Annotated in this window: 93 protein-coding genes and 9 pseudogenes (1 of these 102 cut by a window edge); 36 read left to right on the forward strand and 66 right to left on the reverse strand. The window is 72.1% G+C overall.

Going from position 1 to position 114,691, the window contains the following annotated elements:
• Nucleotides 1-1,066 precede the first annotated feature (1,066 nt).
• The 4 genes from ACF07S_RS13980 to ACF07S_RS13995 all read left to right on the forward strand — a co-directional run bounded on the left by ACF07S_RS13980 (nt 1,067) and on the right by ACF07S_RS13995 (nt 5,155).
• Complete coding sequence (locus ACF07S_RS13980; RefSeq protein ID WP_391974245.1) at nt 1,067-1,579, forward strand: hypothetical protein; 513 nt, start codon at nt 1,067-1,069, stop codon at nt 1,577-1,579.
• Nucleotides 1,580-1,776: 197 nt separating this feature from the next.
• Nucleotides 1,777-4,005: a glycoside hydrolase domain-containing protein gene (locus tag ACF07S_RS13985; protein WP_391974246.1), complete on the forward strand. Its 2,229-nt coding sequence runs from the start codon at nt 1,777-1,779 to the stop codon at nt 4,003-4,005.
• A 14-nt stretch (nt 4,006-4,019) separates the two neighbouring features.
• Nucleotides 4,020-4,469, forward strand: a complete 450-nt coding sequence (locus tag ACF07S_RS13990; protein ID WP_391974247.1) for a hypothetical protein — start codon at nt 4,020-4,022, stop codon at nt 4,467-4,469.
• Nucleotides 4,466-5,155, forward strand: a complete 690-nt coding sequence (locus ACF07S_RS13995) for a hypothetical protein (protein ID WP_391974248.1) — start codon at nt 4,466-4,468, stop codon at nt 5,153-5,155. Before ACF07S_RS13990 ends, ACF07S_RS13995 begins: the two co-directional genes overlap by 4 nt.
• Before the next feature lie 113 nt (nt 5,156-5,268).
• On the opposite strand, the gene ACF07S_RS14000 is transcribed toward ACF07S_RS13995, so the two are convergent.
• The 9 genes and pseudogenes from ACF07S_RS14000 to ACF07S_RS14040 all read right to left on the reverse strand — a co-directional run.
• A complete protein-coding gene (locus ACF07S_RS14000) occupies nt 5,269-6,396 on the reverse strand; it encodes an IS30 family transposase (RefSeq protein ID WP_391974249.1) in 1,128 nt (375 codons plus the stop codon).
• Nucleotides 6,397-6,667: 271 nt separating this feature from the next.
• Nucleotides 6,668-8,047 (reverse strand): annotated as a pseudogene (locus ACF07S_RS14005) (IS1380 family transposase).
• Between the two features lie 782 nt (nt 8,048-8,829).
• Nucleotides 8,830-10,155 (reverse strand): integrase core domain-containing protein, encoded by a 1,326-nt coding sequence (locus ACF07S_RS14010; protein WP_391974250.1) that lies wholly within the window; start codon nt 10,153-10,155, stop codon nt 8,830-8,832.
• A 9-nt stretch (nt 10,156-10,164) separates the two neighbouring features.
• Nucleotides 10,165-10,335, reverse strand: coding sequence for a hypothetical protein (locus ACF07S_RS14015; protein ID WP_391974398.1), 171 nt, complete (start codon nt 10,333-10,335; stop codon nt 10,165-10,167).
• A 39-nt stretch (nt 10,336-10,374) separates the two neighbouring features.
• Nucleotides 10,375-10,497: pseudogene (locus ACF07S_RS14020) on the reverse strand (IS481 family transposase); the annotation flags it as partial.
• Between the two features lie 59 nt (nt 10,498-10,556).
• Nucleotides 10,557-10,658 (reverse strand): annotated as a pseudogene (locus tag ACF07S_RS14025) (hypothetical protein); the annotation flags it as partial.
• 492 nt (nt 10,659-11,150) lie between these two features.
• Nucleotides 11,151-12,782 carry an ATP-binding protein gene (locus tag ACF07S_RS14030; RefSeq protein WP_391974251.1) on the reverse strand — a complete coding sequence of 544 codons (1,632 nt, stop codon included), beginning with the start codon at nt 12,780-12,782 and terminating at the stop codon, nt 11,151-11,153.
• Nucleotides 12,783-12,805: 23 nt separating this feature from the next.
• Nucleotides 12,806-13,084 (reverse strand): hypothetical protein, encoded by a 279-nt coding sequence (locus tag ACF07S_RS14035; protein ID WP_391974252.1) that lies wholly within the window; start codon nt 13,082-13,084, stop codon nt 12,806-12,808.
• Nucleotides 13,085-13,645: 561 nt separating this feature from the next.
• Nucleotides 13,646-13,953, reverse strand: a pseudogene (locus tag ACF07S_RS14040) (site-specific integrase); the annotation flags it as partial.
• Nucleotides 13,954-14,148: 195 nt separating this feature from the next.
• Between ACF07S_RS14040 and ACF07S_RS14045 the strand changes: the two are divergent.
• Nucleotides 14,149-14,931: a hypothetical protein gene (locus ACF07S_RS14045; protein ID WP_391974253.1), complete on the forward strand. Its 783-nt coding sequence runs from the start codon at nt 14,149-14,151 to the stop codon at nt 14,929-14,931.
• Nucleotides 14,932-15,226: 295 nt separating this feature from the next.
• Here the strand turns inward: ACF07S_RS14045 and ACF07S_RS14050 are convergent, their stop codons facing one another.
• From ACF07S_RS14050 to ACF07S_RS14075, 6 genes and pseudogenes are all read right to left on the reverse strand, one after another.
• Nucleotides 15,227-15,625, reverse strand: coding sequence for a type II toxin-antitoxin system VapC family toxin (locus ACF07S_RS14050; protein ID WP_391962790.1), 399 nt, complete (start codon nt 15,623-15,625; stop codon nt 15,227-15,229).
• Nucleotides 15,622-15,903: a hypothetical protein gene (locus tag ACF07S_RS14055; protein WP_391962789.1), complete on the reverse strand. Its 282-nt coding sequence runs from the start codon at nt 15,901-15,903 to the stop codon at nt 15,622-15,624. The genes ACF07S_RS14050 and ACF07S_RS14055 overlap by 4 nt, the downstream gene beginning before the upstream one ends.
• A 338-nt stretch (nt 15,904-16,241) precedes the next feature.
• Nucleotides 16,242-16,686, reverse strand: a pseudogene (locus ACF07S_RS14060) (site-specific integrase); the annotation flags it as partial.
• Nucleotides 16,687-16,768: 82 nt separating this feature from the next.
• On the reverse strand, nt 16,769-19,342 hold the full coding sequence (locus ACF07S_RS14065; RefSeq protein ID WP_391974254.1) for a hypothetical protein: 2,574 nt from the start codon (nt 19,340-19,342) through the stop codon (nt 16,769-16,771).
• A 392-nt stretch (nt 19,343-19,734) separates the two neighbouring features.
• Complete coding sequence (locus tag ACF07S_RS14070; protein ID WP_391974255.1) at nt 19,735-20,286, reverse strand: flavoprotein; 552 nt, start codon at nt 20,284-20,286, stop codon at nt 19,735-19,737.
• Nucleotides 20,283-20,685 (reverse strand): annotated as a pseudogene (locus ACF07S_RS14075) (heavy metal transporter CzcB); the annotation flags it as partial. The pseudogene ACF07S_RS14075 and the gene ACF07S_RS14070, both read right to left, overlap by 4 nt.
• A 107-nt stretch (nt 20,686-20,792) precedes the next feature.
• Between ACF07S_RS14075 and ACF07S_RS14080 the strand changes: the two are divergent.
• Nucleotides 20,793-21,224, forward strand: a complete 432-nt coding sequence (locus tag ACF07S_RS14080; RefSeq protein WP_391974256.1) for an ATP-binding protein — start codon at nt 20,793-20,795, stop codon at nt 21,222-21,224.
• 183 nt (nt 21,225-21,407) lie between these two features.
• Here the strand turns inward: ACF07S_RS14080 and ACF07S_RS14085 are convergent, their stop codons facing one another.
• Nucleotides 21,408-22,127, reverse strand: a complete 720-nt coding sequence (locus ACF07S_RS14085; protein WP_391974257.1) for a DUF6531 domain-containing protein — start codon at nt 22,125-22,127, stop codon at nt 21,408-21,410.
• Between the two features lie 829 nt (nt 22,128-22,956).
• Between ACF07S_RS14085 and ACF07S_RS14090 the strand changes: the two genes are divergently transcribed.
• Nucleotides 22,957-28,077: a DUF6531 domain-containing protein gene (locus ACF07S_RS14090; RefSeq protein ID WP_391974258.1), complete on the forward strand. Its 5,121-nt coding sequence runs from the start codon at nt 22,957-22,959 to the stop codon at nt 28,075-28,077.
• Nucleotides 28,070-28,351 carry a hypothetical protein gene (locus ACF07S_RS14095; RefSeq protein WP_391974259.1) on the forward strand — a complete coding sequence of 94 codons (282 nt, stop codon included), beginning with the start codon at nt 28,070-28,072 and terminating at the stop codon, nt 28,349-28,351. Before ACF07S_RS14090 ends, ACF07S_RS14095 begins: the two co-directional genes overlap by 8 nt.
• Nucleotides 28,352-28,769: 418 nt before the next feature.
• On the opposite strand, the gene ACF07S_RS14100 is transcribed toward ACF07S_RS14095, so the two are convergent.
• Genes ACF07S_RS14100 through ACF07S_RS14110 form a run of 3 tightly spaced genes read right to left on the reverse strand, consistent with a single transcriptional unit; the run spans nt 28,770 to nt 29,988 of the window.
• Nucleotides 28,770-29,333: an IS3 family transposase gene (locus ACF07S_RS14100; protein ID WP_391974260.1), complete on the reverse strand. Its 564-nt coding sequence runs from the start codon at nt 29,331-29,333 to the stop codon at nt 28,770-28,772.
• The gene (locus ACF07S_RS14105; RefSeq protein ID WP_391974261.1) at nt 29,273-29,683 is read right to left on the reverse strand and encodes an IS3 family transposase; all 411 of its coding nucleotides are present in this window, start codon (nt 29,681-29,683) and stop codon (nt 29,273-29,275) included. The genes ACF07S_RS14100 and ACF07S_RS14105 overlap by 61 nt, the downstream gene beginning before the upstream one ends.
• Nucleotides 29,680-29,988 carry a transposase gene (locus tag ACF07S_RS14110; protein ID WP_391974262.1) on the reverse strand — a complete coding sequence of 103 codons (309 nt, stop codon included), beginning with the start codon at nt 29,986-29,988 and terminating at the stop codon, nt 29,680-29,682. Before ACF07S_RS14110 ends, ACF07S_RS14105 begins: the two co-directional genes overlap by 4 nt.
• A 307-nt stretch (nt 29,989-30,295) precedes the next feature.
• On the opposite strand from ACF07S_RS14110, the gene ACF07S_RS14115 reads away from it, so the two are divergent.
• Nucleotides 30,296-31,129, forward strand: coding sequence for a PIG-L family deacetylase (locus ACF07S_RS14115; protein WP_391974263.1), 834 nt, complete (start codon nt 30,296-30,298; stop codon nt 31,127-31,129).
• 342 nt (nt 31,130-31,471) lie between these two features.
• Here the strand turns inward: ACF07S_RS14115 and ACF07S_RS14120 are convergent, their stop codons facing one another.
• The 3 genes from ACF07S_RS14120 to ACF07S_RS14130 all read right to left on the reverse strand — a co-directional run bounded on the left by ACF07S_RS14120 (nt 31,472) and on the right by ACF07S_RS14130 (nt 34,182).
• Nucleotides 31,472-32,824, reverse strand: a complete 1,353-nt coding sequence (locus ACF07S_RS14120; protein ID WP_391974264.1) for an Nramp family divalent metal transporter — start codon at nt 32,822-32,824, stop codon at nt 31,472-31,474.
• Nucleotides 32,817-33,131: a hypothetical protein gene (locus ACF07S_RS14125; protein WP_391962781.1), complete on the reverse strand. Its 315-nt coding sequence runs from the start codon at nt 33,129-33,131 to the stop codon at nt 32,817-32,819. The genes ACF07S_RS14120 and ACF07S_RS14125 overlap by 8 nt, the downstream gene beginning before the upstream one ends.
• Before the next feature lie 142 nt (nt 33,132-33,273).
• Nucleotides 33,274-34,182, reverse strand: a complete 909-nt coding sequence (locus ACF07S_RS14130) for a manganese catalase family protein (RefSeq protein WP_391962780.1) — start codon at nt 34,180-34,182, stop codon at nt 33,274-33,276.
• A 548-nt stretch (nt 34,183-34,730) separates the two neighbouring features.
• On the opposite strand from ACF07S_RS14130, the gene ACF07S_RS14135 reads away from it, so the two are divergent.
• Nucleotides 34,731-35,486: a BTAD domain-containing putative transcriptional regulator gene (locus tag ACF07S_RS14135; RefSeq protein ID WP_391962779.1), complete on the forward strand. Its 756-nt coding sequence runs from the start codon at nt 34,731-34,733 to the stop codon at nt 35,484-35,486.
• 68 nt (nt 35,487-35,554) lie between these two features.
• On the opposite strand, the gene ACF07S_RS14140 is transcribed toward ACF07S_RS14135, so the two are convergent.
• Nucleotides 35,555-37,591, reverse strand: a complete 2,037-nt coding sequence (locus ACF07S_RS14140; protein ID WP_391974265.1) for a sigma-70 family RNA polymerase sigma factor — start codon at nt 37,589-37,591, stop codon at nt 35,555-35,557.
• A gap of 195 nt (nt 37,592-37,786) precedes the next feature.
• Between ACF07S_RS14140 and ACF07S_RS14145 the strand changes: the two are divergent.
• From ACF07S_RS14145 to ACF07S_RS14155, 3 genes and pseudogenes are all read left to right on the forward strand, one after another.
• A pseudogene (locus tag ACF07S_RS14145) lies at nt 37,787-37,960 on the forward strand (Uma2 family endonuclease); the annotation flags it as partial.
• A 258-nt stretch (nt 37,961-38,218) separates the two neighbouring features.
• Complete coding sequence (locus tag ACF07S_RS14150) at nt 38,219-38,434, forward strand: type II toxin-antitoxin system VapB family antitoxin (protein ID WP_391974391.1); 216 nt, start codon at nt 38,219-38,221, stop codon at nt 38,432-38,434.
• A complete protein-coding gene (locus tag ACF07S_RS14155; RefSeq protein ID WP_391974266.1) occupies nt 38,431-38,853 on the forward strand; it encodes a PIN domain nuclease in 423 nt (140 codons plus the stop codon). Before ACF07S_RS14150 ends, ACF07S_RS14155 begins: the two co-directional genes overlap by 4 nt.
• 692 nt (nt 38,854-39,545) lie before the next feature.
• Here the strand turns inward: ACF07S_RS14155 and ACF07S_RS14160 are convergent.
• Nucleotides 39,546-39,719, reverse strand: coding sequence for a CsbD family protein (locus tag ACF07S_RS14160; protein WP_391962776.1), 174 nt, complete (start codon nt 39,717-39,719; stop codon nt 39,546-39,548).
• Nucleotides 39,720-39,857: 138 nt separating this feature from the next.
• Here ACF07S_RS14160 and ACF07S_RS14165 point away from each other — a divergent pair, with 138 nt between their 5' ends.
• Nucleotides 39,858-40,028 carry a hydrophobic protein gene (locus tag ACF07S_RS14165; RefSeq protein ID WP_391963049.1) on the forward strand — a complete coding sequence of 57 codons (171 nt, stop codon included), beginning with the start codon at nt 39,858-39,860 and terminating at the stop codon, nt 40,026-40,028.
• A 212-nt stretch (nt 40,029-40,240) separates the two neighbouring features.
• Here ACF07S_RS14165 and ACF07S_RS14170 read toward each other — a convergent pair whose 3' ends face one another.
• The 18 genes from ACF07S_RS14170 to ACF07S_RS14255 all read right to left on the reverse strand — a co-directional run bounded on the left by ACF07S_RS14170 (nt 40,241) and on the right by ACF07S_RS14255 (nt 62,924).
• Nucleotides 40,241-40,954: an NADase-type glycan-binding domain-containing protein gene (locus ACF07S_RS14170; RefSeq protein ID WP_391974267.1), complete on the reverse strand. Its 714-nt coding sequence runs from the start codon at nt 40,952-40,954 to the stop codon at nt 40,241-40,243.
• A 625-nt stretch (nt 40,955-41,579) separates the two neighbouring features.
• Nucleotides 41,580-42,143, reverse strand: a complete 564-nt coding sequence (locus ACF07S_RS14175) for a phage tail protein (RefSeq protein ID WP_391974268.1) — start codon at nt 42,141-42,143, stop codon at nt 41,580-41,582.
• Nucleotides 42,144-42,180: 37 nt separating this feature from the next.
• Complete coding sequence (locus ACF07S_RS14180) at nt 42,181-44,154, reverse strand: putative baseplate assembly protein (protein ID WP_391962773.1); 1,974 nt, start codon at nt 44,152-44,154, stop codon at nt 42,181-42,183.
• Entirely contained in the window at nt 44,154-44,576 is a 423-nt protein-coding gene (locus ACF07S_RS14185) for a GPW/gp25 family protein (RefSeq protein ID WP_391974269.1), read from the reverse strand. The genes ACF07S_RS14180 and ACF07S_RS14185 overlap by 1 nt, the downstream gene beginning before the upstream one ends.
• Nucleotides 44,576-44,884 (reverse strand): PAAR domain-containing protein, encoded by a 309-nt coding sequence (locus ACF07S_RS14190; RefSeq protein ID WP_391962771.1) that lies wholly within the window; start codon nt 44,882-44,884, stop codon nt 44,576-44,578. Before ACF07S_RS14190 ends, ACF07S_RS14185 begins: the two co-directional genes overlap by 1 nt.
• An 80-nt stretch (nt 44,885-44,964) precedes the next feature.
• Nucleotides 44,965-46,788, reverse strand: a complete 1,824-nt coding sequence (locus tag ACF07S_RS14195) for a VgrG-related protein (RefSeq protein ID WP_391962770.1) — start codon at nt 46,786-46,788, stop codon at nt 44,965-44,967.
• Complete coding sequence (locus ACF07S_RS14200) at nt 46,785-47,507, reverse strand: LysM peptidoglycan-binding domain-containing protein (RefSeq protein WP_391962769.1); 723 nt, start codon at nt 47,505-47,507, stop codon at nt 46,785-46,787. Before ACF07S_RS14200 ends, ACF07S_RS14195 begins: the two co-directional genes overlap by 4 nt.
• A 55-nt stretch (nt 47,508-47,562) precedes the next feature.
• Nucleotides 47,563-47,988: a phage tail protein gene (locus ACF07S_RS14205; protein WP_391962768.1), complete on the reverse strand. Its 426-nt coding sequence runs from the start codon at nt 47,986-47,988 to the stop codon at nt 47,563-47,565.
• A gap of 75 nt (nt 47,989-48,063) precedes the next feature.
• Nucleotides 48,064-51,108, reverse strand: a complete 3,045-nt coding sequence (locus ACF07S_RS14210; protein ID WP_391974270.1) for a hypothetical protein — start codon at nt 51,106-51,108, stop codon at nt 48,064-48,066.
• Nucleotides 51,109-51,112: 4 nt separating this feature from the next.
• Complete coding sequence (locus ACF07S_RS14215) at nt 51,113-51,271, reverse strand: DUF6760 family protein (protein WP_164540787.1); 159 nt, start codon at nt 51,269-51,271, stop codon at nt 51,113-51,115.
• The gene (locus ACF07S_RS14220; protein WP_391962766.1) at nt 51,268-51,762 is read right to left on the reverse strand and encodes a hypothetical protein; all 495 of its coding nucleotides are present in this window, start codon (nt 51,760-51,762) and stop codon (nt 51,268-51,270) included. The genes ACF07S_RS14215 and ACF07S_RS14220 overlap by 4 nt, the downstream gene beginning before the upstream one ends.
• Nucleotides 51,759-52,199 carry a phage tail protein gene (locus tag ACF07S_RS14225; RefSeq protein ID WP_391962765.1) on the reverse strand — a complete coding sequence of 147 codons (441 nt, stop codon included), beginning with the start codon at nt 52,197-52,199 and terminating at the stop codon, nt 51,759-51,761. The genes ACF07S_RS14220 and ACF07S_RS14225 overlap by 4 nt, the downstream gene beginning before the upstream one ends.
• A gap of 34 nt (nt 52,200-52,233) precedes the next feature.
• The gene (locus tag ACF07S_RS14230; RefSeq protein ID WP_391962764.1) at nt 52,234-53,793 is read right to left on the reverse strand and encodes a phage tail sheath family protein; all 1,560 of its coding nucleotides are present in this window, start codon (nt 53,791-53,793) and stop codon (nt 52,234-52,236) included.
• A 286-nt stretch (nt 53,794-54,079) separates the two neighbouring features.
• Nucleotides 54,080-55,570, reverse strand: a complete 1,491-nt coding sequence (locus tag ACF07S_RS14235; RefSeq protein WP_391974271.1) for a DUF4157 domain-containing protein — start codon at nt 55,568-55,570, stop codon at nt 54,080-54,082.
• A 339-nt stretch (nt 55,571-55,909) separates the two neighbouring features.
• A complete protein-coding gene (locus ACF07S_RS14240; RefSeq protein ID WP_391974272.1) occupies nt 55,910-58,153 on the reverse strand; it encodes an AAA family ATPase in 2,244 nt (747 codons plus the stop codon).
• The gene (locus ACF07S_RS14245) at nt 58,150-58,854 is read right to left on the reverse strand and encodes a DUF4255 domain-containing protein (RefSeq protein ID WP_391974273.1); all 705 of its coding nucleotides are present in this window, start codon (nt 58,852-58,854) and stop codon (nt 58,150-58,152) included. Before ACF07S_RS14245 ends, ACF07S_RS14240 begins: the two co-directional genes overlap by 4 nt.
• Nucleotides 58,851-62,042, reverse strand: a complete 3,192-nt coding sequence (locus tag ACF07S_RS14250; protein WP_391974274.1) for a hypothetical protein — start codon at nt 62,040-62,042, stop codon at nt 58,851-58,853. The genes ACF07S_RS14245 and ACF07S_RS14250 overlap by 4 nt, the downstream gene beginning before the upstream one ends.
• A gap of 159 nt (nt 62,043-62,201) precedes the next feature.
• A complete protein-coding gene (locus tag ACF07S_RS14255) occupies nt 62,202-62,924 on the reverse strand; it encodes a response regulator transcription factor (RefSeq protein ID WP_391974275.1) in 723 nt (240 codons plus the stop codon).
• Between the two features lie 260 nt (nt 62,925-63,184).
• Here ACF07S_RS14255 and ACF07S_RS14260 point away from each other — a divergent pair, with 260 nt between their 5' ends.
• On the forward strand, nt 63,185-64,495 hold the full coding sequence (locus ACF07S_RS14260) for a hydrolytic protein (protein WP_391974276.1): 1,311 nt from the start codon (nt 63,185-63,187) through the stop codon (nt 64,493-64,495).
• A gap of 265 nt (nt 64,496-64,760) precedes the next feature.
• On the opposite strand, the gene ACF07S_RS14265 is transcribed toward ACF07S_RS14260, so the two are convergent.
• Nucleotides 64,761-66,671, reverse strand: a complete 1,911-nt coding sequence (locus tag ACF07S_RS14265; protein ID WP_391974277.1) for a flavin monoamine oxidase family protein — start codon at nt 66,669-66,671, stop codon at nt 64,761-64,763.
• On the opposite strand from ACF07S_RS14265, the gene ACF07S_RS14270 reads away from it, so the two are divergent.
• The gene (locus ACF07S_RS14270; RefSeq protein WP_391974278.1) at nt 66,664-66,840 is read left to right on the forward strand and encodes a hypothetical protein; all 177 of its coding nucleotides are present in this window, start codon (nt 66,664-66,666) and stop codon (nt 66,838-66,840) included. The two genes, ACF07S_RS14265 and ACF07S_RS14270, sit on opposite strands and share 8 nt — an antisense overlap.
• Nucleotides 66,841-67,189: 349 nt before the next feature.
• Here the strand turns inward: ACF07S_RS14270 and ACF07S_RS14275 are convergent, their stop codons facing one another.
• Entirely contained in the window at nt 67,190-71,080 is a 3,891-nt protein-coding gene (locus ACF07S_RS14275) for a WD40 repeat domain-containing protein (RefSeq protein ID WP_391974279.1), read from the reverse strand.
• Between the two features lie 549 nt (nt 71,081-71,629).
• Between ACF07S_RS14275 and ACF07S_RS14280 the strand changes: the two genes are divergently transcribed.
• From ACF07S_RS14280 to ACF07S_RS14295, 4 genes are all read left to right on the forward strand, one after another.
• Nucleotides 71,630-72,058: a hypothetical protein gene (locus ACF07S_RS14280; protein ID WP_391962754.1), complete on the forward strand. Its 429-nt coding sequence runs from the start codon at nt 71,630-71,632 to the stop codon at nt 72,056-72,058.
• Between the two features lie 6 nt (nt 72,059-72,064).
• Nucleotides 72,065-73,519, forward strand: coding sequence for a hypothetical protein (locus ACF07S_RS14285; RefSeq protein WP_391974280.1), 1,455 nt, complete (start codon nt 72,065-72,067; stop codon nt 73,517-73,519).
• A 236-nt stretch (nt 73,520-73,755) separates the two neighbouring features.
• Nucleotides 73,756-74,349: a hypothetical protein gene (locus ACF07S_RS14290; protein WP_391962752.1), complete on the forward strand. Its 594-nt coding sequence runs from the start codon at nt 73,756-73,758 to the stop codon at nt 74,347-74,349.
• 115 nt (nt 74,350-74,464) lie between these two features.
• Nucleotides 74,465-75,001, forward strand: a complete 537-nt coding sequence (locus tag ACF07S_RS14295; RefSeq protein ID WP_391962751.1) for a 2'-5' RNA ligase family protein — start codon at nt 74,465-74,467, stop codon at nt 74,999-75,001.
• A gap of 288 nt (nt 75,002-75,289) precedes the next feature.
• Here the strand turns inward: ACF07S_RS14295 and ACF07S_RS14300 are convergent, their stop codons facing one another.
• Entirely contained in the window at nt 75,290-76,132 is an 843-nt protein-coding gene (locus tag ACF07S_RS14300; RefSeq protein ID WP_391962750.1) for an MBL fold metallo-hydrolase, read from the reverse strand.
• Nucleotides 76,133-76,426: 294 nt separating this feature from the next.
• Here ACF07S_RS14300 and ACF07S_RS14305 point away from each other — a divergent pair, with 294 nt between their 5' ends.
• Both ACF07S_RS14305 and ACF07S_RS14310 read left to right on the forward strand, forming a co-directional pair.
• Nucleotides 76,427-76,558, forward strand: a complete 132-nt coding sequence (locus ACF07S_RS14305; RefSeq protein WP_391974281.1) for a hypothetical protein — start codon at nt 76,427-76,429, stop codon at nt 76,556-76,558.
• Nucleotides 76,559-76,563: 5 nt separating this feature from the next.
• A complete protein-coding gene (locus tag ACF07S_RS14310; RefSeq protein ID WP_391962748.1) occupies nt 76,564-77,055 on the forward strand; it encodes a DUF6098 family protein in 492 nt (163 codons plus the stop codon).
• Nucleotides 77,056-77,257: 202 nt separating this feature from the next.
• Here ACF07S_RS14310 and ACF07S_RS14315 read toward each other — a convergent pair whose 3' ends face one another.
• From ACF07S_RS14315 to ACF07S_RS14325, 3 genes are all read right to left on the reverse strand, one after another.
• Nucleotides 77,258-77,935: a hemerythrin domain-containing protein gene (locus tag ACF07S_RS14315; RefSeq protein WP_391962747.1), complete on the reverse strand. Its 678-nt coding sequence runs from the start codon at nt 77,933-77,935 to the stop codon at nt 77,258-77,260.
• A 192-nt stretch (nt 77,936-78,127) separates the two neighbouring features.
• Entirely contained in the window at nt 78,128-78,721 is a 594-nt protein-coding gene (locus tag ACF07S_RS14320) for a hemerythrin domain-containing protein (protein WP_391962746.1), read from the reverse strand.
• 11 nt (nt 78,722-78,732) lie between these two features.
• Nucleotides 78,733-79,932, reverse strand: coding sequence for a hypothetical protein (locus ACF07S_RS14325; RefSeq protein ID WP_391962745.1), 1,200 nt, complete (start codon nt 79,930-79,932; stop codon nt 78,733-78,735).
• 479 nt (nt 79,933-80,411) lie between these two features.
• Between ACF07S_RS14325 and ctaD the strand changes: the two genes are divergently transcribed.
• Together ctaD and ACF07S_RS14335 are read left to right on the forward strand one after the other, a co-directional pair.
• Entirely contained in the window at nt 80,412-82,127 is a 1,716-nt protein-coding gene (ctaD, locus tag ACF07S_RS14330) for a cytochrome c oxidase subunit I (protein ID WP_391962744.1), read from the forward strand.
• Nucleotides 82,124-82,498, forward strand: a complete 375-nt coding sequence (locus ACF07S_RS14335) for a hypothetical protein (protein WP_391962743.1) — start codon at nt 82,124-82,126, stop codon at nt 82,496-82,498. The genes ctaD and ACF07S_RS14335 overlap by 4 nt, the downstream gene beginning before the upstream one ends.
• 66 nt (nt 82,499-82,564) lie before the next feature.
• Here the strand turns inward: ACF07S_RS14335 and ACF07S_RS14340 are convergent, their stop codons facing one another.
• From ACF07S_RS14340 to ACF07S_RS14370, 7 genes and pseudogenes are all read right to left on the reverse strand, one after another.
• Complete coding sequence (locus ACF07S_RS14340; protein ID WP_391962742.1) at nt 82,565-82,981, reverse strand: DUF1761 domain-containing protein; 417 nt, start codon at nt 82,979-82,981, stop codon at nt 82,565-82,567.
• A gap of 112 nt (nt 82,982-83,093) precedes the next feature.
• The gene (locus tag ACF07S_RS14345; RefSeq protein ID WP_391974282.1) at nt 83,094-85,769 is read right to left on the reverse strand and encodes an ABC transporter substrate-binding protein; all 2,676 of its coding nucleotides are present in this window, start codon (nt 85,767-85,769) and stop codon (nt 83,094-83,096) included.
• 304 nt (nt 85,770-86,073) lie between these two features.
• Nucleotides 86,074-86,715: pseudogene (locus ACF07S_RS14350) on the reverse strand (lanthionine synthetase LanC family protein); the annotation flags it as partial.
• Nucleotides 86,716-86,752: 37 nt separating this feature from the next.
• Nucleotides 86,753-89,824, reverse strand: coding sequence for a hypothetical protein (locus tag ACF07S_RS14355; RefSeq protein ID WP_391962740.1), 3,072 nt, complete (start codon nt 89,822-89,824; stop codon nt 86,753-86,755).
• A 224-nt stretch (nt 89,825-90,048) separates the two neighbouring features.
• On the reverse strand, nt 90,049-90,171 hold the full coding sequence (locus tag ACF07S_RS14360; RefSeq protein ID WP_391962739.1) for a hypothetical protein: 123 nt from the start codon (nt 90,169-90,171) through the stop codon (nt 90,049-90,051).
• A gap of 334 nt (nt 90,172-90,505) precedes the next feature.
• Nucleotides 90,506-91,528: a hemolysin family protein gene (locus tag ACF07S_RS14365; protein ID WP_391962738.1), complete on the reverse strand. Its 1,023-nt coding sequence runs from the start codon at nt 91,526-91,528 to the stop codon at nt 90,506-90,508.
• Nucleotides 91,525-92,862, reverse strand: a complete 1,338-nt coding sequence (locus ACF07S_RS14370; RefSeq protein WP_391962737.1) for a hemolysin family protein — start codon at nt 92,860-92,862, stop codon at nt 91,525-91,527. The genes ACF07S_RS14365 and ACF07S_RS14370 overlap by 4 nt, the downstream gene beginning before the upstream one ends.
• Before the next feature lie 381 nt (nt 92,863-93,243).
• On the opposite strand from ACF07S_RS14370, the gene ACF07S_RS14375 reads away from it, so the two are divergent.
• Both ACF07S_RS14375 and ACF07S_RS14380 read left to right on the forward strand, forming a co-directional pair.
• Nucleotides 93,244-94,221 (forward strand): sporulation protein, encoded by a 978-nt coding sequence (locus ACF07S_RS14375; protein ID WP_391962736.1) that lies wholly within the window; start codon nt 93,244-93,246, stop codon nt 94,219-94,221.
• A gap of 108 nt (nt 94,222-94,329) precedes the next feature.
• Complete coding sequence (locus ACF07S_RS14380) at nt 94,330-94,785, forward strand: tellurite resistance TerB family protein (protein WP_391962735.1); 456 nt, start codon at nt 94,330-94,332, stop codon at nt 94,783-94,785.
• Between the two features lie 164 nt (nt 94,786-94,949).
• On the opposite strand, the gene ACF07S_RS14385 is transcribed toward ACF07S_RS14380, so the two are convergent.
• Together ACF07S_RS14385 and ACF07S_RS14390 are read right to left on the reverse strand one after the other, a co-directional pair.
• A complete protein-coding gene (locus ACF07S_RS14385) occupies nt 94,950-95,879 on the reverse strand; it encodes a M56 family metallopeptidase (RefSeq protein WP_391962734.1) in 930 nt (309 codons plus the stop codon).
• A 6-nt stretch (nt 95,880-95,885) separates the two neighbouring features.
• Entirely contained in the window at nt 95,886-96,275 is a 390-nt protein-coding gene (locus tag ACF07S_RS14390; RefSeq protein ID WP_391962733.1) for a BlaI/MecI/CopY family transcriptional regulator, read from the reverse strand.
• A gap of 168 nt (nt 96,276-96,443) precedes the next feature.
• On the opposite strand from ACF07S_RS14390, the gene ACF07S_RS14395 reads away from it, so the two are divergent.
• Both ACF07S_RS14395 and ACF07S_RS14400 read left to right on the forward strand, forming a co-directional pair.
• Nucleotides 96,444-96,674, forward strand: coding sequence for a twin-arginine translocase TatA/TatE family subunit (locus ACF07S_RS14395; RefSeq protein WP_391962732.1), 231 nt, complete (start codon nt 96,444-96,446; stop codon nt 96,672-96,674).
• 205 nt (nt 96,675-96,879) lie between these two features.
• Nucleotides 96,880-98,121 (forward strand): acyltransferase family protein, encoded by a 1,242-nt coding sequence (locus tag ACF07S_RS14400; protein ID WP_391974283.1) that lies wholly within the window; start codon nt 96,880-96,882, stop codon nt 98,119-98,121.
• Nucleotides 98,122-98,309: 188 nt separating this feature from the next.
• Here ACF07S_RS14400 and ACF07S_RS14405 read toward each other — a convergent pair whose 3' ends face one another.
• Nucleotides 98,310-99,446: a sugar ABC transporter substrate-binding protein gene (locus tag ACF07S_RS14405; protein ID WP_391963048.1), complete on the reverse strand. Its 1,137-nt coding sequence runs from the start codon at nt 99,444-99,446 to the stop codon at nt 98,310-98,312.
• A 308-nt stretch (nt 99,447-99,754) separates the two neighbouring features.
• Between ACF07S_RS14405 and ACF07S_RS14410 the strand changes: the two genes are divergently transcribed.
• Nucleotides 99,755-100,657 carry a hypothetical protein gene (locus ACF07S_RS14410; protein WP_391974284.1) on the forward strand — a complete coding sequence of 301 codons (903 nt, stop codon included), beginning with the start codon at nt 99,755-99,757 and terminating at the stop codon, nt 100,655-100,657.
• An 85-nt stretch (nt 100,658-100,742) separates the two neighbouring features.
• Here the strand turns inward: ACF07S_RS14410 and bla are convergent, their stop codons facing one another.
• Nucleotides 100,743-101,684 carry a class A beta-lactamase gene (bla, locus tag ACF07S_RS14415; protein WP_391974285.1) on the reverse strand — a complete coding sequence of 314 codons (942 nt, stop codon included), beginning with the start codon at nt 101,682-101,684 and terminating at the stop codon, nt 100,743-100,745.
• A gap of 152 nt (nt 101,685-101,836) precedes the next feature.
• Between bla and ACF07S_RS14420 the strand changes: the two are divergent.
• Nucleotides 101,837-102,058, forward strand: a pseudogene (locus ACF07S_RS14420) (serine hydrolase); the annotation flags it as partial.
• Nucleotides 102,059-102,142: 84 nt separating this feature from the next.
• On the opposite strand, the gene ACF07S_RS14425 reads toward ACF07S_RS14420, so the two are convergent.
• Nucleotides 102,143-102,346, reverse strand: a complete 204-nt coding sequence (locus ACF07S_RS14425; RefSeq protein ID WP_004985680.1) for a cold-shock protein — start codon at nt 102,344-102,346, stop codon at nt 102,143-102,145.
• A gap of 749 nt (nt 102,347-103,095) precedes the next feature.
• On the opposite strand from ACF07S_RS14425, the gene ACF07S_RS14430 reads away from it, so the two are divergent.
• A complete protein-coding gene (locus ACF07S_RS14430; protein ID WP_391962728.1) occupies nt 103,096-103,470 on the forward strand; it encodes a DUF6479 family protein in 375 nt (124 codons plus the stop codon).
• A 64-nt stretch (nt 103,471-103,534) separates the two neighbouring features.
• Here the strand turns inward: ACF07S_RS14430 and ACF07S_RS14435 are convergent, their stop codons facing one another.
• Entirely contained in the window at nt 103,535-105,238 is a 1,704-nt protein-coding gene (locus tag ACF07S_RS14435) for a glycoside hydrolase family 13 protein (protein ID WP_391974286.1), read from the reverse strand.
• A 368-nt stretch (nt 105,239-105,606) separates the two neighbouring features.
• Here ACF07S_RS14435 and ACF07S_RS14440 point away from each other — a divergent pair, with 368 nt between their 5' ends.
• On the forward strand, nt 105,607-106,413 hold the full coding sequence (locus ACF07S_RS14440) for a hypothetical protein (protein ID WP_391974287.1): 807 nt from the start codon (nt 105,607-105,609) through the stop codon (nt 106,411-106,413).
• Nucleotides 106,414-106,699: 286 nt separating this feature from the next.
• Here the strand turns inward: ACF07S_RS14440 and ACF07S_RS14445 are convergent, their stop codons facing one another.
• Entirely contained in the window at nt 106,700-108,043 is a 1,344-nt protein-coding gene (locus ACF07S_RS14445) for a helix-turn-helix domain-containing protein (RefSeq protein ID WP_391962725.1), read from the reverse strand.
• Nucleotides 108,044-108,140: 97 nt separating this feature from the next.
• Between ACF07S_RS14445 and ACF07S_RS14450 the strand changes: the two genes are divergently transcribed.
• Together ACF07S_RS14450 and ACF07S_RS14455 are read left to right on the forward strand one after the other, a co-directional pair.
• A complete protein-coding gene (locus tag ACF07S_RS14450; RefSeq protein ID WP_391962724.1) occupies nt 108,141-108,305 on the forward strand; it encodes a hypothetical protein in 165 nt (54 codons plus the stop codon).
• An 89-nt stretch (nt 108,306-108,394) separates the two neighbouring features.
• Nucleotides 108,395-108,754 (forward strand): DUF6401 family natural product biosynthesis protein, encoded by a 360-nt coding sequence (locus tag ACF07S_RS14455; RefSeq protein ID WP_391962723.1) that lies wholly within the window; start codon nt 108,395-108,397, stop codon nt 108,752-108,754.
• 45 nt (nt 108,755-108,799) lie between these two features.
• On the opposite strand, the gene ACF07S_RS14460 is transcribed toward ACF07S_RS14455, so the two are convergent.
• The 3 genes from ACF07S_RS14460 to ACF07S_RS14470 form a co-directional block, all read right to left on the reverse strand.
• Nucleotides 108,800-109,615 (reverse strand): hypothetical protein, encoded by an 816-nt coding sequence (locus ACF07S_RS14460; protein WP_391974288.1) that lies wholly within the window; start codon nt 109,613-109,615, stop codon nt 108,800-108,802.
• Between the two features lie 210 nt (nt 109,616-109,825).
• Nucleotides 109,826-110,905 (reverse strand): hypothetical protein, encoded by a 1,080-nt coding sequence (locus ACF07S_RS14465; protein ID WP_391974289.1) that lies wholly within the window; start codon nt 110,903-110,905, stop codon nt 109,826-109,828.
• Nucleotides 110,906-110,968: 63 nt separating this feature from the next.
• Nucleotides 110,969-112,090, reverse strand: coding sequence for a PP2C family protein-serine/threonine phosphatase (locus tag ACF07S_RS14470; protein ID WP_391974392.1), 1,122 nt, complete (start codon nt 112,088-112,090; stop codon nt 110,969-110,971).
• 216 nt (nt 112,091-112,306) lie between these two features.
• Here ACF07S_RS14470 and ACF07S_RS14475 point away from each other — a divergent pair, with 216 nt between their 5' ends.
• Together ACF07S_RS14475 and ACF07S_RS14480 are read left to right on the forward strand one after the other, a co-directional pair.
• Nucleotides 112,307-113,224, forward strand: coding sequence for a hypothetical protein (locus ACF07S_RS14475; RefSeq protein WP_391974290.1), 918 nt, complete (start codon nt 112,307-112,309; stop codon nt 113,222-113,224).
• Nucleotides 113,225-113,341: 117 nt separating this feature from the next.
• The gene (locus tag ACF07S_RS14480; protein ID WP_391974291.1) at nt 113,342-114,349 is read left to right on the forward strand and encodes an endonuclease/exonuclease/phosphatase family protein; all 1,008 of its coding nucleotides are present in this window, start codon (nt 113,342-113,344) and stop codon (nt 114,347-114,349) included.
• Between the two features lie 129 nt (nt 114,350-114,478).
• On the opposite strand, the gene snpA is transcribed toward ACF07S_RS14480, so the two are convergent.
• Nucleotides 114,479-114,691, reverse strand: the end of a protein-coding gene (gene snpA / locus ACF07S_RS14485) for a snapalysin (protein WP_391962718.1). 465 nt of this gene lie beyond the right edge of the window; only the last 213 of its 678 coding nucleotides appear in the window; its start codon lies beyond the right edge, outside the window; its stop codon occupies nt 114,479-114,481.

The raw sequence follows: 114,691 nt of genomic DNA on the forward strand, positions 1-114,691 counted from the left end.
GTGCGCCAGTACCGCCCGTTTGACCATGATCACCACAGTCGAATCATGCCACCAGCCAGGCACGACGCCTCACCCACTATCACGCACCAACTCGTAAACAGGTTCGGGCACGTACAACAACGACACCAGCGCCTCCCGGCGCTGCTCGGTTCTCGCATCTCAGAGCTACTGAAAGGCCCTGCCTTCCTACTCGTGCAACCGGAAGATCACTCCGGCGGGAACCCTGTTCAGGCCGCGGTCTTCGCCGATGCTAGCTGTCCGGCTTGGTGCCGGGTCGAACACCTCCTGCTCTCAGGAGTCCGAGTCATACGGGAGGACGTGAAGGTCGAGCCGGGTACCGACGAAGCTCGCGGAAGCGCGCCCGTCCGCGCGCAGGACGTTGTGTGGCCGGTCAGCACGTCCGCCTGGAGCCGTCCCGCGACGAGCAGGATGCAGCGATCTCTGTTTCATGATCGGTGAGGTGGACCAGGTCCGTCCGAGCTAGCCCCTTGGAAGAGCGGGCGGGTGATCAGCCACTTCTTGGCACCTGCCCCAGGCATTGCTTTCACCTCTTACACCTCGGTAGCACCACTTAAAAGCGCCTGCACCACCATGGAGTCTTGACTCGGCACCGCTCGCGCCGACGGGCTAATTTCGGCCAGAGAGCCGCCGAGCTGGTGTCCATGTGTGGTCTTGGCGTCTATTGTGTGCGTCGATCGGCAATTGGATCAGACCAATCGCCTGATCGGGGGTCGTACTGCGCGCTGCGAGTCGGGGAGGGGCAACTTCGACGGCTTCTTCGGTGTGCCCCCTACCACGTGTCGGTACCCCCGTACCCAGTATTTCGAGAAGCGCTGACCGTCATGACGGCGGTGCTTCTTGGCCGGGTTGAGCGGGGGAACGGCCTACACCACGGCGCACCTGGCAGAGGGGAACCAAGGCTTTGCCCGTCAAGAGACTTTTCTTGGGTACGGCTGTTGTCGTGCTGGCGCTCGCCGGCTGTGGGGCACAGCAAAGCGATGGATCCACGCGAGTCCAGCACGGCGGTCCCCACGGCGGTGGCCGCGTACGAGGAGGCACGAAACTCATGAGAAGTAGCCTCCTGAAGCGAGTGGCGGTGGCAGCCGGCACGTTCGCCGCGGCCCTCTCCGTGTCCTCCCCGGCCTCGGCCGCGACGTCTTACTCGGCGGACGAGTGCACCTCCAGCGGCAGCACCTACTGCTTCGTCATCCATTACAACAGCCGTTCGGAGACAACCAATTACTCGTCCAGCTCCTGTTTCGTGGCCACCCGAGACATCCCCGACTACTACGGATACTCTCCCAATGGAACCACGTTGGTGAGGTTCGTTTTCGAGTACGGCCTGATCTCGGACAACTACGCCACCTGCCGACTGGGTAATACGGGCGAAGGGCTGGCAGTGAAGAACAACGCCGCCTCGGCTTCGAACGGAGAACGCTCGGCCAGCTACCGGGTTTACTACAACTCCGGATATCTGGGCACCAGCCAGACATTCTCACCCACGTGCGGGCTGCACTGGCCGTCAACGAATCCCATCTCCAGCCTCAAGAACGAGAACGCATCGGCAGCGCGTCTCTGAGGCCGGACCATGGCCTTGCACTGACCTCTGAGCCACATGATGAAAATGTGCCTGGAGAGTGCAGGTTCGCCAGCATGTAGGACAGCCCCAATGCACGACCGTGTCGGGCGCGCGCCCACCCGTGCCCGGCCTTGAGCCACTTCGCTCGGGGAGGGCTGGGATCACAGGCGCCCCCTCCAATCCGAGAGGAATCATCTATGGCTGACGAAATGGTGCGCGCAGCGCAACAATTCATCAACTCCACGTACGGTAATGGCACCACACTGGGGATATCCAAGCTCGACGAGAACGGCCAGACGAGCTGGACCGTCATGTACGCCCTCACCCGGGCCCTCCAGTACGAACTGGGCATCACCGGCCTGTCGGACAGCTTCGGCCCGACAACATTGTCCGCGCTTCAGTCCAAGTACCCGGGGATCCAAGCGTCGGGCGCCCCGGCAAAAATCGTCCGAATTGTGCAGGCCAGTCTGTACTGCAAGGGGTACGATGGCGGCGGGATCGACGGCACTTACAGTGACCGGATCCAGAAGTCGGTTCTCTCACTCAAGTCGGACATGGGTGTGGACTTTGCGTATCCCGGCAGCGACGTCGGCCCGAAGGTCTTCAAGGGCCTGTTGAACATGGACCCGTACGTCACCGTCAACAGTGGATCCGAGCAGATCAGGTCCGTTCAGCAGTGGATGAACGGAACGTTCGTCAACCGCCGCGACTTCTATATTGTCCCTTGCGACGGCCACCACTCCAGGACCGTCGCCACGGCCATGCTGTATGCAGTCCAATATACAATTGGCATGGCCGACGGCGTCGCTAACGGCAACTTCGGTCCCGGCACGAAGTCCGGCATCGCGGCCCACCTGTTGTCTGTGGGATCGTCCGGCACCTGGGTGCAGTTGTTCACTGCCGGCATGCTCCTGAACCAGCGTTCCGTATCGTTCAGCGGTACATTCACCTCCGCCCTGGCTGATGCTGTCCGCTCGTTCCAGTCGTTCGCCAAGCTGCCGATAACGGGGCAGGGAGACTTCTCCACATGGGCCTCGCTTTTGGTGTCGTACGGTGACCAGGAACGTAAGGGCTCCGCATGTGACGGCGTTACTCGGATTACCCCTGACCGGGCCGCAGCTCTCAAGGCAGAGGGCATCAGCGTTGTTGGGCGCTACCTCACCAACCCGGTGCCCGGCGGTGGCGCGGTTCCGGAGAAGGAGATCCAGTCGGGGGAACTGCAAACCATCGCCGCCCAGGGCATGCGCTGCTTCCCCATTTACCAGACTTTCGGCCGTGGCGCTGACGACTTCAGCTATCCTCTGGGCCGCGCTGCAGGCCAAGCCGCCATCAATGCCGCCCTCGATCACGGGTTCAAGCCAGGCGCAAGGATCTTCTTCGCCGTCGATTTCGACGCGTACGACTACGAAATCACCGACAGCATCCTCCCGCACTTCAAGGGCATCGTGGACGCGATCAGTGATGACGGCGGACGCTATGCAGTCGGAGTTTACGGACCACGCAATGTGTGCACCCGCGTGTCGGCGGCCGGCCATGCGTCCGCGTCATTCGTGTCCGACATGTCTTCCGGGTTTTCCGGCAACTTCGGCTATCCACTTCCCGCGAATTGGGCCTACGATCAGATCGTCACCAAGACCGTGGGCTCCGGAAGCGGAGCAATCAACATCGACGTCAACATCGCCTCCGGGCAGGACACCGGTCAGAGCTCTTTCAACGCACCCCGCGCCGCCAAGCCGGACACCCGCCTGAGCCCCGACGTCATCCAGGCAATGGAGACCGATGTCGGCAAGTACATGGAGTCCCTGGGATTTCCGCTCGACGGAGGAGTGCGCTCCTATCAGCACTGGAAGTGCTTCGAGCGGACCGTTACGGCACACGACGACTTGATCACAGAACTCTCTCTGCGGCACGGCATGCGCAAGGCACTCATACAGACCACCGCCTACTGGGAGATGCGACACATCGAGCCGAAGGACGAGTTTGCCTGGGCCACAGTCATCACCACTTTCAACACAACACGGCAGTACCCCATAGACACCTCCACAGGCATCGCAAAACAGCGGGCGCAGACCCTCATCGGAGCCTGGAATCACGCACTCGACAAGGGGTACGGGTCAGGTCAGCCCCGGCGGGATTATGCCGTCGATGAAGATAAGTACAACGCGTGGAAACAGGCATACGACAGCGAAACGTACGCACTTACAAGTGTCGCGCTGATCCATCGCTGGGACATTGACGGGAAGCCCGGCGGCGATGACGACTCACCGGCGCTGCGCCAGCCCACGCTGGGCTACACCGACCAGGAGATTTACGAGGTTCTTCGCCGCTACCAGGGGCCCGGGGAACCTGCGTTCACAGAGGCGAAGAAGCGAATGGGACTGTACTACGTGATGGAGAAGTACAACTCCATCTCCCGCAACGTGTAACAGGAGAACCGCTCATGTCAGGAGACGAGCCATACGCTGGCCATAACGGTGCGCTCCTTATCCTACTGATTTCGGTCGGCCTCGTCGCCTTGGTGTGGCTGACGATCAGCGGGATTCGTGGGCTGATGAAAGCTGATGCGACCGGCAAGGCGCTTCTCGGACCAACTGCCCTGCTGGCGTGGGATGCGGCGGTTGGCGCGTACATCTGGGGTCTCATCCTCCTGATGCTGCATGACGACTATGCCCTGTCCACGGCCTGCCAGCACGCCGTCGGGCGCGACCTTAAGGGATATGAAGCCACGTTCGTGCCGTTGCGTTTCGGCTGCGTGACCGATGACGGGCGCGTGGTCGAGGCGGCTGTCATCCCTGGCTACATCAACCCCTCAGTCACCGTGTGCGGCATCTGCGCGCTCGTCCTGACCGGACTTGTCATCGCTCTACACAAGAAGGGCCCACGCACGTGACCACTCCCCTGTCCCGTCGGCAGATACTTCGCCGTGCCACCGGCGTGACCGCGGGTGCCGTCCTCGGCACTCAGCTACTCGCCTCCCCCGCTCTCGCACAGCCAGAGGGCCCGGAACCTGAGCAACTCCGCGAAGCGGTCCGCAAGGCTCAAGAACGCAACAAGCGCGTCCTGAGCGGCATCTCGTCATCCAATGGATGGCAGATGGAGAGAGCCGCAGACGCTCGCGGCCACATCTACACCAGACCCGTGCCGGGCCTTCCGCTGGACGGTGTTCAGCTCCGCATGGGAGAAGCCGAAATCGTGTTGCTCCACGTAGTTCGCCGCTTTCACTACGATGTGGAAGAGCTGCGCCGGGGCGATGTGATCGGCTGGCGCCACCCGTCGACACTCCGCAAGGGCTTGGCCGAGTCCAACCAGGCGTCTGGTACCGGAGTGCAGATTCGCCCCGGCTTCTATCCGTCCGGCTTGCGCGGGGGCTTTTTCCCCGAGCAACTGTCCAGGATCCGGGACATCCTCGCCGAGTCTGCCGAAGTGGTTCGCTGGGGGGGCGACGACAAGCATCCGGATGAGGCACTGTTCTACATCAACGTCCCGCCCGGTGACAGCAGGCTCCGGCGACTCGCTTCGGCGATCGTGGGGTGGAACTGGACTCCCGGCATGGGAGCGGGTTCCGGCTCGATCTGAACCCGGTCGTGAGGGCACCCGAAGCCTAGCTTCGATCGTTCATGAGCCCTCGTCAACTGGCGAATTCCAGGAGTTGTTGCAACACAAGTGATCAACTGATTGTTGCCAGGAGCTTAGCGAGGCGCTCGGCTGGGGTTTTCCCAGCCGAGCGTTTTGCATGGGCGGCTGTTCAGCTCGGCGGCGACGGCCGCCAGGTCCTCGGGGGGGTAGCGGGCCAGGTCGGTGCCCTTGGGGAAGTACTGCTGCAGCAAACCGTTCGTGTTCTCGTTGGAGTCGCGCTGCCAGGGGCTGCCGGGATCGCAGAAGAAGACCGGCATGTCAGTGGCGGCGCTGAACTGCTTGTGCAGGCACGTCTCGGAGCCCTGGTCCCAGGTGAGAGAGCGTCTGAGCTGGGCCGGGAGGGCCGAGACGGTCCGGACGAGAGCGTCACGCACCTGCGCGGGCTGGCGGCCGTCAGGCAGGTGGACTAGGGCGACGAAGCGGCTTGAACGCTCCACCAGCGTGCCGATCGCGGACTTGAGGGCCTTGCTGATGATGAGGTCGCCCTCCCAGTGCCCGAGGATCGCGCGGTCGGCGGCCTCGGCGGGCCGTTCGCTGATCATCACCATGTCCTTGGCCATGCAGAGCTGGCGCCGGCAGGACCGCCGGTGCGGCCGGCGCATGATCCTGCCGGTCCGCAGGGCTGGGGTCAGTTCTCTGCGGAGTTCTCCGCGTCCTTGGACGTAGAGGGCCTGGCAGACCGTCTCGTGGACCACATGTATCTCCGGCCGGTCGGGGAAGCGGGCCCGTAGGGCCTGGCAGATCTGTTCGGGGCTCCAGCGGCGTTCGAGGTGGTCCTGGATGAAGTCCCGCAGTGCGGGATTCTGGCCGATCTTCCCCGGCTTCGGGCGTGGGCGACGTTCCTCGGCGCGACGCTGGGCGGCGTGAGGCCGGTAGGTCCAGTCCCTGCCCCGCCACAACGCTCCGTTGTGCCGTATCTCGCGGCTGATGGTGGAAGGGCTGCGACCCGGCTCGGTGGCTATCTGCCGGATGGACGCCTTCTCCCGCAGACGGCCGGCGATGTGGACGCGGTCGGCCTCGCGCAGGCACCGCGAGGGCTCGGATGCCGGAGCCTCCACGGTGATGGGAGGCTTCGGTTTGCCCGTCGGCGGAGAGTGCCGGCCGTTGCGCCACCGCTTGCCGGTTCGCGGGTTGATGCCGACGATCCGGCTGGCCTCTCGATCGCTGTAGCCCTGCTGCATGAGCTGGAGATATACCTTCCGCTCACGCAGCAGACGGCCCCGCCCCCCGGTCCACGGTTCTCCCGGATCTTGAAGTCCATCGCACCCCTTGAGCTGGGGTGTTGCAACGACCACTAGAACGGAAGGCTTGCTGACGGGGGCTTTGTGTCTGTGTGGTGGGGTGTTTTCGGGGCTGGGGCAGGCTCAGGGTCCGGCTTTCGCGTCGGGCGGGCGCCGGGTTCCACTTCGCCGGTGTGGTGATGTGGGTTGTCGGGACAGTCGAAGTGGCTGGTCAGCCGGGGTTAGGGAGGATGTGGAGCCGGTTGATCGCGTGGGTGATGTCGTCGGTCCAGGGCCATCGGGCGGTGAAGCGGAACCAGTGGCGGCGGCCGGTGTTCACGAGCTGGGCGGCGCTGGGGAACAGGCGCAGGCGGAGCTTCTTGGGTTCCCAGCGGCGGGTGGTGCCGGTCAGGGCGAGCATCGGCATCCAGACCAGGAGGTCGAGCGCGAGGGGGACGATCTTCAGCCAGATCCGGTTCTGCGCGGTGTCGTGCAGGGGTAGGTTGCGCAGGCCGGTGTCCCGGGTGTTTCGGATGCGGTCCTCACAGCGGGCCCGCCGACGGTGACGCAGCTCTAGATTGGCGAGCTGGCCGCCCTTGGTGTTGGTCGCGAAGCAGGTCAACCGCAGTCCGTCGAGATCGGTGAAGCGCAGTTGGGCGCCGGGATGCGGGCGTTCCTGGCGGACGATCAGCCGCATCCCCTTCGGCCAGGTGCTCAGGTCGGGTATGTCGGTGATCTCCGCGACCCAGGCGCCGGGCCGCTCGGTGCCGCTGGAGTCGTAGGCCGGCATCCACGCCTTCTTCGGGTTCTTCAGCACGGCCTGGTGGATGGCGTCGGTGATGATCATTCCGACGGAATACGACAGCCATCGTCCGGGCCGGGAGAGCCAGTCGAGGAAGGAGTGGGTGCCGCCGCCGGAATCGGTCCGGATCAGTGTCCGGCGTCCCCGTCGCAGGTCTTTGGGCAGCTGGGCCAGGGCGAGCTGGGCGGTTTCGATGTGGTCGGCGGCGGTGTTGGAGCCCGCGTTGCCGGGCCGTAGCAGGGCGGCCACCGGCTCTCCGGAACCGGCCTGGCCGTGATCGACGAACGCGACGAGCGGGTGATGGCCGAAGGTTTTCTTCCAAGCGCGGTGGCATCCTGCTTCTCGGAGTGTGCGAGCACCAGCACGCCGTCGATGTCCACGATCACCTGGCCGTCGGCGGCCAGACTGCTCTCACCGGCCAGGTCCCAGACTTGCCCGCGCACTTGGGAACGCGCGCCCCGGATCGCCGCAGGAGCTCTCGGTCCGGACGCGGCGAGAGTATCGACGAGACGGGAGAGGGTGGGATCGGAGGCCACCGGGCCGAATACAGCCGGCTCGGCCCGCAGCATGCCGACGTCGGCCAGGCAGTTTCCGCCGAGGGCGACGGCCAGGGCCACGTCCAGCAGGATCTTGCCCGGGTCGTGCACCGCCCGCCGCTTGCGCCACGGCGTCAGCGCCGCCGATATCGTGGTGTCCAGGACGGACTTGCGGACCGTCTCGACCAGCAGCACGGCGCCGGCCTGCGAGACCACCCCCAAAGCCGCCGCCCTCGATACGGACACGCAGGTACGACCCGCTACGCTTCTTCACCTGGAGAGTGCTTCTTTCCTTGCAGCTGACAGGACCCTCGATAAGTCCCATCGTTGCAGTTCAGGAGCACTCTCCACTTACTTGATCAAGGCATGGACGAGCCCGCTCATGAAAAGCGCGAGACTAGGGACCTGCGCTGTACAGCACAGGAGTACCAACAACCACAGCAACCGTCCCCGTCCAGCAGTGCCCTTCAGTGGCCTCGAAGCGGCCGGTATGACCGTGGCTGACCGTTCCACATAGAGCTACGGATCAGAAGGTGCCGGGCCCCAACCGTGCCCGATCGAACGGAGAACCACAGGGAACACCGGGTAGTCACGGCACGCGGGCATGAGAGCGCCCCCGACCGGATGTCCAGGTCAGGGGCCGTTCTCGCTGTTCTCAGCGCGGAGGCGGTGGGATTTGAACCCACGGTGACATCGCTGCCGCGACGGTTTTTTACTTCGTATCCACGCAAGGACACTCAGTCCGACGGCCCCACCTGTCGCTGGAGGGCAACCTCAGTCCGCATCTCTCGCAGCGGGGACCGCCCTTCCGTATGTCACGCGATGGTGGGATCGTTGCTTTACCTTTTGGACGTTCAACGGGATACGACACAGCCCGGCCCCCTCTTTGCCGCCCTTCGGCGAGGCTGTACCCGCCGAAGTTGAGATGCACGACGTACCACGAACTGTCCTGCCTACGCAGTGTGACAGGATGACGAGCGACGCGTGAGCATTTGCGACTGTCGGGTCCCAGCTGATGTCTGACGGTTTGGTCCCAGGTGATGCTTGACGGTGGGCCTAGACAACATCGGAAGCCCTGTGGGGCTTGTTGGCTTTCACGTTACGGACCGGAACGTCGGTCGTGCGGCGGATGACGCGGATCTGGCCGTCCAGCTCGACGGTGATCGCCGTGTCCGACACGTGCGCTGTCACCGTCTGGCCTGTGTAGGGGCGGCCGAGGGAGACGACCTGGCGGCAGACCATGACCGTGCCCACCGCGCTGACCTTCCGCTGCACCCGCACCGGCTCGACGCCCGGACGCGGCGGCGGCCCGGCCGGACGCAGACCCCGCAGCCCGCGGACTTCCGGGCTGGTCAGCGGGTTGGGCCTCACCTGCAACAGTTCCCGTGAGGCCGGGTCGAAGAACGACAGTGTCCCGTCGTCGATCCGGATGCCCACCTGGCGGCCGCCGAGGATCTCCGCCGCCAGCACCTGGTGCCCGCCCAGACCCACCAGGCCGCTATTGTTCACCACCCGCTCCCCCTCGAACGCCGCCCCGTCACTGTCACCGACGGGAAGCGGCGAGGGTCCGGCCGCACAACCACCCCGGGCCGCCAGCCGACCCAGATCCTCCACCGACAGATGCGACCGCACCGTCTTGATCCGCGTCCCGGCAATCAGCAGATGGATTACCGACGTGTCCGCCCAGAACGTCACCGTCAGCCCCGAACGGGCCGGCCCCAGCCAGAACTGCTTGCCCGCGACCTGCAGATTCCCACTCGCCGGCACCACCCGCTCGAACTCCACCGGCCCACCCGGCGCCCGGTGAACCACCGCCGGGACCGGCTTCGGCAGGCCGGCCGACACTGACGACAATTCGGCTGGCTCCGGCTTTGCAGGAGGTGTCCGCTGCGGCGACACCAGCGCAAGCATCCCCGGCACCCGCAGGCCCAACATGTCCCGCTCCTGCTCGGGCACCGGGGTGAACCGGTCAGCGGGAAACTGCAAGTCCAGGGCCTGATGCGGACGCATCGAGTTGTATTCCTCCACCCAACGATCCAGCGTCCTCTGGGCCTCCTCGATGCTCTCGAAGACACCGCAGTCGTCGAGGAGTTCGCGCCGCAGTGTCTGGTGGAACCGCTCGACCTTGCCCGTCGTGGTCGGCGAGGCCGGCTGGGTGAGCCGGTGGGCGATCCCGTTCTCCCGGCAGATCCGGTCGAACAACACCTCACAGCCATGCCCGAACCGGTCGGTGAACTGCTTGCCGTTGTCGGTCAGTACCTCCTCCGGCACCCCGAACGCCTGCAAGGCCCTCGCAAACGCCGAGCAGACAGCCCGCCCCGTCGCCCGCTCCATCACCTGCGCGATCACGCAGTACCGGGAATGATCGTCCACCCCGGTCACGACCTTCGCCTAGGACAGCTCACCCGTCACCGGGGCGGCCAGCATGACCCCGCCGACGATGTCCATCTGCCACAACTGCATCGGACGGTCCCGCTGCCAGCGCTTGTAATCCGACCGCTTCCGGCGCCGAATCCCCGGCTCCACCAGCCCGTGACGGACCAGGATCCGATACACGGTCATCCGCGACGGCACCGGGCTCACCGCCCCGGACCGCTCCAGCACGAACGCGTCCCGTCTCGGACCCCACTTCGGGTGCTTGCGCCGCAGCTCACACACCGCCGCCTCCACCTCGGCAGAGGCCTGATGCGGACACGACGCCAGCCTGCGCGACCGGTCCGCCAACCCGGCCAGACGGAGGCCTCATACCGCGGCTTCCACCCGCTCACCGTCTGCCGCGACACCCCCAGCGACGCGGCAACCTCCGTCACCGTCGCACCCGCCAGCACAGCCCGATACCGCTGCTCGACAACCGACAACTCCACCAGCGCCAATCCCGGCCACACGCCGCACGCCGCACGCCGCAACGACGTGCACAGAAAAGCCGATCACGGCCACCGTCAACCATCAGCTGGGATCGAAGTGTCAAGCATCTCCCGGGACCGGACACATCCCAGACGCCACCTGAGTTACAACCTTCTTTACTGGTTCAAGGCGGCTCGCTCCGCTCCCCGCGCGCGGCCCGTGCACCGACCGGGCCTGCGCTCCTGTCTCCGCCCCGCTCCAGCCCGGCCGACGCCCGCGCCGCGCTCTTGGCGATCAGCCGCCTGAGTCAGAGAAAGAGATACGTCGTGGCTGGGCGGTCGGCTCCACGGCTTTAGCCACCTCCCCGGTCCGGGCCCCGCGTTGAGCAAGACCAGGGGGCCACTCGTACACATTGCGGGCAGGTCTAAAGCCTGCCCGAGTTGCCAGCCAGCGTACGGCCCCCGGCCATACTCGACCCCAGACCGGGCAGGCCACCGACCAAACCCGCTCCGCCGACCTACTAGACTCAGGAATCACCCCATCCGCTCGGTTACATTCTCAGCGAGACGTTCCAAGTCGATGATCGGAGCGCGGCGCAATTCGTCACGCAGCAGCGTGCCAGGCAACTTTTTTTGTGTGCCCGCCTTTCCGCTACGCCGAAAATTCCACTTCCCATCCCGCAGGTCAAGAATGGCCAAGCCTCTCTTTAGGCGGACGTCGGCATACTCACTCAGGTCGAGAATGTATGCCTCATATTTAACCCCCTGGCGATGTTGATCGGAAAGCGTCGACTGAATCAGATGAGCGAAACGCAAATCAACGAGCTGGCCTAGCACTTCATAAAATGGCTGAGATTTCTGTGCAACATTGACTCTGAAGTAGGTGTATCCAGCTCCCCGTACCTCGTCAGAAAGAACATCCAAAGCCGTAAGCAAGCTGCCCGCACTGTCCGAGGAGACATCTTGCTCCAAGTCCCTCTTCTTGCTTCTGGCCGCGCGACCGGCGGCTTCCGCGACGTCCTCTCGCCCGATTTCACGCGCCTTCGAGCGAGAGCGAGCGGCTACGATCGAGGAAGCAAAAAGGTTGAGATAGTCGCGCGGAACACCACCCGAAGCAAGCACCAACCTGCCGAGAGCGGCGTTCTGTGCAATGCTTGTTGGCTTAGCAATTCCTGCTGTCGTCGTGTAATTGGAGAGCACGGATTCGAGGAATCGCTGCGTCGATTCCGGATCCTCTAGAGTGACGTCGAGGTCAATCTTTGACGCATCATGCGGGACTTCAATTCCGATCCTCGACGACGGCTCGAATGGCCTAGTCAGACGCTCGATGCTGGCTACCTTAATCCAGCCGTCGCAATCACGCAGCATGCCGGCAACGCAGTCCAGCAGGTGCGGTTGCTCCGATTCAGGGAATAGGTAGAAATCATCGATATACAAGTAAAGACGAACAATATCTTCTCTTAGAACAGCACGCAAAGATCGATTCAATTCGGCTACCATCTCACCGAGAGCAACGTCAGAAACTGGGCTGCCTGATCGCAACTGCCCCACCCGCCCGTTAGTTTCCTTAAGGCGCGTGTAAGATTCACCCTGAGAAGAACCTGCATGCTGAATGATCGAATTGAGGGTTACCTCAGCGATCGCTAGAAAGGCGCTAGCGGTAGCCAGACGGCGCAGAGTATGGGCATTGATCCATGCAGTAACGTGACCATCACGTTCAGCAATTCTTTTTGCCTCAAGCAGGAGCGCTGTCTTTCCGACACCACGACGCCCATAGACGAGATGATGCCTTGAAGCCCCAATGGCCGCAAGGCTGGCCCTGGGGTCCTCCATATACTTGAGACTGGGAAGTGCGTCCGATGTTCGCGACCTCGCTTCAAGGAGTTGGATTAGCTGATCGACTTTTGGGCCAGAAAGCCGACCGGCGACCTCCGCTTCAGCGATTTTTCTCTCTTCGTCTCGATGAGGTCGAAACGTAACAACGAGAGACTGACTAGCGGCGTCTGCGGCCTCATTCAATGTCTGCTCAATGGATCCAGAAAGGCTCTGAGCAGTTACTAGAGAGTCTTCATCCACCCATACAACAAACCACTTCTCTCCAGGGAAAGACCTTTCATCGACTCGCACAATTGAGATGCCCGCCTCTTCGAGGGCGCCGGAGATCAAGGACTCAAAATTGACACTTGACATCAGATGTACCCGTTCGTTGAAGCGAAAAATTCGCAATCCTGAAGAAAATTGGCAGCAGTTACAGCAAGTGCACGAGCATCGGCTTCCCAATCAGACTCGTTTAGAGGGTACGCGTCGTAGTCAGCCTGATTGCGTAGCAGACGAGCGTCTGTCAGCTCGCTTTCACGGGTTGCCGCGTTGACCCACGCCGACGGAAGATTCCTCGGAAGAATGTTGTGCCGCTCATGATCGTCGCCACGATTTTCAGCGAAGACGATGGCCCGGGCGCCGTGATACATCGCATAATAGTGGCGGCTAATCGCTGATCTGTATTGTGAACCAAAGAGGAGATGATCCCCTGCCCTCAAATGCTCACCAGCAAGCAGTAGCCTATCCGTTACGACCTGCTGCAACAGCTGTGAAATCGGAAAAGGGTACCGGCCTCCTGCCGGGAGGGCAGAAATGGCCGCACTCTTGCTGGTTGCAATATGAAGCAACACTAGGTCCGTAGACGTAACTACTGGCATCGCGCTGCAGAGTCCCTCCTGGCAGTGAACAGACCAGGATAGCAGGGTCTCTGATCAAGTGTCATCACCCAGGTAGCGCACCCACCAGGATTCAGGATGGAGGTGCTCAGTTCGTGCCAGACGCGTGCCAGATCGTGGGAGGAACCACGGGGAACCACGGGCACCAATTCGGCCGTCCACGGGACGCCGACACCGCTTAGCCGCAGGTCAGCGGGATAGTCAAGGCCAGGAAACCCGAGCTTCCCAAGCTGAGAGCGCGAGTTCGATTCTCGTCACCCGCTCCATGAAGAAGGCCCAGGTCAGAGACCCGGGTCTTTTTGCTGTGTTCTGCGATCACGCGCCGCGTGCCAGATGCGTGCCAGAAGGCCTGTCGGGCTGCTTCTCCCCGGCAGCGGCCCCGCGCCTTCCGCACGGTGGCATCCAGCCCGGCGGCGACCTCTTCCTGCCTCTCGTCGTCGGAGTGCTGATAGATCAGCGCCGCCTTCTCCGAGGACTGTCCGGCACGGACCATGGTGTCCTTGGGCGTGGCCCCGGAGGGCGTGGACAAGGGGTGGCCCCGTGTGCCGGAGATCGTAGAAGCGGAAGCCCTCTGACATGCCGACGGTCTCACGTGCCTTCCGCCACTTCCGCCCGACCGGCGAGGAAGAGGCGGCCGTGCCGCATGGGCTCGTGGACGTTGGAGCGGCGTCCCGTGATAACGGCAGGAGTGTCATGACACCGTAACCGCGCTTCCAGGGGGTCGCCGCACCCTTCACGATGGTTATCGACCAGGCAGAGACCAGCCGGAACGACCAGTCCGGCCCGGCCACATCACCATCAGCAGGGGGAGTCCCACCATGCTTCGCACGCACCGACGCAAGTCCGTCCTCGCCGCTGCGGCCCTGGTGGCCACGACGATGCTGCTGACCGCCTGTCAGGGAGAGGACACGGAGGATGGCGGCAAGTCGAACGGGGCCACGGCCTCGGACTCGGCCGCCAAGGGGAAGTCCGACGACGGTGGGAGTGGCACCGGCACCGGCAGCGAGTCCCAGTCGGGCGAGAAGGGCTCGAAGAGCGGCATGGTGTCGGGCAAGTGGGTCGGCACGGTCTCCTACCTCGCCCCCGGCAAGTACACCGTCACCGACGCGAACGACGCGGAGCAGGCGTTCTTCACCTCCGAGGACACCGACATCGAGGGCGCGGGCAAGATCTGCGGTGACGCGGACGGCCAGGCCGCCACGCCGTGCACCGAGGAGGAGCTCGAAGCCGCGGCCAAGAAGGGGTTCGAAGCGACGGTCGACGTCAAGGACGGGGTGGCTGTCAGCATCATCGAGGACCACACCGACAGCGGCAACGGCGGCAACGGTATGGGAGAGGGCGAGAAGTCGGGGCTCTTCTCGGGCACGCTCGGGTACATGGCCCCGGGCAAGTACTCCCTCAGCCGCGACGGTAACGAGCGTGCGTTCTTCACCGCCACCGACACCGTCATCAACGGCGCCGGCTGGATCTGCGGTGACGCGGAGACCGTCACGCCCTGCACCGAGAAAGACCTCGAAGCCGCGGCCAAGAAGGGCAGCGTCGCTGTCGCCGTCCAGGTCGAGGACGGGGTCGCCGTCACCATCGACGAGGAGCACAACTGATCGCGGACCCGAGCGGGGCAACGGGTCGACGTGCTCTCCACGACGCTCCGCGACGGCACCTTCCACGAACGACGAAGCCCCGTAATACGCGGCGAGACGGCCGCCCGGCCGCTACGGCCTCGAACCCCCTCCTCAGGTCTCGGCGCCCGGCACCGGGAGGCACCCGGGCCGGGCGCCGAGACCAAGGTGCGGGCCTGGGCTGACGCGACAGGCGGGGACGTGTACCGGGGTGGAAGACCTGATCACGGAGCCTTACCGGACGCGACTGACCGAGCCGGTTGTGAGGCGCCTCGGCTCAGACCTTCTCCGCACTCACGCGTGGATGCCCGGCAGTGAGCAGCCCGATGTCTTCCACATCGGAAGTCAGGATCGTCACCCGGCCAGGACGCTGCAGGGCGGTCGCGCACAACATGGCGTCGATCGCGTACGTGTGGCCGTGCAGCCCCGCTGTGCGCAGCAAGGCGGCAGCGGATTGCGCGACGGCCTGGGTCACCGGCTCGACGGCCAGGCGGGACAGGGTCCACTTCAGCGCGGCGTCGTTGATCTTCGGGTGGATCACCTCGACCAGCACAGCAGCTGACGTGATCACTGGCAGGTCCGCGTCGCGAGCCGCCGTCAGCCACTCGTGGATTTCCCGATCACGCTGTACGGCCTTCGCCAGGCCCTCGCTGTCCAGGACCAGGGCACCGCTCACGCGGCCGCCCCAGCCTGCGAATCGCCGCCGGCCAGCCGGGCACGCTTGGCCGCCACGGCCTCGGGATCGGCCGGGCCGTGCTCCTTGTCGAAGTCCGCGATCAGCTCGTCCAGGTTGTCCCGCTCGATCTGCCGGTGAGCCGCCCTCTCCAGGTACGCCGAGACGCCCCGCTTACCGACCCGCTCACGGATCGCCTGCAGAGTTCCGGCAGTCAGAGTGACGGAGATACCGCTGGTGGGGCCGTCACCGGGCAGGAAGTCAACGTCGTCATCAGCCACACCCCGATTATGCCATAGAAAATGGCATAAAGTGTGGGTGCTGTGCGGCCCCACCGCCCCTCGACAGATGATCCGTTCAGCGGGCGGACCGTGCGCAGTTCTCCCCTCAGTGGCTCCGGACCCCCCCTTCCGGAGTTCCGTGCCCTCCGCGTGCCCGTAAGGACGGAAAACCACGGTCGACAGCGGTGCAGTCGGGCCCGCACGACCATCCAAAGATCCCGGTAGATCCAGGTATCTGCGCTGCTCAGGACCGTGAAGCCAGCGCAGGCGCCGTCGCTTCCCAAGCTGAGAGCGCGAGTTCGATTCTCGTCACCCGCTCCACGAGGAAGGCCCAGGTCGGAGACCCGGGCCTTCCGGGCGGTCGCGTCGAGGCCGGCGGCGATCTCTTCCTGACGCTCCTCGTCGGAGTGCTGATAGATCAGCGCGGCCTTCTCGGAGGGCCGGCCGGCGCGGACCATCGTGTCCTTGAGGGTGGCGCCGGAACGGGTCGACAGCGTGTGCCCGGTGTGACGGAGGTCGTGGAACCGGAAACCGTCGGGAGGACCGACGACCGTGCGCGCCCGTCGCCACTTCCGCTTGTGCCCGAACGAGGTGCGCCTGCAGGACGCTCCCTTCTCCCCGACGAAGACCGATCCGTTCGGCCCCTTCTCGGCAAACCGCACGAGGTGCTGTCTCACCCTCCTCGTGGAGGAAGGACGGGAGAACGACAGCCCGGACGCCTGCATCGGGCTTGGTCTCATCGGGAGCGCGCTCGCCGTTGTGTCGACGAGAAGTGGTCAGCTCCTGTCGGTGGGCGCCACCACTCGCGTGAGGGCTGTCGCCGGGTTCCGGCTCATCGAGCAGGAACCCGGCGGGGTCTGCGGGATCAGCGGACGTCGACGTAATCGCCCGAGGCGGTGGCGGGTGCGGTGGTGGACGTGCCGGCGAAGGTGTAGCGCCAGTAACCGTCCGTCGACGCCTTCGCCGTGGTCTTCAATGCACCGGAGCTGTCAGTGGTGATCGTCTTGACCGTCGTGTAGGTGGACGTCCCCTTCTTACGGAACTGCAGCTTCACCTTCTGACCGGTGTAGCCGTGGTAACCGCCGCGCGTCTCCCAGTCCGCGCGGGCGAGCTTGCCGGTGACGGTGAGGGTCTTGCCCTTAACAACCGGTTCGGGAGCCGCGTTGGCTGTCAGCGTCGCGTCCCGCACGACGGAGACCGACTGGGCGGCGTGCAGATCGACATGGCCCGTGCGGTCCGCGGACTCGGCCCAGGCGGCCAGCTTCCAGGTGCCGGCGAAGGAGTTGCGGCCGAACACCCAGCGCGGCTGGATGTAGGCGAAGTGCGCCTCACAGGTGGAGGTGGTCGCGCTGACCTCGGTGCAGGTCGCCGGCCAAGTGCCGTAGAGGACAGCGTCGGGAGTGTTGTACGAGCCCTTGTACAGGTACATGTCCCCGCTCGCGATCCCCGACGGGTCGGTTGCGGTGAACCTCGCCTTGAATTCCTGCAGCGGCGCATCGGTCAGCTCGACCCGCTTGCCCCCGTTGACCAAGACGTTCGGGATACGGGTCGCCCCCGCCGTCTCGTCACCGTGGGGGGCCGGACCCGCGAACGCCCTGGTGATGACGCGGTCCAGGCTGCCGCCCTGGTCGTCGGCGGCGGTGACGCGCAGCGAGACGAAGGAGGCGGTGGCGGGGAGGTCGAACGTCGCCGAGCCGTCCACCGCGACGTCGAGGTCCGTCCAGGTGGCGCCGTCGTCCGTGGAGTGGGCGAGCCCGGTGATCCGGGTGTTGGCCGCCGCCGTGTCCGTGTTGCGGGTGGTCGCGCTCGCCTGCACCCGGACCGGTCCGGTGGCCGCCCGGCCGTAGTCGTCGAGACCGGGAACGCTCAGCTGCGCGTCGATGAGCGGGAGTTCGCTGCCCTCCGCGTAGTCCGAGCGGAACCTCCACTCGTTGTGTATCTCCGTGGACAGCCGGGAGTACGGGACACGACGGTGGACGGTCTGGTCGAGGGTGTACGTCCTCTGCAGCGAAGGCAGGCTGGACGACGTCAGCGAGTGGTACGCGTCGAGGCCGTCGGCCTGGGCGTAGGTGATGCCGTCGGAGGTGAGCTTGTACGAGTACGTCGCACGGCCGTCGATCGCCGCGTGGCCGGCCGCATCACCGAAGGCGTTCAGCTCGGACACCCGGATCTTCCCGAAGTTCCGCTGCGAACCGCCCCATTCCGAGCGACGCGGCTGCAACGGGGCCGCGCCCAGGCTTTCGCCCGCGCTGGTCCCTGCGGGCAAGGTCCGGTCCGGGAGGTTCAGGCTCAGCTCGCCGCTCCCGTAGGACAGCAATCGGCTGTAGGTGACGCCCGGGGTGCTGTACTCGGTGACCGAACCGGTGACGGGCGCCGCGGAGCCGATGAAGACGCCCGTCCATTCGCCGAAGGACGGGACACTCTGCAGAAAGGCCGTGGTCCGGGTGCCCGGGGCACTCATCTTCGTCACGGTCTTGGCCAGTGTCGAGGCACGGACCGTCACCACGGGCGAAGCAGGCACGGTCGTCGTGAAGCTGTGCGTGAGGTCATAGCGGTAAGGACTCGGCACACTCGCCGAGGCGCCCTTCTTGATGAGCACCTCGTGCAGACGCAGAGAGACGCCACTGACCGAGAAGGGAGTGACGTACACCTTGTCGGCCCCCGAACCGGCGAAGCCCGCCAGGTCGCCGCCCGGAACACTGATCCACACGGCGGACGCGTCCCGGGTGGCGGTGGTGTCGTCGGTGCGGATGGCGGTCTCCTTCGCCGCCCGCTGGTCGAAGGTGACCGTCTTGGCAGCCGAACCGACCGAGAAGGTACGGGTGAGCAGGTAGCTCGGCTCCAGCCAGTCGTTGTGCAGTGCGACCGAGAAGTAGTCACCCGGCGGCAGCTTCACGGTCGCCGAGGCGCCCGCGGTGTCGCTGTCGACGGCGTACGACGTCCAGGTCTTGCGGTCCCAGACGTAGAACGACTTGGATCGGACATCGGCGTTCGTGATACTCAGCTTGACCGAGTACGCCGACGCGGCGGCGTACGTCGTGGGGAGAACGCCCCGAGCGTCTTCGGTACGCGCAGTCGGCTGAAGCTCCGCGGTCGGGCGGTCCGCAGCGGACTCACCGGTCGGCCGCACGGACACCGTGCCGTCCACCGACGCGACGGAGTAGCGGGGCGGGGCGGCGCCTGCCTCGTCCGCCGTCACCCGGATGTCACGTCCGCCGATGAGCTCCACGCGCCCGCGGTCCCCCAACTCGGCGCTCTGCCCGGCACGGACCCCCACGCCCTCCGCGGGCGAAACCGTCCCTGTCGTGGCCGGTCCGCCGCCCGGCGGGGACGGCGACGCCGTCGCCGCGGACGCGAGCAGCGACGAGGCGGTCAGCACCGCCCCACACAGTCCCGCCGCCGCGCGTCTTCGTATCCGGCCCACACGAAAAATGGACATCCGTCACCCCTATGGCAGCTTCCCCTAAGACCGCCCCCGGCTCATCCGCCACAGGAGACGACCGGCTCACTTTAGAGGGTGGTGCCGACATCGCCGAGGGGATTCCCGCACACCAGGGCGCCCCCGGCCTCCGGCGCGGCGCGAGTGCCGATTCGCAGTGGTGCGATCAAACCCGCCGGACCACCCGACCACACGGCATCTGTGCACGTCAGCACCATATGGCCTGCCCAGGCGCCGTCGCTTCCCAAGCTGAGAGCGCGAGTTCGACTCTCGTCACCCGCTCCCTACGGAGGCCCAGGTCAGAGACCCGGGCCTTTGTGCTGTGCGCGTTGATCAGTGGCCGCGTGCCAGATGTGCGCCAGATGCGCACCACCTCGCTCGTCGGGACCGCATCACGACCGTCGGCCGAGCCGGGGCTCCAGAAGGTCCAGGGCCTCCGCCCACCGGAAGCGATCCGCCCCGCCACCGGCCTTCGGCCTGTGGGGCTCGTAGGTGCCGATCATGACGTTCATCTCACGCAGCACCTCCAGGCTCCGCGCATAGGCGGGGTGGGCCGCCTGGGCGGCGTTCGGACCGGGCAGAACGGCGGTGGGGACACCCATGCCGTACGCCTCGCAGGGAATGCCCAGCGCCAGGCTGTCGGAGATGCCCGCAGCCCACTTGTTGATCGTGTGGAAGGTGGCAGGCACGACGGCGATGGCGTCGGCGGGAGGCAGTGGGCGGGCTTCACCGGGTGTGCGCCAGGCGGAGCGGATCGGGTGGCCGGTCCGCTCCTGGACAGCCGTGACGTCAAGGAAGGCGAGCCCCTGCGGAGTGGCGACGACACCGACTTCCCAGCCACGTTGCCGCGCGGCCGTCATCAGCCCGCCGACATCCGCGGCGACGCCGGCCGCACAGACGACGTGCAGGAAAGGCTTCTCGCCAGGGGCTGTCGGATCGGTCACGCGGGTGCTCCCAGTCGGCGGCTGAACCGGTGCAGTTCGGGCAGGGCACGGCGACGGTCACGAGCCGCCATGTCCGCGACCAGATCCCGGACGGCGGGACGGCGGACATCCTGTGCGGCGCACGTCTCGGCGATGTGCAGGGCCCGACAGGCATCGGCAAGGCGCCCCTGCCGGCTGTGCGCCCTGGCCACCTCCAGCCACAACGCGGCCCGGCGCTCCGGAACGGGGATGCGGCGGCGCATGAGCGGCTGGGCCGCCCGGAGCACCAGGCCGATGTCACCGAAAGCCACCAGGGCACCGACTTCGTGAAGCGCCACATGGGCGGAGTCGAAGTTGGCCCACGCATCGGGGCGACCGGGCGGAGACGTGGCGTGCCACCTCCTTCGCCTCGGCGAGGAACGCCTCCGCGGCGGCACGACCACCCCCATGCGCCAACGGCACGGACACCCTCCAGCCGGTTCCTTGGAGTGGCACCACAGACACCGCTCGCACAAGGAAGACACGACGTGGCAACGCACCGGTTCGCTCTCCCGGTATCGGCCACGGCCCACGCGGTCTACGCCGCGCGGTGCCAGGCCATGGACGGGATACGGCGCTGGAACGCGGAACTGGACGACGAGGTGGAGCACACCGCGTCCTTGGTGATCAGCGAACTGCTGACGGACGCGGTCCAGCACGCCGGCACCGGCCGAATCCTTCTGGCAACCCGGCTCACCGGCACCGTCCTGCGCATCGAGGTCTGCGACTCCAGCCCGCTGCTCCCCCAGCCCGGCCTACCGGACGACGACAGCGAGACCGGACGTGGCCTGCTCCTCGTCTCGGCTCTCGCCGACCGGCACGGTGCCGAACCGCCCCCTACCGGCAAGCGATGCTGGGCCGAGATTTCGCTCTCCACCTCGGCGGTGGCCGGCAACCGCGTCCCTGTGACACGGAGTTGACCGTACGGAGTTGACCGTGTCGTCTACACCACCTCGCCTGCCGCGAACGCTTGAAGGAGGTCCAAGCGCACGGCGCCCGTCCTCGAACAGTGAGGCCGCTGTCTGGCGGGACGTGCCCCATCGGGGAGTGCCGCTCACCAACAATGACGTGTATGGGGCGGTGGGCATCACTCAAGGTGTGCGTCAGGTGATGAGCCGTCCTTGCGCGTCATACATGTACGTCCGCTTGCTGCCGTCGACTCCCGCTACCGCCGACAGGTAGCTCTGACTGGTGTAGACGTACGTGACGCGTTTGCCGTCGGCGAGGGTGACATATATCAGGTGTCCCGCGCTGTCGGTGGCGAAGGCCGCCGTGCGTCCCTCGGCGTCGGTCACGGAGGCTATACGTCCGGTTGAGGTGTAGGCGAGCCGCAGCCCCTTGCCGGCCGCGTTCACGATACCGGTGAGACGTCCGGCCGCGTTAAAGGTGCGGGAGGTGCCGTCCTGTGCGATGAGGGAGTAGTCGGCGCCCGCACCTGCCGTCAGCGTGTAGGGCGCACCCTGCGGTGCGGTGTACGAGCCGTCGGCCTGGCGGGTGAAGACGACGTCGGTGCCGTCCGCGTCATCAAGGGTCACAGTGTTCGAGGCCAGGACGAGTCTGGATTCGAGCGCGAGTCTCCAGCCCTTGCCCAGCAGGCCCGATGGCGCTTCCGGATCCCAGTGGTAGAAGCGGGTGAGGCTGAACGGCAAGCCCTGACTGGCGACCTCGGTGTCCACCTCCCGTACGACGTCCGTCGCCTGGCGTTGGGCTTGCTGTCGCTGACTGTGCGGCTCTGCCGCAGCAACCTGCGCGACAACTCCGCTGAACATTGCCAGCGCCCCACCGATGGCGATGAACGTTTTGGATCGTACGCCTAATGCCATGAGTCACTCCCCGGTTCTGCTGAGTCGATCAAACGGAGGGGAGTGTGGCATGAGCTGACGACATGGAGCCAGAGAATCGTGACTTGTTCATCTGGAAATCGTGAAGGCGGTCCAGGCGGCCGAGCCGGACTGGAGGAGCAGTCGGACCAGCTCGTGGAATCGCGGATACCGGTGCTCCTTGTGCGACGGTGCACTGTCCACCGAGGACCCCTCTCAGCTGATCGACTCGAAGTTCCTTCCACCGGCTCAGCCAACGTGACAGCGCCCTCGCGGGCCGTTGCGGGGCTTGGCCTGAATTCCGGGTCGGAAGAGGGTGCGGTACTCGCTTGCTGCGCACCGACGCCTCCCTGATGCTGTCCGCGACCGGGATACCGGAGAAGAAATTTTCTCCGGCCACCGGACCGCTTCTCGCCGTTGGCTCTTTGGTAGTGGCGAGTTCATGAGCGTTGGTCTGCATCAATGGACATGATCACGCCAGAATGCGCGGTCGGGTTCCACCCCTTGAAGCACGTGATCAGGAAGTACTCGACACGACCCGGTTGAGGAACACCGTCAGGTTCCAGCCGTGTCCTTTACGGCAGGTTAATCCGGGTGCCTGGCTGATCAAGATCACCGCAGCTCTCGTTCACTTCTGCCCCACAGGTGATGCACTGTGCGCACACAAGCGCGAAGACTCGTCACGGTCGTTCTGGCCCTGGCTCTGCTGGCAATAGCGGGGATCGCCCCGTCATGGGCGTCGCCCCGGGAGCGTCCGCTCTCCACAACCTCGGCAGCCGTTACCACGGCCAAGGCCCGGACAGCAGCGGACCTGCCCAAGCCGCCCAGGGCCATGACGCTGGCCGAGCGCCGCAAGCAGGTCGCCAAGGACCGGCATGAACTGTCGCCGATGCGCGACTACATGAACGCGCCGGAGAAGAAGCCCGAGGGCAAACCTCACAGCCGACCGGACAAAACCCGCGTCGAACGCGGGCCCGCCGCCGAGTCAAGGGTGGCTTTGCAGCCCCTCGCGGCGACGGCCGAGAACCCGACATGGGTGTCGTCCTGGGCCACCGCGTATCCCGGGATGCTGTCGATCGGTGGGCAGGTGAAGCTGCCCAAGCGCGGAGACTCGTACACCGGGATGTGGCTGTACGTCATGGACGAAGGGGGTTCCCCCGTCGTCCAGCAGGAGATCCAGAAGTCCACGGACGATCCCAGCGGCGACACCCCGGACACCGGGGCCTGGTGCTACGACTGGTGGGCGAGCAACTCATACCCCACCGACCAGTGTTTCTGGTGGGCCGGCAGCGCGCTGGGCGGAATCCTCGAGGACGGCAAGAAGTACTACGCCTGGGTCTTCCTCAACAGCGCCGACGGGACGTCGAGTCCGGGCGGTACCACTTCACCGCTGGTGGAAGCGTTCTACACCCCGGTGATCCCCGGCGCGCAGGCGGGCATCTGCACCTGCTACGCGCAAGCGCACCGCGCCGACCCGGTCAACACGGCCACCGGCATGTTCTTCGAACAGCTCATCGACGCCTCTCTGGTGAGCCCTGGTGTGCCGCTGACTCTGGAGCGTACCTACCGCTCCGACTCGAGCGCCGTCGGTCTGCTGGGGCGCGGCTGGGCGACACCGTTCGACGCGAAGCTGACGCTCGCGACGGGGAAGGTGACGTACCGGACGGGTGACGGGGCGTCGTTCGTGTTCACGCAGAACGCTGACGGCACATACGCCGCACCCGCAGGTTCGGCGGCCAGACTGGTCAAGGGCACGAGCACTTACACGATCACCACGCCGGACCACACCAAGCGGACCTTCGACAGCAGCGGCCGGCTCACCTCCGTGGTCGACAAGGCGGGCAAGGGACTGAGCCTGACGTACGCGTCCGGCGTTCTCGCCTCCGTCAAGGACGCCGCCGGCCGCACCACCACGTTCACGCCCGGCACCGACGGACTGCTGTCCAAGGTGGGCCTGCCCGACGGTACGTCGGTGTCGTACGGCTACACCGGCGGTCTGCTGACCTCGGTGACCGACCCGGCCGGCAGGACGTCGTCGTACGCGTACGACGCGAACAAGCGGCTGTCCTCCTACACCGACCCGGCGGGTGGCAAGGTCGCCAATGTCTACGACACCTCGGGCCGCATCAAGTCCCAGACCGACCAGAACGGCAAGACCACCACGTTCACCTGGGACGGCAAGAGCGAGTCGCACACCACAGCACCGGACGGCGGCGTGTGGACCGACGTGTACGCCGGCAACGTCCTGATGGAGACGATCGACCCGTACGGCAAGAGCATCGCCTATGACTACGACCGTCATCTGCGGCCCGTCGCCATCACCGACCAGCGCGGCAACACCACCGAGATGACGTACGACAGCGCCGGGCGGATGCTCACCCGCAGCGCACCCTCCGCGCTCGGCTACGCGGAGAGCTGGACCTACGACAGCGCGGGCAACATCACCAGCCACACCGACGGCCGTAAGAACAGGACGACCTACACCTACAACACGTCGAACCAGCTGACGTCGACCACCGACCCGTTGGGCGGCAAGACCGCCTACACATACACCGCGCTCGGTTCGCTGGAGACCGTGACGACCCCGCGCGGGAAGGTCACCACCTACGGCTACGACGCGGCCGGCAACCGGACGTCGGTCACCACACCGCTGGGTGAGAAGACGACGTTCACCTACGACAGGGCCGGCCGGATCCTGACGAAGACGGACCCGCGCGGCAACGTCTCCGGCGCCGACCCGGCCGACCACACCACGAGCTACGCCTACGACGGCCGCGGGCTGCTCAGCTCGGCCACCGACCCTCTGGGCCGCACCACGACCTACGAGTACAACGGCGCCGAGCAGCTGACATCCGCCAAGAACCCGGCGGGCGACACCACCACGTTCGCCTACGACGACGCCGGGCACCTGACCCGGACCACCGACCCGTCCGGCGACTCCGTCACCCGCACCTACGACGCGAGCGGACGTCTGGCCTCCGAGACCGACGCGACCGGCGGCAAGACCACCTACGCCTACGACAAGATGGGCCGCCTGCTCAGCAGCGTCTCGCCACGGGGAAACATCTCCGGCGCCGACCCGGCCGCCTACACCACGAGCTACGCCTACGACGCGGCCGGTAACCGGACGAAGGTCACCGGTCCGACTGGTGCGTCGACCACCACGACCTACGACGCGATCAACCGTCCGCTGGTGGTCACCGACCCGCTGGGCCACACCACCGGCTACACCTACGACGCCAACGACAACGTCACCAAGATCACCGACGCCGCGGGCGAGACGGTCACCTCCGTCCACGACAAGAACGACCGGCTGACCAGCAGCACCAATCAGCTGGGCAAGACCACCACCTACGCCTACGACGCCGACGGCAACCTGCTCAGCCGCACCTCCCCGCTCGGCCACAAGGAGAGCTGGACCTACGACGGCGACGGCCGCCGGGCCACCGCGGTCGACCCGCGCGGCAACGCCACCGGCGCAGACCCCGCCCAGTACACGACCACGTACGGCTACGACCCGGCCGGCAACCCCACCACGGTCACCGACCCGCTCGGCGGTGTGACCACCACCGCCTACGACGCCATGAACAACGTCGTCAAGCAGACGGACGCCGACAAGCGCGCCACCGCCTACGGCTACGACAAGCTGGACCGGCTGACCGAGGTCACCGCTCCCGACGGCGCGGTCACCACCTACGGCCACGACACGGCCGGCAACGTCACCGAGCGCACCGACGCCAACGGCCACGTCACCACGTACGGCTACGACGCGGCCCGCCGCCTCACCTCGGCCACCGACCCGCTGAAGCGGGAGACCACCTACGCCTACGACGCCGACGGCAACCTCGCCAAGAAGAGCACGCCCCGCGGCTCCACCACCTACACCTACGATCCGCGCGGCCTGCTCACCAAGGTCGACCACTCGGACACCACCCCGGATGCGACGTTCGGCTACAACGATGCCGGACAGCTGACCGCCCGCGCCAACTCCAAGATCTCCGAGGACTTCGTCTACGACGCGGTCGGAAACCTCACCAAGACGCGCGGTTTCGCCTACACCTACGATGCCGCCGGGCAGATGCTCACCCGCAAGTACTCCGACGGCAACACGATCACCTACACCTACGACAACGACGGCCGCACCGCCACGATGCTGGCCGACGGCAAGACCACCACCTACACCTGGGACCCGGCCGGAAATCTCACCAGGTCCGCGCTGCCCAACACCGAGACCGAGGACCGCACCCACGACCGGGCCGGCCGCCTCACCGCCGTCACCTCCACCAAAGCCGGCACCACGGTCACCAAGACCGCGCATACCCTCTCCCCGGCGGGCCTGCCCACCCACGTCGACATCACCCGCGCCAACGTCGGCACGACCGGCTACGACCTCACCTACGACACCGCAGGCCGCCTCACCTCCGGCTGCTTCCCCCAGCCCTGGGCCGCCGGCTGCGCCGCGAGCCGCACCACGTCTTACACCTACGACAAGGTCGGCAACCGCCTCACCTCCACCCTCGGCACCACCTCCACCAGCTACGCCTACGACGCCGCCGACCAGCTCACCTCCACCACCACCGGCACCACGACCACCGCCTACGACTACGACGCCGAAGGCAACCAGACCAAGAAGGGCGCCGACACCTACACCTACGACCTGGCCGGACAGATCTCCGCCGCCACCGTCGCAGGCACGAGCTACACCTACGACCACGACGCCGGCGGCAACCAGGTCGCCACCCTCAAGGACGGCGCGGTCACCCACCGCACCCAGTGGGACCCCAACGCCCCACTGCCGGTCCTGGCCACCGAATACGACAGCGCCTGGGCCATCAAGCAGTCCTTCCGCTATGACCCCCTCGGCCAGCCCACTTCCGCCAAGACCGGCGCAGGTGCGCTCTTCTACTACCACCACGACACCCAGGGCTCCCCGGTCGACGTCACCAACGGCACCGGCACCCTCTACCAGCGCTGGGCCTACGACCCGTTCGGCACCCGGGTCCTGGGCACCACCACCGGCGGCGCCCCCGCCAGTCCCCTCTCCTACACCGGCGCCCGCTACGAGACCACCACCGGCAACCTCGACCTCCACGCCCGCCAGTACGACACCACCACCGGCCGCTTCACCCGGCCCGACCCGGCCACCCGCGCCCGGACGACGCCGTACCTCTCGCCCTACGCCTACGCCGACAACGTCCCCACCCTCCTGACCGACCCCAGCGGCCTGACCCCCGACGACCCCGACAACGGCCGGGTCGACAGCCTCGGCGAGGCAGCGGGCATCTTCGGTGACGCCTTCGTCGATGTGGTCAAGTCGCCCTTCGTGTTCCTCGGGGACGCACACGACGCCTTCACCGGAGAGAACGGCGGCGCCGGCGCCTTCGTCGACAAGTACCTCCCCGTGCGCCCCGCCTACCGCCTCTACCGCGCCGAGTACATGCTCCGTCAGCAGGGCTGCGACGCCCTCGCCGACCTGTACGCCGAAACCGCCGAAGAACTCACCCAACAAGTAGCCCTCGTCGGCATCGGCGGCCTCACAGGGTGGCGGCGACAGGCGTACGAACCGGAAACCTCCATCCTGAGAGCCGAAGGGCTACCGGAAGGCTCCGCCGATGTACCCCTTTACAAGGCTCCTGGCATCGGAATGACCGATAGGATTCTCAAAGAAGGATTCCAGGAGAGCGACTTCCCGGGGTCCGGAAATGGGTATCCAGATGGGCGAGCATACTTCGGCCTGTCCGAAGAAGGGAAGACAATCGCACTCGACTACGCCGGTCGCGGAGGGTATGACGGTGGCGTCATCGAAGTTATAATACCGAAAGCTGATTTCGATCGATATTTCAGCGATTACATAGGATCACATAACGGCGTTCCTCGCGTGGAGGTAGCCATTCCAAACACGGCGTTTGATAAGCTCAACCAGTACCCGAGAAGGCTGGTGGACAATGAATAGTGAAAGGCTCACTGAAATCGAGGCACTCCTCATAGGAAAGACGATCGAGGGTGAAGTCGAGGCGGTCTTCCGCTGGGGAGTGATCGTGAATCTGGGATTGTCCCGCGTTGGTCTCATCGACGCCCTGTATGTTGATGATGGGGACAATTATCAGGTTGGCGATCGAATCAGCGGCCATCTTGATTCCTTCGATGAGCAGAAGGATAAATTCATCTTCAGACCACCCGGCCAGATCCCGCTTTCTGAGCGGTTGAGGCGGGCTGGAGAGAAATAGGAGGGGAGTTTCTCTTCTTCTATCTGTCCGGCTGATCAGGTATGGCCAGAGAGGTTGCCTTCATTCGGCAGCGCAGGCCAGTCACGACATGCGGGCCACCGTACAGTGCTCTGGCGGTGGCCCGCTTCGAAGTCCGCATGCTTACTGGCTGTTCTCTATCCGCTCCGGTGGTCGGTAGGGTTCGAGCAGGGACCTGGTCCGGGTGATTCTTGCGGCGCGAATGCATAGGAGAAGGGCCTCTTAGCAGCTCGCGGTTGTCGAGTCCAGCGAGGAGCAGGAGGCCCTGTTGTCAAAGTGTCGCGTGGGCACGGGTGTCGGGTCCAGTCCGTCCACTCCTGGGTGTGACTGTCTCGCCCACAGGTTCGGGAACGCGGCCGACTGAGGTTCCCCCGTTGCTTGGGAGGGGCTGATCAGCTGGTCAGGCAGGTTGGCGGGGTTTCAGGTTCGTTCGTTCGGCCGTTGCCCGCTCGGCGTAGTGCTGCTCTTCGAACTCGACGGGGCTGAGGTAGCCGAGGTGTTTCTGGATGCGTCGGCTGTTGTAGAACCCCTCGATGTACTCGAAGAGCGCGAGGTTCGCCTCGGCCCAGGTGGCGAAGGTGCGGCCGCGGAGACCCTCAGTTTTGATGAGCATCCAGAGGTTCTCCGCGAGGGCATTGTCGTACGAGTCCCCGACGGATCCCATGGATGCCTCAACTCCTGCCCACGCCAGACGTGTTGTCAGCTTCACGGACGTGTGCTGACAGCCGTGGTCCGCATGGTGAATCAGCTGGCCGAGTTCGGCCTCCCGGGAGGCGAGGGCGTACTCGAGGGTGGTCAGTACGAGGTCGGCGTCCGCGTGGGCAGCAGTCTCCCAGGCCACCACCCGGCGGGAGAACGCGTCTCTGATCGCCGACAGCCACAAGGGTCCCTCACCTGTGGGGATCATGGTGAGGTCGGTGACCCACAGCCGGTTCGGTCTGTCGGCGGTGAGGTCGCGTTGCACGAGGTCGGGGCGAGTTCGGCGTCCCGGTCGCGGAGGGTGAAGCCCTTGCCCGTTCGGCGAGGGCTGATCCCGGCGAAGCCGGCTTCGCGCATGAGCCGTTCGACTCGTTTGCGGCCGACGTGGACGCTTTCCCTTTTCAGGACGGCATGCACGCGGGGTGAGCCGTAGATGCCGTCGGAGGCGGTGTGGATCTGCTGGATCTGTCCGGTCAGCTCGGTGTCCCGGCGGCGCCGTTCGCACGGCTCCTTCTCCGCCTGGCGCCAGCGGTAGTAGGTGGAGGAGGGGATGTGCAGTTCCCGGAGGGTGGGCTCGACCTCCAGGTGAGGGTGCTCGTCGAAGAGCGCCGTCACCTGGGCCGGGTCGGGTCGAGCTGTGCCGCGAAAAAAGCCGAGGCCGTCCGCAGGATCTCGTTCGACCGTTTGAGCTGGGTGTTCTTCTTGCGCAGCGCGGTCCACTCGGTGCGTTCGTCGCTGGTGAGCAGGTCGTCGCGTTCGCCGGCGTCGGCCTCGGCCTGGCGGATCCAGCCGCGCAGGGCCTCGTGGTGCACGCCGAGTTCCTCAGCCATGCGGCGGATGGCGGGCTTCGGCTCCGACGCGCGGTACATCCGTACCGCACGCTCACGCAGCTCCAGCGGGTACTTCCTCGGGGCAGGCATCAGCAGGGCTCCTCTCTGTGAGTCCTGTCCGACCCCCTGTCACCACCCTCCGCATCTCGGGGGAACCTCAATGTGCGGGGCGTGTCTGTCTCCCGTTCGCGTGGGAACGCCGACGTGTGGGCCAAGCGGCCGTGTTGGGAACAACCGGTCCGGGCGGCGCTGTTGCATCGACCGGGGACCGGCGCCGCGCGGGCGGGGGGCGCGGAGACCACAAGGTCGTCCGCCCCACCAGGATCCGGGCCCCGGGATCGCGGTACGCCCGCCGCGCCACTTGGACCAAGACGTATCTCTGCAGGAGGACTGTTCCATGACTGACCGGCCCTTGACGCTCATGGCAGTACACGCCCACCCCGACGACGAGGCCACCGGAACCGGAGGGGTCCTCGCGCAGTACGCGGCGGAAGGCATCCGCACGGTTCTCGTGACGTGTACCGACGGCGGTTGCGGTGACGGACCGGGGGGTGTCAAGCCGGGCGATCCCGGGCATGACCCGGCGGCCGTCGCCTTGATGCGCCGTCAAGAACTGGAGGCGAGCTGTGACGTCCTGAAGGTCAGCGAGCTGGAGATGCTGGACTACGCCGATTCCGGGATGATGGGCTGGCCGAGCAACGACGCCCCCGGATCCTTCTGGCAGACCCCCGTCGAGGAAGGGGCCGCCCGGCTTGCGGAACTCATGCGGCACTACCGACCCGATGTGGTCGTCACCTACGACGAGAACGGCTTCTACGGTCACCCCGACCACATCCAGGCCCACCGCATCACGATGGCGGCGCTGGAGATGACCACGCTGACACCGAAGGTGTACTGGACCACGATGCCCCGCTCGGGGATGCAGCGGTTCGGCGAGATCATGCGCGAGTTTCATCCGGACATGCCGGAGCCGGATCCTGCCGAGGCCGCCGCGATGGCCGAGATCGGCCTCCCCGACGATGAGATCACCACGTGGGTGGACACCACCGCGTTCAGCGGTCAGAAGTTCGACGCGCTGGCCGCGCACGCCAGTCAGGGCGAGAACATCTTCTTCCTCAAGATGGGCAAGGAGAAGTTCGGTGAGCTGATGGGCACGGAGACCTTCGTACGTGTCAAGGACGTCACCGGCGCCGCCGTACCCGAGAACGATCTCTTCGCCGGACTGCGCTGATCCACCTGTCCGACCGGTGGCCGGGAAAGCTCATCGGCCGCACGGCGCGATCGAGCGGGACACACGGAGTCGCCGTTCGTCGCGAACTTTCCGGCGCGGTCAATCTCGGTGACCGAGCTGTCACACGTGACCTCGGCGACGAGCAGCGCCCGTACGGCTCCTCGCCGAACTACACGGTCGTCGTGACTTCGCGCGGACACTTCGAACGTCGTGAGACCTGGACCTCCTTCTCACAGCGCCCCGGGCGGCGAACCGGTGGGGCAACCGCCGGGCGCTCACCGGAGCGCTCCTGCTCTTCGCCGCCGCGTGCGCGGCCATCGCCGTCATCGGCGACAGGACGGCTCATGGCCCCAGCAGTGCCCGGCCGACGAGGAAGAGATTCAGACCGGCGACGACGGCGCAGACGACGACCGCGGCGAGCGTGGTCGTCCGCTTGTTCACCAGGGGACCCATGACCGCCCGCCGGGCGGTGAACAACAGCAGAGGCACCAACGCGAAGGGGATGCCGAAGGACAGGACCACCTGGCTGAGGACCAGGGCCTGGGTCGGGTCGGCCCCCAGGGCGAGTACGGCCAGGGGCGGTGCCATGGTGATCAGCCGGCGCAGGGTCAGGGGAACCTGCCGGCGCAGGAACCCGCGCATGATGACCTGTCCCGCGAAGGTGCCCACACCGGCCGAGGCGAGTCCCGAGGCCAGCAGCGCGAGCGCGAAGGCCAGGGCCGCTCCGGGGCCGAGCACCCGGCCCAGCCCCTGGTGGAATCCGTCGAGTGTCTCCTCGACCGGTCCGCTTCCGTGCAGGGTGTTCGCCGCGAGGACGAGCATGGCGGCGTTCACCAGTCCGGCCAGTCCGAGGGCGAGGACGATCGCCGTGCGATGGGCGCGCAGCTCGCGGACTCTGCGCGCGAGGGGCTCCGTGGAAGGCACGCGGCTGAGGGAGGAGTGCAGGTAGATCACGTGCGGCATGACGGTGGCACCGATGATGCCGGTGGTCAGCAGCAGGCTCTCGGTGCCTTCGAGGCGGGGCCGCATCCCCGTCATGGCCTCGCTCCAGGAGCCGGCCACGACGGCCTGGTAGGCGAAGCCGGCCAGGATCGCCAGCAGCAGAGCGGCCGTGACGATCTCGAACCGGCGGCGTCCCTCCGGGGCGAGCGTGAGCAGCAGGAGGGAGACGCCCGCCACGACGAAGGCCGCGGGCAACAAGGGCATGCCGAACAGCAGGTGCAGCGCGACGGCTCCTCCGACGAACTCGGCGAGGTCGGTCGCCATGGCGACGAGCTCGGCCTGTGCCCACAGGCCGTAGGTGACCGGACGGGGGGCGCGCTCCCGGCACAGCCGGGGCAGGTCCTGACCGGTGGCGACGCCCAGTTTGCACGCGAGGTACTGGACGAAGACGGCCATGATGTTGGCGAGGGCGATGACCCACAGGAGCATCGGCCCGTACCGGCTGCCCGCGGTCATGTTCGTGGCGAAGTTGCCGGGATCCATGTAGGCGACCGACACGACGAGCGAGGGGCCGAGCATGGCGGCCGCGGCACGGAGCCCGGACCGTCGTCCCGCCCGGGCCCCGGGGTCCGGCGCTCCCTCCGGCGCGCGTTCCGGCCCGGCGGCGGGCGGGGGTGCGGGGGCCTCGGCCGTGTCCGCGGGTGGACGCAAGGCGGCTACGGGAACGTCGCGGTAGGTGCGCGGGTCAAGCATGACGTCCGGTCTTCCCCGTGCCGTCGGAGTGCGCGGGGTCGGCGGGGCCGTGTAGCCGGTGGGCGGCGCCGCCGGCGGACCGGTGCAGAGCGGTGATGCGCCAGACGACCACGGCGAGCAGGCCGAACGAGGTGAGGGTCACCGCTGTGTCCGTCCCGAGAGCCAGGCCGGTCAGGGCGGCGGCGAGGTACAGGGCCGTCAGGACGGAACGGCTCAGGACGGAACGGCTCAGGGCGGGTCGGCCCGGAGCGCGGCGGCCCGGCTGATGCGGTACGGGACGGGGGGCGGCGGGAACGGTGGGGGCCATGATCGCTGCTCCGCAACGGAGGGAGGGCGGGCACGGCGGCCGGGGTGGGCGGCCACCGTGTGTGCGGGGAGGAGGCGGGCGCGGCGGCCGGGGTCGGCCACCGCGCCGTGGAGGGGACGGGCGTCCCTGCGGGGGCCGGCCGTCACTCGTCGGGGCTGAGCGCGTCCTTGATCTTTCCCTTGACGCCGGTCTCGGTGCCCAGGACGGGTCCCTTCGGTTCACCGCGGCTGCCGTCGTAGGTGGAGTACAGCCGGGGGTCCGGCGGAGGTGCCATGCCCTTGCCGCCGAGCGGCTGGGGACTGGTCAGCACGGACAGTTCGTGCTCTCCGTCGGGTGCGGGCCCGGTGGCCCACAGGCCGGCGCCGGACTCCGTGCCGTCCGAGAGGTGCCACAGCTCCTGCGCGTGCTGGCGGTACTCCTCCTCCTCCAGTCCGCCGGGGACGACGACGCCCTCCAGTCCGTCCTCCCGGAGCTGCTCGATCGCGGCCAGCCACTGGTTCTGGTGGACGGTGTCCCGGGCAAGGTTGAACTTCAGCATGTCCTTGACACCGGGGTCGTCGGTCATGCGGTAGAGGCGGGCGGTCTGCAGCCGGCTCTGCGCCTCGGCGGCCACGTTGGCGTAGAAGTCGGCCAGCAGGTTGCCGCTGGCGACGGCGTAACGGCCGTTCCAGGGGTAACCGTTGCTGTCGGCGGGCAGGGCCGCACCGCCGGCGATGATCACCTGCTGCGGGTCCATGCCGCCGAGGACGGCGCCGACCGCGGGATCACTGGTGGCCATCTTGGCGGTGGCGGTGGCCGGTGCGCCTTCGAGGAGCCGGGCGACCATGGTGGCCAGCATCTCGACGTGGCCGATCTCCTCGGTGGCGATGTCCATGATGAGGTCTTTGTACTTGCCCTCCATGCGGCAGTTCCAGCCCTGGAACAGGTACTGCATCATCACGGACATCTCGCCGTACGCACCGCCGACCAGCTCCTGGAGCTTGTGCGCGTAGATGGGGTCGGGCTTCTCCGGTGCGGCCTCGAACTGCAGGCGCTGTGTGTGGGTGTACATCGCCGCTCCTCGTGTGAGTCGTTCGCGGTGCGAGCGTGCCCCGCCGGAGGGCGGGGTCCGGTCGCCGGATCGCGTCGATGACGCTAGGCGCGGCCTGTCACCGCTCCGTCTCCGCCGGCGTACCGGGGCCCGGGGCGAGGTCCGTGGCGAGCAGCCGTGAGGAGGGGGCCCAGGGGCGGAACAGGTTCTTCCATGACCGCCCGGGTCACGCTCCGCGACCGTCCGGGCCGGGCTCGGCGCCCCGTGGTGCGGTGGAGCGGCTCCGGTGACGCCGGGGTGACGCGGGAGCGCGCAAAGCGCGGGGGCGCACGCACCGCGTCCGGCGCCGGGACCGGGGCCGGGACCGGGGGAGGGGGAGGGGCCGGGGCCGGGGGAGGGAAGTCGTTTGGCGGAACCCTCACCGGTTACCTGGGAAGTCCGGAGGTTGGAAGCGCAGCCTCGTGCCACGACCGGCACGGACGGCCCGCCCGACGCCCCTGGCCCACCGGAGGGCCTCGGTGAGCCAGACGGCCGTTCCGGCGCCCGCCACTCGATTTCCGGTGCAAGCGATGGATCCGGACCCGGACACCCCACCCGTGCGGTCGTCGTGCGCCGCCCTGCGGCTGCTCGGCTGCTTCACCCTCCATGTCGACGGACGGGCGGTCTACATGCCGCCGACGGCGCAGAGACTGCTGGTCTACCTCGCCCTGCACCGGCAGGGCGGCAGTCGTGAGCAGGCCGCCGAGCTGCTCTGGCCCGACCTGCCGCGGGCCCGCGCCGCCGCCGGGCTGCGCTCGGCGCTGTGGCGGCTGTCCCGGCGCAGCGACCAGCAACTGGTGACGGACCTCGACTCCGGTCGCCTGTCCCTCGCCGAACACGTGGACATCGACCTGCAGGCGGCGACACGCTACGCCGTCGGCCTCGCCAGCGGGACCCATGACGACACTCCCGGTCCGGAGATCCCCGCGCAGTTGCGCGAGGACCTGTTGCCGGCGTGGTGCGACGACTGGCTCCTGGACGCCCGCGAGCACTTCCACCAGACCAGGCTGCACGCGCTCGAAGCCGTCAGCCGCCGTCATCGCCGCGACGGCCGTATGTGCGAGGCCCTGATCTACGCCATGACGGCCGTGGAGGCCGAGCCCCTGCGGGAGAGCGCGCACCGGGAGGTCACCGCCGTGCACCTGAGCGAGGGAAACACCGCGGAGGCGCTGCGGCACTTCGACTCCTTCCGGCGGCGGCTGCGCGGGGAACTGGGTCTGTCCCCCTCCGCGGGCTACCGCCATCTCGTCGCCCCGTACCTGGGCAGGCCGGTGGACGCCCGGTAGTCCTGGCGTTCCGAGCGGCCGTCCGCCCGGAACGTGGGGTGGCCGGCCGGACCGGGGGTTCCGCGCGCTCACGGTGCCGAGCGGAACGCCCTGCCCTGCGGGGTCATCGTGGAACCGCCGCGGAACAGCGTGGTGCCGGGACCCGGTTCGTCGGTGCCGAGCCCGAACCAGGCGTACCGCTGGAGGTAGGGCAGCCCGGCGAGCATCTTCGTCGCCGAGGCCAGGAAGGCGGCCTGCTCCTCGTCCGTCGGGTAGCGGGTGCCCTGGGAGAAGTCGATGAGGGCGAACTCGGTCAGCCAGATCGGCTTGCCGTAGCGCTCGTGGACGGCGTCCAGGTAGCCGCGCAGCTGCTGCACGGCCGCCTCGGTGCGGAAGTCGGCGCCGTACCAGTGCAGGGCGATGAAGTCGACGCGGTGGCCCCGCTGTTCGGCCCCCTTCATGAAGCGGTCGAGCCAGCCGTCCGGTTGGTCGCCGCCGTAGGCGACGGCGGGGCTGCCGAGAATGCTGCCGGTCGATTCCAGCCGCGGCCACAGGTCGAGGGCCTGCTCGACGGACATGTTCGCCTGGGAGTCGAAGTCGGGTTCGTTGAAGCCCAGCAGGTGGGGGCCGGCCGCCTTCGCTTCCGCCAGGGCCTGCGGGGTGACGCTGTCCGCCCCCCAGATCATGGGTACGAAGTCCGCGTCGCCGGAGACCGTGCCCGGGTGCCCGGTGGACCAGGTGTAGTACCAGCCCGCGCCGGACTGCTCCAGCGCCTGGGACGCCCCGGGGAAGGACCAGACACCGACGCCCTTGCGGTCGGTGGTGACCACCGGTGACGTGGTCGCGGGCTCCGCGGCCGTCTGCCGGCGCCGGGACGGGGACGGGCCGGGGGCGGTGGTGACCGGGGAGGACGGTCGCGCGCTCCGCTTCGTGGACGCGGTGGTCCCGGCACCGCTGGGCGGGGCGGGGGCCGTGGTCGGCGAGGCGCTCGGGGACGCGGGCCGGGGAGCGGCGGCCGGTGCCGGAGCGCCGCTGTCCCGCGAGGGCAGCAGGACCCAGGCGCCGAGGACCACCACGGCGGTCGCGAGCGCCGCGGCGACCGTCCGGCCGTGCGGCCGGTGTCCCTTCGCACGGCGCCGGTGTCCGGAGCGCCCGGCCGGGCGGGTGCCGCCGCGCCCGCCGGGCGTGGTCGCCGCCCGCCCGGCCGCGGGCGTTTCCGGGGCTCCGCCGGCGTACGGGTGTTGCGCCGGGGCGGCATGCGGGTCTCCGGCTCCCGGCTCGACGGCCGAGGGGTCCGGTGCCGTCCGGTGCACGTCCGACGCGACCGCCGCCGACACGGCCCGGTGCAGGTCGGCCGGCGGCACGAGCAGCGGAAGACCCACGAGCAGCCGTGCCACCGGCACCGCGCGACCGTGTCGGTCCTCGCACCGGTGACAGCCGCGCAGGTGCCGGGCGATCCGCTTGCGCCACAGTGGGCTCGGGTGTGTGTCCCAGGTCGCGGTCAGCTCCTCGAGGCCCGGGCAGGGCGGCTGGGCCTCCAGTGCCCGCACGACGGTCCTGCCCACGTCGAGTTGTTCCTTGAGCCGCTGTATCCGCACCGCCGTGTGCCGGCCGGACAGCCCCAGCGCCGCGCACACCTCGGCCCGGCCCAGCTGCCCGGTCTCCTCCAGCCACCACAGGGACAGCAGTTCCCTGCTTCCGTCGTCCAGCCAGCGAGTGGCCTCCACGACCTCGCGGCGGTCGTCGTCCAGCTGGAGCCGGAGGATCGTCAGGGACGCGAAGTCGGACGCCGGGTCGGGCACCTGGGCGACGCGGTCCATCGGCTCGTGCTTCTGCCGGTCCCGCCGGCGGTCCCTCATCCAATCCCGTATCTGCCGCACTGTGATGGCCACCATCCACGCCCGGTACGCCGAAGGATCCTCCAGCCCGTTCAGTCCGCGCACCACCCGCAGCAGCGTCTCCTGCACGACGTCGTCCACGTCCTGATGCCCGTCCAGAGCACGGCCGACGAGGTTGTAGACGAGCGGCAGTGACCGTGAGACCAGTCCTTCCACCGCTCCCGGATCGCCGGCGCGGGCGGCGGACACCAGGGCGCCGTCGAGGTCGTGCCCGTGCTGTGCACCCATGGACCTTCTTCTCCCTTGTCTCGTGCTCCCGGGCCTCCTGCCCTCAAGAGCCTGACGGGGACCGGGCGATCGACGCCCGGCCCCGGTACAGGAGACGTCGGCGGACCGGTACGACAACGAAAACCGCGTGGCACGGACCCGATCGCTCCCACGGCCTGCGGTCGGTGCCTCCGCACAGTGTCCGGGAGGCATGTCATGACTGCCGAGATGGGGCCCCCGGCGTGGATGCACGAGCAGATCACGGCGGAGGAATACGGGTCTTGGTCCGAGGAGCAGTGCACCGGCATCGAGATCGTGGACGGAACGGTCGCCGTGGGCCCCGGCGCGTCCAAGCGGCACAACCGGCTGGCCCGGCTCCTGGCGAACGCCCGAGCGCCGTCACTTCCCCAGCTAGGAGCGCGAGTTCGGTTCTCGTCACCCGCTCCACGAAGAAAGCCCGGTCGGAGATCCGGGCCTTCCTCGTCGCCGAGGGCTTTCCCCGTCCGCGCGGGTACTTCCACCTCGGCCGGCGCTGCGTCTCCCGGGACGCCGGAACCGGAGCTCCGACGCCCGACCCCATCCCTCCACCAGGCGCGACGAACTCGTATACACTTGATATCACTCTTTATACACGCGGAGGTGCATTCGATGACTCGCACGGTGATCGATCTTGATGATCAGCTGGTCGCCGAGGTGGCCAAGGCCCTCGGCACCGGCACCAAGAAGGAGACGGTGAACACCGCACTGCGTGAGGTGTTGGAGATCCGGCGGCGTGCTCTTGCCCTCACCCGCCTGCGGGCGGCGGCGGCCGAGGGCGCCTTCGATCTCGATCTCCTCGAGGACAAGGGGAACTACCGGCAGTGAACGCCGCACAGTTCCTGATCGACACCAGCGCGCTCGCTCGCATGCTGCGCGGCGACGCCGAGCAGTACGGATGGGACCGGGCGGCGGCAGCCGGGCTGATCGCCACCTGCCCCATCACCGAGTTGGAGTTTTTCTACAGCGCGCGTTCCGCCACCGACCGTGCACGAGGCATCGAAGACCTGCGCCTGCTCTTCGGCTGGGTGCCGGTCGACGACCGCGCCTACGACCGTGCCTGGCAGGTTCAGGAGGTCCTCACCCAGCGTGGACAGCACCGCAGTGCCGGAGCCGTCGACCTCGTGGTGGCCGCCACGGCCGAGGCGCAGGGACTGACCCTCCTGCACCGCGACCGGGACTTCGAGTGCATCGCCGCCGTCACCGGCCAGGCGCTCCAGTGGTACGGACCCGAAGCCGGCAAATGAACCAAGAGGTCGGGCACCGGCTGTTCCGTGGAACCAGCGGCCGTCGGCCCTGCGGTGGCCCACGAGTTCCGGCCGGGAACCGGCGCGTACGCGTAGGGCTCCCCGGCCGGATCCACGACCGGCCCCAGGCGGACGCGATGTCCGCCCGCGCGTGTGCTCTGCCCACCGGCGACCGCGTTCGTGCCCATAGCGTGCCCGTACGAGCGCGACAACGGTCAGCAGCGGTGCGGTCCGACGCGTCGGCCGCCCCAGCGAGCAGGCATCGACTCAGGTCAAAGCCATGAAGCCCGTGCGAGCGCCGTCGCTTCCCCAGCGGAGAGCGCGAGTTCGGTTCTCGTCACCCGCTCCACGAAGAAGACCCAGGCCGGGAACCTGGGCGTTGTCGTCGTGCGCGGTGATCGGTGACCGCGTGCCGGAAGTGCGCCGGATACGCACCACCGCGTCTCGGGGGGACCTCAACTGGAAGCGACGGCGGCCGTGCCCGGCCGGCCAGGCCGCGGAAGTCGTCCCGGAAAGGGTGGGCGGCGATGCCGGTGACGCCCGGACAGCACCCCCCCCCGGGCCGCCCAAGCCGCCCCGAGCGGCCGGCGGGCGGGGAATTCCCGGTGATCTCGCGAGCGCGTGAAAGACGTGAAAGAGGGGCCGTCCCGGCTCATCCCGGGACAGCCCCTTCCTCGTGTGCCAGGGCGGCGTCAGGGCTTGAAGACGTCCTTGCCCTTCTCCTTGGCCTCGCGGGCGTCTCCCGTGCTCTTCTTGGCCTGCCCCTCGGCGGCCATGCGATCGTTCCCGACGGCGCTTCCCACAGCCTTCTCGGCCTTTCCCTGGACCTGCTCGGCCTTCGCCTTGGCCTTCTCACCGGAACTCATGGAATACGCCTCCTCGTCGTGTCCTCGCCGCTGTCGCGGTGAAGTCCGCGTGCCCCCACCTTTCCTTCACAAACAAGGCGTCGCCGGCGAATGACGGCGCCGGCGCCGGGCAAACGGTGGCGCAGGAGGTTGATGACTATGGTTCCCCTGTTGCTGGTCCTGCTCCTCGCGCTGATCCTCTTCGGCGCGGGATTCGCCGTGAAGATCCTCTGGTGGGTCGCCATCGCCGTCCTGGTGCTCTGGCTGCTCGGCTTCGTCATGCGTTCCACCTCGGCCGGCGGTGGCCGCGGCCGCTGGTACCGGTGGTGACGCGTTCCTGAGTCGCTCCACCCCTCGCAGGGCCCGGCCACTTCGGTGGCCGGGCCCTGCGCTCACGCGGGGGACACCGGAACGCCGCGCCCGGCGGACGGGACCGGCCGAGGGGATCCCGAGCGGCTCCGGGTGCACCGGCGGGCGGCCGCCGGCGGGGCGGAGCCTGCGGGGAGGGACCGGCGAGGAAGGGCCGGCGGGGAGGGGCCGGGTCAGCTGCGTGCGAAGAACTCCACCTCCGCCAAGGCCAGGTGACGGCCCCCGGTCAGGCCGGCGGCCGAGCGCAGGACCAGGCGGACCGTCCGCACGTCGCTGATGCCGGTGGGAAACGTCTGCGGGCCCGGCTTGTCACTGAGGGTGAGTTCCTTGCGGCGCCGTTCGCCGTCCCGCGTCGTCACCTCCATCTCCAGGTGGAGCGCGCGTGCCTGGCGGGCGTAGTGGTCCGGAGACGTGGACGCACCGTTGGTGATGATCAGATCGACCAGCCGGAACGGTTTGCGGAAAGTGTAGGTCACCGAGGCGCCGGGCGCCGGCGCGCCCCAGTAGCGATTGCTCAGCCCGTCCGTGGTGTTCGTCGCCGGATGCCGCGGTACCTCGGCACTCGCCTCGACGGCCACGGGGGTCACCGGCTTCGCCTTGCTCATCTTGTCCCGGGTGTCCTCGACCAGGGCCCGTCCGGCGGGCAGCAGCAGGAGGCCGCCCGCGCCCAGAGCCGCCAGCACGGCCAGGATCACCAGGAGGCGCACCGCCCGGCCCGAGCCGGCCCGTACCCGGCGGCGCAGCGGCCACACGGTCCGCCACCACGGCAGCGGAGCGGGCCTGGGGGCGGGGTTCAGCGCGGTCGCGCAGCGCCGGCAGAACCGGCGGCCCGGCGAGTTGAGCGCACCGCAGGCGGGGCAGGGCACGCCCGCCCCCTCGTCCGGCACCGCCGCCGGTCGTACGACGGGACGCGGGGCCACCGGCTTCGCGGGCCGTACGGGCAGCACCGGGTCCGGCGCCGGCGCGTCGGGGGTGGGGGCCGGCGGTGCCGCCGGGACCCCCGGTGGCCGTGCCCCCGTTCCGGACGCGGCGCCGCCGGACCCGGAGGGCCCCCGTGTCGTGGTGGGGGGAGCTGTTCCGGGGCGGGGGGCCTCGCCGTCGCCGGTGGCCGGGCGGTGTGCGGGAGCGGGAGTGGGAGCGGGAGTGGGACGCCCGGTGCGGGCGCCGTCAGGTCCGGGCTGGTGCGGAACGCTCACGGCCCCCTCCCGGCCGGTGCCGGTGCCGGGCTCCCCGCCGTCGCCGGAGGGCGATCCCGCGGTGGTCGTGGCACCCGCCTCCCCGCGGTTCCGGCTCCCCGGCCGGGTCCGCGACGACGCGGTGCGGGGAGGCGCGGCGGGCGCGGACCCGTCCGCCGGGGAGGGCTCCGGGGCCGGATCCGGTGCGGCCGGGGGTTCCGCGGGCGTGCTCGGGCCGGGTCTCGTGTCCGACCAGCCGAGGTACGCGCCGCAGTTGCCGCAGAAGTCGTCCGTGGGGCCGTTGGACGCCCCGCACGAGGGACACGCGCGCACGGCGTCACCTCCCTTCGTCGGCGGGCGGGCCGGGCAGGATCTCCACCCGGCAGGCGGTGTGCGCCGGGCACATGGCCCGGACGATCTCGTGCACCCTGTCCGGATCGACCCGTGCCTCGCGGCCGGGCCACACCCGGACCAGGGGTCCGGTGGGGGACTCCGGCGGCAGGCCGGCGCCGGGGGTGCCCGACCACACCGCGCCCCCGTCCCCGGTCACCTCGGCGTGCACGCCGAGCGCGAGCCGCAGGGCCTCGACCAGGCCGCGTCCGGTGCCCCGCCACCGGTGCAGCTCCACCGCGCGGACGACCGCGTCGCGGCGCAGTTCCACCGGCCACTGCGGGTCGTCGGCGGCGCCCACCCACGACGCCAGCCAGGCCAGGAAATCGGTCGGGGCCACCCGGGGGTCGAGGTAGGCGGCCAGGTTGTCCAGGGTCGCGAACACGGGGGCGAGGACGGTGTCGAGGCCGGCGGTGAACCGCTGCGCGAAGTCGTCGTCGGCGTAGAGGGCGGGCAGCTGTCCGCCGATCGGGTACCTGCTCGGCAGGCCGGGTACGGCGGCGCGGCTCATCGTCGTGCCTCCGGTTCCACGGCGGTGTCGGCGGTGCTCATCCCCGTACCCCTCCCCCGGTTCCCGGCCCGGTCGCGGTGACGACCACCTGGTGCTGGTAGGAGAAGACCAGCGCGCCCGGGTCCACGTCGACGCGGTCCGTGGGCGCGCCGCGCCGGCCGGTGATCGGGTCGGCGGGGAAGAGGCGGATCTCCTCCACGAGCGCGTTGCCGGTGGCGTGCTGCAGCACGCCGAACACCTCCCCGTACTGCACCGGCCGCCCGAACGGCCACCCGACGCCGTCCGGACCACCGTGCAGCGGGTTGAGGTGCCGGAACAGCGCGTCGAGCGCCGCCTCGCGCACCGCGTCGGTGTCACCCGGCGCCGCCACGAGCCGGGCCACCACGGTGACGCCCTGGTAGACCGGCGGCTCCACCACCACGCGGGTGCCGATCAGACGCCGCTCGTCGAGGCTCGCGGTGATCGCTTCGAGGACCTGGTCCGAGGGGATCAGCTGCTCGAAGCGGAGCCGGTCGTCGCCCTCGTCGGCCACCGCGTCCGGCACCACCAGGACCCGTACCGCGCCCCCGCCGTCCGCGGCGGGCAGACAGCGGACCCGGCGGACCGAGGGCGCCGCCCGGCGGCTGATGATCTCGTAGTCCTCGGCGGTCACCGCGCGCTCCTGCATCCGCAGCGCCTGCGGGGCCCGCAGCTTGGCGTTCTCGACGGTCTCCCCGGCGACGCCCCCGCGCGCCGCCTCCCGGTTGGTGACCCGGGCGACGTACGGAACGGAGCTGCGCAGCACGGAGATCGCGCCGCGGGCGACGCTGCCCGCCGGGCCGCCGCCGGTGCGGTAGCGGGCCACCCGCACCTGTGCGCCCTTGGGCGGGACGGCACCGCACTGCCGCAGCGTGCCGTCCGGCTCGCGCAGCACCGGGGGGAAGTCGAACTCCCCGGTGGTGGCGTCCACCCGGACGTGCCGGTCCTCGGGGCCGGAGCGGCCGAAGTGCTCGACCACGTCCCAGCGCTGCCATCCCTCGGCCGAGGACACCTCCACCACGGGGGGCTCGCCGTCGAGGAGGACGGGCGGGCGGCCGAGCCGGAACGTCTGTCCCGCGACGCCCTCGGAGGTGCCGAGCGGTACGTCGGTCACGGTCTCGGCGTGCTCCACGGACGTGGTGCCGCCCACGGTGAACACCGCCGCCTCGCGCACCGTCGGGGACTCCGAGTAGAACGGCTGGCCCGGCTCCGCCCCGGTGACGCGGCAGCGCAGCCAGCCGGCGCGCGTCCCGCCGATCACCGACGCCGTGTGCCCGGCCGGTACGTACACGATGACCTCGCCGGGACGGTTCAGCCCGCCGGTGGTGTCCGGGCCGGTCTCGCACACCCGCCAGCCGCCGCCGTCCCACGCCTCCCACACGAGCGGGGGCTGACGCGGGTCCACGCCGACGCCCTCCACCCGGCTGTCCAGGCGCACCGCGACGATGCAGCCGGGCACCGCCGTCGGCAGGCCGAACAGCAGCGCGTCGTCCGGCTCCGGCGCCGCCTGGAAGCAGGGGATGTCGCGGCCTTCGGCGAGCGCCCCGGTCCGGTCGGTCTGCTCACCGGTCCGGTACGCGGTCACCAGGCGCGTCAGCTCGCTGGGCAGGATGCGCAGGGGGGCCGTGGTCGCGAACACCACGGCCTCGTCGGTCTCACCGCGCGCGGTGGTCACCTCGGTGCCCGCGGGCAGCTCCACCGTGTCGGGCTGCGGCGCCGACAGCCAGAAGTCGACCTCGGCCACGGCCGCGGCCGGCGGGAAGAGGCGGATGCCCAGCAGGTCGAGGAACGCGGTGTAGTTCTTGTCCGGGACCCGGTTCAGCCGGTACAGCAGCTGGTCCACGAGATACGCGAACGTCTCGATCAGGGTGACGCCCGGGTCGGAGACGTTGTGGTCGGTCCACTCCGGGGCGCGCTGCTGCACGTACCGCTTCGCCTCGTCGACGAGTTGCTGGAACCGCCGGTCGTCCAGGTTCGGGGAGGGCAGGGCCATCAGTCCGCGACCGCATCCTCGGTCCCCTCCTCGGAGGGGATCGTGTAGAAGGGAAAGACCAGGTTGCGCCGGTCGTTGGTGGAGCGCACGGTGTAGTGCACGTCGATGTAGAGGGTGCCGTCCTCGACGGCGTCGAAGGCGACCACCACGTCGTCCACCGCGACGCGCGGCTCCCACCTCTCGAGGGCCTCGCGCACCTGCTGCGCGATGCGTCCGGAGGTGGCGCCGTCGCCGGGGGCGAAGACGTGGTCGTGGATGCCGCAGCCGAACTCGGGGCGCATGGGGCGCTCGCCGGGCGCGGTGCCGAGCACCAGGCGGATCGCCTCCTCGATCTCCCGCTCCCGTTCGACCATGGCGATCCCGCCGGTCGGCCCGACCCGCATCGGAAACGCCCAGCCGCGCCCGATGAACCGCTCGCTCATCACACGCCCCCGATCAGGACGTTCGGGGCGCCGGTCAGGATCATCGCGCCGCACGCGGTCCGGTCGCGCGCCCGCGCGGCCGGTAACCCGCCGATCAGGACCGTGGCCGCGGCCGGGTTGGGCAGGATCACGTTGGCCGGGCCCGTGGCCGCGTGCGGTGGCATCGGGCAGGTGTGCAGGCTGCCCGTGACGGCGGCGGGGCGGCCGCCGATCAGCACGCGGGCCACGGCCGCGGCGGCGCCGGGCGGCGGGGTGGCGATCACACCGCCGTGGTCGGTGGGGTCACCGGTACGGGCTGCGGCCGGCATGCGTTGCTCCTCGGGAAGTCGGGAAGTCGGGAAGTCGGGAAGTCGGGGAGTCGGGAGGGTCGGGGAACGGCGGGCAGGGGTCAGTTGATCCGGATGAGCCTGGCCTTCAGAACGCCCAGCAGGCCGCCGTCGACGGTGACGTCCGAGCTGCCGGTGACGCTCACCGAACGGCCGCCGACCTTCACCCCGACCCGGCCCTGGATGTCCACGTTCCGGCCCGAGACGCTCACGTCGCCCCGTCCCGCGTCCAGGGTGATGCCCCGCCCGTCGAGCAGGACGGAGGTGAGGGGGCGCCGGCCCTTGGCGTACACCGTCAGCTCGATCCGGTCCCGCCGGTCGTCCAGGAACACCTCGAGGCGCTCGTCGCCGGTCGTGAGCCTGACGCCGGACGGGCCCGGTGCCCGCGCGTCCAGCAGCTCCACCCGGTGCCCCGAACGGGACACGACGGAGCGGCGGTTGACCCTGCCGGTGGTCCCGTCGATCAGCGGGACGTCGTGGGGCGACGGCGTGTCGACGCCGTTGTAGAGCCCCCCGATGACGTACGGGCTGTCCAGCAGGCCCTGTTCGAAGCCCACCAGGACCTCGTCGTTGACCTCGGGACTCACCACGCCTCCGCCGCCCCTGCCGCCCCACTGCACGGTGCGCACCCAGTCGGTGGTGTACGTGTCGTCCAGCCAGGGGAACCTCAGCTTCACCGCGCCGCGCTCGGCGCCGCCCGGCTCGCGGACGTCCGTCACCACGCCGATCGCCAGCCCCGGCATGCGCGGCCCGCGGCCCGGCGCGTCGGCGCCGGTCACCAGGCCCGTCAGGGAGCGGTCCGCACTGGCGCTCACCCACACCGTCGTCCGGTACCCGCCGTGCGGCTCCAGGACGTGCTGCACGGCGGTCGCCGTGTACTTGCCCGAGAACGCCCGCCCGACGTTGCCGAGCGCCACCGGCTTGCCCGCCCGCAGCCGGGGGTTGCCCTCCGCCACCGCTTCCAGCTCTCCGAAGGCCGCGCTCACCTGGGCGGCCGTCGCGTCCGCGACCGCCGTGGTCTCCGCCTGGGTGCGGTACGGGGTGTCCGTGACGGTCAGCTTCGCCGACCTGCCGAACCGGGCGGCGAACGCCGGGCTCAGGCCCGGCACCACCGTGTCGCTGTCCACCGACGGCTGCCGGGCCACCAGCGGCCGCTTCGTGGTGACGTCCCAGCCGCGCACCTCCACCTGCGACGCGCCGTCCGCCGCCGACAGCGAGGCCCGCAGCGCCAGCAGGTTCCGCCCGTACTCCAGCACCATCGGGTTCCGGGCGGCCGAGGTCGACGGCGCGGGCGCCCCGGACGCCTTCTTCGGCCGGGTGAACTGCAGCAGCCCCTTGTCGTCGACGCGTACCTGCGCGCCGCTCCCGGCCGCCAGGTACTGCAGGAAGTCCCAGTCGGACACGTTCGCCTGCGAGAGCTGCCGGTAGGTGACCGGCGCGGCCTCCACGGTCCCGCAGGCCAGCCCGGCCCCGGCGGCCACCTTGCGGACGATCGCCGCCGCCGTCATGTTCCGGTACGCCACCACCTTCCGGCCCCGCTGGAGGCGGTGCGCCTTGGAGTAGGCGCGCACCACCGTGAACGAGCCCGTGCGGTCCCGGTCCACCTCCAGGGCCGTCACCTCGCCGTCGAACAGCCGCTCGCGGGCCTGCCCGGACACGGTCACCACCGACACCCTGAGCGGGGTGCCGATGGTGACGCCGGTCGCCCTCAGGAACTCGTGGTCGGGGTCGCGGAAGGTGAGCTGTGCCGCGTCCGGCAGGCCCACGTTCTCGTCCACCACGCAGCTCACCAGCTGGGCGGCCCAGACCGGCGGAAGTTCGGCGGGCGTCTCGATGACGGGGTCCGCCGCGAACGACCGGCCGCCCCGTGCCTCGGGTGTGGTCACCGCTCCTCCTCACCGCCCGCGTCCCGCAGCCCCGGCACCACCAGTTCGGTGCCGGGCACGAGCGCCATCGGGTCGTCGATTCCGTTCGCCTCCGCGATGGCCCGCCAGGCCGTCGCGTCGCCGTACTCCCGCCAGGCCAGCAGGGCCAGGCTGTCGCCCGCCACCACGGTGTGCGTGCTGCGGGCGGTGCGCGCGCCGGACGTCGGGTTCTGGCCCGGCGCGTCGACGCTCGCCTCCTCGATGGACAGCGCGCAGGTGGCCCGCAGCGGCTTGCCGTCCACGTCGAACAGGGTGTACGTCACCGACAGGCTGGAGAGCACCCCGTCGAACGAGGTCGTCCGCGCGGTGCCCCACTCGAACCGCACCCAGGGGCTGGCCGGCTTCTTGCGGCCCAGGCTGGCCGGGGTGGGCACACACGCCTTCATCAGCTTCTCCACCGCCTGCTCCACGGAGTTGTCGTGGGTGGCGGTGGCGTCCAGGAACACCTCCAGGCTCAGCTCGCGCGGGCCGCTGCCGACGAACTCGGGCAGCGCCGACTGCTCGGCCATCCGGGAGGGGGAACGCCGCCACTCGGTGGTCTTGCGCAGTTCCAGGGTGGAGGGGTTGAACTGCAGGTCGAGCCGCGCGATCGTCCCGCCGGGCTTCGCGCCGACCGAAGCGGGGGGCTCCTTCAGGGTCAGCTGGGCCCTGGCCCGGCTCGAGCGAACCGCTGGGGACATGCCGGGGCTTCCTTTCCGGAGTGAACGCGTGGCGGGGGCGGCTGGTGCGGGCGGGTCAGGACGGGCGCAGGCCCTCGTGGGCGATCTCCAGGGTCTCCACCGCCGGCTCCGAGCTGGCGGGGTCGAAGGACGGCCCCTGCCAGCGCACCGGGACGATGCCGAACACCTGCCAGCCGATGATCCGGGTCAGGTCCGGTTTCAGCGCCACGATCTCGCCGTCCTTGGGCTGCACCCGCTTCAGCGTTTCGTCGAGCCAGCGGCCGATCTTCGCCGTGTCGGCGGTGACCGGCCGGGTGAGCGTGATGTTCGACCAGGTCACGCGTCCGGGCAGCTGCCAGGTGAAGCCGTTGTTGCCGCCCTCGGCGTAGCTCTCCATCTCGACCTCGGCCCCCATGCCGGAGCAGGTGTGGAAGGCGCCCAGGTCGTTGCCGCCGATCGCGAGCCGGAAGAACACGCTCGTCGCGAAGATGCTGTCCGTCATTGGTCCGTCATCCGTTTCCTGACCTCATCCGTTTCCTGGCCTCATCCGTTTCCTGACCTCATCCGTTGCGCGGCCTCAGCGGCGTCCGTCGTGGGGGCGGCCCGTGCGTTCCCGGCCGCGCCGCAGTTCGGCGCGCAGCAGCCGGGCCACCGGGTCGAGCAGGCGGCGCGCCAGGTCGTCCAGGTCGAGGCCGGGATCCGGCGTCGGCCCGGTGCTCCGGGCCGCGCCGCTGCCGGAGGCGGACGTCGTGGCGGACGCCGTGGCGGACGCCGTGGCCGCCCGTGGGCGGCCACGCGCCGGTACCGACCCGGCGGGCACGCCCTGGGATACGCGGTCACCGGCGCCGGAGCCGGTGCGCTGCACCGGCGTCGCCGCCCGGCCGGTCACACCGCCGGGTCCGGCGCTCCTGCGCCGGACCACGGGGACGGCCCCCGCCGTCACCGGCGCCGGCGGGGCCGGCGGGCGGTCCGCGAGCGGCGGCGCCTGCGGGGCGGTCACCGGCAGGCGCCGCGCCGGTACGGCGGACGGGGCGAGGGCCCCGGGCCCGGGTGCCTCCGGGTGGGACGGCGCGGGCCGGACGACCGGGACGCGCGGCGGAGAGGCCGCGAAGCCGGTGGGCCGCACGCCCGGCTGCTCCGGACCTGCACGGCCGGCCGCGGCCCGCTGGATCCGCGGCGTCGCCGGGGCGGCCACGGGCCGGCCCGGCTCCGGCCGCGCGGGCTCACGGGAGGGCGGCACGGGGTTGTTCCGGGGAGCGGCCGGGGCGCCGGGGCGGGAGACCGCCGGTGCGCCGGGGCGGGAGGCGTTCGGCTGGGCCGGGGCGGTGCGGGCGGCGGCCGGGGGGCCGGGCCAGCGCGCCGCCACCACGGGACGGCCGCCGGTGCGGACGGCAGGCGGTGCCGCCCCTTCCGGGAGCCGGGTGCTCAGGGGAAGCGGGCGCGCGGCGAGCAGTGAGAGGGCGCGCGGTGCCGCCGGAGCGGAGGGCGCCGCCGGGCGGGTGATCGTGAGAGGGGCCGGGCCGGGGGGCCGGGCGCCCGGGGCACCTGACGTGCCTTCGGCGACGCTCCGGGCGACGACGGGCGGGCCCGGGGCGGCGGGGGCCCGGTGCCGCCGCCCGTCGGAATCCGGAGCGCCGCCGGACGCCGTGCCGGGTCGTCGCGCGTCCTCGGCCGCGCCCTCCCCGTCCACGGCGGCCGCCGGTGCCGGGCCCTGGGGCACGGGGGCCGGGGGCGGCGTCACCAGGGGCGTGGCGGGCCCGTCTCCGTGGTGCGCGGGGCCGGGCTCCGGGGTGCCCGGGCCGGAGGGGCCGGCCGCGAGGCGGCGCTGCACGTCGGCCGTCCCCAGCAGTGGTGCGTCCGTCCCGTCGCCTCCCGTCGCCCGGGACGCGGTCCCGGTGGGCGTGCGTTCACGATCCGCCGTGGGCGGCACAGGAGCGACGCGGGTTCCTCGGTCCTGTCGTACCGGGGCCCGCCGGTCGTCCGGGCCGGAGGCGCCGGCACCCGGCAGGCCGGCGCTCGGCGGCAGCGCGGGCAGCGGTGCGCCCAGGCCGCCGCGCGCGCGTGCCCCGGTGCGGGCGGAGGGCCGGCGCGGGGTGCCGGGCGGTGCGGCGGGGCCGTCCTGGGTGCCGTGAGCCGTTCTGTTCGCCCCGCCGTCGTACGGGCCCTCGGTGCCGGTCGCGCCTTCCGCGCGGCGCTGGACGACGGGAAGCACCGGGCCGGACGCGGCCCCGGCGCCGGGCGCGGGGTGCGGGGCGGGGGCGTCCTTGGCCGACGGCGTTGCCGTGGCGGGCAGTTCACTCAGCGGGGCGCCGAGCGGCGCGCGGGTGGCCGCGCCCCGCACGGGGGTGGTCGAGCGCGCCCTCGCCCCGGCCGGTGCGGTCGCCGTGGAGGGGCTGCCGGGATCCGGGACGGTGGCGGGCCGCAGGGCGGGGACGCGGCGCACCGGTCCGGCCGGGCGCCGGGCGACGGTCAGGGAGGGGCCCGCCGGGCGGAGCCGGGCGGGCGGGTGGGACACGTCGGCGCCGGAGGACCGGGAGGCCTCCAGCTGCCCGCCTTCCCGGTCGGGCCGTGGCCCGGTCGTCCCCGGCGCGGTGCGCCGGCCGTCCGGGCCGGAAGGTGTACGCCTCCCGGCGGCGGACGGAGACCGGGAGGCGCGCCCGGAGTCCGGCTCGGGCGAGCCGGGCCGCGCCTTCGAGGCGGGCCCGTCGGCAGCGGGCCGGGCCGCGGCGCGGCCGGCGACCGCGCCGGGGACCACCGACACCCGCCGCACCAGCGGAATCTCCGGCGCGGCCGGCCAGCGGCCGGTGTCGGCGGGCGGCACGACGGGACCGGTGCCGGGCTCCGCCTCCCGCCGGCCGGCGGGAGGCGACGGGGAGCGCGGCGCGGAAAGCACGGCGGGAGGATCCGCGGACGTGAGGCCGCGGCTCTGCGGAACGTCGCCCGGACGTCCCTTCCCCGCGGCGCCGTCGCCGCCGCGGCGCGCCACCACGGGAGCCGAACCGGGCGGGACGGAATCGGACGGCACCGAACCGGGCGGCACCGAACCGGACGACGTCGTACCGGACCGCCGCGCCCCCGGCCGCGTTCGGCGCGCGACCCGCGGCGCCCGGCCGGCCGGAGGACGGGCCGGGCCGCCTGGCGCATCGGACGCCGAGGCCCCGGCGTCCGGCGCCCCGGCGTCCGATGCGCCGCCCTGCGGACCGTCCGCCCCCTCCGGCCGCAGCGACCGGAGCAGCAGCGGCCCCCCGTCGCTCCGGGTGGCCTGCGGGGCGGCCGGGCGGGTGACGCCGCGCACCAGTCCGGCCGGGGCCGTGGGCAGCAGGGCGTGACCGAGGCCGGAGTCGAACGACGGGTCCTGCCAGGCGGCGAGTCCCGCCCGGAAGGCGAGGCCGTCGCTGACGCCGAGCGGGGCCCGGGAGACGGTGAGTACCGGCGCCGGGGTACGGCGCCAGCCGCCGTCCCAGTCGCCGGGCACGGAGGGAACCGGGGCGTCGGGCACGCTCCGCTCCGGGCCCCCGCCGGACGGGCCGCCCGCCTCGGCCCCGGAGCGCTCCGCACGCCGCGAGGGGTCCCCGGCGACCGGCCCGGCGGCCCGGCGGCGCAGTCTGTCCCGCCATGCCATGCGCTCAGCCACCTTCGTTCACACGGGTGTTGATGCGGGCGATCTCGGCCACCCACTGCCGGCGCTCGTCGTGGGTCAGGTCGAGGATCTCCTCGCGCGGCCAGTGGAAGTGATAGGCGACGTACGCGATCTCCTCCCGGAGCCGGGGAAGGGCGTACGTCACGATTCCCCCAGGCGCCCGCCCGAGAGGTCGACCTCGAAGCCGCCCTCGCAGTGCGGGCAGGTCACCGCCGCCCGGGTGTGGCCCTCGCTGTTGACGCGGCGGTAGAAGTCCTGGAGGAAGGCGACGTCGGTGGCGTACATCCGTTCCACGATCCCGGCGTGCACGTCGGTGACGGTGCCGATCCGGGTGATCACCTGGCTCAGCAGCACCACGCTCAGGTACGCCGGGTTCTCCTTGACCCGCAGGTCGATCTGCGGCCGCAGTTCGTCCCGGGCCGTGGCCAGGCGCATCGCGCCGTGGCGGTGCACCGTGCCCGCCTCGTCGACGTATCCGCGCGGCAGCTCGAACTCGAACTCGGTGCGCAGCCCGTCGTCCTCCCGTGCCGGCGGCGCGGGGGCGGGGGGTGCCGCCGTCTGCTCGGCCGTCGGGGCGGGCGCCGTCACCTGGAGGATCTCGTCCAGGTTGCCCGCCGTCACCGTTCGGCGCCTCATTCGACGACGATCTCCTCGAACACGATGGTGACGGTCTCGGTGGCCGCGGACGACTCGCCCGCCTTGAGCGACGGGCCCTCCCACTTGGAGGCCCAGCCCTGCATGAGCTGGATGCGGCGGACCGTGTTGCCCTCGGTGTCCTTGATCTCGATGGTGAGGTTCTGGCGCGCGGCGTTCACGGCGCCGTTGTTGAGGGTTTCCTTGATCCAGTTGGTGAACTCGCTGCTCTGGTCGAGTCCCCGGGTGATCGTGATCTCGCCCGCCTGCCGCCCGCCGGGCTGCTTGCGGATGATCTGCTTGCCCTCCGCGCTGACCTGCTTGATCTCTACGACGTCCTCCTCGACGGTCAGCCCGCTGATCTCCTGGATCGACTCCACCAGGTAACCGCCGAGCTGCACGCCGAAGACGTGGGTGGAAAGAGCATCGCCCGTTGCCATGACTGTCTGTCACCTTTCCTTGCGGACCCGCGGGTCACTCGTCGACGAGGCTGGTGCTGTCGGAGAACTGAGCCAGCCGGAACACCACGAACTCCGCGGGCTTGACCGGCGAGACGCCGATCTCGCAGACGACCCGTCCCTGGTCGATGGACTCCTGCGGGTTGTTGTCGCGGTCGCACTTCACGTAGAACGCCTCTTCGGCGGTGCGCCCGAACAGCGCGCCCCGGCGCCATTCCTGGGTGAGGAACGCGGTGACGTTGCGCCGGATGCTCGACCAGAGCCGGTCGTCGTTCGGCTCGAAGACCACCCACTGGGTGCCCAGGAGGATCGACTCCTCCAGGTAGTTGAACAGGCGGCGCACGTTCAGGTAGCGCCAGGCCGGGTCGGAGGAGAGGGTGCGGGCACCCCACACCCGGATGCCCCGGCCGGGGAAGGCCCGTACGCAGTTCACGCCGATCGGGTTCAGCAGGTCCTGCTCGCCCTTGCTGAGCCGGAGCTCCAGGTCCACCGCGCCGCGGATCACCTCGTTCGCGGGCGCCTTGTGCACGCCGCGCTCGGCGTCGCTGCGCGCCCACACACCGGCGATGTGGCCGCTCGGCGGGACGGTGGTGTTGCGCCCGGCGGCCGGGTCGAAGACCCGCACCCACGGGTAGTAGAGGGCGGCGTACCGGGAGTCGTAGCCCGCCTCGTCGTTGCGCCAGGTGCGGACCTGCTGGGCGGAGAGCCCGGGCGGGGTGTCCAGGACCGCCACCCGGTCGCCCATCTGCTCGCAGTGCGAGATCACCGCGAGCTGCACGGTGCGCACGCCCTCGGCGTCGATGTCGCCGCGCCGGTGGGCGCTCATCAGGTCCGGCACCGCGACCATGGTGATCTCGTCGATGGTCTCCAGGCCGCCGAACCCGGTGCGGGCCGCGGCGTCGCCGACGTACTCGGCCGGGTCGAGCCGGGCCACCTCGCCGGACCCGCCGGTGGCGGGCGTGGCCGGGGCGTCCGCCAGCGTCACCGTCTGGTTGGCGGGCCTGCTCTGGGGAGCGCCCTGCTGCTCGGTGACCTCGATCAGCTTGGAGGCCCGGGCCTGGCTGCCCAGGTACCCCTTGACGTTCTTGCGGGTGGAGGCCTCGTACGTCTCCGCCACCTGGTCGCCCTGGCGGACCAGGACCTTGAAGCGGTCCTCCGGCGGGTTCTCGCCGTCGGCGTCGGCGATCTCCACCGACACGCCGGTGGCGCCCGGCCGGGCCGCGACCAGGAAGCCGCCCAGCTCCACCGGCTGCGCCGCCCTGGGTTCCCGCCGCCGGTCGCTGCCGGCCGCCGGGGCGGAGGCGTCCTCGGCGGAGCCGCCGATCCGCACGATGTACGCGGCGCCGCCGCCGTTGGAGAAGTACCCGTACACCGCGTGGGCCAGGTACGTGCCCTCGGTGAAGCCGCCGAACAGCCGGGTGTACTGGTCCCAGCTGGTGACCAGCGTCGGCGCGTGGAACGGGCCGGTCTCGGCGAACCCGACGAACGCGGCGACGGCGGTGCCGACCCCTTCGATCGGTCGGGCACCGGACTGCACCTCCTCCACATACACGCCCGGGGTGAGGTACGTCGGCATGCTCGCTCCTTCGGGTCCTTGCGGGTCGGTCACCTGTGTCCAGGCCGAGTCTGCGCGGCGGGCCGGCCGGGACGGCAGGGCCGTGCGGACCCGACCGGGGGCAGGAACGCTGCCTCTCCGACCACCCGCCCCGACGGCCCGGGCGGCACTCGCCCTTGCCCCCGCGCTGCCCGCACGGGCATGGACGTCCCGTGGCGAGTAAGGTGCGAACCGCGCTCGGCGGCGGGTGCCGGTGGCTGTGCGGTGCGCGACGCGTCGTACGGCCGAGGACCGGCCGGACGGTGTGTCAGGCCCCCTGCCGGTCCCTCCACTCGGGGTACACCGAGGTCAGGAACGCCTCGCCACGGGACACGCTCGCCGTGGAGTCGTTGCAGGAGAACGATTCGGGCCAGCTCCGGTTGAACGTGAGCAGCATGACCGTGGCGTTGCTCTGCGCGGTGGCCTTGTCCACGCCCAGCTTCTCGGTCATCCAGGAGAAGACCGCGCGGCGGCGCTCCTCCGCGCGGACGATCGGGTCGCCGCCGCCCTTCATCACCTGACCCTCGGCGTTCACGATGCGCTTACGCTTCATGTCCTCCCTGAAGGAGACCTCCATCTGCTTCCAGTTCTTCTCCCACATGACACGGTTCTCCCTGGCCTGCTCATTCAGCTCCTCGGCCTGTTTCTGCGTGAGCGGCGCGGTGTTGCCGTGGGCCAGTTTCATCCTGGCGATGACTACGGAGTCGAGCGAGGGGTAGACGCACTCGCCGAACTGCTGGAACAGGGCGTCCCAGTTGGTCTTGTCCAGGACGTGACCGGTGCTGGCGGTGGCGGTGATGTCCACGGCCCCGATGGGGGTCCCCTGCGAGTACAGGACGTAGTCCGGCCGGGTGGAGCCGTACGTCACCTGTGTGGCGAAGTTCGCGCTCGCAGGAAGAGGGGGCTTCCCGGCACCGTCCAGGTGGGCCTTGGCGATGGATTCGACGGCGTAGCCGAATTCCTTGGAGATGCCGCCGCTTCTGCCCTTGTCGTTGAATTCCCGCCAGACCTCGACCCAACGCCTCGTGTAACCGTCGTAGCTCTCGAGCGGGCCCAGCTGCGGGGCGGTGGTGACGTAGTCGTAGGCCCACTCGACCGCCCTGTCCACGGCGACGAAGAAGTCCTCGAACAGCTTCGTCTCGGCCGTGCCCGGGGTGCCCTTCTTGATCTCGACGATACGGCGCTGCAGCCCGGGGGCGCCGTCGGCATGGTCCTGTCCCACCGGGTGTTCCGCGGCGTGTCCGGCGGACGGTACGGGGCCCGCGAGCGCGCGGGTGGCGTTCGCCTCGGCTTCTCGTTCGAAGCGGTCACCGGGGTCGGAGATCCGCAGCCCGGCCCCGTTGTCGCTGCCCGCGACCGGTCCTCGACGCTGCTGGATCACGTGTGTCAGCTCGTGGGCCAGGGTGTGCCGGTCGCCACCGCCGTCGCCGAGCACGATGTGACTGCCCGAGGTGTAGGCGCGGGCACCCACCTCTGCGGCGGACTCGCGTGCGGCGCTGTCCGTGTGCACGCGTACATCGCTGAAGTCGGCGCCGAGCCTGCTCTCCATCTCCTGCCGTACCGGTCCGTCCAACGGGCTGCCGGACCCGCGCAGTACATCGTGGACCGAGGAGCGCTGGACGGACGCCCCGCTCTCCTGCTCCTGCCCGGCGCTCCGGGAGTCCCGGGCTCGCTGGAACATCCGCGCGGCGACCGCGTTGCCGACGGTGCGCTGCAAGGATGCGAGGACGGCGGCCTCCGCGCCGCCGTCGCGTGTCACCGGCGCCGCCGGTATGCCTGTCCGAGCGGGTGGTCCGGACTTCCGGCTCTCATTGTCCGAGGTCGAGGCACGGGCTCGCAAGGTCGCTCCTTCCGGCGGTTCCGGCAGTTTTCGCGGTGCGCGGGCATGGGCGGCGGCGCGGAGCCGGGGCAACGCCGCCCGCCCAGCATGCCGTTCCGGCGGGGCACGGCAGGAGGGCCGGAAGGGAAGACCCGAGGGCATTCCTCGTGCCCTCGCCGTACTGGACGGCTCCCGGTGCGTGGCCGGACGCCGGAGAAGCCGGTTCCGAACCCGGTCTCCGTCTCCGGGCGTGCCGCCGCCCCCTGCCCGGCCCGCGCCTCACGCCTCGGCCGCGACTGCCAGATACGGCCCGAACTCGCTCTCCAGGACCAGCCGTCCGAGCTTGCGGTACTCCTGGGCGACCGCCGTCACCAGCTGCCGCACGGTGAGCGGCTCCCCGGCCTCCGCCGCGAGGTAGGCGGCGGTCACCGCGCAGGCCCGGATCGAGCCGCCGGCCAGTTCGAAGCGATCGGCGCAGAAGGCGAGGTCCAGGTCGCCGGCCCGGGGCAGGCGGTCGCCCAGGCACCGCTCCCACAGGGCGAGGCGCTGGCCGGCGTCCGGCACCGGGAAGTCCGCCACCACGTCCAGGCGGCGCGTGAACGCCTCGTCGAGGTTGGCCCGCAGGTTGGTGGTCAGCACCGCGATGCCGTCGAACGACTCCATGCGCTGGAGGAGGTACGCCGACTCGATGTTGGCGTGCCGGTCGTGCGCGTCCTTCACCTCCGAGCGCTTGCCGAAGATCGCGTCGGCCTCGTCGAAGAGCAGCACGGCGTTGACCGCCGACGCCTCGGTGAAGATCCGCTCCAGGTTCTTCTCGGTCTCCCCCACGTACTTGTCGACGACCGTGGACAGGTCCACCACGTACAGGTCCATGCCGAGATCCGCCGCGACGACCTCGGCGGACATGGTCTTGCCGGTGCCCGACGCGCCCGCGAACAGCGCGATCACGCCGCGCCCCCGCCCGCCGCCGGGCCGCATCCCCCACTGCCCGAGCACCTGCTCGCGGTGGCGGGCCCGCAGGGCGAGTTCGCGCAGTCGCCGGTGGGTGGGCGGCGGGAGCACCAGGTCGTCCCAGCCGACCGCCGGCTCCACCCGGCGGGCGAGCCGGTCGAGCCCCGCGCCGTTCTGGGCACGCACGGCGGTGCGCAGGTCGTCCGGGCTCACCGGGCGGCCCGCGAGGGCGGCCGTGCGCACGGCCACGCCGGCGGCGCGGCGCACCTGCCCGGAGTCCAGGCGGTGTGCGGCCACCGCCCCGGCGAGCGCCTCGGCGTCGCCGGTCACGGAGCCGTCGGCCGAGCCGTCGGCGGTGGCCCGCTCCAGGGCGTACCGCCAGCGCGCGGTCTGCCGCTCGGGAGAGGGCGCGGCCACGGTCAGGACGACGGGGGTGTCGGCCGCCCAGGCCGGGTCCCAGCCGACGGTGCCGTGCGTCAGCAGCGGGATCTCCCGCAGCGCCGTGCACAACGCCCTGAGCGTCCGGGTCCGTTCGGCGGGTTCCCCGGGCAGCGCCTCCAGCGGGCCGAGGACGACCCCGGCACCGGTGAGGCGGGCTTCGAGGGCGGCCACCCGCGCCAGCTCCGGCACGTCGCCGGAACGCCGGGCGAACGCCGCCGCGTCCAGGACGAGCGGGCGCCGTCCGGCCGCGCGCAGGGCCGCGGTGGCCAGGCCCTCGGCGTCGCCGCCCCGGGCGCGCAGGTGGACGAGGCCGGTGCCGGTGCCGGCCGCGGCCGCCGTCCGGTGGACCTCCGCGGCCTCGGCGGTCGGGTCCTCGCGGACCTCGTCGAGCACGCCGGCGAGCCGGGCGTCGGGCCGCGCGTTCCCCAGGAGGTGCGCGGTGACCCGGTCGGGGACCACCAGGACGCGGGACAGCGGCGGCCGTTCCGGCTCGGTGACCTCCACCAGACCACCAGCGACCAGCGGCGCCCCGGGGGCGAGCCGGAACCGGCCGGGCGCCGCCCCGGCGAGCCCGCACAGCTCCAGTGCGAGTCCGACCGTGGGCCGGCGGCGTGTCAGGTCGTCGTTGAGGTAGCCGTAGAGCCGCTCGAACCGCGCGTCCAGGTCGGGCGCCACCGCGACCAGGAGCAGATCCACGTCCAGCGGCGACAGCCCGAACCGCCCGGTCAGGGCGCCGAGGACGGAACCGGCCGCCGGGCGCCACGGCTGGTGGGCGGGTACGTCGAGGCCACCCGGCTCGTCCAGGATGCGGGCCGCCGCCTCGGGGCCGAGGTACTGGCCCCGGTACGGGTCGTCGGGGTCGGGGTCGGCGGCACGCCGGACCGCCACCGCGTGCCGCACCCGCTCCTCGACCGCGCGGAGACGCGTCCACAGCTGCCCCACGTCGGCCGGGGCGGGCCCGGTGCCGGGCGGAGCGGAGGACCGGGTGTCGGGCCGGGGCCCGGGCCGGGCGGCGGCTTCGGCTTCGGCTTCGGCTTCGGCTTCGGCTTCGGCTTCGGCTTCGGCTTCGGCTTCGGCTTCGGCTTCGGCTTCGGGATGGTCGCGGACGGCCGGGTCGGTGGTGTGGGTCATGGTTGGCGGTCCCCCCGGCGGCGCCGGGCGGGGGCGGGTCCTCGCTCGCGCGGACCGGCGAAGCCGTCCGGGCCCGGATCGCTCGTCTCCGTGTAGCGCAGCCGGCGCCCCGGCTCCGCTTCCCCGCCTTCGCGCCGGGCGGCGGAGCGCACGACGAGCCCTTCGGTGACCGGCGGCGCGACGGCCGTGGTGAGCCCGGCGAGCGGCGCCCGCACCCGCACCCCGAGCGACGCCTTCAGCTCCCCGCCGAGCGCCGACCACACATCGGCGGCGGCCGGTACGTCGGCCGCCGCCCCGGCGGTGTCCAGTGCCACGGTCAGGCCCAGTTCGGCGAGCGTGCCGGTGAGCAGCCGCGCGGGCAGTGTGTCGGTGGCCACCAGGCGGGCGAGCACCTGCGAGAGCAGCCGGTGTTCGTCCTGCGGGCGGCTCGCCCACGCCGTGACCAGATAGGTCAGCTCGAACCAGCGTGGCGGGGTGCGCCGCGCCACGAGGTGCCCGTCCGCGTCGTACACCTCCCCGGCGCCGCTGCCGCGCCGGGCGGCGTCCTCGCGGATGTCGTACAGGAAGAAGCAGACCGTCGGTGCGCTGCGCCGCGCGGCCCAGTCACGGGTGGGGGCGTCGAAGACCACCTCGACGCCGGATGCCTCCAGGCCGGACTCGCCGAGCAGCCGGCGCAGCCCTTCGTCGACCTCGTGGATCACCGGCGGGTCACCTCGTCGGGCGGCTGCACGCTGCCGCTGACCACCAGGAAGCCGGTCCTCACCGGTGAGAACCCGGGGCCGCGGGCGGTGATGACGCGCGGCCCGGTCTGGTCCTTGGCGAGGATGAGCAGCTGGCCGGTGAACGTGCCGTCCGGCTTCGGCACGGTCGGCGCCGCCGCCGCGGTGATCCCCGGCTTCCAGGTGAACCGCACCGGCGCCCCCGGCGGGAAGTCCTCGCCGCGCACGGAGGTGACGAAGCCGGGCTTGCCGATCTCCGGCACCGCGACGATGCGCGGCTGGAGGATGCGCAGCCGCTGCCGGGCGGTGTTGTCGCCCCGGTCGGCGTCCGTTCCGGTGGTGGTGAGGTCGCCGGTGACCCGGCCGGTCAGCGCCTTGTCGGGGCTGAGGACGACCCGGACGACCGTGCTCGCGCCCGGCTCCAGGTCCGGCAGCGCGCACCGCCAGGCGGCGTCGCAGCCCGGCGGCGGACCGCTGTCCGGGATGCCCGCGGGCAGTCCGATGCGCAGCCGCAGCCCGGTGGCCAGCGCGTTGCGGCCGTTGCGCACGGTGTACGTCACCACGACCCGCCCGCCGACGTAGCCGGGGTTCGGCTGGGCGCTGACGCGCACCCCGGGCCCGGCCGCGGGCTCGTCCGGCCACGGCGGCACGGTGTCGGCCGGCGGCGTGGGCCTGGGCGGCGCCGGCGTGGGCGGCGCCGGCGTGGGCGGCGTGGGCGTGGGCGGCGGGCTCGTCGGCGGCGGCGCGGCCTCGCGCACCGGCACCACCGTGCGGCCGGTGTTGTCGCTGGGCCGCGGGTCCAGGACGGTGCCGGTGACCGACCAGTCGACCGGCGCGTCGCCGGGGGTGACCCCGGTGAGGGTGACGTCCACCGGGACGGTGGTGCCGGGCGGCACCACGCCGACGTCGCACTGGAGGGAGGCGGGGTCGCAGGTGCCCCCGGGCCGGGTCAGCCCGGTGACGCGGACGCCGGACGGCGGCGCGATGGTCAGCCGGGTGCCGGGCGAGGTGACGGGGCCGTTGTTCACCACGTCGACGCGGACCGTGGTGGAACGGCCGGCGGTGATCCCGGCGACGGTGCCGGGCGCCCGGACCTCCAGGTCCACGGACTGCTGTACGGCGGGTTCCTTCTGCCGGCCCGGCAGACCGTCGGTGAGGGGCAGGAGGTCGCCGGACCCGATGTCCAGGATCCCGAGTTTCTCGGGGCTGTTGAGCGCGGCCCCGGCGCGGGCGCTGAACACCAGGCCCGTGCCGTCGGCCGTCCAGGCGGCGTCCCGCGGCTGGTGCGGACCGGTGGCCGAGGTGTCCGGCAGCTCCCGGCCGCAGGCGCCGGGGAGGCCGCGGGCGGCGGCGGGCAGCAGCACCTGGCACTTGCCGCCCGACGGGGACGTCAGGAGGATGCCGTTCCGCTCGTCGGTCCGGCCGCCGCCGCTCTTGCGGTTGAACGCGATGCTCCGCCCGTCCGGGGAGAACGCCGGGCTGTCGTCGATGACCTCGCAGCCGGCCGGGCAGCTCTTGGCGCTCAGGTCGCGCTGCCGGCCCAGGTTCTTCACGGGCACCGTCCAGATGTGCTTGTTGCCGCCGTTCCCGTCGATCACGTGGTTGCGGGTGAAGGCCAGCGCGGTGCCGTCGGAGGACCAGGTGGGCTGGGCGTCCTGGCCCCGGAGCTGCCCGGCCGGCGGGATGATCTCACCGGTGATCGCGCCGGTGGCGGCGTCCGCGATGAGGATGCGGCTGGGTCCCGCGGCCTCTCCGGCCCCGCCCGGCGAGGTCCGGGTGAAGGCGAGGTACCTGCCGTCCGGGGAGAACGTCGGGTCGGTGTCCCGGTCCTCCGGACCGCGGCCCGCGAGCGGCATGACCGCCGCGTTCGAGCCGTTGGCGTCCGCCGTCCAGATCCGCTCGACCCGGCCGTCGGGGGTGTCCTCGAAGCGGGTCACCACGATCCGGCGGCCGTCCGGCGTGTAGTTCTGCCGTTCGGTCCACGGGTCGTAGCCGGCCGCGGGCCGGAAGAGCGGGTCCTTGGCGGGATCGGTGTTGGTGTCGGCCGCCGGGTCCTCCTCCAGGATCGTCAGCCCGAGGTCACGGGGGTCGGCCCCGTCCGTCCGGACGTCCTGGAGGGTCGCCACGTGCGGGCCGGACGCCGAGGTGCGCTCCACGACCGCACCGCCGCCGTCGAGCGGGCCGAGCCACGTGGGCGACAGGACCTCCCGGTCCTCGTCGAGCACCAGCGCGGGGGTGGCGGCGGAGCGCGCGGGCGTCCGGAACACGTGGTCCCAGTCGCCCTCGCACTCACAGGTGATCTCGGGACTCAGGAACAGCACCTGGTTCCCGTCGGGCAGCCAGGCTGCCCCGTGGGCACGCCACTGCGCCTGCGCGCCGCCGAGCAGCGGCCCGTCGGTGCTCCCGCCGGTCCCGTCCGTCACCCGCAGCCGGGGTCCGTTCGGCCCGGTGGCGGTGTACGCGATGAGGTCCCGGCGGGCGTCGGCGTCGACCGGGTTCCACACCGGTTCGGTGGCCGCGCCGTTCACGGGGTCGGTGATCCGGGTGGCGGTGCCGCCGGCCAGGGGCCGTACGTAGATCTGCTGTCCGGCCGACGGGTCGCCGTCGCTGGAGTACGCCAGGCGCCGGCCGTCCGGGGAGACCGTCGGGCACTCCTCGTCGGAGGGGGTGTCGGTCAGGCGGGTCAGGCCGGTGCCGTCGGTGCGCACCAGCCACAGGTCCCGTTGCGTCCCGCCGGCCGGGGCGGACTCGGCCGAGTCGAAGACCACGGTCCGGCCGCCCGGCGTCAGCCGGGGGTGCGCCGCGTTCATGCCGCTGGTGAGGCGGCGTACGGAACCGTCGGCGGACCGCAGGTAGATCTGCGGCTCCCGCTCGTCGCGGCGGCTCGCGAAGACCAGCTGGTCGCCCAGGGCGGACGGCTGGACGTCGAAGTGGGCCGGCCACGCGCCGAACAGCGGGGTGCTGGAGGTGGTGGTGCCGACCTCGCCGAGACTGCGGTGCCGGGTACCGGCGTACGCGATCCGGGTGTCCGCGGCGTCGGCCACCCGCGGCGCGGGCCGGGCGCTGTCCTGCCCCGCGACCGCGATCACCCCGAGCAGCGGGATCAGCAACAGCAACGACGCGCCGAACCGCCCCGGGCGGTACCGCCCGCCGGGGCCAGTGGTTCCCATCACGGTCCCCCTCGCATCTGGTGCGGCACCCGGATGTGCCCCCGCCACCCTGCGGCAGGCCGCGCGCGGCGCGGCAGGGCGGCGGGGCCATACCCGGGGGAAGCACGCGGTGCGCTTTCGGGCAGCGCGCGTTCCCGGCCGTGGCCGGACCCGGTCCCGTCAGATCAGCCCGTTGCGGAGCGCGTAGCCGACCGCGTGGGCCCGGTTGCGCAGTTGCAGCCGCGTGATGACCTCGTGCAGGACGTTCTTGACGGTCCGTTCGGAGTACGCGGTCTTGCGCGCGATCTCCGCGGTGTCCAGCCCCTCCGACACCATGCGCAGCATGTCCGCCTCACGCGTGGACAGCGTGGACAGGGACATGCCCCGCGGGTCGAGCGCCGAGCGCTGGAGGCTGCCCACGTGGGTGAGCAGTTTGCCGAGCAGGTCGCCGGGCAGCACACCCTCGCCGTTGGCTATGGCCAGGACCAGGCTCAGGAGCTGGTCCTGGTCGGCTTCGGCGCGCCGCAGCACCGCCGCCACGCCGCACTCGATGACGCGTTGCAGTGATCCGGAACCGAGGGTGGCGATCACGAGGCCCGTACGGGTGCCGGTGTTGTGCCGCAGCCGGTGCAGCAGGGCTGCCACGTCGTCGTCGACGTGGTCCACGACCACCAGTGACACCCGTGCCCGCTCGGCGTCGGCGTCGGCGAGCAGATCGATCTCGGGGCGCTGGCGTAACTGCTGGACGACGCCTAAGCGCAGGACCGGGTCGGCGGCGTGGACGGCCACGGTCACGCGCTCGGGGCGTTCGGAACGGAAGGTCCTCTGCGTGGTCCCGGCCGGGGTGGACACACGTGACGTGGTGGCGGTCATGGCCGGTGCGGCTTTCGCTGTGGTGGGCATAAGGGCTTACCTGTCTGGAGGGGTTGCGGGGCGGGGGACGCGGGAGCGGGGCGGGCTCCGGAAGGCGGCGCGCGCGAGGCGGCGGGGGGTGGCGGCAGCCCGCCGGCGTCGAGGGCGGTGTGTGACCGCCGGGGCACCGCGGCTGCCCGGGCGTTGCCCTCGCACTTGTCGTCGCGGCCGGAGCACGGTCCTACCGTGGCGGCGTGACGTCTTCTCCAGCCTCTTCCAGTCCCGGTGCGCCCCGCCTCGATATCCCGGAAGTGACCGTCGCGCCGGGGGACACCGCCACGACCGCTCTGACCGTCCGCAACGACAGCGACATCGTCGAGGCGTACAGCCTGGAGGTCGTCGGGGACTGCGCCTCCTGGATCACCGTGGAACCTGCGCGGATCTCCCTGTACCCCGGCACCTCCGAAACGGTGACGCTCCGGGTGGCGCCACCGCGTTCTCCGGAGGTCCGGGCCGGCGAGGTGCCCCTCGGCGTGCGGGTCCTGCCGGCCGAGCACCCCGAGTCGGTGAGGGTCCTCGAGACCACCGTGCACGTCGGGGAGTTCCGCGAACTGCACACCGAGCTGGTGCCGCGCCGCCGGCGCGGCTGGCTGCGCGGCCGCTATCGCCTGGCCGTTCGCAACCAGGGCAACTCGCCGGTGGAGGTGGGCTTCGCCGCCGGCCAGGCGGGTGAGGAGCTGGGGTTCGCCTTCAAGCCGGCGGAGCGGAAGCTGGAGCCCGGCGAGTCGGCGGAGATCGGCCTGCGGGTCCGCACGGGCAAGCCGGTGTGGTTCGGCGCCCCCGTGGTGTGGCCGTTCACCGTGGACACCACCGAGTCCGGTGACCAGGAGGAGCCCCGGCGCGACGAGTCCGCCGTCCGGGTGCCGCTGGACGCCGAGTTCGTCCAGATCCCGGTCTTTCCCCGGTGGCTGCTCGTGGTGCTCGCGGCGCTGCTCGCTCTGCTGCTCGCCTGGTTCACGCTGGTTCGTCCGGCGGTGCGCAGCGCCGCCAGGGAAGCCGCCACCGAGGCGGTCCAGGCGCGTCCCTCGCCCGCCGGGGAGCAGGGAGCGGCAGGGCAGACTCCGGGCACCGGCACCGGCACCGGTGCGGGTGCGGGTGCGGGTGCAGGTTCGGACACCGGCCCCGACGGCCGGGGGACGGGCGCGCCGTCCGGATCCGGCGGCGACGGCACCTCGGCCGACGACGGCACCTCGATCGGCGGTGGCCGGCAGAGCTCGGAGACCATCGACGTGCAGACGTCCGGTGGGGAGACCAGGACCGGTACCTACCGGGTGCCCGAGGACAGTGTCTTCGGAGTGACGGACATCGTCGTCGCCAACTTCCAGGGCGACGAGGGGCTGCTGACGATCACGTTCGGCGATCGCAAGGTCACCACGATCGCGCTGGAGACCTTCCGCAACCAGGACTATCACTGGGTGACCCCCATCAAGATCCCTGAGAACGACACCGTGACCGTCGAAGTGACCTGCGAGAAGCCCGGCACACCGGCGTCCGGCCGTCAGGCGCAGGGGTGCCATGAGGTCCTGAACGTGAGTGGTGTACTCAGCCGTGTCACCCAGTAACTCCAGCCCCGCCTTCGAAGCATTCTCGTTCGAAGTTGGCTGTAGCTGCCAAGAGTCGACCTCTTGATCCGACCGGAAAGCAACAACATGGGACCGAAAAGCTGCCTCGGTCCCGGACGCGGGCGCCCCCGCCTCGGCCGGCGTCCCTTCGCGACCGCCCGCCGGCTCCGCGCCGCCGTGCGCCGCGCCGCACGGCGGCGCGCTGCTCCAGGTCGCGTCCCGGCGTGCGGACCCGGCCTGGAGCCGGGGTGGCGCCCGCTCCCGGTCAGCCGGTGTGGACCCGCAGGGCGGAGCGGACGGCCGATTCGAGAGCGCCTTCGATCCAGGCGGGTTTGACCGAGGTGTGGTCCCCCGCGAAGTGCAGCGGCCCCTCGGAGGTGGGGATGTCGGGGAACAGCTCCGTGTGCTGGCCGGGGAAGAGCACGGACGCCTCGCCGTAGGCGTAGTGGTCGCGCATCCACGACTGGGTCCGGCACTTGCCGGTGAAGAAGACCTCGCACCGGCGGCCGAAGACCGCCTGCACTCCGGCGAGGGCGCGCATGTAGCGCTCCTCGTCGGCGTAGGCGTCCCACTTGAGGGCGTCGTCGGACCAGCTGTAGGAGGCGAGCATGATGCCGCCGTCGCTGCCCTCCATGGGCTGGGCGTGCTCGAAGTACATGAAGCGGTTGGCGTTGTCGCTGACGGAGCCGCCACCGCGGACGTGAGCGGCTTCCACCTCGCCCTCCATGGCGGGCCGGAAGGCGGCGTAGCAGTGCTTGTACCCGTCGGGGATCGTCACCCCCAGGTCCTTCACGGACTCGTGCGCGCCGAGGTACCCGGCGTCCGTGACCTTGCCCGTCCGGTACTTGTCGTAGAGGCCGTCCTCGATGGTGCCGAGGGCCTGCTTCCACTGCGCCTCGGTGAACTCCCACCAGCGCCGGGAGAATTCCAGCAGTACCTTCGTCGCGGCGTCGTAGTGCAGCTCCGTGACGGCCCGGCGCTTGCCGTAGGACAGCGGCGGGTCGAAGGTGACGTGCCGCAGTCCGGAGAAGGGGACGGTGACGATCGCCTCGTCGCCCTCGAAGACCTCCGTGGTGCCCCCCTTGCCCGTCTGGCAGTCCTCGGAGACGGTGTGCACCCGCACCGTGCCGCCGGTGCGTTCGATGCGTACGGCACGCCGGTCGAGCCGTACCTTTCCCCTCACCTGCGCGTACAGCGCGTCGGCGAGCAGCGCGGTGCCGCCCTTGATCTCCCAGAACCTGGTCCTGGGGTCGATCAGCGCGGCGGACAGGAAGCTGTGCAGGAAGGAGAGGTGCAACCGCGAGGTCAGGTTCTGGACGGTGCCGACCAGGTCGACGGTCCTGGTGCCGAGCCCCGCGGCTTCGGTGAGGTAGCGGTACATGGACCAGTGTCCGTACTTCTCGAGGACCTCGGTCCACCCGTCGACGAGAGCCGTTCCCTCTTTGCCCCGGACGAGCCGGTGCGCGGGTTCGAGGGCGTCGGCGAGGATGGCGGCGGCGGTCCTCCCGCGGTCGGCGCCGGTGATCCCGAAGGTGTCGTTGACCCTTTCCGGGTTCTTCTCGTAGTCGGCCCGGCGCTCACGGATGCCGTTGACGTGGATCCAGGCCCGATTGGTCTTCTTCGCCGGGTCGTCGGGGTCGACGTCCACCAGGTGGAACTCCTGGCGGGGCAGGTCGAACTTCTCGAGCAGCGCCATGAGGAGCGGGTGGCTGTCGGGCAGCCGCATGGCCCCGGCCTCGGCGTACTGCCGGGGGTCGGCGAACGGCTGCCTGCCCTTCTCGTGACCGCCCTTGCGGAAGGTCTTGATACGGCCGCCGACCCGGTTGCCGTTGGCCTCGATCACGACGACGTCGTGGCCCGCCCGGTTGAGCAGGTCGGCGGCGAGCAGGCCGGCCGGTCCGGCCCCGACGATCAGGACCCTCTTCGTGGCCTTCGCCCGGCTGGTGGGCAGCCCGTTGGTGACGGCCCTCACATAGACCGGGACCAGGGGCTTGTCGTGTTCGTCGTGGACGACGACGGCGCGGGCGACCGTCCGGTACGTCTCGGGGGCGGTGCCGGGCGGCGGCGCGGCCGGCGTGATCGCGGGCGCGGTGGCAGGAGCGAGCGCGGTCGCGGAGGCGGCGGAGGCGGCGGTCAGCCCGACGGCGAGCGCCGAGGCGCCGGTCGCGGTGACCACGGAGCGCCGCGAGGGCGTGGCGACAGGCGGTGCCGGTGGCCGTGGCGAGGTGCCGTGCGACGTGTCGTGCGACGTGTCGTGCGCGCCGGAAGCGGACGGCCGCTCCTCGTCCACCGCGCGGGAATTCTTCCTGAACGGCGTGCTCGCGCCTGGGGTGTTCGCATTCTGAGTGTTCATCGCCCATCACTTTTGGTGCACGGGCGACACGGAGGTGGCTCCTTCACACGGACGAGGCACCTAAACCACTCGTACGAGGTCTGCGGCCTGCTCCCCCGTTCACCCGGGGACCGCGCTCACCCGTGCGAACGTCCCCGGAGGCGTTGTTCACGGCGGCGGACCGGGTGCCCGGACAATCCGCGCCGCGCTGAACTGGACCCGCGGTGCCGGCGTCCGGCCCCGCGGGGGCGGCGAGACCGGGTTCGGCGACGAGCTGAAGGCGGCCGTCGTCGCGCACGACGAGAACGGCGCCGTGCTGAGGTTCACCACCCCCTGAGCGCTTCCGGCCGCGGGCCCCGGCGTCAGCCGCACATCTCCTGGTACCCGAGCCGCGGCAGGTGCTCCTGCCATGCGGCGCGGGTGAGGACCCCGCTGGTGCGGGCGCAGACGTAGTCCGCCGCGCGGTCCGCGTCCAGGGTCCACACCCGGGCCGTCAGGTCGTAACCGGCGGAGGCGAGGGCGTCGCCCTCCGGGCTGAACGCGACGGAGGTGACGGTGTCGAGATGGCCGGTGAGTGCCCGGCCCGCCGTCTCGGCACGGGCCGGGCCGGCCACGTCCCACAGGCGGACCGTGTGATCGCCGCCGCCGGTCGCCAGCGTCCTCCCGTCCGGGGCGAAGGCCACGGACCTGACCGGCCCTCGGTGCCCGGTCAGCTCCTCCCCCGGCGGACGTACGCGGTCGGCCTGTTCCACCTCCCACAACCGCACCGTGCGGTCGTCGCTGCCCGTCGCCAGCGTCTTCCCGTCCGGGGCGAAGGCCACCGCGTTGACCTTCTCGTCGTGCCCGGTGAGGGCCGTGCCCGCGGGCCGTGCCGGCGTCCCGTCGCCCACGTGCCACAGCCGCGCCGTGTCGTCCTCGCCGCCGGTGGCCAGCGTACGGCCGCCCGGGGCGAAGGCCAGGGAGGTGACGGCGTCCGTGTGGCCGCGCAGCGGTTCGCCGAGCGGCCGTACGCCGTCGGGCCGGCGTACGTCCCACAGCCGCGCCGTGTCGTCCTCGCCGCCGGTGGCCAGGGTGCGGCCGTCCGGGGCGAACGCGACGGCGAGGGTGCCGCCGTCGTGCGCGTCCAGCGGTTCGCCGAGCGGGGCGGGACGTTCGGGCGCGGACACGTCCCACAGCCGTACGGTGCCGTCCCTCGCGCCGCCGGCCACCGTACGGCCGTCCGGGGCGAACGCGACGGCCAGCACCTGGTCCTCGTGGCCGGTGAGCGTCCGCGGTATCCGGCGCGGGCGGTCCGGCCGGCGTACGTCCCACAGGCGGATCAGCCCGTCGTCGGTACTGGCGGCGGCGAGCAGCCGGCCGTCGGGGCTGTAGGCGACGGCGGTCAGCGGGTTGGTGAAGTCGGTGAGGACGGTCGGCGGCCGGTGCCAGAGCAGGACGCCGCCGTCGGCCCCGGTGCTGGCGAGGGTGCGGCCGTCCCGGCCGAAGGCCACCTCCCACACGGCCTCCGTGTGACCGGTCAGCGGCTCCCCGAGCCGCTGCGGGTACGCGGGGTTGGCCACGTTCCACAGGAGGGGCGAGTCGTCCTCGCCCGCGGTCGCCAGGGTCTCGCCGTCGGGGCTGAAGGCCACCGACATGACCGGCGCGGTGTGCCCGGTGAGCGGTTCACCCAGCGGCTCGGGGCGGGCCGGGTCGGACGCGTTCCACAGCCGTACGGTCTCGTCGAAGCCGGCCGTGGCCAGCGTCCGGCCGTCCGGGGAGAAGGCCAGGGTCCAGACGGGGGCGGTGTGTGCGCGCAGCGGCCTGCCGAGCGGTGCGGGCCCGGCCCCGCCGTCCTCGCCGAATCGCCACATCCGTACGGTCCCGTCGTAGCCGGCCGTGGCCAGGGTGTCCCCGTCCGGGGCGAACGCGACGGCGCGGACGCTGCCCTTTCCGGACCCGTCGGCCCCGGCGGGCTCGCCGAGCGGCGTGGGGCGGGCCGGGTCGCCCAGGTCCCACAGCCGTACGGTCCCGTCGTCGCCGGCGGTGGCCAGCGTCCGGCCGTCGGGGGCGAACGCGACGGAGACGACGTTCTCCTCGTCGTGGCTCACCAGGGGCCGGCCGACGGCGCGGGGCCGCTCCCGGTCGCGTACGTCCCACAGCCGGATGACGCCGCCCTCGCCGGTGGCGACCAGCAGGTCGCCGTCCGCCGGCGCGAAGGCGACCGCGCCGACCGGTCCCGTCCTCAGGCGCAGCGGTTCGCCCAGCGGCCTCCCCACGTCCTCGGGCCTGTCGGCCGGCCCCGGCCGCGCGGTGGTGTCCCACAGCCGGACCGTGCCGTCGTGGCCGCCGCTGGCGAGGGTGCGGCCGTCGGGCGCGTACGCCACGGAGGTGCCGACACCGCCGTGGCCGGGCAGCCGGGTGGCCAGCACCCGGCCCGCGTCCGTGGCCAGCCGGGCCCGCAGGTCCGGCGTCGGGCGCATGCGGTGCGCGGCGACGTCGAGCCGGGCGGCCCGCCCGGCGTCGGTCTCCCGGACACGGTCGGCCTCGGCGGTGAGGCGGCCGAAAACCGCTTCGTCGCGTTCGGCCTGCACGGTGGCGCGCGCCTGGAGGGCGACGACGGCGGTGCCGGTGGCGAGCAGCACGAGCGCGGCGAGTACGGCCACGACCGTACGGCGCAATCGCGCGGCACGGTGCCGGCGGCGGATCGAGGCGGTGAGGAACTGCCGCTCCAGCGGGGTGAGTTCATCGCCGTGGCGGTCCTCGCGGTCCTCCGGCCCGGTGCCGTGCGGCCGGGCGGCGTCCTGCGGGAAGGCGTCGCGGGCGGCGTGCAGACGGGAGCCGGCGTAGAGCGCGGCGTTCTCCCGGCCGAGCGCCTGCCACGTGCGGGCCGCCTCGGAGAGCGAGCGGTGGACGCGCAGCCGGTCGCGTTCGGCGTCGATCCATGCGCGCAGGCGGGGCCAGGCGGTGATGAGGGCTTCGTGGGCGAGGTCGACGGTGCCGTCGTCGAAGGTGATGAGGCGGGCTCGGACCAGGCGTTCCAGTACCACCCGGGTGTCGGCCGCGCTGCCGAAGCCGAGTTCCGCCTGCTCGGCGGGGCGACGCGTGTCCGGGGTGCCTCCCCGTCCGGGCGCGACGAGGCGGAGCAGGATGCGGCGGGCCAGTTCGGCCTGGGACGCGGTGAGTTCGCCGTACACCTGCTCGGCCGTGCGGACGACGGCGCCGTGCAGCCCGCCGGCGGCCTCGTACGCGGCCTCGGTCAGGGCGCGGCCGCTGCGGTGGCGCCAGGTCTCCAGCAGGGCGTGCGACATGAGCGGCAGGCCGCCCGGTGCGCCCTCGACCTCGTCCAGGAGGCGCTCGGTCAGTGAGCGTTCCACGATCAGGCCGGCCCCGGCGGCCGGGCGGACGATGGCCTCCCGCAGCTCCGTACGGCTCATCGGCCCGGCGAGCAGCGTGGCATCCTGCAACGCGGCGGTGAGACCGGGGTGTTCGGCGCAGCGGCCGAGGAAGTCGGCCCGCACCGCGATGACGACGCGCAGCCGGCTGTCGGCGTCGGTGGCGGCGACGAGGCGGTCGATGAAGGTGTCCCGGTCGGCCGGGTCGGCGCCGAGGGTGTACAGCTCCTCGAACTGGTCGACGACCAGCCAGGTGTCGGCGTCGGTGCCGGGTACGGGCACGAGCCGGCCGGCGTGCGTGCGCAGCGGGTCCGCACCGGGCGTGAGGATCCGTACGGCCGCGGGAGCGGCGTCGCGGTTCCCGTCGCCTTCGCCGTCGCTCGGGGTCCGCAGCCGGGGGATCAGGCCGGCGCGCAACAGTGAGGACTTGCCGCTGCCGGAGGGGCCGAAGACGGCGGTGAAGCGGTGCTTGCGGTTCAGCTCGGCCAGCCGCTCCACGAGCCGGTCGCGGCCGAAGAAGAGATCGGCGTCGCCCGGTTCGAACCGGGTCAGGCCGCGGTACGGCGGCCGGGAGGTCTCGTCGGCGGCCACCTCGGCGGCCACCTCGGCCGACGCCTCGCGCCAGCGCCGTTCCCACTCGGTCACGTCGCCGCCGCACGCCTTCACGTAGGCGAGCGTCACCGCGCGGGTGGGCAGCTGCTTCCCGGCCGCCGCCTGCGACAGGGTGGTCACCCCGTACCGCGTCCGCTGGGCCATCGCCCGGTACGTGGGCCTCCCCGCGGACTCGCGCAGCGCGCGCAGCCCGGCGGCGAACCGCGGCACCGGCCCGGCCCCGGGATCCAGTCCGCCCTCGGTGCGCCCCGGTCCGGGTCGTCCCGCCACGTGCCCGCCCCCTCGTTCACCCCTGCCATCGCCAGGACATCACCCAGCGCGTCCACCCGGGTGCCCACGGTAGGCAGTCGCGGGGACGGCCGCAATCGAACTTCCGGTGCAACGGCAAGCGGGGCGCGGGAGTTCACCCGATCCTCACGCTTCCTCCCGGCCGCTCCGTCCGGTTCGCGCCGCCGGGTCGTGCGGTGCCGGTTTGTTCAGTGCCGGGAGAGGACCTGCTGAACAAGGGCGTACGGCGGTCGAATACCGGAGGGACGTGGCCGGGACGGGCCGCGGCGCGGTCCGAGCCCCGCGAGGGGAGGGTTCGGGTCGCCCCGTGCACGCACCGGACCGTCCAGCCCGACACCTTCCACGGGGACGACCCGGTGGAGCGCCGTCCACGCGGTGGACAGCGCCCGGGTCGGCCACCTGCCGGACGACGAAAGCGTGAGGTGATCCGCCATGCAGAACTCTCCGTACCAGCCCGTTCCACCCGGTCAGCCCGGTCAGCCCGGACAGCCCGCACAGCCCGGACAACCCGGCCCGCCCGGGAAGGCGGGCATGCCCGGGGTCCTCGTCTTCGTCCTCGTGGTCGTCGCCGCACACGCGCTGGGCACGGTGTTCGGCGGCTGGGCGATCATCGAGGAGAACCGGAGCAAGCAGGAGCACGGGCAGGACCTGCTCATGCCGATGAGCCTGGCCTGGTTCATGGCGCTGTTCTGCTGGGGGCTGGCGGCACTCCTGGTCGTCTGCGTCGTACTGGCCCGCGGACGCCGCTCCTGGGTTCGTGTGGTGCTCATCGTGTGCCTGTCCTTCGTGGCGCTCTCGACGATCATCGCCTTCCTCGGCTCGCTGGCCTCCGGGGCGCCCAGCCTCGCGGTGTTCGTGATCGCCGGTCTCGACGTGGCGGCCCTGTGGACGGTGTGCGGCGAGACCGGCCGCCACTACTTCTCCGTCCGCGGCCCGGCGCCCACGTCGGCTCGGGGGTGACGGCCCATGAACCACCCGGCGTACGGACAGGACCCCCGCCGGCCGGCCGGCGCGCCGCCGGAACCCGCGGAGCCGCCCGGGACCCGGCCCCCCTGCGACCCGGTGGCGGCGGCACTCGGCAACGCCTCGCTGCTCGGCATCGGTTACCTGCTGCTGGGCCACTGGCGGCCGGCCGCGTTCGCCGTGATCGGCACGGGCGGGCTCCTCGCCCTCACCGCGTCGACCGCCGAGACCTGGTGCGAGGTCCTGCTGCTCCTGTGGTGGGCGGCCGGCATCGCCCACGGCTGGCTCCTGGCACGCCGGCGCGCGGAGCACGGCGTACGGCACGGGCAGCGCGCGGGCGCACTCGCCGTCACCGTCGCGGTGCTGCTGCCCGCCGTGCTGCTGCGCGCCGACGCGTACGGGATCGAGGACCGCGTGAACGGGGCCCGCGCGAGCGGCGACTGCGGGACGGCCGTGGCCGCGCAGGGCGAGGTGTGGTTCGGCCACCGCCTGGCGGGCGCACCGGTGGCCGAACCCGGCGACGCGGTGGTGGAGGCGTGCCACCGGCTGGAGCGGGCCGCGTCCACGCTGGCGGAGGCGGGACGGGACGGGAACACCGAGGACCTGGAGCGAGGTTTCCGTGTCCTCACCGACGTCCTGGGCGAGCCCGGCAACGGGCGGACCGTCGGGGCGGTCCTGGACGCCTTCCTCGACGGCCTGCCCACCGAGGACTCCTGCGACACCGCCGACATCACCGGCTGGCTCCGCGACCGCGAGCCCACCCGTGACGTACTGGACCGGTCGGCCGACACCGCGGCGCGCACGGAACCCGCCGCGGCGCTGGAATGCGGCGACGACCTGATGGCCGAGGACGCCTGGCAGCAGGCGCGGGCGCGCTACCAGCACCTCCTGGACGAGTACCCGGACCACGCGCGTACGGGCGAGGCGCGCGGCGGGGTGCGGAAGGCCACCCTCGCCATCGAACTGGACGAGGTGCGCCGCCTGGTCGAGAACACGTCCGACGCGGAGTCCGGCTACTGCGACACGCCCGCCGGGTACAGCGGTGCCCCGCCGTACCGCAAGGGGTCCCACCGCGCGCTGTTCCTCGGCGACACCGAGTACACCGGCCGGCTCCCCGGCAGCTGGCGCACCGGCGACCCGGCCGAGGCCGCGCTCGTGGTCTGCGCGGGCACGGCGGAGAACGGAGCCGCCGTCGAGACGTGCTCCTACGAGAACGAGAAGTCCGCGTACCTCCCCCACCGAGTGACCTTCCACAAGGTCAGGATCCCGCTGAAGGTCTACGAGCTGCGCACGGGAAAGCGCGTCGGCCCGCGCCAGGTGCAGATCGGCGGCGGAAGCTGCCCGCGCGTCCTGCACTACGAGTACTACGGCACGTACGACTACGGGCCGGGCGACCAGCTCGTCTCCACCGCCGGGTCCGACGTACGGGACGCCTTCCGGCCGGTCGTCAGGCGGTGACCACGGCGTGAGCCCCCGGCCCCGGCCCCGCTCGGGGCGACGCGCGAAGCCGGTTCGCCCCGGGCCGGGCCGGGGCACCGAGGGGGAGTGCGGCGGCGCCGCTTCCCACCCGTGGTCCTCGCCGGGGGTACCCCGTTCGGACCACGTGTGATGGCGCCCGGTTCTCTCGCGGGTGAGGGTGGACACGGCCGCTGTCCGGCTGTTCCACGGTTCACCACTGCGCGAAGGAGTCCCCGATGTCCGAACGCAACACCCTCATACGCAGCCTGCACGACCTGGGGCTGGCCGCATGGTTCGGTGGTTCGCTGATGGGTGCCGTCGGCCTCAACGGCGCGGCCGAGACCGAGGGCGGAACATGGAGGGACACCGCCCGGTTCTCCTCGTCCGGCTGGGCGAAGTGGACGCCGGTCAACGCCGCGGCCATCGGCATCCATCTGTTCGGCAGCGGTGGCATGCTGGCCGCGGACGCCCCCCGCGTCGCCACCCAGCAGGGCGCGGCCGCCGCCACGCTCGTCAAGACCGTCGTCACCGGTGCGGCCCTGGCCGTCACCGCCTACTCCCGCGTCCTCGGCAAGCAGGTGGAGCTGGCCTCCTCGGACGACCCCGAGGACGTCCAGAAGGCGGCCGAGCACCCCATCGACACCGACAAGGCCCAGCGCCGCCTCGTCTACGCGCAGTGGGCGGTGCCGGCGCTGACCGGCTGCCTCGTGGTACTCAGCGCCCTGCACGGCGAACAGCAGCGTTACGCCGGGCACACGCACGGCGTGTGGCAGCGCACCCGCGGCCACATGCACATGCCGTCGGCCGCCGACTGGCGCTTCACCCACTGAGCACGCCCCCGGGGACCGGCGGCCCCGCGGCGCTCCCGCCGGGTGCGCCGCGGGGCCGCCTCCCCGCTCCCCGCGGCGGCCGCCCGGTGCTCCCCGCGCGGTCCCTCGGAGCGCGGTGACGGACACGGTCGAGTTGCTCCTCGACCAGGAGACGGAGCGCAGTGTCCGGCGCGTCTGGGAACACCTGGCCGCACGAGGAATGCCCAGCCAGCAACACCACGGTCACCCGACGAACCGGCCCCATCTGACACTGGCGGCAGCCGGCTCCCTGAACGCCGCCGCGTGGGAGGGGCTGCGGGGGCCGTTGAGCGGCCTGCGCTGTCCCGCCGTCCTCGACGGGCTCGTGCGCTTCTCCGGCCGGACGCACGTCCTCGCCTGGCGCGTCCGGCGCGTTCCCGGCCTTCTCGCCGTGCACGCCGCCGTGCACGACGTGCTCCTGGCCACGGGGTGCGAGCCGGACCACCCCCTGCTGCTGCCGGAGACCTGGCAGCCGCACATCACCCTCGGCCGCAGCCGTCGACCCGCGTGGAACCTGCCGGACGACCTGCTCCTGCCGCCCGGCCTGCACGACGGACCCGTGCGGGGCCACTTCGTCGGCGCACGCGTCTACGCATCGCGCACGCGCACCGTCACCCCGCTCCCGCCCGAGTGAGAGCCGCCGGAGACCGCCTCCTCGGCTTTCCCGCCGTCCGCCTTTCCGTGGGCCGGTCCTGCTTCGAGGCCCGGCTCCGCCTCCGGCGACGGTCCGCGTGCGCCGGCCCCGGCCGGCGCGCCACGCGGTGGCGGAGGTGGACGGCTCCCGAGCCGAAGGCGCGGGTCCCGGGGAGTACCGGGACCGGAGACCGGGTGCCCGCCGGTCCGGCGCCGGGTGACGTCGGGCTCGCCTTCGCGGAGTTCGTCTCCGTACCGCCGGGCGGCACGCCCGTGGCGGACGCGGTGGTCACGGGAGCCCGGGGCGGTCGTCGCCGGGCACCAGGCGGGCGTGGTGTCCACGCGGGCAGTGGACCAGCCGTTCCCTCAGGCCGAGCCGGTCGGCCTCGGTGAGGAAGTCCTGGAGGGGCGAGCGGAAGACCGGGTAGTCGTCGTAGTGGACCGGCAGGAGGCGGCGGTAGCCGAGGCGCCGGGCGAGCTCGGCGCCCTGCGCGCCGTCCATGGTCACGACGAAGCCCCCGGGGAGCCGGGTGCCTCCCAGGTGGAGCACCGCCAGTTCGGCGTCGGGGAAGCGGCGGGCGATCTCGTCGAGCCCGTCGTACAGGAGGGTGTCGCCCGAGAGGTGCACCCGGAGGCGGACCGTTCCGTCCCGCGGGCCGAACTCCAGCATGCTGCCCGTCACCGGCGGCAGCAGCCGACGCAGTACGGGGTGCAGCGAGTGGCGGCCGGGCAGCGCCGTGATCCGCACCTGGGAGCGGCCCCGCCGGAAGGTGCAGCTCTCCCACGTGCGCAGGCCGCCGGCCCGGCCGAAACCCTGCCAGGTGCGCAGGTGCCGGGCGGCGTGCGGGGTGGTCACGATCGGCACGGAACGTTCCAGGTGGCGCCTGGCCCGGCGGTCCCAGTGGTCCCCGTGGAGGTGGGAGAGGACCACCGCGTCCAGCGGCGGCAGAGCCGTCACGTCCAGGGCCGGCTCGGTCAGGCGACGGCTGACGAGCCCGTAGCCGAGATGGGCGCGCTCGCCCCGGTGCAGGAAGTTCGGGTCGGTGAGCAGGGTCAGGTCGCCGTACCGCAGGAGCACGGTCGCGGTGCCGATGAAGTGCGCGTCGAGTACGTCGTCGTCCGAAGCGGCCATGGGAGTGTCCTCGCCTCTCGGAAGTCTGCGTCCGTCGACCGGGGGGTCTTGGTTCGGCCCGGCCCGGTGCGGTCCGGCGCAGTTCAGTCCGGTTCAGTCCGTTCAAGCCCTTCCCATCCGTCTCGTCTCGTTCTTCCGGAGTACCCAGGCCGGTCCGAACCGTACGGTGGAGTCGGTTCGCCGGTCGGCGAAGTGCTGCGCCGGGTGCCACCGCCGGATTGGGTCTTCGGTCCTTGGGTAACCAGATCGATGCATTACCCATGTGAGTGATGGTGCAAGGAGACCCCGATGCTCATGGCAGCCCCCCGTTTCCTGAAGGAGCTCACCGAGCGGTACGAGGCTCCGCCGGCCCCCGGGGCCGGGAGCGCCGTCCGTCGTCGGCTGCCCGCCGCCCGCTCCGGGGAGCGCTCGCTCCTCACCGTGTGACCGGCATGTGCGAGGACCGGACCGACGGAGCAGCCGACGGCGCCACCCCCGCGCCGGTCGGTCTGCCGACCCTGGCGAGCCTCGACGAAGTGGCGGACCTGGTCACCCGCCGCCGTGGCCTGTACGTCCGCTGGTCACGTGGTCCGCAATGTGATCTGCCGACGGTGACCAGCACCGACGACCTCACCGGCATGAAGCTCCCGGGCCTGTCCGCGACCCCGCTGGACATCGAGGACTGGTGGGGACAGCGGTCGGCCCACGTCTGGGTCGCCCGGCGGCTGTACGACTACTGCCACCTGCCGCGCGTCAAGGACTCCCGGACCCGGCCCTGGATCCTCCACGGCCGGGAAACGGCCCGCGGACCGGACAACGAGCCGCTGGTGACGGACGTCGAACCGATCGGCTGGGTCGCCCGTCACGTCATCGACGAGGCCTGCCGCATCGTCGTCACGCTGCCGGGCCGGTGGGGCCCCATGGACCGCGGCACGTCGGCCTGAACGGACGGCAGGGCGGGATGGACCGCGGCGCGTCCCCCGAGCGGACGGCAGGGCGGCGAGGCGGCGAGGGCCGGTGAGCGCGATCCACCCCGTCGGCCACCGCCGTCCTCCGCGTCTCCGGCCGCTGGCGCGGGAGCGTCGCGTGCCCGCCCGGTCCCGGCCGGGCCGCTTGCGCCCGTCCGGAGCCGGTGGGGCCGGGCCTTCACCCGCGGTGAACCGGGCGTCGTGCACGGCCGACGGCGAACGCCACGGCCAGCAGCACGCCCAGGGTGACGCCCACGCGACGCGCCGACGGGCCCTCCCCGGGCATCAGGTCGCGCAGGCGGTCGAAGGCGCTCAGCGGTACTCCGGCGACGGCGTTGCCGGGCGGCCGCCGGGGAACGGCCGGGTGCGGATGCGTGGGGGCGGTGCGGCGTACGGCCTCCCAGGCGGCTCCGACCCGGCGCAGCCGCCGGTCGTCCAGGGCCTCACGCAGGCGGGGCAGGAGTTCGTCCTCCTCGTCCCGGATGTCCTGCCGTACCAGGCGGAACGCCTCCTCGATCCACTCCTGGCGCCGGGGGTCCCCGTCGTCCTTCTCCACCCGGGCGAGCAGGTCGTTGATGGCCTGGTGCTCCTCCTCGACCCGGGTGGTGAGGTCCTCACCGTCCGGGTCGAGGCGCCGCAGCAGGGGCCACAGGACGGCCTCTTCGGCGAAGGCGTGGCTGAAGACGAGCTGCACGAAGTCCCGCCACAGGCGTTCACGGTGCGGGGCGGAGGCGCCGCCCGCCAGGCAGGCGTTCATCAGCCGGTCGAGTTCCGCGTGGTCACGGCGCTGCCTGAGGAGAACGCTGCCCGGCCCTCCCAGGGCGGCGGCACTCTGCCCGGCGATCGAGACGGTCACGGTGCTTCCTCCGTCCGCTTTCCGCGGGTGGGGTGGACGGCCGCCCGGTACGGCGGCACCCGCCGGGTACCCGCCGCTCGTCCCGTCTATCGGGCACCGTGCCGTCGGCCGGTGGAGCGGCGGGGTCACCCGGCGGGTGTCACCGGGCGCCTCCGGGGGCGGGACGCCGGTCCCCGGGAGCGAGCCCGTTCGTCAGCCGTCCTTGCCCATGGCCTGGCGGACGGCGTCCTTGGTGCGGTCCATGAGAGCGGCGACGGGTCCGAGGGCCATGTTGGCGGCCCCGGACTCGACGCCCGGGTGGGGCCGGGTGGGGGCCATGGCCTCGGCGGCCTTGACCGCTCTGGCCATGGCGGCGAGCCCGGTGGCGTCGGTGCTGCGGCGGATGTGGGTGAACTCGTAGCGTTCCTCGGCCCGGGCGTGTTCCTGGACGTCCTTGCGCAGCTTGAGCAGCTGGGACAGGAACTTCGGGTCGTCGGTGTCCGCGTCGTCGAGCGCGGCCAGGGTCTCCTTGGCCGCCTTCTCCTCGGCGAGCCGGTCCTTCACGACCTGCTCGCCGCCCGGCAGCGCGCGTCGGGCGAAGGGGTGGACGACCTCTTCCTCGGCGGTCTCGTGTACGGCCAGCAGACGCACCAGGCGGCGGAACGCGTCGCGGCGTTCCTGACCGGTGGCGGCCTCGACCTCGTCGAAGAGGTTGCGGATGTCGCCGTGCTGGCGCATCAGCAGGGCGACGACGTCGTCGTCCTTGGCGTGGTCGTCACCGGCGTGCGGGGTGTGCAGCTCGGACATCCCGGCTCCCCCTACTTCTCGCGCTGCGCGGGATCGGGGTGCTCGCCCTCGGTCTGGACGCGGTACTCGCGGCCGAACATCGCGTCGTGTTCGGCCATCACGCGGTCGCTCGGGGGCGCCTCGCCGCCGTGGATCTGCTCCTGCATCCGCTCGAACCGCTCGTGCGCCTCGCGCACATAGCCGGCCCCGAGGGTGGTCAGGTCCATCTGGGTGTCCAGCAGCTCCCGCACGTAGCCCTTGTTCGGCTCGAAGGTGAGCACGTTGGGCAGCTCCGGTGCCAGTACCGAGGCGGGGTCGCGTCCGTCGTGCCGGCGCATCAGGTCGCAGGCGGCGTGCAGGTGCTCCAGCTCCATGTTGAGGTGCAGCTCCCAGATCGCCTTGACCTTCGGGTCGCTCTCCTGCTCCATGAAGGAGTAGTACAGGTAGCACTCGTTGTACTCGTGGTTGACCAGCTGCTCCCACCACGTCTCACCCGGGTCGACCAGGGACTCGTAGTGGGTGACGTGCTCCTCCTCGATCAGCCCGATCTCCTGGTACAGCTGACGGGCGATCGGCTCCATGTAGGTGGGCCCGGTGTTCATGTAGAAGTTCATCGTCTGCTGCTCCGCCGACATGATCGTCAGCGCGTGGAGCTTCGACAACGGGTTCGTCTCGTCCTTGGCGTACGGGTCGCGGACGTTGTCGACCGGGTCGCGGTGGTGGAACCGGGTGGGCCTGCCGGGCATGACCTCGGTCAGGCCGTCGACGATCGACTCCGCCTTGCGGTGCTCGATCATCTCGTACAGGTTGGCGTACCGGTACAGGTGGTCGAAGTCCTCCAGCACACCGAACTGGTACGCCTGCTTCAGGTACGGGTCCGGTTCCATCCTCGCCACCCACGCCGTCAGGTCCACCGCGACCTGCTCGTAGGCGATGGTGGTCTCCAGCACCGACGACACACCCGGAAGCAGCCAGTTCACGACCTTCTGCTGCTGCGCCTCGATGTACCGGGTCCGGGCCAGCTGCCGTTTGACCTCGGGGTCCACCGTGTTGCGGGCGAGCTGGTGGCTGAACAGGATCGCCTCCACCTCGATCCCGTTCATCGTGATGATCCGGCACCGCGTGTACGGGTCGCAGTGGTCCGGGTCGATCGGGTCCACGTTCAGCTCACGCCAGCTGCGCAGCTGGCGGTCCAGCGGGATGCCCCGCTGCTCCAGCGGATTGAACGTCATGGGGGGTGCCTCCTGAGGCCGAGGGGAGTCGCGCGCCGCCTGGGTACCCCGTTCCGGGGCGACGAGTACGGGCGCCGTTCGCAGTCTTGCGCCGGGGTCGGGTTCCGGCCACCACTCGCCCTCCCACGCCCGGCAGTTCCCCCTGGTGGGTCAACCGGGCCACCGGCCGGCCGGGCCGTGGCGCGTCCGTGGCGCGCCCGTGGCGCGTCCGGATACCGCCCGCCGGATCGTCCCGCTCTCCTCGGGACCCGCCGTCCGCGGCCGGACGTCGCTCCGCGTCCGGCCGCTCACCCGACTGGATGCATCACTCAGCCGTTCGGCCCTGTGACGCCGCCGTATCGGGGCCACGGCGAGGAAACGTGGACTAACTTCCTCGCGACTGGACACCTACTGCCCGGCCCTCATCGAGGCGCCCTTGACTCCCCGGCTCCCCGCGGCCGCCCTCGGCTTCGCCCGACACACCGTGATCGAGGACATCCATGGCGACACATACGACCGAGCCGCTCTCTCCGGTACCGGCCGCGGAGGGACGACGCGGCAGGGGCCGGGTGGTCATCGCGTGGCTCACCACGACCGACCACAAGAAGATCGGCCACCTCTACCTGATCACGTCGTTCGCCTTCTTCCTGGTCGCCGGCGCGCTGGCCATGGCGATCCGGGCGGAGCTGGCCCGGCCGGGCCTGCAGATCGTGTCCAACGAGCAGTACAACCAGGCGTTCACGATGCACGGCACGATCATGCTGCTGCTCTTCGCCACCCCGACCTTCGCCGGGTTCGCCAACGCGATCATGCCCCTGCAGATCGGCTCGCCGGACGTCGCCTTCCCCCGGCTGAACATGCTGTCGTACTGGCTGTTCCTCTTCGGCGGTCTGATCGTCATGAGCAGCTTCTTCACCCCGGTGGGGGCGGCCGACTTCGGGTGGACCGCCTACACCCCGCTCAGCGGACCCACGCGCACCGCCCACATCGGCGGTGACCTGTGGATCATGGGGCTGGCGCTGTCCGGGTTCGGCACCATCCTCGGCGCGGTCAACTTCATCACCACGATCATCTGCATGCGCGCCCCCGGCATGACCATGTTCCGGATGCCGATCTTCACCTGGAACGTGCTGCTCACCTCGGTGCTGGTCCTCCTGGCCTTCCCCGTGCTGGCGGCGGCCCTGCTGGTGCTGGAGTCCGACCGGCGCTTCGGTTCGGAGGTGTTCAACGCCGAGAACGGCGGGCCCCTCCTGTGGCAGCACCTGTTCTGGTTCTTCGGCCACCCCGAGGTCTACATCCTCGCGCTGCCGTTCTTCGGTGTGGTCAGCGAGATCATCCCCGTCTTCGCCCGCAAGCCGATCTTCGGCTACATGGGGCTGATCGGGGCCACCATCGCCATCACCGGCCTGTCCGCCACCGTGTGGGCGCACCACATGTTCGCCACCGGCGCCGTGCTGCTGCCGTTCTTCTCCTTCATGAGCTTCCTGATCGCGGTGCCGACCGGGGTGAAGTTCTTCAACTGGATCGGCACCCTGTGGAAGGGCTCCCTGTCGTTCGATCCGCCGATGCTCTGGGCGGCCGGCTTCCTGGTCACCTTCCTCTTCGGCGGCCTGACCGGTGTGCTCCTCGCCTCGCCTCCGCTGGACTTCCACGTCACCGACAGCTATTTCGTCGTCGCCCACTTCCACTACGTCCTGTTCGGCACGATCGTGTTCGCGATGTTCGGCGGGTTCAGCTTCTGGTGGCCGAAGATGACCGGCACCATGCTCGACACGCGGTTGGAGAAGGTGCACTTCTGGACGCTGTTCGCCGGCTTCCACACCACGTTCCTGGTCCAGCACTGGCTCGGCGCCGAGGGCATGCCCCGCCGCTACGCGGACTACCTGGCCGCCGACGGCTTCACCGCCCTGAACACCCTGTCCTCCATCGGTTCCTTCCTCCTCGGCCTGTCCACGCTGCCGTTCCTCTACAACGTGTGGAAGACCGCCCAGAAGGGCGAGAAGGTCGAGGTCGACGACCCCTGGGGGTACGGGCGTTCCCTGGAGTGGGCCACCTCCTGCCCGCCGCCCCGCCACAACTTCGTCACCCTCCCCAGGGTCCGTTCCGAATCCCCCGCCTTCGACCTCCACCACCCCGCGCTCGCCCAGTTCGACCAGAAGGAGAACGCCGGGCAGCGCGACGTCATCGACCCGGGGCATGAAGGGGACCGGCCGTGAACCGGCCCCGGCCGGCCGCGGAACGGAACCACCGGGCCGAGGCCCTCGCCCACCAGGTCGAGGGTTACCTGCTGCTCCACACCGAGCGGGAGCGGGCACGGCACGAGGCCTCGGTCCTCTGCGGGCGCCTGCCGTGGCTCACCACCGCCCAGGCGCAGGACGTCACACGGCAGTACGTCGAACAGCGCCTCTCCCTCACCCACCGCACCCTGCGCGCCACCGCGGAGCGCGCCGAGGCACTGCGCCACGAGTACGAGGCCCGCTACGCGGCCCTGCGCCGCACCCTGCTGAAGCGGCACGCCCTGTGCGCCTCGCTGATGCTCCTCTCCACCGGCGCGGTGAGCGCGGCGACCGTCCTGCTGGTCCGGTAGCGGCGGCTCACCGCCGGCCGGCCGGGACCGCGGTGCCGGCGGTGACCGGCCGGCGCACCCGGCCGGCTAGCGCATCGCGACCAGGACGACGCTGTTGAGCACACTCGTGATGACGAAGAACGGCGCGTTGAGGACGCCGTAGTAGAGCGGGCGCGGGAAGTTCGGGTTGATGGCGATCTGGAAGGTCATCGCGCCGAGATAGCCGACGCCGACGAGGAGCCCGAAGACCACCGCGTCACCGATGCCGGTGATGCCGAGTGCCTCGACGAGCACGGCGGTGGTCAGGACGGTGACGAGGAGGCACACCGGGGGACCCGCCGCGGCGACCGCCGTCGGTGCGGGTCTCGGCGCGCCCTCGCGGCCGAGGGCGACGGCGTACGGCTTGGCGATCACGACCGCGAACCACACGCCGGCCAGCAGGAACGAGACGACGGCCGCGATCGCGACGGCCGGCCAGTCGATGTCGGCGAGAACGGAGAACACGCGCAGACTCCTCGGGGACGGGCGGCCCCTGTGACCGCCGAGAACCCGAGTCTGCGCGAGGTACAGGACAGGTCGTGTCCTCCACCCGTTCCACCGGACGCCGGGAGTGGGGTCAGTCCGTGCAGGGCGGGCCCTGGGCCTCGCTCGACTGGTGCCGGCTGTAGGCGCCGCAGGCGAGGACTGCCTCCGGGTGTTTTCCCGACTGGCGCAGCAGGACGAGCGTCTTGTCGTGGGGCGGGGCGTTGGCGCCGTCGTAGGAGACGTATCCGGTGGCTCCGTTGAAGGCGATGCCGGCGCCGAGGACCAGCAGGACGGACTTGCGGTCGATCTCCGGGTCGGCCAGTCCGGCCTTGCGCACCGCCTCCGACAGGACGTGGAAGGCGTCGTACGAGACGGCGGAGTGGCCGTCCTGCCGCCAGGGGTCGGTGCCTTCGGTGGTGGCCCTCACATAGGCGTCGTACTCGTCGACGAACTCGCTCGTCCCGTCGCTCGCGTCCGGGTGGTCGTCCGGCAGCCGGTGCGCGGAGTAGTACAGGCGCAGCCAGTCCTTGTTGGCGAAGGCGCCGGTCTGGGCCACGTTGGTCAGCTCGTTGCCGCCGAGCACCGTCACGTCGCGCGCGGTGCACGTCCCGGCGGTGTCCATGGAGTTGATGAGCGCGGTGAAGTCCTTGGACCGCGCCGACCAGTACACCACCGAGTCCGGTTCGTCCTCCAGCGCGTCGCACAGCGCCCGTGCCAGCCGGTCGGCGTCGGGCTGGCTGACGGCGCCGCTCAGCGGTGCGGAGCCGAAGTCGCCGTCCTGGTTGAAGTCGAACGCCTGGTGCGTGCCGTCGAACTCGTCGACGAACCGGCGGGCGAGGCTGTGGCTGTACAGGTCCGCGGAGCTCTCGATCACGATCGCGTGCTCCGCCGGGGCGCAGCGGTCCTCGGAGCCGGGCTCGGCCACGATGTTCTTCGTGTGCGCGAAGTCCGCCTCGATCCTGGCCTCGCGCGAGTTGAACGGCGTGGACGGCCAGTAGGTACGGGCGGCGGGGCCGGTGAGCATCTCGTCGGCGGTCGCGGTGGTGCCGATCGAGGGGATGCCCGCCTCGCCCAGGACCCGCAGGGCCGCCTGGGTCTCGTCACGGCTCTGCGCGAAGCCGAGGACGCCGACGACCCGGTCGGACGCCGGGACGCTCTCCTCGTCCGCCACCTCCGCGACGAGCTTCCTCGCCTCGCTCTCGGCGTCGCGGAAGGCGACTCCGGCCTCGCGCACGTCCACGCGCAGGGGGATCAGGGAGTCGTTGGCGACGGCCTCGAGGTTCAGTTTCTTCTGCCACATCGCGATGCCGCGCAGCTCCGGGATCGTCCCGTCGAAGCGCGTCTCGTCGTCGGTCCTCGGCGGGTCGGACACGAAGGCGACGACCGTCCGCACGGTACGGCCGTGACGGGCGTGCTGCGCGACGCGCGCGTTCTGTTCGTCGATGGTCCGCACGGCCGCCTCGTACCAGGCGGTGGTCTGCACCGGGATCGGTTCCGCCGGAGCGGACTGCGCCACGGATCCGGTGCCGCCGAGGCAGTCGCGGGGCGGGGGGAAGAGGACGGGCGGGAGCAGCACTCCGGCGGTGATCAGGGCGAGCGCGGCCGCGCCGACCGCGATCGCGGTCGGCACGTACCGGCTGAACCTGAACGTCCGCGGCCCGACGGGCAGGACGGGCACGCCGCCCGCCGCCAGGGCGGCTTCGGAGACGGCGACCAGGACCGGCGCTCCGCCGGCGGCGTCGTCGGCGAGCCGCACGCTCGCTTCCGGGAAGGTGCTCTCGGCCGGATCGCCCAGTTCCCGCAGCAGGGCGGCGGAGGGCACCCCCACGGCGACGACGAGCGGGCCCGGCGGCCCGGCGCTGGCCTGGGCCCGGCGCAGGGAACGCAGGAAACGTTCCGCCGCGCGGGCGCCCGGCTCCCCTTCCGGAGGCACTTCGACGAACAGGACCGGACGGCTGGTTCTGCGGCGCCGACCGGGCAGGAAGCGGCCGGTCCCGGGTCGGCGCAGGTCTTCCAGCAGGGCGCGCAGGAGGAGCCGGTCGAATTCCTGGAGCGCCTCCTCGTGGGCCGCGTCGTCCATGAGCTGGACGGAGCGCTCGGCGCCCACGTGGTCCATCACCCGGAAGAGGCTGGTGCTGCCCTGGGCCACCGGTTCCGCGCCGAGCCAGCCCCGCATCACCTTGCGGGAGATGCGCCGGGCCCAGAGCCACCGCGGGAGGAGCTGGACGAACGAGAGCCAGCTGAGGTTGGCCAGGAAGCCGGCGAGGCCGTCCAGGGCCGGGCCCTCCATCCTGGTGAAGGCCAGCGGTCCGCCGCGGTGGGCCCGTTGCTCACTGGCGTGGGCCCGCAGCTCCGTCGCCTGGTTCGCGTTCGTCGCCCACTCCTCGGGGTGCGCCCTGATGTACTCCACCAGGTCGCACATGACGTGGAAGTGCGGGAAGCGGTCGGGGGTCATGTGCTGCGGCATGCTGCGGTACAACTGCGCTCCGGCGCCGACGGAGAGCAGCCGGGCGTCGGCGTCCGCCCCGGTCCCGGCCGGCAGGTGGGCGAACGGCACCCGCTGGCGCAGCGCTCCGGCCAGGGCGGCGACGACACGGTCCACGCCGGCGCGGTACGACACCCGCGGCACGCGCAGGAGGAACAGCGGCGGACTGGTCTCCAGCTTCGCCCGGTTCTCGTACGCGGGGGCCACGGTGACGCGGAACTCCCGTACGAACTCGATGGCCTGGTCGTTGGGGAATCTGGGATCGCCGAGAGGTGTGGTCATGTGGAACTCCCCCTGTTCAACCTGATCGACACGCGCACCGAAGGGCGGCACCGGCTACTGCTGAATGAACTCGACTTGCTGTAAGCGGAGTTGAGAGAAGGAGGGCGGGGAAAGGAGTTGAAGGTTAGCCGCGATGCGGCGGGGGCCACAATGGGCTTTCGGAGGTGCTCCCACCCGTCGTCCCACGCGCCCCGTGCCCCCTGCCCTCGCGGTCACCCGCGGTGAGGAGGTGTTCCGGCACCGCCGCCCGGAGGCCGGTCCCGCGCTCCTTCCGCCGGGCCGGGCTGGGCCGGCCCGCCCCGCGTCAGGGCACCGCGTGCGTGCCGGCACCGCCGGCCGTGGGCGCAGCGGATACCGGGGGCTGGTCCGGCCAGGCGAAGGCGTACCGGGGGTCGCCGCCGCGGCACAGCCGTACGAAGCGCAGGAGTTCGCGGACGATGCCCGCGTTGCCCATCGCCCAGCCGGTGCGGGGTTCGAGACCGACCGGGGTGGCCCGGTGCTCGACGTTGGACCAGCGGGCGCCGTCGGTGTCCCGGATCGCGCGGGCGGTGAGATCGGCGACGAGGACGTGGGCGAAGTCGTACGGGTCCCGCTGTTCGGCGATCCGGTCACAGGCCAGGGCGAGGACCCCGGCGGTGCCGCAGCAGCGGCCGTTGTTGTCCCAGAAGCCGGGGCGCAGCCGGCGGGGCAGTCCGGAGCGGGCGGCCAGGGCGGACCAGACGGGGTCGTCCGTGACGTCCCGCAGCAGCCGGAAGGCCTGGGCGTCGCCGGCCGGGCCGTGGCACCAGCCGTAGCTGACGGGGTCGATGACATCGGGACGGTACTGCGGGGTGGAGTGCGGCACCAGGAAGCCGTCCGGCCCCGCTCCGTCCCGCGCGACGACGTCCGCGGCACCGGTCAGCGCCAGATCGAGGAGGTCCGCACGGCCGGTGGCCCCGCCGGCGGCACGCACGGCGATTCGGCCGTCTCACGCGTGTCCACGTTCACCTCCGGGTGGGATACGTCCCGGCAGGGCGCGGACCATGGCCGCGGGGTGCCGCGTCGTGTCCTGCGCAGTGCCCCGCCGAGGGCTCCGGTTTCCCGGAGCAGCCGAAGCACCAGGGGTCCGACAGGCCGCCGTCCGCGGTGAGGCCGTAGCGTGGGAGGTGCTCCCATCGCGCGTCCGACTGGCCGCGCAGCGCGGCGAGGTGGGTCAGCGCGCCGGCGTACCCCGCGTCGATCGCGGCCCGGTACAGGCGGTCCGCGTCACCCGCCCATCCCCTGCGGGCATACACGTGCGCGAGGTCCGAGAGCGCCTCCACGTGCCCCGCCCGTGCCGCGGCGGCGGCGTGGTCCTCCGCCGCCTCGTTGTCGCCGGCCTGCTGCCTCAGGCGGGCCAGTTCCCCCAGCGCGTGCGTCTGTCCCAGGTCCGCCGCCCGCCGGTAGAGCCGTTCCGCCTCCGCCTGCCTGCCCTCCGCCTCCCACAGGCCGGCCAGTTGCAGGAGCACCGCGCCGCCCCCGGCCGAGGCCAGCCGCTCGGCCCCTTCGCTGTCACCGCCCTTCTCCCTGCGCACCACGAACTCCTTGAGCACGCGGCTGTCGCCCGCGGCCGCCGCCTGAAGGACGAGGTCCTCCGCGCCGGAGCTGTCACCGGCCTTCTCCCTCAGCCGGGCGAGCAGGACCAGCGCCCCGGTGTTGCCCGCGCGGTGGGCCGTGCGGGCCAGCCGCTCGGCGCCCTCGCGGTCGCTGGACTGCTCGCGCAGCCACGCCAGTTCGAGGAGCGCGAAGGTACTGCCCCCGTCCGCGGCGCTGCACGCCATGCGTTCGGCTTCCTCACCGGCTCCCTCCTCCTCCCGCAGCAGGGCGAGGTGGGCCAGCGCGTCCGTGTTCCCGCGGCCGGCCGCGCGGTGGTAGAGCCCGAGCGCGGCCTGCCGGTCCCCGGCCCGCTCGCGCAGCCGGGCCAGTTCGGTCAGGGCGACCGTGCTGCCCTGGTCCACCGCCGCCCGCAGGAACCGTTCCGCCCCGTCGACGTCCCCCCATCTCCTTTTCAGGCGGGCGAGTTCGGTGAGGGCGAAGATGCTTCCCGACTCGGCTGCGAGGTCGAGGGCGCGGGTCGCGCCCTGCCGGTCACCGGCCTTCCAGCGCATGCCGGCCAGCCTGATGGCGGGACGTACCTTGCCCCGGTCGGCGGCCGCGCGTACCAGGTGCTCCGCCGCCGCGCCGTCGCCGGCCTTCTCCCGCATGCCCACCAGGTCCGACAGGGCGTAGGTGCTGCCCGTCTTGTCCAGGGCCAGGAAGGCGAGCGTCTCCGCGCGGCCCCGGTCGCCCACCTCTTCCCTGGAGCGGGCCAGTCCCGCATACGTCCTGATCCTGCCCCGGGCAGCGGCGTTCCTGGTGAGGCGCTGCGCCCCCTCGTCGTCGCCGGCCTCCTGACGCAGGCGGGCCAGCCTGGTCAGTGACGTGCTGTCGCCCTGGTTGGCGGCCTCGTGCGCCAGTTCCTCCGCCCGGCCCGGCTCCCCCAGAAGCTGACGCAGGCGCACCAGCTCCCAGCGCGCCCGCCGGTCGGCCGCCCAGGCGGCCTCGTGGCACTCCTTCGCCTTGACGACGTCCCCCACGCCCTCGGCGAGCCGGGCCAGTTCGGTTCGGACGTCGGCGTTCCCCTCGTTCAGCGCGTTCTCGTAGAGCGCCGCCGCGACCTTCAGACGTCCCCTTCGCTGCGCGGCACGCGCGAGCGCGACGCTGTCGTCGGTACCGGCGCAGTGGCGGATCGCCGCCTCCCAGAACGAGGCCGGCGGACACATCAGGCGGCGTTCGACACGGCCGTGCTGTTCGAGGTAGTCCGCCAGCCGGTACGTCCGTCCCGTGTCCTCGCCGCCGCGGGACGGCACGGGTGTCAGCGGGCCGGGTACCCCGTGGCACGGCAGGGCGCAGTACGCCAGCGCCTCCTCCCGCCAGTCCCCTGCGCGCAGGCCGAGTTCGTGCTCCTTCAGATAGCCCTCGGCGGCCTCGACGAGGAGTTCGTGGGGGAGCGCCGGCCCGTACCCCAGCCTGCGGTAGTCCATGGCCGCGTGGATCAGGGCCTTCTCCGCGGGCGCCGCGCACAGGTAGCGCCGCATGAGTTCCGGGACGCCGGCGAGGAACTGCGTGATCTCCCCGTGGCTCGCCCCCTTCAGAGCGCTGGCGAGCCTGGGATCACCATTCGCCTTCCGGCGGGCCCGGCGCAGGTCGGTCTCGGTGAATGCCCTCGGCACCTCGACGCACCGGCCGAGGCCGGTCAGCAGCTTGCGCTGCTGTTCGTAGCGGTCGTACGCACCCGTGGGCGACGGCGCCGTCAGGGGTTCCCAGAAGCGCGGCCAGATGGTGGCGAGGACCAGCACCGGGCTACGGCTCCGGTCGGTCAGGACCGAGCGCAGGCCGGCGGCGATGCCCTCGGCGGTCCTGGCGTCCGGGGCGAGGAGGTAGTGCTGGGCCTCGTTCAGCCAGATCACCGTCTGCGGGCCGACCTCTTCGAGGTGGACGAGCACGGCGTCCGGGCGGGTCGGATCGAACGGGTGCCAGACGCGCCAGTCCGCCGGAAGCCGCTCCAGCGCCTCCCAGCAGGCGCGGGTCTTCCCGGTCGAGGACTCTCCGACCAGCGTGACCAGCAGGCTCTCGCCGTCGATGGCCCGGTCCACGAGTGCGCCCAGCGCCGTGTCGTGATCCCGCGGGACGTAGGCGGGCAACCGGGAGACCGGCTGCTCACCGGGCACGTCGATCGCCCGGTGCACCTCCAGGGCGAACGGATCGAGGTCGGACACGGGGGTGCCCAGTGGCCGGGCGAAGTGGGCCGCCACCCACATCCTCCGGACCCGGGTGTCCACCTCGGCCGGGTTCCGTCCCGCTCCGCGGGCCAGCGCGAGGGCGACGGAGACGACGTCCTCCTGCGCCGCCGGGAGTTCCCTGGAGCTGATGATCCGGTGGATGGTGGCCTTCGAGGGGCTGCCCGGGAGGGCGTCGTCCTGTTCGATCTCCACCGCCATGCGCTGCGTCGGCGGCGCCCCGGCTTCGACGTAGAGCTGGTAGAGGTAGTCCTTCAAGTCCCGCAGCGGTGCCGGAGTGACGCCCCGGGGTCGTGTGATCCTCCGCTGACTCCCTTGCCGCGGGCCTCTGTTGTGACTGGTCATCGATGCATCCTTGCCCATGGGAGCCGAAGCCGCCCGTAAGGTCATGAAATCCGCCGTGGTGTACTACGCGCGCCGGACCACCGGAGGGTGATGTCCGCGCCAACGGCCCTGCCGCGGGCGCCCGTTCGGTGGCCCGGTCAGTACAGGAGCGCCCTGAGCATCTCGTCGGCGCCCGCTCCGACGACGCCGGAGACGACGCTGCCGAGGACGATTCCCCCGAGGGTCAGCCATTCGCGGCGGTTCAGCGGGCGTCGAGGCATGTCAGGTCTCCCGTCTCAGCGAGGTCGACCGGCGAACGGCCGGTCAAGACCCACTTTCGGGGACGTGAAGGCGTCGTGGACGAGTTGAGACGAGCGGGGAGCAGCCGGCCGTCCGTCTGCTCACCGGCAGGGGGTGTCGGGTGTCCGGGGCGGGGCGCCGCGCCGGACACGCCATACGCGCCATACGCGCCGTACGCGGCCCGGAGCGCGGCACGGGGGCGGACGGTGACGCCTGTGGTCCGCGTCCGGTGAGGCGGCGCCTGCTCGCGGACGCGAGCGGGCCGGAACCCCCGCGGGGGCTCCGGCCCGTCTCCTGTCGTCGGCGGGGCGCCGGTCAGGTGCCGGACGGGGCGGGGCCGACCAGCTCCGTCAGTACGTCCTCCATCGTCACGAACCCGATCACCTTGCCGCCCTCGCCGAGTACGGCGGCCAGATGGCTGCCCGCGGCACGCAGGGCGGTGAGGGTGTCGTCCAGCGGGGTGTCGATGTGCACCCGGGTGACCGGGTGCAGGGCCTGGCGCGGGAAGGGCCGGTCGCGGTCGGCGACGCCCAGGGTGTCCTTGATGTGCAGGTAGCCCAGGAGCGCCCCCTCACGGCCGGTGACCGGGAAGCGGGAGTAGCCCGCGTCGGCGGCCAGCCGCTCCAGACGCGCCGGGGTGACCGCCGTGTCGACCGTCCGCATGCTCCGCACCGGGACCAGGATCTCGCCGACCGGGCGGGTGCCCAGTTCCAGCGCGTCCCGCAGCCGCTCGCCGTCGGCCGGGGAGAGCAGCCCGGCCTCGCCCGCCTCGACGACCATGCGGGCCAGCTGGTCGTCGGTGAAGACGGACCCGACCTCGTCCTTCGGCTCCACCCGCAGCAGTTTCAGCAGGGTGTTGGCGAAGGCGTTGATCCCGAAGATCACCGGCTTCAGGGCCCCGGTGAGGGCCACCAGCAGCGGGCCGAGCAGCAGCGCCGTGGGGACCGGCGCCGCGAGCGCGATGTTCTTCGGCACCATCTCGCCGATCAGCATGTGCAGATACGTCGCCACCGCCAGGGCGATGACGAACGCGATCGGGTGCACCAGGCCGCCGGGGACGTGGACCGCCTCGAAGCCGGGCTCCAGCAGGTGGGCGATGGCCGGCTCCGCGACCGCGCCGAGCACCAGCGACGACACGGTGATGCCCAGCTGGGCGGTGGCCAGCATGGCGGAGAGGTGCTCCAGCCCCCACAGGGTCATCCTCGCGCGCCGGTTGCCCGCCTGGGCGTCGGGTTCGATCTGGCTGCGGCGCACCGAGAGCAGTGCGAACTCGGCGCCGACGAAGAAGGCGTTGGTCACCAGCGTCAGGGCGCCGATGACGAGTTGCAGGACGGTCATCGGGCGTCCTCCGTGAGCCGGGCCGGACGGCCGGCGGCCGGGGCGGTGATGCGGACGCGGTCGGCGCGGCGGTGGTCGACGTCGAGGACGTCGAGCCGCCAGCCGTCGAGGTCGACCACGTCCCCCTCGGCGGGGATACGGGCCAGGCGGGTGGCGATCAGTCCGGCGACCGTCTCGTAGGGGCCCTCCGGGGCGGTCAGTCCTATCCCGGCGAGCTCGTCGAGGCGTACGCCGCCGTCCGCCTCCCACACCTGGCGCCCGTCCGGGGTGCGCGGGGCGGGCAGCAGGTCGGGGACCTCGACGGGGTCGTGCTCGTCGCGGACCTCGCCGATGACCTCCTCGACGATGTCCTCCACCGTCACCAGACCCGCCGTGCCGCCGTACTCGTCGATGACGACGGCCATCGTGCGGGACGCCCGCATGCGTTCCAGGAGCCGGTCGGCGGGCAGGCTGTCGGGGACCAGCAGGGGCGCGGTGGCCAGTTCGGTGACCGGGGTGCCGGCCCGTTCGCGCGGGTCGAGGGCGAGGACGTCACGGATGTGGACGGTGCCGATGACCTCGTCCAGGCTGCCCCGGTAGACCGGGAAGCGGGACAGGCCGGTGGCGTGGGTCAGGTTGGCGGCGTCGGCGGCCGTCGCGTGCGCCTCGAGCGCCTTGACGTCGACGCGCGGTGTCATGACGTTCTCCGCGGTGAGCTCGCCCAGGTGCAGGGTGCGGACGAACAGTTCGGCGGAGTCCGCCTCCAGGGCGCCCTCGGCGGCGGAGTGCCGGGCGAGCGCGACGAGCTCGTCGGGCGTGCGGGCGGAGGCCAGCTCCTCGGCGGGCTCCAGGCCCAGGCGCCGTACGGCACGGTTCGCCGTGTTGTTCAGATGGCGGATGAAGGGACCGAAGGCGGCCGTGAAGGCGCGCTGCGGACCCGCCACCACCTTGGCGACGGCCAGCGGGCGGGAGATCGCCCAGTTCTTGGGCACCAGCTCGCCGACCACCATCAGCACGACGGTCGAGACGGCCACGCCCAGCACGGTCGCCACGGACGAGGCCGCTCCGCCGAGGCCGACCGCCTTCAGTGGGCCCCTCAGGAGACCGGCCAGCGACGGCTCGGCGAGCATGCCGATCACCAGTGAGGTGACCGTGATGCCCAGCTGGGCACCGGAGAGCTGGAGGGTCAGACGGCGTACGGCGGTCAGGGCGCCCTCGGCGCCCCGCTCGCCCGCCTCGACGGCCCGCTCCAGCTCACCGCGCTCGACGGTGGTCAGGGAGAACTCGGCCGCGACGAACACCGCGCAGGCCAGAGTGAGGAGGAGGGCCGCCAGGAGCAGCAGGATCTCGGTCACCGTGCCGCCCTCGCTCCCTCGTGTGCGGGGACCGTGCGGGGCGTGGCACGGCTGGTACTGGGAGGCTCACCCATCGCGGGCTCGGGTCTCCTTCTCGGTTCGACGGATCGGGGAGGGCGGGGTGCCCTCCACCTCATGGTAAAAGACGAGCAAAGCGTTCCGGTCGAGTCCTTCGCGGCAGCCAAGGTGCGACCGTTTTCGGACTTTCCCGCACCGGGGTCCCCGGCAGCGGCTCCGCCGGCCATGACCACCCTATGCTTCTACTCGCTTGTAGAGAACGACATGGTCCCCCCGGTTGTTCCCGCCCTCGCGGGCCGGTCCCGGCGGTTCCCGGTCGTCTCCGTAGATCGCACGCACGCATGTGAAGGAGAGAACGCCACCATGGTGTTCAGACGACTGCTCGGTTCGCTCGGCGTGGGCGGCCCCACCGTGGACACGGTCCTCGACCCGGGACCGGTCCGGCCCGGCGCCGCGCTCGCCGGCCAGGTGCACCTCAAGGGCGGCAACGCCGACTTCGACATCGAGCACATCACCCTGGAGCTGGTGGCGCGGGTCGAGATCGAGCACGGGGACGGCGAGAACGAGGGGGTCGTCCCCTTCGAGCGGTTCACCGTCGGCGGCGGATTCCGGCTCGCCGAGGGCGAGGAGCGGTCCGTGCCGTTCCGTGTGACCCTGCCCTGGGAGACGCCGGTCACCGAACTGCACGGGCAGGCCCTCGGTGTCGTCCTCGGGGTGCGCACGGAGCTGTCGGTTGCGGGCGCGAAGGACAAGGGCGACCTCGACCCGCTGACCGTGGCGCCGCTGCCCGCGCAGGAGGCGGTCCTGGAGGCCTTCGGCCGGCTCGGCTTCGGCTTCGGCTCGGCCGACCTGGAGCTCGGGCGGATCGGCGGCACGGGGCAACGGCTGCCGTTCCACCAGGAGATCGAACTCATCCCCGCGCCGCGGTACGCCCACCAGGTCAGCGAGATCGAGGTGACCTTCCTCGCGGACCCGGCCGGCCTCGAGGTGGTGCTGGAGGCCGACAGGCGCGGCGGCCCGCTCCCCTCCGGTCACGACGCGCTCACCCGCTTCACGGTCGGCCACCACGACTCGCGCGACTGGGAGGCCGAGGTCGGCGGCTGGATCCGGCGGCTCGTGGAGCACCGGGCGCCGTACGGCTCGCACGCCGCGTACGGACACGAGCACGGGTACGGGCCCGACGACCGGCACCACGACGGACACCGTTGCGGACCGGGCACGGGCACCGTGGTCGCCGCGGGCGCCGCCGGGCTGGCGGCCGGTGTCGTCGGCGGCACGGTCGCGGCCGAAGTCGTCGACGAGGTCGGTGACTTCTTCGAGGGCGAGGAGGAAGAGGGCTGAGCGGTCGCCTCCGGGCGGGAACCGCGCCATCCAATTCTACAATGCTGTAGAAATGAGGGGCCGTCCGATCCGGACGGCCCCGAAGCCCCGTACCCGTCTGGAGTTCTCATGGCCCTGTGGGACCGCATCAGGGAGTCAGCATCGACGATGCAGACCCAGTTGACGGCGAAGAAGAACGACCTCAGGAGCGGCGCCTTCCGCGACGCGAGCATGGCCGTGTGCGCGCTCGTCGCCGCCGCCGACGGCACCGTCGACCCCTCCGAGCGGCAGCGGGTGGCCCAGCTGATCGCGTCCAACGAGGTGCTGCAGAACTTCCCGGCCGACGACCTGCGCCGGCGCTTCGAGGAGAACCTGGACAGGCTGACCGCCGACTTCGACTTCGGCAGGGTGAGCGTGCTGCAGGAGATCGCCAAGGCGAAGAAGAAGCCCGCCGAGGCCCGGGCCGTGATCCAGATCGGCATCGTCATCGGCGGCGCCGACGGTCACTTCGACAAGGACGAACAGGCCGTCGTCCGCGAGGCGTGCTTCGCCCTCGGCCTGCCGCCGCACGAGTTCGACCTCTGACCTCCGACGACCGGAGCCCCGGCGCCCCACGCGGCGGCCGGCCGAGCGGCGGCACCACACGCGGGCTGCCGGACTGCGCCACCGTGCGCGCCGCGTCGGAGCGGGATCGCCACGCACGGCGCGCCGGAGCGGTGCAGCCGCGCGGTGGCGGCACGCGCGGCGGGTCAGAGCGGTGTCGCCGCCTGGAGGATGACGACCATCGTGACGGCCGAGTTCGCGGACGACATCGCGGACACGGCCGTCCCGGCGGCAGCGCTCCACGCCGCCAGGCCCACCGCGGTGAACACCGACGGCCAGCTGCGCACCGCCGGGGCCGGGCCGAGCAGGGCCGCCACCCGGCGCGGCACCGGCCCCGGGGCCGCGAGGCCCGCGAGCGTGGCCACCGGGGTTCCCGTGGAGACGAGGGCCGCCTTGCCGATGGCGCGCGCCACCGCGCGACGGCTGCCGACGGCCTCGGCCGCCTCCTCGTCCGCCCAGCGTTCCGTCGTGAAGGAGACGGCCGTACGCAGCGGGCGCAGGAAAGGGTTGGCGCGCGCGGCCAGCCGGACGGCGAGCAGGAACCGGTGGTGACGGGCGGTCAGGTGGGCCCGCTCGTGGGCGAACAGGGCGCGCCGCTCGGCCGGTTCGAGGCAGTCGAGCAGGGCGGTGGTCACCACGACCCGGTCGCGGCGGCCGGGAAGCGCGTACGCGTAGGGAACGTCGTCGGTCAGGACGGCGACCTCGGTGTCCGGCAGCCCGGCCAGCGCCCGGTGGGCGCGGCGGCGCACCCGGCCGTGCCGCCACAGGGTCCGGCCGCAGGCGACGACCACCGCGCACAGCGCCGGGATCGCCGCCTTGCCGACGACCTCGTCGTACGGCACCGCCGCCCGCACCTCGGGGTCCGACCAGCCGTCGGGCAGCGGATTGCCGGGCAGCTGGGCGGTGCCCACCACCATCACCAGTCCCAGGCACACCGTGCTGCACGTCGCCATCACCGCGGCGACGGCCGTGAGCAGTCCGGTCGCCGCACGGGGGTGCAGATGCTGTTCGGCCAGGCGCGCGACGGGCCAGGCCGTGAGCGGCAGCACGAGCGGCAGGAAGACGAAGACCCCCATGAGGCGTCAGTCCTCCCCTTCGCTCCCGGCCCGCCCCAGGAGCTCCCGCAGCAGCCGCTCGTCGTTCGGCCCCAGGCCGGTGACGAAGCTGGCCAGCACCGCCTCCCGGTCGCTCTCGGCGTCCAGCACCCTGCGCATCCGGTGCGCCGCGAGGCCGGCCTGGTCCGAGGCCGACGTCCAGGCGAAGGACCGGCCCGCGCGCTCCCGGGTCACCGCGCCCTTGGCCAGCAGCCGGGTCAGGATCGTGATCACCGTCGTATAGGCGAGGTCCCCGCCGAGCCGCTCCTGCACCCAGCCGGCCGTCGCCGGCCCGTCCGCCTCCCGCAGCGCCTCCAGGACCAGCGCCTCCAGCTCGCCCTGCCCCCGCCGCCGGGGGCGCTGCCGCTCATCCGCCATGCCCTGTCTCCCTTCCGCCGACCCGCGCGTCACCTTCGGTACACCAGGCGGTACATCGTAAGGAAAGCAGAGACCACCCACCGATTTTTCTACAGTGCTGTAGATTCCCGTGGTGCCGCCCTGCCCGCGCCGGCACCTCACCCAGCCCACCGGAAGAACGGGACCCTCATGTTCGGACTGAGCGAACTCGCGATCATCCTCGTCGTCGTCATCGCCGTGCTCTGCGCCAGGAAGCTGCCCGAGCTGGCCCGCTCGGCGGGCAAGTCGGCGCGCATCCTGAAGGCCGAGGCCAGGGCGATGAAGGACGAGGACGCGCCGGACGCGCCCCGGGTGATCCCCGGGGAGACCGTCACCCCGGGCGAGCCGGAGCCCGGGGGCACACAGCGGCACCGGCAGTGACGGGCGGCCCGGCGACGGCCGCGCGGGCGAGCGTGGCGGGGCGACGGCCCTGACGCCCGGGTGACCGCCCCGGGAGTGCTCCGCCGGCCGTGACCTCCCCGGCGGCGCGGACCGGTGTGTGCCGGGGAGGCATGCGACCGTTGCTTCCTGGACAGGTGCACCGAGTCACTCCGAAGCAGCCGGCAGGTGGGAAGCGACCTCGTTCATGGCCCAGGCACCGGACACGACGACCGCAGCAGACACCGGCACCGGCACCGGCACCGGCACCGAGGGGGAAACGGCGGAAGCCGGGGTCCGCGGGCCCGCCGCCCCGGCGGCCGGCCGGGGCTTCCCCTCCGCCCTCGCCCGCGGCGGACGGGTGAACGGCCTGGACGGACTGCGGACCTGCGCGGTCGCCCTGGTGCTCGTCTACCACGTGACACCGGACCTGGTGCCGGGCGGCTCGGTGGCCGTGGACCTCTTCTTCACCATCAGCGGTTTCGTCATCACCCGCCTGCTGCTCGCCGAGTACGCCCGCACCGGCGGCGTCGCCCTGCTCCTTTTCTACCGGCGGCGCTGGCTGCGGCTCGTCCCCGCGCTGCTGGCCGTGTGCACCCTGTGCGCGGCGCTGTCGGTGACCACCTCGCTGTGGGGCTTCGACGGCGCCTGGCGGGCCGCGGGGCTGTCGGCGCTGTTCCTGGTCAACGTCGTACGGGCCGCGGAGTCCGGCCCCTACTCCGACCTCACCGGACCGCTGGCGCACACCTGGTCGCTGGGCGTGGAGGAGCAGTTCTACCTGCTCTGGCCGCTCGTCCTGCTCGTCCTGCTGCGACGCGTGGGGGCCCGCACGGTGCTGCTGTGCACGGCGGTCCTGTGCGCGCTGCCCGCGCTGTGGCGCTGGGTGCTGTGGAACCCGGACGCGGCCCACCGCATCTACAACGGCACCGACACCCGCGCCGACCAGCTGCTGGCCGGTGCCCTCGTCGCCGTGGTCCTGGCCCGGCTGCGCGCGGACGACCCCCGGTCGGCGGTGCTGCGCCTCTGGGCGGGCCGGCTGGCCTGGCCCGCGCTCGGGCTGCTGGCGCTCGTGGCCTGGCGGATGCCGGTGACCGCCGGCATCGGGGGCTGGACCGCCGCCTGGTACACCGCCGGGTTCCTGGGGGTGGCGGTGCTCTCCGCCACCCTGGTCGCGGGGCTCGAACTGCGGCCCGACGGGCGGCTGTCCCGGCTCCTGTCGCTGACGCCCCTGGCCTGGGCGGGCCGCAACCTGAGCTACGGCATCTACCTGTGGCACTACCCCGTCGTGCGGCTGCTGGCCTCCCTCGGCGTGGAGGACGGGCGGCTGCCGGCCACGGTGGTCCTGAGCCTCCTGATGGCCCTCCTGTCGTACCACGTCATCGAGGCACCGTTCCTGCGCCGGGCCCGTGACCACGCGCCGGGGGGCGCGCGACGCGCCCTTCCGGCATGACGGCGGCGGCGCCCCGCCCGACCGCCGCACACCGGCACGCCCGGACCTCGGCAGCGACCGCCGGATGTCCGGCCGCGGCCGACCCGGCGCACCCGTCCCGGCGCACCCGCCCCGGCGTCTTCGGCGGTAGGGGCCCGGTCCGCGGCACGGCCGGCCCACCCGGTTCCCCTCGGGTGGGCCGGTCCTCCTCAGGACCGGGTCAGGCCGATCTCGGCGCAGGCCGCCGCGTAGGGCCTGGTGCAGATCTCCCCGACGGTGTAGACGCCGTCCTGGATCACCGTGTCCCCGATGTTCTCCCTGGTGAGGGCGACCACCGGGACCAGCATCGCCGGCACGTCCTTCCGCGTGGGGCTGTCCACCCGGTCGCGGGCCAGCGCGTCGAACTGGATCGAGCGGTCCTGCACCTTGGCCACCGCCATGTCCGCGGCCCCGGTCGCCTCCAGCAGGAAGGACTTGTAGACCGTCATGTACTGCTTGCCCGAGATGACCCGCTGCACCGCCGCCAGGTCCGCGTCCTGCCCGGTCACCGGCGGGATGTCGGTGACACCCGCCTCCTCCAGCGCCTCGATGACGGCACCGGCCATGCCGTCGTTCGCCGAGTAGACGGCGGCGACGTTGCCGGCGCCGATCTCCTTGATCGCCGTGCGCATGTTCTCCGCCGCGACCTGGGGCTTCCACTTCTCCGTGTGGTAGGTCGCGGCGATGTCCACGTTGCCGTCCAGTTCGCTGAGCGCGCCCTTCTTGAACAGTGCCGTGTTCGGGTCGGCGGGCTCGCCGTTCATCATGACGACCTTGCTGTTCTCGGCGTCACCGCCGAGCGCGTTCACCAGGGCACGGCCCTGCACCTGCCCGACCAGTTCGTTGTCGTGCGAGACGTACGCGTCGATCGGGCCCTCGGCGAGACGGTCGTAGGCGATGACGGGGATGTCCGCGTCCTTGGCCTTCCGCACGTCCGGCGCGATGGCCTTGGCGTCCACCGCGTCGACCAGGATCACGTCGACGCCGTCGGCGACCATCTTCCCGAACTGCTCGCTCTGCCGGGCCTTGCTGCCCTCGGCGTTCTCGTAGCGGACCTTGCCCCGCTTGTCGGTGAGGGCGGAGATCCGCTCCTTGATGAGGGGGTAGTCGAACTTCTCGAAGCGCGCCGTGTCCCTGTCGGGCAGCAGCAGACCGACGGTGATGTCGTGGCTCTTGTGGCGCGATGCCGCGTCGTCACCGTCTCCGGCCCCGCCGACGACACCGCACGCGGTGAGCGTGAGGGCCGACAGACCGGCGGTCAGGAGCAGGGTGGTGCGACGTACTGCGTGGGGGGTGGAACGGGGGATCACGTGAGATGCCTTTCGGGCGATCGTGCAGCGTGGGCGACCAAATGGGCCGGGGGGCCGACGCGGCACCTCGGTGCGGCGTCGAGGCCGGCTTCCGGCTGAGGCCCGAACGTTGTTGCCGAGCAGTGTGTCCGTTGTGCGGTGGTGCGGCGGCCGTACTCACGACCTCCTCGCGCGGTGTGCGGAAAATGTGCGCAGGAGCGGCACACGGGCTGCACACAGTGGGTCCTGTGGCTCGTTAGCGTTGTTGTTCCCTGCTCCGGACCGGCCTCCGCGGGCGTCGGTACGTCAACTCAGGAAGTCAGCGGATGGACTACTGCTCCACGTGTCGCCGGCATCTCAACGGTGCCCTGGTCTGCCCCGGCTGCGGCGCCTACGCTCCCGACATCGCGCCCGGCGTCGTCGGCAGTCGGGCCGTGCCCGCGGCGGTGGCCCCGGCGGCGGCGGCCGACGCCGGCGTCCCCGCCATCCACCGCGACGGCGGTACGGCGGTGGCGGCGGCCGGCACGGACGCGCTCCCCTCCGCCGAGGTGCCGCACGCGATACCCGCGCCCGTGGACACGGGCACCGGCCGCGCGGCACGGCGGCGGCAGCAGGTCCGCTGGAAGAAGACCCAGCGGCGTGCCCTGGTCGCCACGGCCGTCGCCCTCGTCGGCGGCGGGCTGACCCTCGTCTCCATGGACCGGGGCAACGGAGACCGCACCCAGGCCGCCGCGGCACCCGACCTCAAGGGCATGGGCGGTGCGAAGGGCCCCGCGGACGAGTACGGCGACCCGGGATCCCCGGCGCCCGCCCCGGATCGCGCCTCGCAGCCGCCGTCGGCCGGCGACGGACGTCACCGGCCGGCCGACGACGCCCCTGCGGCCACCACCCCGTCGGACACCCGGACGGACGGTGTCACCGCCTCGCGGGCGGCGGCGGGCTCCCGGCCGGCCATCACCGCCCCGGACACCGGCTCCGGCGCGCGCCCGGACACCACGGCGGACACGGCCACCGGCGCGGACAGCGGTTCCCGGGCCGACGGGCCGGATACGGCCACCCGGCCGGCGCCGCCGCCCCCGGTCGCCGACGACAGCGACGGGACCGGCGCGGACACCGGCACGGACCAGGGCGCCTCCGAGCCCGCCCCCACCACTCCCCCGGCGGCCTCCCCGGAGTCCCCGAGGTCCCCGGACAAGCTCTGCCTCCTGGTCATCTGCCTCGGCAGCTGACCCGGCGAGACCACGGAGCCGCGCCGGCTCGTCCCCCACGGGCCGGCCCGTCCTCGCGAACCGGGCCGTCCCGGCGAGCCGTCTCTCAGCCGAACGCGGCGAGGGTACGGCGGGTGGCCTCGGCGATCAGCGCGTCGTCGGCGGTGTCGTCCCGGGCGGGGCGGTCGCTCAGGACCGCCATCACCAGCGGGGCGCCGCGGCCGGGCCACAGCACGGCGACGTCGTTGGCGCGGCCCCAGTCGCCGGTTCCGGTCTTGTCGCCCACCGTCCAGTCCCGGGGCACACCGGCCCTGATGCGCCGGCCGCCGGTCGTGTTGCGGACCAGCCAGTCCGTCAGCCGGGCCCGCTCGGCGGCGGGGAGGGCGTCGCCGAGGACGAGCGCCCGGTGGTCGGCGGCGAGGGCCCGGGGGGTCGTGGTGTCGTGCGGGTCACCCGGCGGGTTCCGGTTCAGTTCGGGTTCGTAGTGGTCCAGACGGCTGACGCGGTCGCCGAGTCCGCGCAGGTACGCGGTGAGCGCGCGCGGGCCGCCGAGCCGGCGCAGCAGCAGGTTGGCGGCCGTGTTGTCGCTGTACCGGACGGCCGCGTCGCAGAGCTGACGCACCGTCATGCCGTGCGCGACGTGCTTCTCGGCGACCGGCGAGTGGGCGGCGAGGTCGGCCCGGGTGTAGGTGACGCGCTCGTCCGGCCCGGCGAGCGGGCCGCGCGCCAGGACGGCGCCCGCGGCGAGCGTCTTGAAGGTGGAGCAGAACGCGAAGCGTTCGTCGGCGCGGTGCACCACGGTGGCGCCGGTTCCGGTCTCGACGGCGTACACCCCGAGGCGGGCACCGTATGCGCGTTCGAGTTCGGCGAGGCTCCGGGGGGCCACCGGATCGGGGGTGCGGCGGCCCGGCGAGGCCGAGGACGCAGGTGCCGCCGGGGTCGCCGGGGCCGGACCGCGGTCGCGCGCCGGGGTGCCGGTGGCGCATCCGGCCACGGGGGTGAGGCCGGCGGCCAGCAGCAGCGCGCGGCGGGAGGGATGTGCGGGCACAGGGTTTCCCTTTCGCAGGGTGCGGTCAGGACGCGGGTACGGCGGACGGCAGGGCGTCGGAGACCTCCGCCGCGCCGGTCCTGGCGCCGGTGTCGCCGGGCGGGCCGGGCAGGACGCGTGCCGCGCCCCCGCTGACGGTCGCCCGCACCGGTGACGTGCGCGTCGCCGGGAGGACCGGCGGCCCGCCGACCCCGCGGGGCGAGGCCGGCGCCGTCGAGCACCGGGACGCGGGACGGTACGCCGTCGCCGTGTTCACCCGGACCGCGCACACCGCGGTCACCCTTCCGGCGGCCGACGCGGTGATCGGCGCGGCGGTGCGCACCGCGGTGGACGCGCCCGGGCGGAGGAGTTGCGGTCGCATTGACGCCGCGTGAAAAGCAAACGGATAACCGGGGATAAACAAAGAGCAGGGGCCCGCACCGAAGTGCGAGCCCCTGCTCCGAAACCCTGCGTACAGGTCAGGCGGGAACGATGTTCTCCGCCTGCGGGCCCTTCTGGCCCTGGGTGACGTCGAAGGTCACCTTCTGGCCTTCCTGGAGCTCACGGAAGCCCGAGGTGGCGATGTTCGAGTAGTGGGCGAACACGTCAGCGCCGCCGCCGTCCTGCTCGATGAAGCCGAAGCCCTTTTCCGAGTTGAACCACTTCACCGTACCGGTGGCCATATCAAATCTCCTGAGACAGTGCCGGAACTCGCACTTTACGAATCCCTACATCGTCGCGATGATCACCTGCCCGGAGACCCGTAGCAAAACGGCAACCACAACTGCAACTGACGTCAGCCTAGCATGAAAAGCACCTACGGCAAGCGAGGAAAATCACTGGAATAAAACGCCGCCGGCACGTTTGAGGAAAGGATTACGCTCGGCGGGAGCGGAATTTCTGTTCCGGCGACAGTAGATTTTCACCGGCTCGCGGGGACCGCGCCCCCTCCCGGCGGCGCAGCGCCCCGTCGGCCCCCGGTTCGGCGGCCCCGTCCGGGAAGCAGGCCGGGAAGTGGCCGCCGTCGAGCCGGCCGGCGGCGGGCGGCGGGCCCTCCGAGGGCATGCGCGCCCTTCCGCGGACCACAGCGGGAACGGTCCGCCACGGGAAGGGCCCCCGCAGGAAAACTTTGGCGAGCTCGACGGAAAACCTGTCGCGGCGGACGCAGGTTTTTCACCCGCACGGCGCCCGCGCCCCGGCCCTCACCCCCTCACCCCCGCGCCCCACCGGCGACGGCACGGGGAACGCCCCTGCGTACGGGAGGGCCGGGGCGGGCCCCGAGCTGCACACGCGGGGGGACGCGACGGCCCGTCCCGGCCTTCCTCTGGCCGCAATCTGTCACGGGGACAGGCGCGCCGCCCGCCGGGACCGGCCGAACGAGAAGAGGGCATTCCGGGCGCTTTATCCCATGTCCTGATTCATACTCGGAAGCATGAGCACGGCAACGTATGAACTTCTGGCCGCCGGCCAGCACGTGTGGAACGTGACCGGGGCCTTCCTCGGCGGGCTGTTCGTGGCCGGCGCGCTGATCTGGGCCGTACGTGTCGGCATGCGGTACATGGACCAGGAAGAGCCCCGCCCCAGGGCCGAGGACCAGCCGAAGCTGCCGGACGGCGGGGCGGTCCACGAGATGCGGGAGATGCGGGAGCCGGACGAGGTGCCGGACATGTCGAAGACCGGCTCACACCGTCTCATGCCCTACGAGCTGCATCACGCCGCGACCAGGACGGGCAAGGACCAGAACCGCAAGCGCTGGCTGCCCGGATCCAGCGGGGGCTTCGGCAGCGGGGGCCCGGGGCACGTCTGAACCCACCCCCGCACCGGTTCCGGCCGGTCCCGAAGGGGACCGGCCGGAAGCGCGGGCGGGCGGTTCAGCGGCCGAGCCAGGCCGTCGTGTCCGGGCCGAGCCGGCCGTCCTCCAGGGGCGCGCTGGTCAGCAGGACCTCGCCGGCCGGGAGGGAGACCGGGCCGGGGGACAGGTTGGCCACGCAGCGCCAGCCGTCCCCGCGGTCGAACTGCAGGACCCCGGCCGGGGCCTCCTCCGCCCAGGTCAGCGTCTCGCCGTCCAGCAGCTTGCGGCGCAGCCGCAGGGCCGTGCGGTAGAGCTCCAGGGTCGAGCCCTCGACACCGTCCTGCGCCTCGACGGCGTACGCGGCGAAGCGGGGAGGCTGCGGCAGCCAGGCACCGCCCGGGCCGAAGCCGTAGGAGGGCCCGGTGGTCGTCCACGGCAGGGGCACCCGGCATCCGTCGCGGCCCTTGCGGACGTGTCCCGTCTGTTCCCAGATGGGGTCCTGGAGGACCTCGGTGGGCAGGTCCGCGACCTCGGGCAGGCCGAGTTCCTCGCCCTGGTAGAGGTACGCCGAACCGGGCAGCGCCAGCATCAGCAGGGTGGCGGCGCGGGCCCGGCGCAGTCCGGCCTCCGGGTCGACGGCGGGGGCGTGGCCGCCGGACAGCAGCCAGGCGTTCCCGTCGGTGTCCGGCGGCAGCATCAGCCGGGAGGCGTGCCGGACGACGTCGTGGTTGGAGAGCACCCAGGTCGCCGAGGCACCGGCGGCCCGCGCGTCCGCCAGCGAGCCGGTGATCACCTGGTGGAGCTCCCCGGCGTCCCACGGCGCCTGCAGGTACTCGAAGTTGAAGGCCTGGCCCAGCTCGTCCGGGCGGGCGTACAGGGCGCGGCGGGCGCCGGGGACCCAGGCCTCGGCGACGGCCGTCCGGGGCGGGGAGTAGGCGTCGAGGATCTTGCGCCAGTCGCGGTAGATCTCGTGCACCTCGTCGCGGTCGTAGAACGGGTGGGTGCCCGGCGCGAACTCGGTGAGCGCGCTCTCGCGGCTCCGCTCGGGGGCGCCGAGGTCGCGCAGCGGCTCGTCGAGGTCCTTGGCGAGGGCGTGCGCCACGTCGATCCGGAACCCGTCCACGCCCCGGTCGGCCCAGAACCGCAGGGTGGTGCGGAAGTCGTCGCGCACGTCCTGGTGGCCCCAGTCGAGGTCGGGCTGCTCGGCGGCGAAGAGGTGCAGGTACCACTGCCCGTCCGGCACCCGCTGCCAGGCGCTGCCGCCGAACACGGACTGCCAGTCGGTGGGCGGCAGCTCGCCGCCCGGGCCCCGGCCGTCGCGGAAGACGTAGCGGTCGCGGGCCGGGGAGCCGGGGCCGGCGCGCAGCGCCTCCTGGAACCAGACGTGCTGGTGGGAGGTGTGGTTGGGGACGATGTCGACGATCACCTTCAGGCCGAGCCGGTGGGCCTCGCGGACCAGCGCGGCGAAGTCGTCGAGGGTGCCCAGGCGCGGGTCGACGTCGCGCGGGTCGGCGACGTCGTAGCCGCCGTCGGCGAGCTCGGAGGGGTAGAAGGGGCTCAGCCACAGGGCGTCGACGCCGAGGGCGGCGAGGTGGGTGAGGCGCCGGGTGATGCCGCGCAGGTCACCGAGTCCGTCCCCGTCGGCGTCGGCGAAGCTGCGCGGGTAGACCTGGTAGACGACGGCCTGTCGCCACCAGTCGGGGTTCCTGGAGGAGAGGTCGGGCGTGGCGTCGGGGGCGGGGTGCGGCGGCCGGGGGCCGGGCGGGTCGATGCGATCGGTCACGCGGTCTCCTGTGGGTGCGTGCGGGTACCGGCGGAGAATCTGTCCACACCACCGTAAAAGCGAACACACGGGCAGCGTGGCGCCATTCCCGCACGGGTGACGGGATGCATGATTCGTCCCACTTGTGGCGGTCGCTCCGGGAACGGCCTCGTCGAACCGGTGGCCGCCTGCGCCCCGGTCCGCCCGACCGCCGACGGGTACGGCCTCACGCAGCGCTCCACGTCCACGTCCAGGCGGGCGGTGGGGGCGAGCGGATTTCCCCGGGCGGCTCACCCGGACGGCTCGCCGCGCTGGTGGGGCGCCCGGCCCGGTGGTGCCGTGGGAGCACGTCCGCTCGTGGACGGACCGGTTCCCCAGGAGGCCCCCCGATGACCCGTGCCCCGGCCGCCGCCCGCGCCCTCCTCGTCTCCGCGCTGTCGGCGGCCGCCCTGCTGACCGCGGGGGCCTGCGTCGCCGGCGATCCGCAGGTGCCCCGCGCGCTGCCCCAGGGCGTGTCCGAACCCCCGTCCGCCTCCGCGTCCGCCACGGCTTCCGCCACCGAGCGGCCCCCGCCGTCCCCGCCCGCGCTGAACGAGGCGCAGATACGGGCGGCGCTGATCACGGAGGCCGACCTGGGCGAGCCGTGGATGGCGAGCCGGGGCGCGGCGACCTGGCGGGACGGCATGCTCAAGGCGGAGACAGGGAACGCCGACTGCCGGCGGCTGCTCGACACCCTCTACACGGAGGAGCTGTTCGGCGCGCCGGCCGGCCCCCGCGCCACGGTCACGCTCGACGACGCCTACAACGACACCCAGCTGCGCTACCAGGTCGCCCGGTACCGCCCCGCCGACGTGGACCGGGTACTGGCCTGGCTGGACACGCTGCCGGAGAAGTGCGAGCGGTTCCGCGCCACGGCCCCCCGGGCCGGCGCGCAGACCGTCGAGGTGACGCGGCTGCCGCTGCCGGAGGCCGGGGACGCGCGGGCCGCCCTGCGGCTCGCCATGACCGGGGAGGCGTCCGACGGGATGCCGACGTATCTCGCCGTGGACCTCGCGGCGGTCCGCGTCGGCGAGGACACGATCACCCTCACCAACGGCGGCTTCGGCGCGGTCCTGCCCGAGGTCACCCAGGCGGTGGCCGAACTCGGCGCGGAACGCCTGGTGGAGGTGGGACGACAGGCCCGGGTACGGGTCTGAGGAGGGGCGCCGGCCCGGGCCCGCTCACCGGCACGGGCCCGGACCCGGCCCGGTACGAGCGCCCGTACGGGCGTGGACGCACCGGTGTCGCCGTGTCCCCGGTCCGGCGGTGCCGCCGGGCGTCGGTCCCGTGGCGCCGGCGGTTCAGGACAGGCGGTCCACGGCCCCCTTGGCCTCCACCGGGCCGGCGCCGGTGGTCCCGCGGTACGCCGTGATCGCCTGGACCTGCTCGCCCCGACGCACGAGGGCGACGGTCCCGCCCCGCCCCGGAGGCCGGGGCGGACCGTCACACCGAGGGCTGGGCGGGTGCCGGGCCCAGGGTCGTCGTGCCCGGGGCCGTGCGGTGGCCCAGACCCGTGCGGTAGGCGTCCAGGGCCGCCTCGACGCGGCCGGTGCGGCGCAGGAGGTCGCCGAGGAGGCGGCACAGGTCGGCCAGGTCCCCGGCGGCGCCCGCGCGTTCCAGCAGGCTCATCGCGCGGACGTAGTGCTCCTCGGCCTGCTCGGCCCGGCGGGCGTCCTCGGCGATGATGCCGAGCAGCCGGTGCGCGGCCGCCGCGTGCACCGCGCCCCGCTCGGGGGAGAGCCCGTCGAGCACGTCCTCCAGCAGGTCCGCGGCCTCCCGGGAACTGCCGCGCCGGTGCAGCACGTCGGCCAGTTCGACGGTGACCTGGCTGCTGTAGAGGAAGGCCCGCCTGGCCGACAGCATCGCCAGCGCCTCCCGCAGTTCCTTCTCGGCGCGCTCCAGTTCGCCGTTCTGTGCGCAGACGTACCCGCGCATCCAGTGGCAGTTGGCCAGCTCGGTGCGCAGTTGCAGCCCGCGGTACAGCTCCGCCGCCTTGGCCAGCGAGGCGTCCGCCTCGGCGAGCCGGCCCTCGGCGAGCAGGGTGCGGGCCACCGACCGGTGCATGCGCGCCACCAGCGCCGGGTCGCCGGACTGCGGCGCGAGCGCCAGCGCGAACTCCGCCGCCTGCGCGGCCCGGGCGTGCGCGCCCATGTCCATGTACGGGCCGATCACGCTGGCGTAGAGCAGCAGCAGCGCGTCCGGGTCGTGCAGGCCGGCCCGGTTCAGCTCGTCGATCGTGGACTCCAGCAGATAGACGGCGTACCGCAGTTCCCCGGCGAGGTAGTGCGCGACGGCCCGGCCGCGCAGCGCCGGGACCCGGGCGGGCAGCGGTGCCTCGGCGAGACGGGCCTCGGCCCGCTCGAAGTACTCGCGGCCCTCCACCAGTTCGCCGGTCTCCAGGGCGCACTCGCCGAGCCCGAGCAGCGCGGCGGCCTGCTCCTCGGCCAGGCCGTGCGCCTCCGCCTCGGCCAGCAGCCCGGCGTACTGCTCCACCGCGGCCTCCGCCTCGCCGACGGCGAGCGTGCGCCGCGCCTCGGTCAGCCGCAGGTGCAGCTCGGTCACCAGGCGGGCCGGGCGTCCGGTGGCCAGTTCGTCGAACCCGACTCCGAGCCGGCCGGCGAGATGCCGTAACGCGTCGTCGGAGGGGCGCACCCGGCCGGCCTCCAGCGTGGAGATGTAGGCGGGCGTGTACACCGGCTCGGCCAGCTGCCTCTGGGTCAGTCCGCGCTGCACCCGCAACTGCTGCACCCGGCGCCCGATGGTTCTCGGCTCGTCCCGTTCCCCCACGCCAACTCCCCCTGTGCCCCTTGCCGTTCGCATCGGCCGGCCCCTAGGTTAAACCGTGGATTAAACGTGCTTAACCCATCGCTGTTGCGAGGTCGCCGTGCTGGAACGCACACGCACCACCGAGCGTTACGCCCGAGGCTTCGCCGCGGCCGTCGCCGCGGTCGCGGCACTGGTCCTGGCGGCCAACGCGGGTCCGGCCAGGGCGGACGGTCCCGGGCCCGACCGGGGAACCACGGCCCCGGCGGAGGCGGCGGTCCGCTAGGGCCTGTCGTTGCGATCGGGCCGCGGGGTGACGCAAATCATCGCAATCGCGGCTCCTCGGCCCCTCCGGCCCGGCATACGGTGGGACGCATGTCCCCTCTGGCCGAGATCAGCAGCTCGTTCGCGCCCCGCTTCGCGGAGTTCGCGTTCGAGCCCGCGTTCACGGCCGCCGTGGACCAGCACGTGGCCGAGATCAGGGACCGGCTGTCGGCCGGCGGGCCCGCGCTGGAGCCCCCGCCGCCCTCCCGCGAGGACCTCACCGACTACGCGCTCGGCTTCCTGGACGCGCTCGCCGAACTCGACTGGCGCGAGCCCGTCGGGCACGACTACGCCGTGTGCCGGCTGACCGCCGTCAGCTGGCTGGTCCGTCGGCACGGCCTCCTCGACGAGGACGTCACGGACCCGGACGGCCACGAGGACCACGAGGGCCGGGAGAGCCGGGGGCGGTAGCCGGCGGACGGTCACCGGACGGCCCGGCGCGCCCCCGGACCCGGGTCACATGCCGGGCCCACCGCCCATGTCCGTGCCACCGCCGCGCATGTCCCGGCCGCCCGGCATGTCCGTGCGCTCGCGGGCCGGCTGGTTGCGCATCGCGTCCTCGCGGCCGGACTGGTAGGCGCCTCCCCCCGTCCTGGCGCGCTGCTGCTCCTGCTCCATGCTCGACAGGGTCCGCTCCCACCGCTGCCGCATCGGCTGGACCATGCCGCCCCCGACGCCGACGATCATGATGCCCGCGACCGTGGCCAGCGCCGCGTACAGCAGCGGACGGGTGATGTCCGTCGCGATACCGGCCTGCCCCAGCGCCGCGATGACGCCGAGCACGACGATGCAGCCCCACAGCACCCTGGCCACCGTGGCGCCGTACGGCCTCGAGGACAGCGCGCTGGAGACGATGCCCCGCACCGCGTTGGCGATGGCCATCGCGACGACCACCAGGACGACGGCGACGACGGCGCGCGGCAGCCAGGCGACAAGGCTGTTGATCATCGCGCTGACCGGGTTGGGCCCGAAGACGCCCAGCGCGAGCTGCACGGTGATCAGCAGCAGCGCGTAGTAGACGATCTTGCTGACGATGCCGGTCATGTCGTACGTGGAGTCGGCCAGCATCCGCTCCGTACCGGCCCGCTCCGAGAGGCGCTCGGAGCCCACCTTGCGCAGCACCCGGTCCAGGACGCGCGCGATCAGTTTGGAGATGAGCCAACCGATGGCCAGGACGACGAGGAAGGCGACCAGCTTCGGCACGAACGTGGCGATCCTCGACCAGGCGTCGTCGAGACCCCCGGTGAAGTCGATGGAAAGAGTGGTGACCATGAGCGGCCCCTCCTTCGGTCGGCGGCTTCCCCCTCCCGTCGTGGATATCAGCGGGAGATGCGCCCGGCCGCCGAAGCGCCGCCGACCGGGTGACGCGCACCCACCCGGCACACGGCGCGACGGGCCCCCGGCCATCCACATCCACCGGTCCCGCGCCGGCCGCCCCGGCCGCTCGGCTCCCGGCCCCCTCGGCTCCCGCCTCCCGGCCGCTCAGCTCTGTGTCTGCAGCTGCCGCAGCTGGCGCTGCACGTGGTCCAGGGCGCCCTCGCGCCGCCCCGGCACCCGGCCGCGCAGCTCCGCGAGCGCCGCGCCGAGTTCACGGGCCCTGACCGGGTCGCCGATCCGGCCCCACTGGTGGTGCGCCCGGTCCACGGCCGCCTCGACGGCGGGCGCGTCCGGCGACTGGCCGGCGGTCAGCCGTACCGCGGCGACCGCCATCCACGCCCCGCAGCTGCGCGCCGCGTCCCCGGCCAGCATCGCCAGGTCCGCCCGCACCTCGGTCCAGTGCAGCGCCTCCTCCGAGGCGGGCCCGTGCGCGAGACCGGCCGCCTGCTCCAGCCGCGCGGCGAGCGCGTCGGCGTCCGCGTGCCGGCCGGAACGCACGGCGGCGGTGACGGCCGCGTGCGGGTCGCCCGGGAGGGGCCCGCGCTGGGCCAGCACCAGGTCGGTGCCCGCGCTCTCCGCCGCGGACCGGGCCAGCGCCTGCTGGTGCAGGTCCTCCTCCGGCGGGCGCCACCCGCTGCGCAGGATCGTCGCGACCGCCTTCATGTACGCGGGCGCCGCGACGCCGCGCCGGGACGGCGGCGGCGCGACACGCCCGTACACCGCGTTGTCACGGCCGCAGTCGAGCGGGGAGGTGCCCGGCGCGCGCTGCACGCACAGTGCCTGCCAGGTCTCGGTGTCGGCGTGCAGGTCGAGGAAGAGCGTCGTCGCGCCCGCCGGACGCAGCCGCAGTTCGTCCCGGAACCAGTGCCAGGGCAGCGCCGTGTACCGCACGGTCGACGCGGTCGTCCGGGCCAGCGCCAGATGGGGCAGGCGCTGGCGCCGGTCGAGCTGGAGCTGGCCGGTGACGTACACGGTCAGCGGTCCCGGGGCGGCGGCGGCCGCGCGCAGCCGGGTCAGGACGGCCTGCGGATCCAGCGGGTCGGCGAGTTCGACGACGTTCGCGGTGTCGGCGCCGGACAGCACGGCGGGCGGCACGGCCGCGAGGACCGGGAGCACGGACGCCGCGTCCACCAGCCGCCCGCGGCCCAGCGGCGAGGCCGCGAGCAGCAGCACGGTTCCGGGCATGGTCCCCTCCCCTGTCGATCACCTACGGCAGCACGGTAACCGCTGCGGCTGCGAAGGGTGGCGTCAGGGGAGGAAACGTCCACGTTCGGGGCTTTCGGCCCGGGCCCGCCGCACCGCGAAGGCGGTGGTGTCGTCGGTCAGGTGCCCCCCGCTGTGCCGCAGCGTCCCCTCCCGTACGACGGCGACCAGCAGGGCCGGCGCGACGACCCGCGGATCCGCCGACACCGCGCGGGTCACGTCGTCGGCGAGCCGGTAGAAGCGTCCGGCGCCGTCCCGCGCCTCGGTCACCCCGTCGGTGACCAGCAGCAGCGTCTCGTCGGCGGCCAGCGGCACCCGGCGCACCCGCGGCGGGCCGGGTGCCAGGTCGCGGTAGCCCAGCGGGAGACCCCCGCCGACCGGCAGGATCCGTACGCCGCCGGGGCCGACGGCCAGCGGTGGTTCGTGCCCGAAGACGACGGCGTCCACCGCGTCGGTCCGGTCCGCCGGGAAGCCGAGCAGCACGGCGGTGGCGAACCGGTCGCCGTCGTCCCGGCCGAGCGCCCCGGTGTACTCGCGGTGCCGCGCCATCCGCGTCTCCAGGCGCTCCGCGACGACCGCCAGCTCCGCCTCGTGGTAGCCGGCCTCGCGGAAGGTGCCGAGCAGCACCGCCGCCGTCTCCACCGCGCCCAGCCCCTTGCCCTGGACGTCGCCGACGAGGACGCGGGTGCCGTGCGGGCCCGGCTGGATGTCGTAGAAGTCGCCGCCGACCCGGGCCCGGGTGTCCGCGGTGAGGTAGACACCGGCGTGCTCCAGGCCGCCCCAGCCCGGCGGCAGGGGGCGCAGCACCGTGCGCCGTACGGTGTCGGCGACGTCCCGCAGGTGCAGCGCGCGCCGCTCGCCGCGGACGCGTACCGCGCAGGCCAGCGTGGCGAGGATGCCGCCGGCGGTGACGAGGATGAAGTCGGGCAGCCCGGTCTGGAACTCGTGCGGCCAGGCGTTGTCCACGGCGACGTAGGCGGCGATCGCGAGCACCGCGAACACGGCCGTGCCCCACACCCCGCAGATCGCGGCGGCGATGCCCGGCACCAGCACGATCCAGGAGATGATCCGGAACTCGCCTGTGGTGTTGTAGTCGGCCACCGTGATGGCGGTGAGCAGCAGGAACGGGGGGACCCAGGCGACGCTGCGGCCGCCTACCCGGAGCATCTCGTGCCGGTGCACGACGTCCCGCCGGCCGGCCGACGGGTACCGGTCGTGCAGGCCGTGTCCCCCGCTGCCCGGACTCACGGGGCCAGCGAAACACGGGGCCGTGCGGCCCGCATCCGGTCCTCCCGGGGCGGATCCGGCCGTTCGGGCCGCTCCGTGCACCCGTACGCGTGCCCAGCGCTCGCGCGCCGGGCGGCCGGCGTCTTGCCTTGAGGGGTGCCCCCGCGCGACGTACCCCGCCGTGCCCGCCTGCGCAACGCCCTGTCGGCGACGCTGGTCGCCCTCGCCTGCCTGCTCGCCCCCTGCGGCGCGCTCGCGGCCTGGGCGGCGTTCGGGCTGGCCGACACCGGGCGGTACGTCAGCACGATGGCACCGCTGGCCGCCCACCCGGACGTGCGCGACGCGGTCGCCGACGCCGTCGGGGACGAGGTCGCAGGGGAACTGGATCCCGGCACGGCGCACGGCGCGCTCGGGCCGTTCGTACGGGACGCGGTGCGCTCCTTCACCCGCACCGAGGCGTTCCGCGTCGCGTGGGAGGCGGGCCACCGGGCCGTCCACGGCGCGGTCCTGCACGCCCTGCGCGACGAGGCGGCCACCCGGGGCCCGGTCACCGTGGACCTCGCGCCCGTCACCGAGCGGGTGCGCCGGCGGCTCGCCGCCGACCGCTCGCCCCTCGCCCCCCGCATCCCCGTCGAGCACACCCGGGTCGCGGTGGTGCCCGCCGCCGAGGTGCCCGGACTCCGGAAGGGGTACCACGTGCTGGACGCCGCCGCCTTCTGGCTGCCGCTCGCGACCGTCGTCCTGGCCGTCGCCGGGATCGCCGTCGCCGCGTGCCGCCGCCGCGCGCTCCTCGCCACCGGTCTGGGCACGGCCCTGGGCGGCGCCCTGCTCGCCCTCGCGGTCGCCGTCGGCCGCCGCCTCACCCTGGCCGACCTGCCCGACCGCGTCCACCGCCCGGCGGCGGCCGCGGTCTACGACGCCCTCACCGCCGCACTGCGCACGGCGTCCTGGCTGCTCCTCGCCCTGGGCCTGACCGTGGCCCTGGCGACCTGGCTGACCCGCCGCCCCCGCCGGGCACCGCCCGCCCCCACGGCCGGCACCCCCGCGCCCTCCCCGCCCCGGGCCCGCGCCTGACGGACCCGGACCGTGCCGCGGCCGGCCGCCGCGACCCGCCGGCGTCCCCCCTCGTCCTCGCAGGCGTCCGTGAGGGAGGATTCGGGCACCGCACCCGCGAGCGGAGGGACCGCACCGTTGGACACTGCCACTGCCACTGCCGACCCGGCGGCCACCGGGGAGGGGACCGGACGGCCCGGGGGAGGGCGGCGGTCCGGCGCCTGGTGCGCGGCGCTGCTGTTCGCCGGCGTGAGCGCGGTCGTCGGCTGCCGGGTCGCCGACACCGACGGCGTCACCCCCGTGCCCCAGCTCCTCGCGTTCCTGCCCTGGCTGCTCGTCCCCACCGCCGCCGGACTGCTGTGCACCGTGCTCGCCCGGTGGTGGACCGGCGCCGTGTGGGGCGTCGCCCTGCTCGGCCTGCTGGCCTGGTACATCGAGCCGTACGGCAGGACCGGTGAACCCGTGGGACCACCCGTCGCCGAACTGCGGGTGCTGACCTCCAACGTGGAGTTCGGGCAGGCCACCGCCGCGCTGGTCGACGCCGTACGCCGCGAGGAACCGGACCTCGTGTTCGTCCAGGAGTGCGAGTACACCTGCGACGCCGCGCTGAAGCGCGAGCTCACCGCGGCCTATCCGCACCGGCGGGCGGTCGAGGGCGGCGGCTCCGAGGGGTCCGTCATCCTGAGCCGCTTCCCGCTGCGGGCCGGCGACGGCGTACCCGGCACCCTGGGCATGCCCGGCGCGGTCGCCGACGTCGACGGGCACCCCGTACGGCTCCAGCTCGCCCACCCCATGCCGCCGCTCCCCGGCCAGGTGGGCCTCTGGCAGCGGGAGCTCGGCGGGCTGCGCGACGAGGCCGCCGCGGCCCGGGACACCCCGACCGTGCTCGCCGGGGACTTCAACGCCACCCAGGATCACGCCGCCTTCCGGCGCGTCCTCGACACCGGGCTGCGCGACGCGGCCCGGCTGGACGGCGCGGACCGGACACCGACCTGGCCGTCGCGGACCACTCCGGCGTTCGGCGCGCAGATCGACCACGTCCTGGTGTCCGAGGAGTTCGCCGCGCGCCGGGCCCGCTTCCTCGACCTCGCCGACACCGACCACCGCGCGCTGGTCGTCGACCTCACGCTGCACGGCGGCCGGTGACGGACGTGGGGGGCGGCCCCCGCCCGGGCGGCCCCCCCCCCCCGGGGCCCGGGGGGGGGGGGCGGGGGGGGGGGGCCGCCCCGGGCGGGGCCGCCCCCCACGTCCGGGACGCGGCCGGCGCGGTGCCGGTCAGCGCGCGGACTTCTCCAGCGACTTCTCCGCCTTGTCCAGCGCCGCGGCGAACCCGTTCGCCCACAGCTGGTTCACCCGCGACCGCTCCGCGGAGTTCGGGTAGGCGTTGGTGCAGGACGGGCCGGGACCGCCGCCGGACATCAGCTCGCTGCAGGGACCCGAGTAGTGGTCCGGCAGGCCGAGCACATGGCCGGTCTCGTGCGCGGTCAC

Origin of the sequence: Streptomyces sp. NPDC016640 (genome assembly GCF_043076215.1) — a bacterium.
GTDB lineage: Bacteria > Actinomycetota > Actinomycetes > Streptomycetales > Streptomycetaceae > Streptomyces.

What these genes read in the sequence shown, in the direction of transcription:
- ACF07S_RS13980 (WP_391974245.1), top strand. Translation starts at nt 1,067, where the DNA reads ATGAGAAGTAGCCTCCTGAAGCGAGTGGCGGTGGCAGCCGGCACGTTC.
- ACF07S_RS13985 (WP_391974246.1), top strand. Translation starts at nt 1,777, where the DNA reads ATGGCTGACGAAATGGTGCGCGCAGCGCAACAATTCATCAACTCCACG.
- ACF07S_RS13990 (WP_391974247.1), top strand. Translation starts at nt 4,020, where the DNA reads ATGTCAGGAGACGAGCCATACGCTGGCCATAACGGTGCGCTCCTTATC.
- ACF07S_RS14000 (WP_391974249.1), bottom strand. Translation starts at nt 6,396, where the DNA reads ATGCAGCAGGGCTACAGCGATCGAGAGGCCAGCCGGATCGTCGGCATC.
- ACF07S_RS14015 (WP_391974398.1), bottom strand. Translation starts at nt 10,335, where the DNA reads ATGACCGTGTATCGGATCCTGGTCCGTCACGGGCTGGTGGAGCCGGGG.
- ACF07S_RS14035 (WP_391974252.1), bottom strand. Translation starts at nt 13,084, where the DNA reads ATGTATCACGGCGCCCGGGCCATCGTCTTCGCTGAAAATCGTGGCGAC.
- ACF07S_RS14045 (WP_391974253.1), top strand. Translation starts at nt 14,149, where the DNA reads ATGCTTCGCACGCACCGACGCAAGTCCGTCCTCGCCGCTGCGGCCCTG.
- ACF07S_RS14065 (WP_391974254.1), bottom strand. Translation starts at nt 19,342, where the DNA reads ATGTCCATTTTTCGTGTGGGCCGGATACGAAGACGCGCGGCGGCGGGA.
- ACF07S_RS14085 (WP_391974257.1), bottom strand. Translation starts at nt 22,127, where the DNA reads ATGGCATTAGGCGTACGATCCAAAACGTTCATCGCCATCGGTGGGGCG.
- ACF07S_RS14090 (WP_391974258.1), top strand. Translation starts at nt 22,957, where the DNA reads ATGACGCTGGCCGAGCGCCGCAAGCAGGTCGCCAAGGACCGGCATGAA.
- ACF07S_RS14095 (WP_391974259.1), top strand. Translation starts at nt 28,070, where the DNA reads ATGAATAGTGAAAGGCTCACTGAAATCGAGGCACTCCTCATAGGAAAG.
- ACF07S_RS14110 (WP_391974262.1), bottom strand. Translation starts at nt 29,988, where the DNA reads ATGCCTGCCCCGAGGAAGTACCCGCTGGAGCTGCGTGAGCGTGCGGTA.
- ACF07S_RS14115 (WP_391974263.1), top strand. Translation starts at nt 30,296, where the DNA reads ATGACTGACCGGCCCTTGACGCTCATGGCAGTACACGCCCACCCCGAC.
- ACF07S_RS14120 (WP_391974264.1), bottom strand. Translation starts at nt 32,824, where the DNA reads ATGCTTGACCCGCGCACCTACCGCGACGTTCCCGTAGCCGCCTTGCGT.
- ACF07S_RS14125 (WP_391962781.1), bottom strand. Translation starts at nt 33,131, where the DNA reads ATGGCCCCCACCGTTCCCGCCGCCCCCCGTCCCGTACCGCATCAGCCG.
- ACF07S_RS14130 (WP_391962780.1), bottom strand. Translation starts at nt 34,182, where the DNA reads ATGTACACCCACACACAGCGCCTGCAGTTCGAGGCCGCACCGGAGAAG.
- ACF07S_RS14135 (WP_391962779.1), top strand. Translation starts at nt 34,731, where the DNA reads ATGGATCCGGACCCGGACACCCCACCCGTGCGGTCGTCGTGCGCCGCC.
- ACF07S_RS14140 (WP_391974265.1), bottom strand. Translation starts at nt 37,591, where the DNA reads ATGGGTGCACAGCACGGGCACGACCTCGACGGCGCCCTGGTGTCCGCC.
- ACF07S_RS14150 (WP_391974391.1), top strand. Translation starts at nt 38,219, where the DNA reads ATGACTCGCACGGTGATCGATCTTGATGATCAGCTGGTCGCCGAGGTG.
- ACF07S_RS14160 (WP_391962776.1), bottom strand. Translation starts at nt 39,719, where the DNA reads ATGAGTTCCGGTGAGAAGGCCAAGGCGAAGGCCGAGCAGGTCCAGGGA.
- ACF07S_RS14165 (WP_391963049.1), top strand. Translation starts at nt 39,858, where the DNA reads ATGGTTCCCCTGTTGCTGGTCCTGCTCCTCGCGCTGATCCTCTTCGGC.
- ACF07S_RS14175 (WP_391974268.1), bottom strand. Translation starts at nt 42,143, where the DNA reads ATGAGCCGCGCCGCCGTACCCGGCCTGCCGAGCAGGTACCCGATCGGC.
- ACF07S_RS14180 (WP_391962773.1), bottom strand. Translation starts at nt 44,154, where the DNA reads ATGGCCCTGCCCTCCCCGAACCTGGACGACCGGCGGTTCCAGCAACTC.
- ACF07S_RS14185 (WP_391974269.1), bottom strand. Translation starts at nt 44,576, where the DNA reads ATGAGCGAGCGGTTCATCGGGCGCGGCTGGGCGTTTCCGATGCGGGTC.
- ACF07S_RS14190 (WP_391962771.1), bottom strand. Translation starts at nt 44,884, where the DNA reads ATGCCGGCCGCAGCCCGTACCGGTGACCCCACCGACCACGGCGGTGTG.
- ACF07S_RS14200 (WP_391962769.1), bottom strand. Translation starts at nt 47,507, where the DNA reads ATGTCCCCAGCGGTTCGCTCGAGCCGGGCCAGGGCCCAGCTGACCCTG.
- ACF07S_RS14205 (WP_391962768.1), bottom strand. Translation starts at nt 47,988, where the DNA reads ATGACGGACAGCATCTTCGCGACGAGCGTGTTCTTCCGGCTCGCGATC.
- ACF07S_RS14210 (WP_391974270.1), bottom strand. Translation starts at nt 51,108, where the DNA reads ATGGCATGGCGGGACAGACTGCGCCGCCGGGCCGCCGGGCCGGTCGCC.
- ACF07S_RS14220 (WP_391962766.1), bottom strand. Translation starts at nt 51,762, where the DNA reads ATGAGGCGCCGAACGGTGACGGCGGGCAACCTGGACGAGATCCTCCAG.
- ACF07S_RS14225 (WP_391962765.1), bottom strand. Translation starts at nt 52,199, where the DNA reads ATGGCAACGGGCGATGCTCTTTCCACCCACGTCTTCGGCGTGCAGCTC.
- ACF07S_RS14230 (WP_391962764.1), bottom strand. Translation starts at nt 53,793, where the DNA reads ATGCCGACGTACCTCACCCCGGGCGTGTATGTGGAGGAGGTGCAGTCC.
- ACF07S_RS14240 (WP_391974272.1), bottom strand. Translation starts at nt 58,153, where the DNA reads ATGACCCACACCACCGACCCGGCCGTCCGCGACCATCCCGAAGCCGAA.
- ACF07S_RS14250 (WP_391974274.1), bottom strand. Translation starts at nt 62,042, where the DNA reads ATGGGAACCACTGGCCCCGGCGGGCGGTACCGCCCGGGGCGGTTCGGC.
- ACF07S_RS14255 (WP_391974275.1), bottom strand. Translation starts at nt 62,924, where the DNA reads ATGCCCACCACAGCGAAAGCCGCACCGGCCATGACCGCCACCACGTCA.
- ACF07S_RS14280 (WP_391962754.1), top strand. Translation starts at nt 71,630, where the DNA reads ATGCCCGGGGTCCTCGTCTTCGTCCTCGTGGTCGTCGCCGCACACGCG.
- ACF07S_RS14285 (WP_391974280.1), top strand. Translation starts at nt 72,065, where the DNA reads ATGAACCACCCGGCGTACGGACAGGACCCCCGCCGGCCGGCCGGCGCG.
- ACF07S_RS14290 (WP_391962752.1), top strand. Translation starts at nt 73,756, where the DNA reads ATGTCCGAACGCAACACCCTCATACGCAGCCTGCACGACCTGGGGCTG.
- ACF07S_RS14300 (WP_391962750.1), bottom strand. Translation starts at nt 76,132, where the DNA reads ATGGCCGCTTCGGACGACGACGTACTCGACGCGCACTTCATCGGCACC.
- ACF07S_RS14305 (WP_391974281.1), top strand. Translation starts at nt 76,427, where the DNA reads ATGGCAGCCCCCCGTTTCCTGAAGGAGCTCACCGAGCGGTACGAGGCT.
- ACF07S_RS14310 (WP_391962748.1), top strand. Translation starts at nt 76,564, where the DNA reads ATGTGCGAGGACCGGACCGACGGAGCAGCCGACGGCGCCACCCCCGCG.
- ACF07S_RS14320 (WP_391962746.1), bottom strand. Translation starts at nt 78,721, where the DNA reads ATGTCCGAGCTGCACACCCCGCACGCCGGTGACGACCACGCCAAGGAC.
- ACF07S_RS14325 (WP_391962745.1), bottom strand. Translation starts at nt 79,932, where the DNA reads ATGACGTTCAATCCGCTGGAGCAGCGGGGCATCCCGCTGGACCGCCAG.
- ctaD (WP_391962744.1), top strand. Translation starts at nt 80,412, where the DNA reads ATGGCGACACATACGACCGAGCCGCTCTCTCCGGTACCGGCCGCGGAG.
- ACF07S_RS14345 (WP_391974282.1), bottom strand. Translation starts at nt 85,769, where the DNA reads ATGACCACACCTCTCGGCGATCCCAGATTCCCCAACGACCAGGCCATC.
- ACF07S_RS14360 (WP_391962739.1), bottom strand. Translation starts at nt 90,171, where the DNA reads ATGCCTCGACGCCCGCTGAACCGCCGCGAATGGCTGACCCTCGGGGGA.
- ACF07S_RS14365 (WP_391962738.1), bottom strand. Translation starts at nt 91,528, where the DNA reads ATGACCGTCCTGCAACTCGTCATCGGCGCCCTGACGCTGGTGACCAAC.
- ACF07S_RS14375 (WP_391962736.1), top strand. Translation starts at nt 93,244, where the DNA reads ATGGTGTTCAGACGACTGCTCGGTTCGCTCGGCGTGGGCGGCCCCACC.
- ACF07S_RS14380 (WP_391962735.1), top strand. Translation starts at nt 94,330, where the DNA reads ATGGCCCTGTGGGACCGCATCAGGGAGTCAGCATCGACGATGCAGACC.
- ACF07S_RS14385 (WP_391962734.1), bottom strand. Translation starts at nt 95,879, where the DNA reads ATGGGGGTCTTCGTCTTCCTGCCGCTCGTGCTGCCGCTCACGGCCTGG.
- ACF07S_RS14390 (WP_391962733.1), bottom strand. Translation starts at nt 96,275, where the DNA reads ATGGCGGATGAGCGGCAGCGCCCCCGGCGGCGGGGGCAGGGCGAGCTG.
- ACF07S_RS14395 (WP_391962732.1), top strand. Translation starts at nt 96,444, where the DNA reads ATGTTCGGACTGAGCGAACTCGCGATCATCCTCGTCGTCGTCATCGCC.
- ACF07S_RS14400 (WP_391974283.1), top strand. Translation starts at nt 96,880, where the DNA reads ATGGCCCAGGCACCGGACACGACGACCGCAGCAGACACCGGCACCGGC.
- ACF07S_RS14410 (WP_391974284.1), top strand. Translation starts at nt 99,755, where the DNA reads ATGGACTACTGCTCCACGTGTCGCCGGCATCTCAACGGTGCCCTGGTC.
- ACF07S_RS14425 (WP_004985680.1), bottom strand. Translation starts at nt 102,346, where the DNA reads ATGGCCACCGGTACGGTGAAGTGGTTCAACTCGGAAAAGGGCTTCGGC.
- ACF07S_RS14430 (WP_391962728.1), top strand. Translation starts at nt 103,096, where the DNA reads ATGAGCACGGCAACGTATGAACTTCTGGCCGCCGGCCAGCACGTGTGG.
- ACF07S_RS14440 (WP_391974287.1), top strand. Translation starts at nt 105,607, where the DNA reads ATGACCCGTGCCCCGGCCGCCGCCCGCGCCCTCCTCGTCTCCGCGCTG.
- ACF07S_RS14455 (WP_391962723.1), top strand. Translation starts at nt 108,395, where the DNA reads ATGTCCCCTCTGGCCGAGATCAGCAGCTCGTTCGCGCCCCGCTTCGCG.
- ACF07S_RS14460 (WP_391974288.1), bottom strand. Translation starts at nt 109,615, where the DNA reads ATGGTCACCACTCTTTCCATCGACTTCACCGGGGGTCTCGACGACGCC.
- ACF07S_RS14465 (WP_391974289.1), bottom strand. Translation starts at nt 110,905, where the DNA reads ATGCCCGGAACCGTGCTGCTGCTCGCGGCCTCGCCGCTGGGCCGCGGG.
- ACF07S_RS14470 (WP_391974392.1), bottom strand. Translation starts at nt 112,090, where the DNA reads ATGCTCCGGGTAGGCGGCCGCAGCGTCGCCTGGGTCCCCCCGTTCCTG.